At 45.4% G+C, this 115,343-nt stretch carries 96 protein-coding genes (2 of these 96 cut by a window edge); 36 read left to right on the top strand and 60 right to left on the bottom strand.

Going from position 1 to position 115,343, the window contains the following annotated elements:
* A protein-coding gene (locus SFC66_RS03355) for an MMPL family transporter (protein WP_411217288.1) crosses the window boundary here: on the top strand, positions 1-1,417 show its 3' portion. 791 nt of this gene lie to the left of the window's left edge; 1,417 of the gene's 2,208 nt are visible here — the last part of the coding sequence; the start codon falls outside the window, past its left edge; its stop codon occupies positions 1,415-1,417.
* 64 nt (positions 1,418-1,481) lie between these two features.
* On the opposite strand, the gene SFC66_RS03360 is transcribed toward SFC66_RS03355, so the two are convergent.
* Entirely contained in the window at positions 1,482-1,811 is a 330-nt protein-coding gene (locus tag SFC66_RS03360; protein WP_411217289.1) for a DUF3784 domain-containing protein, read from the bottom strand.
* A gap of 220 nt (positions 1,812-2,031) precedes the next feature.
* Here SFC66_RS03360 and SFC66_RS03365 point away from each other — a divergent pair, with 220 nt between their 5' ends.
* A complete protein-coding gene (locus SFC66_RS03365; RefSeq protein WP_411217290.1) occupies positions 2,032-2,964 on the top strand; it encodes an aldo/keto reductase in 933 nt (310 codons plus the stop codon).
* Positions 2,965-3,002: 38 nt separating this feature from the next.
* Here the strand turns inward: SFC66_RS03365 and SFC66_RS03370 are convergent, their stop codons facing one another.
* The gene (locus tag SFC66_RS03370) at positions 3,003-4,046 is read right to left on the bottom strand and encodes a 2,3-butanediol dehydrogenase (RefSeq protein WP_411217291.1); all 1,044 of its coding nucleotides are present in this window, start codon (positions 4,044-4,046) and stop codon (positions 3,003-3,005) included.
* Between the two features lie 129 nt (positions 4,047-4,175).
* Between SFC66_RS03370 and SFC66_RS03375 the strand changes: the two genes are divergently transcribed.
* A complete protein-coding gene (locus SFC66_RS03375) occupies positions 4,176-5,138 on the top strand; it encodes a LysR family transcriptional regulator (RefSeq protein WP_411217292.1) in 963 nt (320 codons plus the stop codon).
* 16 nt (positions 5,139-5,154) lie between these two features.
* Here SFC66_RS03375 and SFC66_RS03380 read toward each other — a convergent pair whose 3' ends face one another.
* The 6 genes from SFC66_RS03380 to SFC66_RS03405 all read right to left on the bottom strand — a co-directional run bounded on the left by SFC66_RS03380 (position 5,155) and on the right by SFC66_RS03405 (position 9,813).
* Positions 5,155-5,922, bottom strand: a complete 768-nt coding sequence (locus tag SFC66_RS03380; RefSeq protein WP_411217293.1) for an SDR family NAD(P)-dependent oxidoreductase — start codon at positions 5,920-5,922, stop codon at positions 5,155-5,157.
* 119 nt (positions 5,923-6,041) lie between these two features.
* A complete protein-coding gene (locus tag SFC66_RS03385) occupies positions 6,042-6,788 on the bottom strand; it encodes an amino acid ABC transporter ATP-binding protein (protein WP_411217294.1) in 747 nt (248 codons plus the stop codon).
* A 12-nt stretch (positions 6,789-6,800) separates the two neighbouring features.
* Entirely contained in the window at positions 6,801-7,499 is a 699-nt protein-coding gene (locus SFC66_RS03390; protein ID WP_411217295.1) for an amino acid ABC transporter permease, read from the bottom strand.
* Positions 7,486-8,298, bottom strand: coding sequence for an amino acid ABC transporter substrate-binding protein (locus SFC66_RS03395; RefSeq protein ID WP_411217296.1), 813 nt, complete (start codon positions 8,296-8,298; stop codon positions 7,486-7,488). Before SFC66_RS03395 ends, SFC66_RS03390 begins: the two co-directional genes overlap by 14 nt.
* Positions 8,299-8,767: 469 nt before the next feature.
* On the bottom strand, positions 8,768-9,091 hold the full coding sequence (locus SFC66_RS03400; protein WP_411217297.1) for an AzlD domain-containing protein: 324 nt from the start codon (positions 9,089-9,091) through the stop codon (positions 8,768-8,770).
* Positions 9,088-9,813: an AzlC family ABC transporter permease gene (locus tag SFC66_RS03405; RefSeq protein WP_411217298.1), complete on the bottom strand. Its 726-nt coding sequence runs from the start codon at positions 9,811-9,813 to the stop codon at positions 9,088-9,090. Before SFC66_RS03405 ends, SFC66_RS03400 begins: the two co-directional genes overlap by 4 nt.
* 234 nt (positions 9,814-10,047) lie before the next feature.
* Between SFC66_RS03405 and SFC66_RS03410 the strand changes: the two genes are divergently transcribed.
* Both SFC66_RS03410 and SFC66_RS03415 read left to right on the top strand, forming a co-directional pair.
* Complete coding sequence (locus SFC66_RS03410; protein ID WP_411217740.1) at positions 10,048-10,962, top strand: methyl-accepting chemotaxis protein; 915 nt, start codon at positions 10,048-10,050, stop codon at positions 10,960-10,962.
* Positions 10,963-11,134: 172 nt separating this feature from the next.
* Complete coding sequence (locus tag SFC66_RS03415; protein ID WP_411217299.1) at positions 11,135-11,488, top strand: hypothetical protein; 354 nt, start codon at positions 11,135-11,137, stop codon at positions 11,486-11,488.
* On the opposite strand, the gene SFC66_RS03420 is transcribed toward SFC66_RS03415, so the two are convergent.
* From SFC66_RS03420 to purT, 4 genes are all read right to left on the bottom strand, one after another.
* Entirely contained in the window at positions 11,485-12,810 is a 1,326-nt protein-coding gene (locus SFC66_RS03420) for an MFS transporter (protein WP_411217300.1), read from the bottom strand. The genes SFC66_RS03415 and SFC66_RS03420 overlap by 4 nt on opposite strands.
* Before the next feature lie 200 nt (positions 12,811-13,010).
* Positions 13,011-14,405: a vWA domain-containing protein gene (locus SFC66_RS03425; RefSeq protein ID WP_411217741.1), complete on the bottom strand. Its 1,395-nt coding sequence runs from the start codon at positions 14,403-14,405 to the stop codon at positions 13,011-13,013.
* A gap of 82 nt (positions 14,406-14,487) precedes the next feature.
* Positions 14,488-14,829 (bottom strand): avidin-fold protein, encoded by a 342-nt coding sequence (locus SFC66_RS03430; RefSeq protein ID WP_411217301.1) that lies wholly within the window; start codon positions 14,827-14,829, stop codon positions 14,488-14,490.
* A complete protein-coding gene (gene purT / locus SFC66_RS03435; RefSeq protein WP_411217302.1) occupies positions 14,816-15,988 on the bottom strand; it encodes a formate-dependent phosphoribosylglycinamide formyltransferase in 1,173 nt (390 codons plus the stop codon). The genes SFC66_RS03430 and purT overlap by 14 nt, the downstream gene beginning before the upstream one ends.
* Positions 15,989-16,114: 126 nt before the next feature.
* Here purT and SFC66_RS03440 point away from each other — a divergent pair, with 126 nt between their 5' ends.
* The 3 genes from SFC66_RS03440 (at position 16,115) to SFC66_RS03450 (ending at position 21,237) form a co-directional block, all read left to right on the top strand.
* The gene (locus SFC66_RS03440) at positions 16,115-18,469 is read left to right on the top strand and encodes a sensor domain-containing protein (protein WP_411217303.1); all 2,355 of its coding nucleotides are present in this window, start codon (positions 16,115-16,117) and stop codon (positions 18,467-18,469) included.
* A 75-nt stretch (positions 18,470-18,544) separates the two neighbouring features.
* A complete protein-coding gene (locus SFC66_RS03445) occupies positions 18,545-20,233 on the top strand; it encodes a DUF6044 family protein (RefSeq protein WP_411217304.1) in 1,689 nt (562 codons plus the stop codon).
* A gap of 11 nt (positions 20,234-20,244) precedes the next feature.
* Complete coding sequence (locus SFC66_RS03450) at positions 20,245-21,237, top strand: glycosyltransferase family 2 protein (protein WP_411217305.1); 993 nt, start codon at positions 20,245-20,247, stop codon at positions 21,235-21,237.
* Positions 21,238-21,380: 143 nt separating this feature from the next.
* On the opposite strand, the gene SFC66_RS03455 is transcribed toward SFC66_RS03450, so the two are convergent.
* The 8 genes from SFC66_RS03455 to msrA form a co-directional block, all read right to left on the bottom strand.
* Complete coding sequence (locus SFC66_RS03455) at positions 21,381-23,162, bottom strand: solute:sodium symporter family transporter (protein ID WP_411217306.1); 1,782 nt, start codon at positions 23,160-23,162, stop codon at positions 21,381-21,383.
* Positions 23,163-23,252: 90 nt separating this feature from the next.
* Positions 23,253-24,434 (bottom strand): hypothetical protein, encoded by a 1,182-nt coding sequence (locus SFC66_RS03460; protein ID WP_411217307.1) that lies wholly within the window; start codon positions 24,432-24,434, stop codon positions 23,253-23,255.
* An 87-nt stretch (positions 24,435-24,521) separates the two neighbouring features.
* Positions 24,522-25,373, bottom strand: coding sequence for a VOC family protein (locus tag SFC66_RS03465; RefSeq protein WP_411217308.1), 852 nt, complete (start codon positions 25,371-25,373; stop codon positions 24,522-24,524).
* Between the two features lie 108 nt (positions 25,374-25,481).
* Complete coding sequence (locus SFC66_RS03470; protein WP_411217309.1) at positions 25,482-26,666, bottom strand: NupC/NupG family nucleoside CNT transporter; 1,185 nt, start codon at positions 26,664-26,666, stop codon at positions 25,482-25,484.
* A 198-nt stretch (positions 26,667-26,864) separates the two neighbouring features.
* A complete protein-coding gene (locus SFC66_RS03475) occupies positions 26,865-28,940 on the bottom strand; it encodes a Na+/H+ antiporter (RefSeq protein WP_411217310.1) in 2,076 nt (691 codons plus the stop codon).
* A 103-nt stretch (positions 28,941-29,043) separates the two neighbouring features.
* Positions 29,044-29,922, bottom strand: a complete 879-nt coding sequence (locus tag SFC66_RS03480; protein WP_411217311.1) for an aldose 1-epimerase family protein — start codon at positions 29,920-29,922, stop codon at positions 29,044-29,046.
* Entirely contained in the window at positions 29,919-30,740 is an 822-nt protein-coding gene (gene yidA / locus SFC66_RS03485) for a sugar-phosphatase (protein ID WP_411217312.1), read from the bottom strand. The genes SFC66_RS03480 and yidA overlap by 4 nt, the downstream gene beginning before the upstream one ends.
* 504 nt (positions 30,741-31,244) lie before the next feature.
* Positions 31,245-31,913, bottom strand: a complete 669-nt coding sequence (gene msrA, locus SFC66_RS03490; RefSeq protein WP_411217313.1) for a peptide-methionine (S)-S-oxide reductase MsrA — start codon at positions 31,911-31,913, stop codon at positions 31,245-31,247.
* Between the two features lie 258 nt (positions 31,914-32,171).
* Between msrA and SFC66_RS03495 the strand changes: the two genes are divergently transcribed.
* Together SFC66_RS03495 and hisA are read left to right on the top strand one after the other, a co-directional pair.
* The gene (locus tag SFC66_RS03495) at positions 32,172-33,689 is read left to right on the top strand and encodes a glycosyltransferase family 2 protein (RefSeq protein ID WP_411217314.1); all 1,518 of its coding nucleotides are present in this window, start codon (positions 32,172-32,174) and stop codon (positions 33,687-33,689) included.
* An 80-nt stretch (positions 33,690-33,769) separates the two neighbouring features.
* The gene (gene hisA, locus SFC66_RS03500) at positions 33,770-34,525 is read left to right on the top strand and encodes a phosphoribosylformimino-5-aminoimidazole carboxamide ribotide isomerase (protein WP_411217315.1); all 756 of its coding nucleotides are present in this window, start codon (positions 33,770-33,772) and stop codon (positions 34,523-34,525) included.
* 28 nt (positions 34,526-34,553) lie between these two features.
* On the opposite strand, the gene SFC66_RS03505 is transcribed toward hisA, so the two are convergent.
* The 6 genes from SFC66_RS03505 to SFC66_RS03530 form a co-directional block, all read right to left on the bottom strand.
* Positions 34,554-34,892, bottom strand: a complete 339-nt coding sequence (locus SFC66_RS03505; RefSeq protein WP_411217316.1) for a hypothetical protein — start codon at positions 34,890-34,892, stop codon at positions 34,554-34,556.
* A 94-nt stretch (positions 34,893-34,986) separates the two neighbouring features.
* Positions 34,987-35,877, bottom strand: a complete 891-nt coding sequence (locus SFC66_RS03510) for an NAD-dependent epimerase/dehydratase family protein (RefSeq protein ID WP_411217317.1) — start codon at positions 35,875-35,877, stop codon at positions 34,987-34,989.
* Positions 35,878-35,889: 12 nt separating this feature from the next.
* Entirely contained in the window at positions 35,890-36,513 is a 624-nt protein-coding gene (locus SFC66_RS03515) for a DUF1796 family putative cysteine peptidase (RefSeq protein WP_411217318.1), read from the bottom strand.
* A 90-nt stretch (positions 36,514-36,603) separates the two neighbouring features.
* Positions 36,604-37,512 carry an NAD-dependent epimerase/dehydratase family protein gene (locus tag SFC66_RS03520; RefSeq protein ID WP_411217319.1) on the bottom strand — a complete coding sequence of 303 codons (909 nt, stop codon included), beginning with the start codon at positions 37,510-37,512 and terminating at the stop codon, positions 36,604-36,606.
* 14 nt (positions 37,513-37,526) lie between these two features.
* The gene (locus SFC66_RS03525; protein WP_411217320.1) at positions 37,527-38,735 is read right to left on the bottom strand and encodes a glycosyltransferase family 4 protein; all 1,209 of its coding nucleotides are present in this window, start codon (positions 38,733-38,735) and stop codon (positions 37,527-37,529) included.
* A 108-nt stretch (positions 38,736-38,843) separates the two neighbouring features.
* Complete coding sequence (locus tag SFC66_RS03530; protein ID WP_411217321.1) at positions 38,844-39,137, bottom strand: hypothetical protein; 294 nt, start codon at positions 39,135-39,137, stop codon at positions 38,844-38,846.
* A gap of 151 nt (positions 39,138-39,288) precedes the next feature.
* Here SFC66_RS03530 and wecB point away from each other — a divergent pair, with 151 nt between their 5' ends.
* From wecB to SFC66_RS03545, 3 genes are read left to right on the top strand one after another with little or no spacing between them, the layout of a single operon-like run.
* Complete coding sequence (gene wecB, locus SFC66_RS03535; protein WP_411217322.1) at positions 39,289-40,380, top strand: non-hydrolyzing UDP-N-acetylglucosamine 2-epimerase; 1,092 nt, start codon at positions 39,289-39,291, stop codon at positions 40,378-40,380.
* Complete coding sequence (locus tag SFC66_RS03540) at positions 40,373-41,359, top strand: polysaccharide biosynthesis protein (protein ID WP_411217323.1); 987 nt, start codon at positions 40,373-40,375, stop codon at positions 41,357-41,359. The genes wecB and SFC66_RS03540 overlap by 8 nt, the downstream gene beginning before the upstream one ends.
* Positions 41,359-42,195 carry a dTDP-4-dehydrorhamnose reductase family protein gene (locus SFC66_RS03545; protein ID WP_411217324.1) on the top strand — a complete coding sequence of 279 codons (837 nt, stop codon included), beginning with the start codon at positions 41,359-41,361 and terminating at the stop codon, positions 42,193-42,195. The genes SFC66_RS03540 and SFC66_RS03545 overlap by 1 nt, the downstream gene beginning before the upstream one ends.
* Here the strand turns inward: SFC66_RS03545 and SFC66_RS03550 are convergent.
* The gene (locus tag SFC66_RS03550; protein ID WP_411217325.1) at positions 42,174-43,262 is read right to left on the bottom strand and encodes a glycosyltransferase family 4 protein; all 1,089 of its coding nucleotides are present in this window, start codon (positions 43,260-43,262) and stop codon (positions 42,174-42,176) included. The two genes, SFC66_RS03545 and SFC66_RS03550, sit on opposite strands and share 22 nt — an antisense overlap.
* A 91-nt stretch (positions 43,263-43,353) precedes the next feature.
* Here SFC66_RS03550 and SFC66_RS03555 point away from each other — a divergent pair, with 91 nt between their 5' ends.
* From SFC66_RS03555 to SFC66_RS03575, 5 genes are all read left to right on the top strand, one after another.
* Positions 43,354-44,100 (top strand): glycosyltransferase family 2 protein, encoded by a 747-nt coding sequence (locus tag SFC66_RS03555; protein WP_411217326.1) that lies wholly within the window; start codon positions 43,354-43,356, stop codon positions 44,098-44,100.
* 121 nt (positions 44,101-44,221) lie between these two features.
* A complete protein-coding gene (locus tag SFC66_RS03560; protein WP_411217327.1) occupies positions 44,222-45,454 on the top strand; it encodes a glycosyltransferase family 4 protein in 1,233 nt (410 codons plus the stop codon).
* Positions 45,455-45,551: 97 nt separating this feature from the next.
* Entirely contained in the window at positions 45,552-45,983 is a 432-nt protein-coding gene (locus tag SFC66_RS03565) for a hypothetical protein (RefSeq protein WP_411217328.1), read from the top strand.
* 86 nt (positions 45,984-46,069) lie between these two features.
* A complete protein-coding gene (locus SFC66_RS03570) occupies positions 46,070-46,309 on the top strand; it encodes a hypothetical protein (protein WP_411217329.1) in 240 nt (79 codons plus the stop codon).
* A gap of 417 nt (positions 46,310-46,726) precedes the next feature.
* Positions 46,727-47,053 carry a four-helix bundle copper-binding protein gene (locus tag SFC66_RS03575; protein WP_411217330.1) on the top strand — a complete coding sequence of 109 codons (327 nt, stop codon included), beginning with the start codon at positions 46,727-46,729 and terminating at the stop codon, positions 47,051-47,053.
* 51 nt (positions 47,054-47,104) lie between these two features.
* Here the strand turns inward: SFC66_RS03575 and SFC66_RS03580 are convergent, their stop codons facing one another.
* Complete coding sequence (locus SFC66_RS03580; RefSeq protein WP_411217331.1) at positions 47,105-47,407, bottom strand: hypothetical protein; 303 nt, start codon at positions 47,405-47,407, stop codon at positions 47,105-47,107.
* Positions 47,408-47,571: 164 nt separating this feature from the next.
* On the opposite strand from SFC66_RS03580, the gene SFC66_RS03585 reads away from it, so the two are divergent.
* The 4 genes from SFC66_RS03585 to SFC66_RS03600 are packed head-to-tail and all read left to right on the top strand — an operon-like array spanning position 47,572 to position 51,331.
* Positions 47,572-48,669: an ABC transporter ATP-binding protein gene (locus SFC66_RS03585; protein WP_411217332.1), complete on the top strand. Its 1,098-nt coding sequence runs from the start codon at positions 47,572-47,574 to the stop codon at positions 48,667-48,669.
* Positions 48,659-49,468, top strand: coding sequence for an ABC transporter permease (locus SFC66_RS03590; protein ID WP_411217333.1), 810 nt, complete (start codon positions 48,659-48,661; stop codon positions 49,466-49,468). Before SFC66_RS03585 ends, SFC66_RS03590 begins: the two co-directional genes overlap by 11 nt.
* Positions 49,461-50,267: an ABC transporter permease gene (locus SFC66_RS03595; protein WP_411217334.1), complete on the top strand. Its 807-nt coding sequence runs from the start codon at positions 49,461-49,463 to the stop codon at positions 50,265-50,267. Before SFC66_RS03590 ends, SFC66_RS03595 begins: the two co-directional genes overlap by 8 nt.
* Positions 50,264-51,331 carry an ABC transporter substrate-binding protein gene (locus SFC66_RS03600; protein WP_411217335.1) on the top strand — a complete coding sequence of 356 codons (1,068 nt, stop codon included), beginning with the start codon at positions 50,264-50,266 and terminating at the stop codon, positions 51,329-51,331. Before SFC66_RS03595 ends, SFC66_RS03600 begins: the two co-directional genes overlap by 4 nt.
* 70 nt (positions 51,332-51,401) lie before the next feature.
* On the opposite strand, the gene SFC66_RS03605 is transcribed toward SFC66_RS03600, so the two are convergent.
* The 3 genes from SFC66_RS03605 to SFC66_RS03615 all read right to left on the bottom strand — a co-directional run bounded on the left by SFC66_RS03605 (position 51,402) and on the right by SFC66_RS03615 (position 55,953).
* A complete protein-coding gene (locus SFC66_RS03605; protein ID WP_411217336.1) occupies positions 51,402-52,841 on the bottom strand; it encodes a glycoside hydrolase family 1 protein in 1,440 nt (479 codons plus the stop codon).
* 22 nt (positions 52,842-52,863) lie between these two features.
* The gene (locus SFC66_RS03610; RefSeq protein WP_411217337.1) at positions 52,864-54,756 is read right to left on the bottom strand and encodes a beta-glucoside-specific PTS transporter subunit IIABC; all 1,893 of its coding nucleotides are present in this window, start codon (positions 54,754-54,756) and stop codon (positions 52,864-52,866) included.
* Between the two features lie 273 nt (positions 54,757-55,029).
* A complete protein-coding gene (locus SFC66_RS03615; protein WP_411217338.1) occupies positions 55,030-55,953 on the bottom strand; it encodes an alpha/beta hydrolase in 924 nt (307 codons plus the stop codon).
* A gap of 126 nt (positions 55,954-56,079) precedes the next feature.
* Here SFC66_RS03615 and SFC66_RS03620 point away from each other — a divergent pair, with 126 nt between their 5' ends.
* Entirely contained in the window at positions 56,080-57,261 is a 1,182-nt protein-coding gene (locus tag SFC66_RS03620) for an MFS transporter (RefSeq protein WP_411217339.1), read from the top strand.
* 234 nt (positions 57,262-57,495) lie between these two features.
* Here SFC66_RS03620 and SFC66_RS03625 read toward each other — a convergent pair whose 3' ends face one another.
* The 6 genes from SFC66_RS03625 to SFC66_RS03650 form a co-directional block, all read right to left on the bottom strand.
* Positions 57,496-58,206, bottom strand: coding sequence for a FadR/GntR family transcriptional regulator (locus SFC66_RS03625; RefSeq protein WP_411217340.1), 711 nt, complete (start codon positions 58,204-58,206; stop codon positions 57,496-57,498).
* A gap of 107 nt (positions 58,207-58,313) precedes the next feature.
* Positions 58,314-59,678, bottom strand: coding sequence for a glucarate dehydratase (gene gudD, locus SFC66_RS03630; protein WP_411217341.1), 1,365 nt, complete (start codon positions 59,676-59,678; stop codon positions 58,314-58,316).
* Positions 59,679-59,901: 223 nt separating this feature from the next.
* Positions 59,902-61,368, bottom strand: a complete 1,467-nt coding sequence (gene gucD, locus SFC66_RS03635; protein WP_411217342.1) for an alpha-ketoglutaric semialdehyde dehydrogenase GucD — start codon at positions 61,366-61,368, stop codon at positions 59,902-59,904.
* A 3-nt stretch (positions 61,369-61,371) separates the two neighbouring features.
* Positions 61,372-62,316, bottom strand: coding sequence for a 5-dehydro-4-deoxyglucarate dehydratase (gene kdgD, locus SFC66_RS03640; protein ID WP_411217343.1), 945 nt, complete (start codon positions 62,314-62,316; stop codon positions 61,372-61,374).
* A gap of 350 nt (positions 62,317-62,666) precedes the next feature.
* Entirely contained in the window at positions 62,667-63,095 is a 429-nt protein-coding gene (locus SFC66_RS03645; RefSeq protein ID WP_411217344.1) for a hypothetical protein, read from the bottom strand.
* 256 nt (positions 63,096-63,351) lie between these two features.
* Positions 63,352-64,218: an SDR family oxidoreductase gene (locus tag SFC66_RS03650; protein ID WP_411217345.1), complete on the bottom strand. Its 867-nt coding sequence runs from the start codon at positions 64,216-64,218 to the stop codon at positions 63,352-63,354.
* 402 nt (positions 64,219-64,620) lie between these two features.
* On the opposite strand from SFC66_RS03650, the gene SFC66_RS03655 reads away from it, so the two are divergent.
* The 4 genes from SFC66_RS03655 (at position 64,621) to SFC66_RS03670 (ending at position 81,930) form a co-directional block, all read left to right on the top strand.
* Entirely contained in the window at positions 64,621-66,120 is a 1,500-nt protein-coding gene (locus SFC66_RS03655; RefSeq protein ID WP_411217346.1) for a UDP-glucose--hexose-1-phosphate uridylyltransferase, read from the top strand.
* 464 nt (positions 66,121-66,584) lie between these two features.
* Positions 66,585-79,463 carry an Ig-like domain-containing protein gene (locus SFC66_RS03660; RefSeq protein ID WP_411217347.1) on the top strand — a complete coding sequence of 4,293 codons (12,879 nt, stop codon included), beginning with the start codon at positions 66,585-66,587 and terminating at the stop codon, positions 79,461-79,463.
* 61 nt (positions 79,464-79,524) lie between these two features.
* Positions 79,525-81,225, top strand: coding sequence for a hypothetical protein (locus SFC66_RS03665; protein WP_411217348.1), 1,701 nt, complete (start codon positions 79,525-79,527; stop codon positions 81,223-81,225).
* Between the two features lie 12 nt (positions 81,226-81,237).
* Positions 81,238-81,930 (top strand): class D sortase, encoded by a 693-nt coding sequence (locus tag SFC66_RS03670; RefSeq protein ID WP_411217349.1) that lies wholly within the window; start codon positions 81,238-81,240, stop codon positions 81,928-81,930.
* A gap of 55 nt (positions 81,931-81,985) precedes the next feature.
* Here SFC66_RS03670 and maa read toward each other — a convergent pair whose 3' ends face one another.
* On the bottom strand, positions 81,986-82,546 hold the full coding sequence (maa, locus tag SFC66_RS03675; RefSeq protein ID WP_411217350.1) for a maltose O-acetyltransferase: 561 nt from the start codon (positions 82,544-82,546) through the stop codon (positions 81,986-81,988).
* Between the two features lie 104 nt (positions 82,547-82,650).
* Between maa and SFC66_RS03680 the strand changes: the two genes are divergently transcribed.
* Positions 82,651-83,502 (top strand): N-acetylmuramoyl-L-alanine amidase, encoded by an 852-nt coding sequence (locus tag SFC66_RS03680; protein ID WP_411217351.1) that lies wholly within the window; start codon positions 82,651-82,653, stop codon positions 83,500-83,502.
* A 110-nt stretch (positions 83,503-83,612) separates the two neighbouring features.
* Here the strand turns inward: SFC66_RS03680 and SFC66_RS03685 are convergent, their stop codons facing one another.
* The 3 genes from SFC66_RS03685 to SFC66_RS03695 all read right to left on the bottom strand — a co-directional run bounded on the left by SFC66_RS03685 (position 83,613) and on the right by SFC66_RS03695 (position 85,707).
* Positions 83,613-84,665 (bottom strand): tetratricopeptide repeat protein, encoded by a 1,053-nt coding sequence (locus tag SFC66_RS03685; RefSeq protein ID WP_411217352.1) that lies wholly within the window; start codon positions 84,663-84,665, stop codon positions 83,613-83,615.
* Between the two features lie 100 nt (positions 84,666-84,765).
* Complete coding sequence (locus tag SFC66_RS03690; protein WP_411217742.1) at positions 84,766-85,269, bottom strand: GNAT family N-acetyltransferase; 504 nt, start codon at positions 85,267-85,269, stop codon at positions 84,766-84,768.
* Positions 85,270-85,317: 48 nt separating this feature from the next.
* Positions 85,318-85,707 carry a YfmQ family protein gene (locus SFC66_RS03695; protein ID WP_411217353.1) on the bottom strand — a complete coding sequence of 130 codons (390 nt, stop codon included), beginning with the start codon at positions 85,705-85,707 and terminating at the stop codon, positions 85,318-85,320.
* A gap of 154 nt (positions 85,708-85,861) precedes the next feature.
* Between SFC66_RS03695 and SFC66_RS03700 the strand changes: the two genes are divergently transcribed.
* On the top strand, positions 85,862-86,281 hold the full coding sequence (locus tag SFC66_RS03700; protein ID WP_411217354.1) for a DUF4064 domain-containing protein: 420 nt from the start codon (positions 85,862-85,864) through the stop codon (positions 86,279-86,281).
* 33 nt (positions 86,282-86,314) lie between these two features.
* On the opposite strand, the gene brnQ is transcribed toward SFC66_RS03700, so the two are convergent.
* Positions 86,315-87,634 (bottom strand): branched-chain amino acid transport system II carrier protein, encoded by a 1,320-nt coding sequence (gene brnQ, locus SFC66_RS03705; RefSeq protein ID WP_411217355.1) that lies wholly within the window; start codon positions 87,632-87,634, stop codon positions 86,315-86,317.
* 258 nt (positions 87,635-87,892) lie between these two features.
* Between brnQ and SFC66_RS03710 the strand changes: the two genes are divergently transcribed.
* Entirely contained in the window at positions 87,893-88,180 is a 288-nt protein-coding gene (locus tag SFC66_RS03710) for a hypothetical protein (protein WP_411217356.1), read from the top strand.
* An 84-nt stretch (positions 88,181-88,264) separates the two neighbouring features.
* On the opposite strand, the gene SFC66_RS03715 is transcribed toward SFC66_RS03710, so the two are convergent.
* The 5 genes from SFC66_RS03715 to SFC66_RS03735 all read right to left on the bottom strand — a co-directional run bounded on the left by SFC66_RS03715 (position 88,265) and on the right by SFC66_RS03735 (position 94,485).
* A complete protein-coding gene (locus SFC66_RS03715) occupies positions 88,265-90,610 on the bottom strand; it encodes a putative bifunctional diguanylate cyclase/phosphodiesterase (protein WP_411217357.1) in 2,346 nt (781 codons plus the stop codon).
* Between the two features lie 184 nt (positions 90,611-90,794).
* The gene (locus SFC66_RS03720) at positions 90,795-91,502 is read right to left on the bottom strand and encodes a LutC/YkgG family protein (protein WP_411217358.1); all 708 of its coding nucleotides are present in this window, start codon (positions 91,500-91,502) and stop codon (positions 90,795-90,797) included.
* Complete coding sequence (locus tag SFC66_RS03725; RefSeq protein WP_411217359.1) at positions 91,499-92,917, bottom strand: LutB/LldF family L-lactate oxidation iron-sulfur protein; 1,419 nt, start codon at positions 92,915-92,917, stop codon at positions 91,499-91,501. Before SFC66_RS03725 ends, SFC66_RS03720 begins: the two co-directional genes overlap by 4 nt.
* 13 nt (positions 92,918-92,930) lie before the next feature.
* A complete protein-coding gene (locus SFC66_RS03730; RefSeq protein WP_411217360.1) occupies positions 92,931-93,647 on the bottom strand; it encodes a (Fe-S)-binding protein in 717 nt (238 codons plus the stop codon).
* 127 nt (positions 93,648-93,774) lie between these two features.
* Positions 93,775-94,485: a FadR/GntR family transcriptional regulator gene (locus SFC66_RS03735; protein ID WP_411217361.1), complete on the bottom strand. Its 711-nt coding sequence runs from the start codon at positions 94,483-94,485 to the stop codon at positions 93,775-93,777.
* Between the two features lie 126 nt (positions 94,486-94,611).
* On the opposite strand from SFC66_RS03735, the gene SFC66_RS03740 reads away from it, so the two are divergent.
* Entirely contained in the window at positions 94,612-95,103 is a 492-nt protein-coding gene (locus tag SFC66_RS03740) for a MepB family protein (RefSeq protein WP_411217362.1), read from the top strand.
* A gap of 23 nt (positions 95,104-95,126) precedes the next feature.
* On the opposite strand, the gene SFC66_RS03745 is transcribed toward SFC66_RS03740, so the two are convergent.
* Positions 95,127-95,759 (bottom strand): pentapeptide repeat-containing protein, encoded by a 633-nt coding sequence (locus SFC66_RS03745; protein ID WP_411217363.1) that lies wholly within the window; start codon positions 95,757-95,759, stop codon positions 95,127-95,129.
* Positions 95,760-95,845: 86 nt separating this feature from the next.
* Positions 95,846-97,852 (bottom strand): YhgE/Pip family protein, encoded by a 2,007-nt coding sequence (locus SFC66_RS03750; protein WP_411217364.1) that lies wholly within the window; start codon positions 97,850-97,852, stop codon positions 95,846-95,848.
* Positions 97,853-97,983: 131 nt separating this feature from the next.
* Here SFC66_RS03750 and SFC66_RS03755 point away from each other — a divergent pair, with 131 nt between their 5' ends.
* Entirely contained in the window at positions 97,984-98,907 is a 924-nt protein-coding gene (locus tag SFC66_RS03755; RefSeq protein ID WP_411217365.1) for a LysR family transcriptional regulator, read from the top strand.
* An 81-nt stretch (positions 98,908-98,988) separates the two neighbouring features.
* Here the strand turns inward: SFC66_RS03755 and SFC66_RS03760 are convergent, their stop codons facing one another.
* A complete protein-coding gene (locus SFC66_RS03760) occupies positions 98,989-99,309 on the bottom strand; it encodes a hypothetical protein (protein ID WP_411217366.1) in 321 nt (106 codons plus the stop codon).
* Positions 99,310-100,070: 761 nt separating this feature from the next.
* On the opposite strand from SFC66_RS03760, the gene SFC66_RS03765 reads away from it, so the two are divergent.
* The gene (locus SFC66_RS03765) at positions 100,071-101,303 is read left to right on the top strand and encodes an LptM family lipoprotein (RefSeq protein ID WP_411217367.1); all 1,233 of its coding nucleotides are present in this window, start codon (positions 100,071-100,073) and stop codon (positions 101,301-101,303) included.
* A gap of 59 nt (positions 101,304-101,362) precedes the next feature.
* On the opposite strand, the gene SFC66_RS03770 is transcribed toward SFC66_RS03765, so the two are convergent.
* From SFC66_RS03770 to SFC66_RS03800, 7 genes are all read right to left on the bottom strand, one after another.
* On the bottom strand, positions 101,363-101,686 hold the full coding sequence (locus SFC66_RS03770) for a hypothetical protein (RefSeq protein ID WP_411217368.1): 324 nt from the start codon (positions 101,684-101,686) through the stop codon (positions 101,363-101,365).
* A gap of 636 nt (positions 101,687-102,322) precedes the next feature.
* Positions 102,323-102,517 carry a nucleoside triphosphate pyrophosphohydrolase family protein gene (locus SFC66_RS03775; protein WP_411217369.1) on the bottom strand — a complete coding sequence of 65 codons (195 nt, stop codon included), beginning with the start codon at positions 102,515-102,517 and terminating at the stop codon, positions 102,323-102,325.
* A 186-nt stretch (positions 102,518-102,703) separates the two neighbouring features.
* Positions 102,704-103,843 carry a M20 metallopeptidase family protein gene (locus tag SFC66_RS03780; RefSeq protein ID WP_411217370.1) on the bottom strand — a complete coding sequence of 380 codons (1,140 nt, stop codon included), beginning with the start codon at positions 103,841-103,843 and terminating at the stop codon, positions 102,704-102,706.
* A gap of 18 nt (positions 103,844-103,861) precedes the next feature.
* Complete coding sequence (locus tag SFC66_RS03785) at positions 103,862-105,274, bottom strand: YfcC family protein (RefSeq protein ID WP_411217371.1); 1,413 nt, start codon at positions 105,272-105,274, stop codon at positions 103,862-103,864.
* A gap of 158 nt (positions 105,275-105,432) precedes the next feature.
* The gene (locus SFC66_RS03790; protein WP_411217372.1) at positions 105,433-106,470 is read right to left on the bottom strand and encodes a polysaccharide pyruvyl transferase family protein; all 1,038 of its coding nucleotides are present in this window, start codon (positions 106,468-106,470) and stop codon (positions 105,433-105,435) included.
* 98 nt (positions 106,471-106,568) lie between these two features.
* Positions 106,569-107,849, bottom strand: a complete 1,281-nt coding sequence (locus SFC66_RS03795) for a PA2928 family protein (protein WP_411217373.1) — start codon at positions 107,847-107,849, stop codon at positions 106,569-106,571.
* Positions 107,842-108,399 (bottom strand): metalloprotease family protein, encoded by a 558-nt coding sequence (locus SFC66_RS03800; protein WP_411217374.1) that lies wholly within the window; start codon positions 108,397-108,399, stop codon positions 107,842-107,844. The genes SFC66_RS03795 and SFC66_RS03800 overlap by 8 nt, the downstream gene beginning before the upstream one ends.
* 118 nt (positions 108,400-108,517) lie before the next feature.
* Between SFC66_RS03800 and SFC66_RS03805 the strand changes: the two genes are divergently transcribed.
* Positions 108,518-109,207: a DUF421 domain-containing protein gene (locus tag SFC66_RS03805; protein WP_411217375.1), complete on the top strand. Its 690-nt coding sequence runs from the start codon at positions 108,518-108,520 to the stop codon at positions 109,205-109,207.
* Positions 109,208-109,364: 157 nt separating this feature from the next.
* Positions 109,365-110,396, top strand: coding sequence for an SDR family oxidoreductase (locus SFC66_RS03810; protein WP_411217376.1), 1,032 nt, complete (start codon positions 109,365-109,367; stop codon positions 110,394-110,396).
* 33 nt (positions 110,397-110,429) lie between these two features.
* On the opposite strand, the gene SFC66_RS03815 is transcribed toward SFC66_RS03810, so the two are convergent.
* The 3 genes from SFC66_RS03815 to SFC66_RS03825 form a co-directional block, all read right to left on the bottom strand.
* Positions 110,430-111,389, bottom strand: coding sequence for a GGDEF domain-containing protein (locus SFC66_RS03815; RefSeq protein WP_411217743.1), 960 nt, complete (start codon positions 111,387-111,389; stop codon positions 110,430-110,432).
* A gap of 125 nt (positions 111,390-111,514) precedes the next feature.
* Positions 111,515-112,948 (bottom strand): Na+/H+ antiporter NhaC, encoded by a 1,434-nt coding sequence (nhaC, locus tag SFC66_RS03820; RefSeq protein WP_411217377.1) that lies wholly within the window; start codon positions 112,946-112,948, stop codon positions 111,515-111,517.
* Positions 112,949-113,252: 304 nt separating this feature from the next.
* Entirely contained in the window at positions 113,253-113,963 is a 711-nt protein-coding gene (locus SFC66_RS03825; RefSeq protein ID WP_411217378.1) for a DsbA family oxidoreductase, read from the bottom strand.
* A 139-nt stretch (positions 113,964-114,102) separates the two neighbouring features.
* Between SFC66_RS03825 and SFC66_RS03830 the strand changes: the two genes are divergently transcribed.
* Positions 114,103-115,343, top strand: the 5' portion of a protein-coding gene (locus SFC66_RS03830; RefSeq protein WP_411217379.1) for a DUF4084 domain-containing protein. Its footprint extends 619 nt past the window's final position; 1,241 of the gene's 1,860 nt are visible here — the first part of the coding sequence; its start codon is at positions 114,103-114,105; its stop codon lies off the right edge, out of view.

Raw genomic sequence — 115,343 nt, forward strand, 5'->3', positions numbered from 1 at the left:
AACAGATTACTGCTTATTCCTCATCACCCGGTTCCGGGAAAATCTTTGGGAAATCAAGAGCAAGAAGACTGCACTCATCCGCTCCTTCACGTCTGCGAGTGGCGCAATTGCCATGAGCGGCCTGACAGTCATCGTCGCCATGCTAGTATTGCTTGTAGCTGATTATGGTTCCATCAACCGATTTGCGATACCATTTGCGATCGCCATTTTCATCATGCTGCTGGCCAGCCTGACACTTGTACCAGCAATGCTTACCATCATCGGACGCGTTTCCTTCTTCCCTTTCACGCCGAGAACCGAAGAAATGCAAAAGGAACGCGCACAACAAAAAGGAAAGCCGGTACGTACAAAGAAACCGCATAATAAAATCGGGAATGCTGTCGGAAGTCTCGTCACGAAACATCCTTGGAAGATTGCCATCATCACTGTCGTTGTACTCGGTGTACTGGCTGGTGTTTCGTCCCGGATTACGTATACGTATGATACACTATCTTCTTTCCCGGAAGACATGCCTTCCAGGGAAGGCTTTGATATCCTTGCCGAGCATGTGAATGCAGGTGAGCTTGCTCCGGTTTCGGTCATTACGGAAACAGATGATCCCGAAGCAGTCCGTTCCGCTTTGGAAGATTTGCCTTATGCAGCGAATGTCATGGAGCCTGAGCAGGCTGAATCGGATGATCAGCTGATCCGGATTCAGCTTGAATTGGAAGAAAACCCTTATTCCAATGAAGCGATGGACCATATACCTGACATCAAACAAACCGTTGCCGATGCATCCGGTAATGCTGACAGTGTATGGCTCGGCGGCCAGACTGCAGAGCAATATGACACGCAGCAAGTGACAAAGCATGATGAGAAATGGATCATCCCGATTGTCGTTGGCTTCATCACGCTATTACTGCTAACGTATTTGCGTTCAGTCACAGCAACGATATACTTGGTCGCGACCGTGCTGCTTTCCTTCTTCAGCGCATTAGGTCTTGGCTGGCTGATTCTGCATTATGGATTCGGTGTCGAGGCAATCCAAGGCTTCATCCCGCTGTATGCATTCGTGTTCATCGTGGCTCTTGGAGAAGATTATAATATCTTCATGATCTCAAGCATCTGGAAGCGCAGTAAAACGATGCCGATCAAACAAGCGATAGCGGACGGTGTCGCCCATACCGGCGGCGTCATCACATCCGCCGGACTGATATTGGCTGCGACATTTGCCGTATTGGCCACACTTCCGATTCAGATACTTGTCCATTTCGGAGTGATCACAGCATTGGGTGTCTTGCTCGATACCTTCCTTGTCCGTCCTTTCTTGGTTCCAGCTCTTACAGCCATTCTTGGCAAATGGGCATTCTGGCCTTGGAAGAAACGGATGAAGCAAGTGGAACAGAACGAGCAGCATGAACAGAAAGCACAAAACTGATTTGACAGAGGATACACAAATAAGCCGTGCAACATTGGCAACCACCAATGTCGCACGGCTTATTTTATTCCTGCTCTTTCTTTTTGAATCTATTTTTTGTATTAGCATAAATGATAGCAAACAGGATTAGGGAAAAAAATAAAACATAGCCGGCAATCAATAAAACTTGGCTTTCAAATAAATCACTTAATGCCCATAACAGTATGGCGAAGCTGATTCCATACATGATTTTCGCCATGAATTTGCATAAAGCCATTTCATCGAATTGCGCCTTCTCACTGTCAGACATCGTGTTGTATCCTGCGAGTAAAAATGAGCCTTTCCCTTTTGAAAGGAAAATGGCTAAAACCACGAATGGTATTAGGACAAGAAGATACATAATGATCCCGATCATTTATTACTTCCCCCTTAAAATTACTAAGTCAACTCGCAAAGCAGCATTATGCCATCCATACGTTATTGTGAAATGATAAGTTTCACGTCTTTGTTTCTGCTTTCGTGCCAAGCTGCTGATACTTTCTTACTTTTTTCCCTGATAGCAAGCAAATCTTTTCCATATCCCCCTATCTATTTGCTACAGTTAGGACAGACTACTAAAAGGAGCTGAGTTAGAAATGTCAGAACGTGTACAATTAGGAAAATCCGGTTTGTATGTCAATCCGATCGGGCTGGGAACAAATGCAGTCGGCGGTCATAATCTTTATCCGAATCTTGATGAGGAGCGCGGGAAAGATGTTGTTCGCCAGGCGATTGAGAATGGTATGAATTTCTTTGACACAGCTTTTATTTATGGACCTGAACGATCCGAGGAGCTTGTTGGCCAAGTGATCAAAGAAAGCGGCAAACGCGAGGATCTTGTCATTGCGACGAAGGCAGCCCACAAAATCGTCGATGGCGAGACACTGATGGACAATTCCCCGAAATTCCTGAAAGATTCGGTGGATAGTGCACTGAAGCGTCTGCAGACGGATTATATCGATTTATTCTACATCCACTTCCCGGATGAGGACACACCAAAAGCGGAAGCTGTCGGTGCCTTGAAAGAATTGAAGGACCAAGGCAAAATCAAGAGCATCGGCGTTTCCAACTTCTCCATCGAACAGTTGAAAGAAGCGAATGTCGATGGTTATGTAGATGTATTGCAGTCTGAATATAACTTGTTCAAGCGCAGTGCAGAAAAGGATTTGCTTCCTTATACAGCTGAGAACAATATTTCCTTCGTTCCTTACTTCCCGCTTGCTTCTGGCTTGCTTGGCGGTAAATACGATGAAAACACGAAGTTCGATGATCTGCGTGCAAATGACCCGCTATTCCAAGGTGAAGCATTCAAGCAGAACCTGAAAAAAGTGGATCAGCTGCGGGATATCGCTTCCAATAAGGATACAGAGGTTGCCCATCTTGTTCTCGCTTGGTATTTGACTCGCGACAGCATCGATGCCATCATCCCTGGTGCGAAACGTCCAGAGCAAGTATTGAATAACTTGAAAACACTCGATGTGAAATTATCAGCTGAAGAGATCGAAGCAATCGATAAGATCTTCCGATAAAACAAAAAGCGGATGCGCAGGCATCCGCTTTTCCTATATCATTGTTCAGATTGAACAAGGATCTTCACTTGGTTTTTTTCTTTGATCAAGCTTTCAAAACCTTCTTCGACCACTTCATCCAGCTTGATTTTCTTTGTTACTAGTTTCTCAGCAGAGAAATAGCCTTTTTCCATCAAAGAAAGAACTTGCGGGAACACATCGCGGTAACCGATGATACCTTTGACGGAACGCTCTTGGATGACGATATCATTCGGCATGATTTCAGCAGGTTTTTCCCAGATGCTGACGATCATCGTTTCGCCGCCGATATCAGTGGATTGGATTGCTTGGCGCAAAACGACTGGTACACCCGTCACTTCAAAGGCAACTTCCACACCGCCATCAGTCAGTCTCCTGATTTCCTCGACTGTATCATCCACTTTTCCTGGATCGACAACGATTGCACCCAATTCTTCTGCTTTTGCCTGACGTTCAGGTGATAATTCAACTGCGTAGATCTCAGTAGCTCCTGCCGCTTTCAATGCTTCGATTACCAATAATCCGATTGGACCGCAGCCGAAAACAGCTACCTTGTCCCCGGCTTTCACTTTACTGGAACGAACTGCGTATAATGCAACCGCAGATGGTTCGACCAATGCACCCTGCTCATAACTTAAGGAATCCGGAAGTTTGAACAGCAATTCTTCATCAACCGCTACATATTCGCTCAATCCGCCTCCACCGCCGGCAAGACCGAGGAAGCCCATTTGTTTATCCAAGTTATATGCACCTTGATGTCCATGTGTTGCAAAAATAGGTTCCACAACCACACGATCACCAATCTGATAATCTTTTACTTCTGGTCCTACTTCGACCACTTCACCGGAGAACTCATGCCCCATTGTCACTGGTGCCACTTCTCCAGTCAGCGGATGCGGTTCATCGACGGGTATGAAAATAGGTCCGCCAAGATATTCGTGCAAATCACTTCCGCAAATACCGCACCATTTCACCTTCATCTTTACCTGATTCGGTTTGATGACAGGCTCATCAATCTCTTCCAATCTAACATCCTTCTGATTATGCCAACGCAATGCTTTCATTTTTAGTACATCCCCTTTTTTCAGCATTTCTTTCTACAAATCCAGTATACTGCCAGAGAATGATATAATAAATTTCGACTTATTTAACTTAAATAAACGTTTGATTAACTAAGCGAATGAGGTATGAACATGACTATCGAACAACTGAAATATATCGTAGCCATCGCGCGCTCCGGCTCTTTGAAAGCTGCTGCTGCCGAGCAGCATGTCACCCTCCCTGCGCTGAGCCAGGCATTGACCAATTTGGAAAGAGAACTCAATATCAGCTTATTCCGCCGTTCACGTACAGGCACGACGCCGACAGAAGAAGGCAGAAAACTTATCCTTCATGCAGAAGCTGTCTTGGAGAAACTGCAGGAATTCACAAATGAAGCCGAAACATATACCGAATCCTTGAACGGAGAACTCAAGATAGCCAGTTTTCCAGGACCGATGCAAATTCTCGTCGATTTGTTTTCCAGCTTTCGCACACTTCACCCGAATATCAAAGCTTCCCTATTCGAGCATACCTCGCAGCATATCATGAAAAAGGTGGCTGCTGAAGCGGTGGATATCGGGCTTGTCATTTATACAGAAAAAGAAGTGCAGAAATACCGAAACCTTGTATTCAAAAAACTGCTTGATGGCCACATGGTCACAGCCGTCAATAATCAGCACCCACTCACGAAGGAGAGTCTGATCACAGAAGAAATGCTCATCAAACAGCCGATCGTCCTTTATAATGATGCTTATATCCAAGCATTCATGCGTCAGTTCAAATCGCTTCAATACGATATTCTTTTCACGACGAATAATGTACAGACAATCCGGAATATGGTAGAAAATGAAACAGCGATCAATATCGGTTTCGATTATGCTTTCCGTACTGATGCAGAGCTATCAAGGAGCAGGGACATCACACTGCTGCATTTTGCACCGCCGTTTTTCCAGACCTATAGTTTCGGCTATGTCTACCATGGCAATAACACGCTCTCCCGCGTAGCAAAGACGTTTTTAAAAGAGCTGGAGGCGACGATCCTTGCTAAAGAAGCAGCACATGCGCAAGCGGATCCCGCTTTGTACACACATATAAAAAACACGCCTGTCACATAACAGGCGTGCGGTCACATTAAGCTGAAGTCGTTCCTTGTCCACCATCGATACGGTAATAGGAACCAGTGATGAAGGATGCTTTATCAGAAGATAGGAAGAGCATCAAATCAGCAATTTCTTCGGCTGTAGCATAGCGCTTCATCGGCACGCTCGCTTCAAAACCTTTTCTTGCTTCTTCTTCATGGCCTTTAGCTGCGTTTGTTTCAATCGAACGCATCATTGCAGTATCCACACCAGATGGTGCGACTGCATTCACACGGATACCATGGTCCGCAACTTCCAATGCAGCTGTTTTATTGATTCCGATCAATGCATGCTTGGAGGCAATATATGCGCTCATACCCGGCGCCCCAAGTAATCCGCCGTTTGAAGCTGTATTCACAACGGCACCGCTTTCTTGTTCCGTCATCACTTTCAATACATGTTTCAATCCAAGGAAGGCGCCAACTACGTTGACAGCCAATACTTTTTCTAAGTTCTCAACCGTTGAATCAACAATTTTTGCGAATTGGCCATTGATACCAGCATTGTTGATGAATACATCGATACGGCCGAATTTTTCTTTGGTCTTTTGTACATAATCGATTACGTCTTCTTCTTTTGCAGCATTTGCTGCCAGCAAGATTTTCTCGGCATCAATGGATGCTGTAGCTTTCTCAAGTGCTTCTTGGGAAAGATCTACAAGAGCCAATTTTGCTCCTTCTGCTGCAAATTTCTTAGCAGCGGCTACCCCTATTCCGCCAGCTGCCCCAGTAATAAGTACCACTTTGTCTTTGAATTCCATCTTCTTTGCATCCCCTCTCAGAATATGTATGTTCCTACTTATTATCGGTAACCTGCTTACCTTTTTCAACTTGAATGCTCAAAAATACAAAAAAAACAGGAGAACGTGTCGTTCTCCTGTTACTCGGTAGGATTCAAGATCCGGTGCAAGAAACGCTGTGTACGTTCCTCTTTTGGATTTGACAGCACTTCAGCTGGCGGGCCTTGTTCGACAATGACGCCGCCATCGATGAAGATGATCTCATCGGCGATTTCTTGTGCGAACTTGATTTCGTGTGTTACGACTACCATCGTCCAGCCTTCTTTTGCCAAGTCCCTCATGACACGAAGCACTTCACCGATCAATTCCGGATCAAGTGCAGAAGTAGGCTCATCGAACAGCATGAGTTCCGGCTTAATTGCCAGTGCCCGGGCAATCCCGACGCGTTGCTGCTGACCGCCCGATAGTTGATACGGATAGAGGTCTTTCTTATCCTTCAATCCTACTTTATCAAGCAATTCAATCGCTTCTGCCTGCACGGTCTTTTTGTCTCTTTTCTGGACTTGAACAGGTCCTTCCATGACATTTTCCAAGACAGTACGGTGCGGGAATAGATTATAAGATTGAAAAACCATGCCTGATTTGCGGCGCAGTTTGATCAATTCCTGCTGTTTGACTTTCTTGCTGAAATCCACTTGATGGTCTTCGAAACCAACGATTCCCTGGTCCGGGATCTCCAGTGCATTCAGACAACGCAGCAAGGTGGTCTTACCGGAGCCAGAAGGTCCCAGGATTGCAATCACCTTGCCTTTATCCACTTGCATATCGATGGATTTAAGTACTGTATTTGTTCCGAATGTTTTCTTTAACCCTTTTATTGCAAACATAGCTGCTCCTCCTTACCTTGCTGTGTAGCGATCTAATCTGCGCTCAAGTCGATTCTGAGCTAGCGACAGGACGAAACAGATGATCCAATAAATGAAGGCAGCCAGAATATAGATATAAACGATCTGATCCAAATTCGTAGCACCGATTTGCTGCGATTTACGGAATAGTTCCGTTACGAGAATCTGGGATGCCAGTGACGTTTCCTTCACCAAGCTGATGAAGCTGTTGGACAAAGGCGGAACGGAAACCCGCATCGCTTGCGGCAGAATGACACGGAACAGTGTTTTCCGGTAGGTCATCCCGATAGTATAGCCTGCCTCCCATTGCCCTTTAGGCACAGAAAGGATGGATGCCCGAATGATTTCAGACGCATACGCCCCGACATTCAAGGAAAAGGCTATGATCGCTGTCGGATATGGATCGATCATGATATTCAGTTCCGGCAATAAGTAGAAAATAATGAATAGCTGTACAAGCAGCGGAGTACCGCGGATCGCAGATACATAAATAGAAAAAATCCACCGCAAAGGCTTGATATTCGAAATCCTTACCAGTGCCGTGATGAGTGCAATGATGATACCAAAAAAGAATGAAATAAGAGTCAAGGGGATCGTGACTTTGATCCCCTCGATCAGTATCGGCCAGAATGACTGCTGCAATAGCTCCCAAGGGATGACAATCCCGCCGAGTACCATATTACTTGTTAACATCTTCACCAAACCATTTCGTAGAGATTTCTGCTAATGTACCATCTTTGCGCATCTCATCAAGTGCTTTATTGAACTGATCGACGATTTCTCCGCTATCCTTACGGAAAGTGAAGTATGTTTCGGTAGGTTCGCCAGTCTCAAAAGCAATCTTGACTGGTGCATCTTTATCTGTGTTGTTTAGATAATCAAGTACGGCAAGCTTATCGTTGAATGTAAGGTCGACACGACCTTGTTCAATCAGCTGAATGGATTGCGCCAAGCCTTCCACACCTTCGATTTTGGCACCAGCATCTTCTGCAAGCGCATTATAGTTACTAGTCAAGGATTGGGCAGATGTCTTGCCTTTTACGTCCTCGACTGCTTTGATATCATTGTTATCCGCAGCAGTCACGACAACAGACTGGGATTTCGTATAAGGATCGGAGAAGTCATATTGTCCGACGCGTTCATCATTTTCGCCTTTACCTACTTGGTTGGCTACTACATCGAAGCGCGCACTGTTCAAACCAGAGAACATGGAATCCCATTGTGTTTCTTCGAATTTCACATCAAGTCCCAAATGCTTCCCGACTTCTTTCATAACTTCTACATCATAACCAGTAAGTTCCCCATTATCATCATGGAAAGTAAATGGAGCGTACGTTCCTTCCGTTCCTACTGTTATTTCACCTTTATCTTGAACTTCTTGCCATAAATCGCCGCTATTACCGGAATCAGAGGCAGAATCATCTCCGTTCCCGCAGGCAGCAAGAACAGCAAATATCGACATAAATAGCAGACCTAATAATGCTTTCTTCATGTAACAATCCCACTTTTCTATAAAATTTTAACTTCACCAGTTTAAGGCCATCATCCGCAAAAGTAAAGAAAAAAGTCTGAGTGATTTAATCAGGATTAAATATCCCGGCGAAACTTAGTATAAACGTTATTTTACGAAGGCATGCAGTGATTCTTCAATTGAAGGAAACCATTTTTATTTCATTAAAAGCCATCCCAGAAAACTAATACCCTCTTTACACAGAAATCGAACGTAATTTGGAGGACTGCATACTCAAAATCAGAATTTGAAACTGTAGCTTTATTGGAATTCTTATTTTGAAATGGATACTAAGAGCCTATCCCCATCCTTTTGGTATTGTACCCTTCCCTGACGATGTAATCAGTCCAAATTCACATTAATCTTAATTTTTTGCAGAAAATAAAACCCGAACAGGGATATCCATCCACATTCGGGTTTTTCAAGCTGATATATTGGGGGCATTGATTCCTCAACCTGCGAAAAAGCGCATGGCGGCCATCAGCACTACACCTATTATGACTGTAAAAAGCAGACTCTTTGTCCACAGAGCAAATAAGATAGTAGGAATCATGACGATGATTGCAAACCAATCAAAAGACAAAGCTCCGCCTTCTCCAAGAACGCTTGAGACTACAAGTGCTGTCAGTATACAAATCGGTATGTAAGACAGCCATTTCATGGCCAGCACCGGAAGCTTGAGATTCCGGATAATCAAAAACGGGATGACACGCGGCAAGATCGTCACTGCTGCACAGGCTGTAATCAGCAGCAGCATAGATAGAGAAATACTCATTTCTCGGTCACCACCCCTAATGTTGCACCTATGATCGTTGCCACCAGCACCGCCATATGGGAACTGATGAAAAACGAGAAACCTATCATCAATAAAACAACGCAGGCTATCAATCGCATGTAATGTCCTATGTTTGACTTCTCAATTGCATCGAGCTGCAGCACGAGCAACGCAATGAACATAGCAGTAAGTGCAAAATCCAGTCCAAACATCTCCGGGTTGGACAACCAGTCACCGAATACAGCACCTGCTGCACAAGAAACAATCCAACATAAATATGCGGTGATATTGAGCCCATTCATCCAGCTTGCGCTCATTTGCTGCTTTTGCTGTATCTTGCCGGCCGCAACTCCAAAAGTTTCATCTGTCAGCAGCACACCAATACCGATATTCCGCCAAACAGAATACCGCGTAAAATGAGGCGCTAGCGTTGCACTCATCAAAAAGTGCCGTAAATTCACGATGAAAACCGTTAAAATGATTGCCGCAGCTGGACTACCCTCCAGCACCAATGCTGCAAAAATGAATTGAGCCGACCCCGCATACACGAGCACTGCCAAAAGCAGAACTTCCAGCGCGCTAAGTCCTGCTGCGACTCCTACGACGCCAGCTGCAATTCCGATGCTGACATAACCCAGCAATGTCGGAATACAGTCTTTGAAGCCCTGCTTGAAAGTCATATCCTTATCTTCCTTCTTCATCGACATCAGCACATCGGCCATTCCATTCCCACCTCTTTAGCGGCAAATTTATTGCTAGCTAGTATATCAGAGACTATGGCATACTGGAAATAGCATCGGATACAAAAATTCCCATGATATGTGCTCTAGCTCCTATGCCGCTAAATACTATATCCATCGAAACGTCCCTTTTGTGTACGCTGAAAGGTGTTTATTTGAACTTTATTTGGGTATAAATACTTAGCTTCATTAAGTTAGGAGAAGATCATAATAAACATCAACCACCAATCAACAACGACCCAAGTCCTAGATAGCAACGCTGTTTTATACGCAGCGGAACAGTCTTTAGCAATGATTCAATTTACACCTTTTGGCGAGGTTTTATGGGCAAACGATAATTTTGCCAATACAATAGGTTATCAAAAGCATGCATTGCCTGGTATGCATCATCGGCAATTTTGCGCACCGGATTTCGTGCACAGCAGCGCATACGAACAATTCTGGACGAGGCTGCGCAACGGACAGTCATTTCAGGATAAGATCATGCGGATTGCCAAAAGCGGAGATGAAATTTGGTTGGAAGCCACATACATGCCTGTTCACAAGGATGAAGGCACTGTACAAGCCGTCTTGAAAGTGGCCACTGACATTACCAAGAGGGAAACCGGGATAAAATCTATCACCTCTGATCTGCAGCAAATGGCTATAGATCTTAACAAGCGCACTAACTCCGGCATTGAAAAGAATAATGGAGCTGCCTCATCCATCGATTCCATCGTCAAGGCTGCAGAGAATAATATTCATGCCACCCAAGCTTTGATCAAGCAAGCAGGATCCATACAAAGCCTTGTACATACAATCAAGGATATATCGAGCCAAACGAACCTACTAGCGCTGAATGCAGCCATTCAAGCAGCTCATGCAGGAGAGTATGGCAGAGCTTTCAATGTAGTAGCGGAAGAAGTACGAAAATTAGCTTCACAGGCAAGCGATGCAACGAAACAAGCCCAAGAGAATATCGGTAAGATGAATGGTTATATCGTAGAGATAGAAGCTGGTACAAAAGAGGCGCAGTATAGGAGTATGGATGGAAAGTCACGTGTACAGGAGGTTATAGAAGAACTTTATACCCTCCAAAAAGCAGCACAAACTTTAGATACACAAGCGAATGAACTCAATTCTTTGATTTAAGAGAATGGAGCCACCTTCAAAAAGAAAAAAAGAGTGGTATAATATTCATAAAAAATTGGATTTAAATAGAAATGGAACGTTCTTTACAAAAGGCATTGGTTAATTGACATGATTCTGCAAAGCTAGTACGCTTAAGTCCCGTTGAGGAATGAAGTTTGGGGAGTAATTCAGCATGTATAAATTTGAAATTGATGAAAAAGAAAAAGTTCTTCACATAACAGCAGAAGGCTTCTTTAAAAATAAGGAATCCACGTCATTCATGGAGACACTTTATGAGACATTTGGATCCATCAAGACTTCCGAATATGTTCTGATCATGGATCTCATCCATTATGACGTCACAAAGCAGGATCTGGTTTATCGAATCGCTGATGCCTTTGAGTTATTTGATGAGCTCAATTTCCGTCACATTGTCATCATCAATCCAATTTCCATCTTAGCGAAAGTGCAGCTTTTAAATATCGCAAGAAGCGTACATTTTTCCGGCATCTTCGTCGACTCACTGGAAGAATGGCAGGCGCGTTAGCGCGCTGCCATTTTGCTGTCGTTTTTATTTTTCATTGTATGGACAAGCAGGCCGATAAGTGTAAGTACGATAAGCGAAGTCAAGGCAGCCCGACTTGCCAAATCTCCGTAATCCTTCAGTACAAGCGTGATGCTTCCATAAATCACCGGACCTATGATGGACGATACTTTCCCCGAGAAAGCAAACAAACCGAAGAATTGACCTTGTTTTTCTGCAGGTGATAAATCCACGATCAATATCCTCGATGTTACCCAAATCGATCCAAGTGCTATTCCAAATAGACCTCCTGCAATCCAGAACATCCATTGAGCAGCAGATACCACCCCGACAGTCAATGCAACCACCATGATCAATGCAACATAAGAGAAAGCACGATGTGCCCCGATTTTGTTGGCAATCTGCCCGAAGCAAAATGAACCTATGATGGCAGACACGGTGGATACAAGATAAAGAAGGATGAACTGCCCGGAACTGAATCCGACTACTGTTATTGCGTATACACTCATTACAGCTATCGTTGTGGCTATCGCATCATTCACAAAGAAATACGCAATCATGAACCGAAAAATGGATTGATGCCGCCGTACTTCTTTGAAAGTGGCAATGATTTCTTTATAACCTGCCAATATATTGATTTTCGCATGGTTCTCCCCCTGCGGCTTGTCTTTCAGGAATAATAGCATAGGCAATGAAAAGATGAGGTATAGACCTGCAGTTGCCAGAAAGACATATTCATACCCTTCATCCATCAAGAAATAAGCAAGCAAGCCAACGATGGTCCCCATATACCCGATAGCCACCCCGAATCCGGATAATGTGGACAGACGGCTCCTAGGAACCAAATCACTCATTTTCGCATCATAGAAAATCAGACTGCTGTTATAAAAGAACTTTGCCAGTACAAATACCAGGACCGTGGCTATGAATGGAACTGGCAGCCCCCACAGCATGCTATCCGAATTCCAGCCTGCAAACAGCCCCATCAGCACTGTACATAAAATCGAAACACCTGCAAAACGAATGACATAGCGCTGTTTATAACCGGTCTGGTCGATCCAGACTCCGAATAAAGGTGAAAATATGACAAGAAAGAAGCTAGCCAGTGCGTTTGCATATGAAATGAGTGCATTTCCGATTTGCTCCATTTCAGCTGTCGTCCCGATTGTATCCGTCACATAAAATGGGAAGAAGACAGTAGTGATATTAGAAGAAAAAATCGTATTGGCAAAGTCATACAAAGCCCACGACAAAATTGGCAAGGATAATAGAAATCCCAATCCCCTGCTTTGCTCGGGTGTCTGCCTCAAATGTTTGCTTTCCATGGGAAACCTCCTTTTTCTTCCACTATACCGTATGCTCGTTTGCCTGCAGGCTTATTTACAAAAAAATAACAGTGCCTTTTCTTTGTCACAAAGTTCCTGCTCGAAAAGTTAATACCATCCGTAATAAAATCAGCTGTCATTCTCCTTGAACAACAAAAAGACACGGAAGCAATTCCTTGCTCCGTGCCCATCTATCACATTCAAGAGGATTCTTCCTTCAAACCCTTCATTTCCTCCACCCATGCCAGTACCTCGTTGCGGATATCTTCTTTACGTTCATTCACCGCATCTATCTTACTCTGTTCCAAGCTGCTCAATTCTTCTTCAGCGGCATCAAAACGATCCTCGGCAAGCTGTTTCACATTGTCACTCGTCTCTTTCGAAATGACATTTTCCTCATTAAGTGCGATAAGTGCAGCTTCGTAACGATATTCTTCATTTGCCATTATATTCTCTACTTTGCCCAGTACTTCGCGCTGCCGTTCATATTCATCAAGTACTTCCCATGGATTCGGCGGTATATTGACCGGCGCCCACGCCAGGTCTATATCTGATGGCAGCCATTCATATTCAATGGTAGTCTGCAAATCCTCCGCACTATCAGCGCTGTAATAATTGCCATTGCCAGCCTCCGCAACATCAGCCAGCTGATTTTCCGACTCTTCATCAACATCGAAACCAATCACATTAACAACACCGGATTCATCAGAAGCTGCTTGCTCGGCCGCCTTGACAGGATCACCGCCGCAAGTTTCCTTGCCATCACTGACAATATAAATTGCAGTGGCGCCATTCATCGAGCTGCTTTTCTTGGCAGCTGATTCAATCGCACCTGCCAGTGGTGTCCAGCCTTTAGCTTCGATTTGGTCTGTTGCTTCACTGAATTTCTTATTGTCATAAGCACCTGAGGCATAAACCTCTTCAATACCTGAACAAGATTCAGTCATATCTGCATCAGACTCAGAACCTTTGTGGCCATATACAATCAAGGATATATCACTAGTGCTTCCCAAAGATTTTGCGAAGCTCTTGACTGCGTCTTTGGCTACGTTCATTTTCTGCTCGCCGTCGACATCCAGAAGCATACTGGAGCTAGCATCCAGCAGAATGATGCTATTCTCGATCTCAGATGATGATGCATTTGCACTTTTTTCTGCTTCAGGTTTTGGCAGATATGGATCCTCAAATGCAGGTACCAATTCTTCTGCTTCCTGAATCGTTTGCTCATAATGCGGACTTCCTAATGCAGCAATCAAAGCTTTGTGCACTGTTTCCGGGCTATCATCCTCCTTGATTGTTTCTTTCAAAGCTGGAATGGCAGCTTGTATGCTATCCTCAACTTCTGCTTCTCCATCGCTTTCAGCTGTATCCGCTTCAATCGAAATATCGGAAGTCTTTGTTCCACCCTGCTGTTTTTTCAGAGCCGACAGTGATCCCTCTGTACTGACTTCTTGAATCGCACTTATATCCACTGTCTTATCTGTTTCTTTATTCGCCTCTTTTGCGGCAGTCTTTTCACTTGAAGCTTCATTTGAACTGCATGCTGCCATGAAGAGAAGAGAAATCACAAGCAGGAAAATGGAAGTATTTTTCATCACTACTTCACTCCTCTCCTATGTTGCTTTTCGTACGAATCAGCATTCATTGGGTTTCAAAAATCCAGGAAATCGGGAATTTCTACACCTTTACCTGTTCCACAATGGACTCCCCAACAGAATCATCATCAAACATCCATTGCCACCGTTCATGCAGCCGCACCCGGCCATCTGCCAATATTTCTGGTATCGAAACGCATTGCCCGCTCCGCAGCTCGTATTTATCATTGATATGATGATAGCGGAAACGAAGCTTGCCATCTTCTTCCACTATGCCGATCAATCTGCCCTCCAGAATCGTTCCGCCGCTGTAAGCTGCGGTAAGAATCTGGCCTTCTTGCTGATAATGAAAGGTCGTTTCACTGGAAGTTTCACCATTATCCGTATTTGTGACAGCTCGAAAAATCAGATTATGATAATTCATCGTGTTCCGCCACTTGAAGGTTGCCTCTCGCACGTTCAGCACGCACGCGTGCCTCTTCTGCCGTATCAGCAGTCGATAGCACTACTGCAACTCTGCGTCCTTCTGTTGTAACTGGCTTACCGAAGACACGAATCTGCGTTTGCGGTTCCTGTAATGCTTCTCCCATACCCGTAATATGATACGAATCAAAAGTTTCCTCTGCTTTCAATGGACTTGTGGCCCCAGGCCGGACAGACTTGATTTCTGTGATCGGCAAACCTAAAATCGCGCGTACGTGCAGGGCGAATTGCGATAGCTGCTGCGTCACCATTGTCACCATGCCGGTGTCATGAGGACGCGGAGATACTTCACTGAAGTATACGTGGTCACCTGCAAGGAAGAGCTCCACACCGAATATACCGTAACCACCCAATCCTGTTGTGATCCGCTCTGCTATTCCCTGCGCTTGTTCCAATTGATCTTCTGTCAGCTGATGTGGCTGCCACGAGGCAATATAATCACCTTTTTCCTGTTCATGACCGATCGGGTCGCAGAAGAATGTACCATTGATCGCCCGGACCGTCAGCAATGTGATTTCCGCATCGAATTGAATGAATTCCTCTACAATGATGCGCGGCTTTTGCACCCTTCCTCCTTCCATGGCGATTTTCCAGCTTATTTCCATATCTTCTGTGCTTCGGCAGACACTTTGCCCTTTTCCAGAAGAACTCATCAACGGCTTGATCACACAGGGAAAGCCAATCTCCTCTACTGCTGCTTGAAATGCTTCGTATGTATCGGCAAATCGATAGTCAGCTGTTGGAATATCCAATGTTTCCGCTGCAAACCGGCGAATGCCTTCCCGGTCCATCGTAAGCTGTGCCGCTTTCGCAGTCGGCACGACGTGATAGCCTTCTTTCTCCAGTTCCACCAATTCATCTGTAGCAATTGCCTCGATTTCCGGAACGATGAAATCTGGTTTTTCCCATTCTGCAATCTGTCTAAGCTTGTCTCGATCGAGCATATCGATGACGTAGCTGCGGTCAGCCACAGCCATTGCTGGAGCTCCATCATACCGATCGACTGCGATCGTTTCTAAACCGAGCCGCTGCGCTTCGATCACGACCTCTTTCCCCAGTTCCCCTGATCCGAGCAGCAGCATTTTTTTCGTTTTGTACAAAGAAATCTCCTCCTAGATTGCAGTTAGTGAATGTTTTGCGCCATGATTCGATTTTATCTGATAAACTTATGTTACCATGCCTGTCCAATACAGGTAATCCTTACTTTTACTACAGGAGGAAAAACGTTGTCATCCATTGATATTCCGGGCATTCATCTGCTCTATACCATCACCAGCATCGTGCTTTTGGGGATGCTCACAAGGCTTGTATTATATGTAAGTCAGCAAATGATGCGGACTGCTGTGGATGCCTGGAAAGTGACCGCAGTTTCCCTTGGGAGCGGTATCAGTGCTGTATTGGCTGCCTATTCTTTCACCTTATCCATAGATGCAGGTCCTGACCAGCATAACACTGCGATTTTCTTCATCATCTTTTTCCTCGTCAGCTCCATTTGCGGAGGTGTGGTATTACGAGTGATTCGCAATCCGATCGGAAATACCAAGTATGACTTGATGATCAGTTTCATATTGGCCTTTTTCATTTATTTGCTGCATATGCTTACACCTTTACTGCTGTACCCGTCCTTGTTGAATATTCATTTCATCGAGGTATTCATATCGATTGTATTGACACAATCGATCGTCTTTTCCTTATTCCGTTTTCTTAATATGTATACTAATGGGAAGCAGCTGAAATGGAGCAAAATGCTGCTATGGTTCGGCAGTGCGATGTCCGGGGTGGCTATCACGGGGCTTGGCTACAGCATCTTTGCTAGCTTCACTTCCTATGATTCATCGGCTACCCATTATGCACATTTTCTGATTCCCACAGCTTTCGTTGTCATTACGAACACTATCTTGACGGTGATACCGTTGCTTTATCGGAACAGGGCGCTCCTGTCGACGCATCAGCTGTACCAAACCCTGTTCAATGATAATCCCTCGGCCGTCCTGGCAGTCAGCAATGATGGCACCATCCAGCATGCCAACAAAGAGAGCTATCGCTTATTCAGCTGTGAGGGAAAAACAGCCGTCCCTTTAAAGGCAGCAAGTTTGTTTCCCGATAAGGAAACTTTTCATTACGGTGTATCCATCTTGACCAGCGGCAGGACGCATCAATGGGATACGAAAATGCTGCAAGATTCCGGGAAACAGCTGAATGTGCACATAACCGGCATCCCAACCGTCATGAAGCACCATATCGTCGGCTATTTTCTTGTGATCAAGGATGTTACGCATACAATCAGAACAGCTAAGCAAATTGAATTTTTAGCTTATCATGATGACTTGACCAAACTGCCGAATCGTCGTCTGATGCAACAGAAAGTTAAGACATACATAGAAAAAGCCACCCCATTCAGTATCCTGCTGATTGATTATGATTTGTTTAAGCGAATCAACGATATCTTTGGACATTCCTTTGGCGATGAGGTGCTGGTAGAGACAGCTGCGCGGCTTGAAAACATCCTTGATGGCAAAGGAACCGTCAGCCGGGTCGGTGGAGATGAGTTTCTGCTCATCGTACCAGAAAAAACTGCGATTCAGCTTGCCGGAGCCATTGTGGAGCAATTCCGAAAGCCGATGCGGCTTCGGGATTACGAACTTGTCCTTCAGGCAAGCATCGGTATCACTTCTTTTCCTGAGCATGCAGAAGATGTGGATAATCTTTATAAATATGCTGACATAGCGATGTATCAGTCAAAAGAAAATGGCGGAAATGGATATACCTTCTTTCATCCAAGTATGGCTGAGAAACAAGTACGGCGCTTTGAAATTGAACATGAACTGCAAAAAGCAATCGACGCACAGGCCTTCAGCTTGTATTTCCAGCCCAAGTTCCATAGCATTTCCCGTACAATAAGCGGTGCGGAGGTGCTGCTGCGCTGGCATCATCCTAAACGCGGCTTCATACCGCCGAATGTGTTCATTCCGATTGCCGAGGAGAGCGGATTGATCGTTCCGATCGAACGGAGTGTCATTGCGCGTGTGATGGCTTGCCTTTCAAAATGGAAGGAGGAAACAGACGAAATCCATCTTCCCTGCATATCGATCAACGTGTCAGTCATTACATTTTTGCAAGATGATTTCGCCAGTTTCTTCCGAGAGAAGCTGGAACATTACAATCTGCATGGCAGCATGCTGGAGCTTGAGATCACAGAACGAGTGGTCATGCAGAATGAGGCGAAAATCAATACCATCCTGCAGAAGCTGCGCGAAACGGGTGTCAGGATCAGTATCGATGATTTTGGAACAGGCTATAGTTCGTTGAATTATTTGGATAAGCTGCAAGTAGACATTCTTAAAATTGATCAAACGTTCATTCAACATATTGAAAATGACCAAACAATCGTAGCCACCATTCAGTCACTCGCTGAAAACCTGAAGCTGCATACCATTGCAGAAGGTGTAGAAACCGAAGCCCAGCTGGATGAGCTGCGCCAGCTTGGCTGTACGGAGGTACAAGGCTATTTGTTTTCCAAGCCATTGCCTCAAGCAGAATTTGAAAGATCCTATATTTCCAGAATACCCGCGGATGCATAATATCCCGGGTATTTTTTTGTATAGCTTATTGGCTCATGCCGCATACTAACAGCAATATTTCGGGAGGGTGTGGGAATGATGCGGAATTATGCAGACAGAAAGGTCATCATGCTTTGTATAGCAGCGATACTGCTCTTCGTTTCTCCCCTTTTCCTGCTCGGGAACGATGCCCACATCCGCGTGCACGATAACCTTGACTCCAATCTTGCATGGTACAAAGTCCTTGCAGATAGCGGGCAGATGTTTGGCGGCGTTCATGCTGTCATACCGGAGATCATCGGCGGGCTGCCACGCGATGCACTTGGCACAGAATGGACGCTCATCGTTTGGCTGCATTCTTGGTTTTCGACAATGACTGCTTACGCAATCAGTCAGCTCCTCACCCGATTGGTAGCTTTTCTTGGGATGTACTTACTGCTGCGCACACATATCATCCGAAACATCAAAGCGCATTGGATCGCTGCTCTCGTTTCATTGGCCTTTTCCCTGACACCATTTTGGCCATCCGGCATGCTTAGCACCATGGGCCATCCTCTGGCATTGTGGGCCTTCCTTTCCATCCGGGAAAATAAAGCAAACTGGAAACATTGGCTTGCGATTACATTGCTACCGCTGTATGCGAGTTTCGTTTTGGGTTTCTTTTTCTTCCTGGTGCTGATGGGACTCATCTGGCTAGTTGATCTTGTTCGATATCGCAGGCTTCATCTCCGTTTCCTTGGTAGCATCATCTGGATGACCGCTTTATTCCTGGCCACCGATTACCGGCTGGTCTACACAATGATTGCTGGCTCCGAAACTATGCATCGTGTTGAATTTGTCTCATCCAGACAGGACTTTACCCAGACGCTGCACTTGTTTTTAAAGAACTTCCTGCTGGGGCATAATCATGTGATGACGCTGCATACTTTCATCATCCTGCCTGTATTGTTGCTTACTTTACTGCTGGTGCTCTTCAGCCGGCAGCGAACGAGACCGATGAAAATATATCTCGGTTTGACTGGATTCAATCTGCTTTTGTCGTTTTGGTACGCGCTTTGGTTCAATAAAATTTGGTCCATGCCTAAGGAACATATCGATTTGCTGTCGGCATTCAATTTTGCTCGCTTTCACTTTCTTCGCCCGCTTGTCATCTATGCAAGTTTCGGCTTGGCGTGTTATTTGCTATGGCAGCTGGGTAAGCGAAGCGTCAGGGCTTTTGTTTATATTTGCCTCTGTCTGCAGCTTGTCGTTTTGGCTTTTTCCAATGAAGAAATCGTGTATGGTTTGTATAAGAAAACACCTTCAGTCAAGGCCTTTTATGCAACGGAACAGTTTCAGGAAATTCGCGATTATATCGGAGCACCGCAAGATACGTACAAGGTGGCAAGCATCGGCTTACATCCGGCCGTCGCGCAATACAACGGTTTTTATACAGTTGATACATACAACAACATCATCCCGCTCAGCTATAAGCACCGCTTTCGCGACATCATTGCAGATGAATTGGCCAAAAACAAGGAACTGCGGCGCTATTTTGATGAGTGGGGCAGCCGGCTGTATATATTCTCTGCTGAACTCGGAAAGCACTATGACTTCCGTAAAAATACCGACCGTACGATCAAGGATCTCGATTTGGATACGAATGCCCTGCGCAAACTGGGTGGCACCTACATCTTTTCATCTGTCCTGATAGAAAATGCAGCTGCCAATGATTTGGAATATGAACGGAGCTTCGACCACCCTGACTCCGCTTGGAAAGTTCATCTATATCATGTGCAATCTTAAGGAGGGAGAACATGACTGCTTCATTGCCTGTACTCACATTGGTGATTCCTTGCTATAACGAAGAAGAAATCCTGACAGATACTTGTTCCAAGCTTACATCCACTTTGGCAGCATTGATGCAGGAACAGCTGATATCGTCTGCCAGTACCATCCTATTTGTGGACGATGGCAGCAAAGATGATACGTGGCAGCTGATTAAAATCGAGCATATGGCCAACCAGTTTGTTACAGGAATCAAGCTTGCTGCCAACGCAGGTCATCAGCGTGCACTGCTTGCCGGCATGCTGCATGCCAAAACGTATTCCGATTGTGTCATTACACTGGATGCCGATTTACAGGACGATATCTCTGTCATCCGCACCTTCGTTCTCCGTTACTTGGAAGGGTATGAAATCGTTTATGGTGTTCGGGACGACCGTACATCCGACACTGGTTTCAAGCGTAACACCGCAGCACTTTTCTACCGGATGATGGAGATGCTCGGGATTCGGCTGATTTCCAATCATGCTGATTATCGGCTCCTGAACAGTCGCGCCCTCACCGCTTTGAGCCGCTATGGCGAATCAAAACTATTCTTGAGAGGCATCATCCCGCAGATTGGCTTTCGTTCAGATATTGTGCCATATGAACGAAAACCGCGGCTTGCCGGTGAAACAAAATACCCGTTGAAAAAAATGCTCAGTTTCGCGTTTGAAGGCATCACATCTTTCAGTGTTGCGCCCATCCGACTCATTGCGGCGGTCGGCTTTGCTTTGTTTTTCATCAGTGTCCTGGCAGCAGGTTATGCAGCCATCCAAAAGATATTCGGCAATCCCGATGCCGGCTGGACATCCTTGATCATCTCCATCTGGCTGCTTGGAGGATTGCAGCTCATGGCCATCGGAATCATCGGTGAATATATTGGCACCATATTTGCCGAGGTAAAAAAGCGTCCCCTGTATACAGTGGATAGTATTTTGAGACAAGTACATCCTCAACAGCCGAATAGCTTTACAAAATCTTAACAAATATTTTGCATGCCATTGCTTTTTCTGTTAGAATATCTTACAAACAGGATACCCCCAAAATATTTCTGTTTTATTTTGCTGTGTGCTCAGCAAATAGGAAAAAGCCACTCATCCGAGTGGCTTTTTTCGTTATCGATCATTTAGGCACGCGCTTTCAGTGCGGTTTCCGTCTGTTTTTCCACGTACTCATGATATTTCTGATTCCATACTTTGATGGAAACGATATAAAGAATGATGTTCGTCACGATGAGTATGCCAATGACCGGCCAGAACCAGTTGGAAACAGCAGCCTCTTCGTAAGCAAGTCCAATCGGCGAGAAAATGACATAAAAAATGACGATGGAAAAAATCAATGTTATGGATACAGGGATGGCGTGTTTCCAAGGAACGAGATGATCTTCGCCATTTTCGGCATAAAAGACTGGTTTGATCGTCTTCAATGGCTTCACTTTTGCCATGATGAGCATGAATACAACCTCGATTGCCAGCAATATTCCGTATACATGGATATAATTTATACCCGGATCATAATCGAATATCTGTCTGAAACCCCAAACCATCATATAATAAGCAAGGACATGGAATATGATCACCACTTTAGCAGCTGAAGCTGGCACACGTTTGAAAATCATCCCCATCAATACGATAACAAGAATCGGAATGTTGAAGAATCCGGTAAACTGCCTGATCAGATTCCATAAACCATCCGGTGCATACATGAGAAATGGTGCAACGAAGAAGGACACGAGGGCAATGACGATACCAAGGACCTTGCTGACCTTGATCAGCTTTTCATCAGAAGCATCGGGGTCGAATACTGGCTGGTAGATATCCAGTACCAGCAAGGTAGCGACACTGTTCAAGATAGAGTTGAAACTGCTCAGCACTGCCCCGAATAGTACAGCAAGGAAAAATCCGAGCATCCATACTGGCAGCACATCCCCCACCAATGTCGGGTAACTTAGATCCCCATTTTGAATGGAATCACCGTACAAGTGAAATGCGATGATACCAGGTATGAGCATGAAAATCGGAACCAACAGCTTCAGATAGCCTGTAAATAGAACACCTTTTTGACCCTCTGCCAAGTTCTTGGCACCTAAAGCACGCTGGATGACATATTGATTCAAGGCCCAATAAAAAAGATTGGCAAAGATGATGCCTGTAAAGATGGAGAAGAATGGAACATTATCGGTACTGCTTCCGATTGCATTCAGTTTCTCGGGACTGTTCTGGACGATATGCTTCATCCCATCCACCATATTTCCATTACCCAATAAAATAAATCCAAGTATCGGGACCAGGAAACCGATGATGACCAATCCGATGCCATTCAATGTATCGGAAACCGCAACAGCCCGCAGACCGCCGAAGATTGCATAAACGGCACCGACGATACCGACGAACCATACTGTCAGCCATAATGCTTGTGTATATGTAATATCAAATAGCTCCGGAAGATCGAACAACTGCAGGACGGATACACCGCCGGAGTAAAGCATGGAAGGAATCGTCACACACATGTATCCGAGCAGGAACAAAATGACGGTCAATCTTCTGACGGTTTCATCATAACGTTTGCTCAAAAATTCCGGTATGGTCGAAATGCCGATGCCAAGGAACTTCGGCAGTAGGAAGATCGCCATGATGATTGCTGCAAGGCCAGCTGTCACTTCCCACGCCATGCCCGACATATTATTGGTGAAACTTTGTCCATTCAAGCCGATCAGCTGCTCTGCCGATAAGTTCGTCAGCAGCAAGGACCCTGCAATGAAAACACCAGTCAATCCACGACCTGCAAGGAAGTATTCATCTGCAGTGCTGACATGCCCTTTAGTCATGTAGTAAGAAACCACAGCAACCAATCCCATGAAAAACGCACAAGACACCAAAATAAAGATAATTTCTCCAACACTGAACATGCGATCACCCTTTATGTAAGATAGCCTGCAAATTTGGTCAGGCTCTTATAAGTAACCGTTTTCAGGTCGCTGGAAACCTTTTTTTAGTCTTTATTTTCTAATTACATATACTAGCTCGTAGTGATGTTCTTCTTGTAGTGGAGCCCATGCAAGCTGCAATTCCAGTGAATCGCCGATCTGATGTTTCATTTGCTGAAGAGATGGCAGTTCCTTGATTGCGGTAACAGCATCGGGCACACGGTCGATGATGCACTCCCTGATTAGGCCGGAATAGATCCCAACGTGAATGCTGGCTTCCTTTCCATCAACCGGAAGGCCTTCTTTCGTATATGTGAACAGGAAGACATATGCCGGTTCCAGTTCATCCTCGATAGCAGCATCCGGCGCCAACAGTGACCCTGCAAGCTTCCACTCTCCGATAGGCTGTTCTGAAACTGCTGCCAGAAATTGAATAGCTTGCTGTTCAAGCTCATCTTCCCTCATTTTGACGCCCTTTTTCCATGGTGTCGCACCGGAATAAAATAGGACATCTTCATTCTGTCGGACTGCTATTTGATCGGAAATGTCTTCTGCAGCTTGGTTTAGCAGTTGCTTTTCCGCCCATAGCTGCATGCCATCTTCATCATGATAATTTACGAAATCCTCGGTCATCCCCATCAAGCTGCGCCAATCCTTGTGCTCTCCGTCCATCTTGATATCTGTCAATTCCGGCGGGAAATCCGTGTAAAGTACTGTTCCGTTTGTATGCACACCGATAACTTGGTCTGATAGCTTATATTGTAACTTGTCTCGTTGAACCGCCAGCATGACAGGCGCTTCGGCAAGCAGTTTTTCTTTTGCTTCCGCTACAAGCATCGGATCAGCGTTTTCGATTAGCGTATACGCATTTCGATACAATTGTGCGGCAGTCACAATACCAGATTCGTGGATTTCAACGGTCAAACCGGTGTTTGGAATCGGCAGCTGATGAATGGGATCTGTCTCGGAAAGCTGAATCACGAATATGTTTTCCATCTGTTCTATCTGCAGCACATTCCTTGCTTCCGGATAAAAGACCGAAGAAAACCGGGCAGCAACCGCCTCAGCATCCGTTTTTTCCCCTTCAGGAAGCACTATCTGCAAATCAAAACCTATAAGCTGTCCCTTTTCGTCCACATCAACTATGCCACATGGCTTCCCATCTTCCGTCATAAGGCGCAACAGACCATCATCCTCTATAATTTGCACTTCCCCTGGAAGAAATGGATTCAAATTCTGTAAAAGTTCGTTCATCCTTACGCTCCTTTTTTAGTCATTCCTATTATTATGACACACAATGAAAAAAGCACACAACAGCAGCTGCCATTGTGTGCTTTTTCCTCATCGATGTACAGTCAATCTTACTTCCGACCCTACTGGATCTTTCAAAATAAAGATATTGTTTTCTTTTGTCATCGGTATTCCAGCCGCTTCTGCTCTTCCAACCGCTTCCACAAGCTTTTGTTCGCTCGGATAATTGATCGTAAACCAATCCATACCTGCTTCATCATGGTTTACCGACGGTGCATTGGCTCCATGCCATGTATTCAATCCAATATGGTGATGGTAGCTGCCTGTCGAAACGAACAAAGCTCCTGGATAACTTGAAACGACAGTCTGGAAACCAAGCAGATTATTATAAAAAGCTGCTGCTTCTCCGAGATGTCGCATGTATAGATGGATATGCCCCATAACCGTACCTTCGGGCAGGACATTCCAATCTTGATCCGACGCTTCTTTCAATAAATTTTCGCCATCAAGCGGGTCTGTTGTCATCTGAATCTCGTCATCGATCCACGTCCAGCCTGTATCAGGCTTGTCAGCATATATCTCGATACCATTGCCATCGGGATCATTTAAATATATTGCTTCACTTACTCCATGATCTGATGCTCCGAATGGAACTCGATTCATCACATAAAATTTCACCACATCAGCCAAATCCGCCCTGGATGGCAACAGCAAGGCAAAATGATACAAGCCAGCATGACGATCCGGTTTTCTTTTTAGTCCCTGCTCTTCCGCTAGGTACAGTAAAATCTCACTTCCAGTCCCTAATGATACCTCACCTTGGCTTTCTTTCATTACTTTTAAACCAATGATTTTCGTATAATAAGCAACAGATTGTTTCAAATCTGCCACACGTAATTTCACTTGACCAATATAAGTCTGCGGCGGTTGTTGGTAATGCATACAGGCTCCCCCTCATTACTTACTTTATGTAAGTAAGTATATTTTAGATATTTATTTACGTCAAGTAACAAAAAAAAGGACACCACGTTACCGTGATGTCCTTCTCATTTATCTCATTAATAGACCAACAATCGTTGCAGATAGGAAGCTGACAAGAGTAGCTCCGTAAAGCAGCTTCAAACCGAATTTCGCTACCACATTCCCTTGTTTTTCATTCAACCCTTTCACCGCACCAGCAATGATACCGATGGAAGAGAAGTTCGCAAAGGAGACAAGGAATACCGAAACGATGGCAGTAACACGATCACTGAAAGCAAAAGCTCCGCTGGATAGGTCCTGCATAGCGACGAATTCGTTTGATACCATCTTCGTTGCCATGATGCTTCCTGCATCAACTGCATCCGCCCAAGGCACACCCATAAGGAATGCGAATGGAGAAAATACATAGCCAAGCAACTGCTGGAAGCTGATACCGAAGATTCCAGAGAAAATACCGTTGATCATCGCGATAAGTGCTACAAAACCAATCAGCATAGCAGCTACGACGATAGCTACTTTGAAACCATCCATGATATATTCACCGAGCATTTCGAAGAAGGACTGCTTCTCGCCTTTTTCTTCTTCGATCATATCTTCCTTTGGATCGACCTCATAAGGATTGATGATGGAGGCGATGATGAATCCGCCAAATAGATTCAGTACAAGCGCTGTAACAACATAACGTGGGTCCAGCATTGTCATATATGATCCAACGATGGACATGGAAACCGTGGACATTGCTGATGCACATAGTGTGTACAGGCGATGACGCGGGAGCAAAGCCAGCTGTTTTTTCAAGGAAATGAATACCTCTGACTGTCCCAGAATCGCCGATGCAACCGCATTATAAGATTCCAGTTTACCTAAGCCGTTCACCTTGCTCAGTGCAAGACCGATATATTTGATGATGAACGGGAGGATTCTCCAGTATTGAAGGATACCGATCAATGCCGAGATGAATACAATTGGCAGCAATACATTCATAAAGAATACAGAGCCTTCGAAATTCACCAACCCGCCAAAGACGAAAGTGATTCCCTCAGCGGCATATTTAAGTAAAAGGTTGAAACCGTCTGAAATTCCTTTCACCAAAATATTACCCACTTCGGTGCTCAATAAAATGTACCCAAGTACAAGCTGCAAGACGATCATGATGATGATCGGACGAATCTTGATCTTTTTTCTATTGGAACTAGCGATCCAAGCCAATCCTAGAAACACAAATAAACCAATGATGCCGATAATATAACTCATGTTGTTCCCCTTTCGCGTATATAGCCACAAATGCGACGATGTCAATCATCAAAGTAAAACATATTTTTCACAACGAGTCCTATTATGCCATATTAATTGTCGAATACGTAGAACCACATTAAAAATAAATCTATTAGCAATATTCACACTACTAGTCCCAATTTTACAGCCTTGTCCAACGAAAGACAAGGCTGCCGGTCAGTGGGAAGAATCCACACTCAAAACGACCATTTCATCGTAAGTGACAGCTTCTCTTAGTTTAGCTGCTGTCGCCACAGATATACGTTCGTCTAGCACATATTCATGAATGGCATCACGCTCCAGCCTGATTGCGCGCATCCGGAATTTATGGAGCTGTTCCTGGAAAGCTTCGTCGCTTTCAAGCGAACGGTAACGTCCGGCTAGCTTCTTATTGTACAGCTGCGTCACGATCAAGGCTTCATGACGGTTTGCTGTATCGGTCTTTGCCCGGATAGCATCAATGGCTGCTTGTGCTCCTGCCGTCCGCAAACGTTTCAGTTCATTCTCTACCTCGGGATTTTCACTGAGAACCTGCTCGGCATGCTGCTGCCAGTTTTCTCGCCACTGCTTCCGGAACTTGCGGCGTATCCTGGCAATTTGGAAGGCCCGTTTGAACCTGCTGAAAGTAGTGTGAGCGAGATATTGCTCCGGCTGAGTCATGAGCACCTGATACAACTGATAAGCATCCTCAGATACACCATCTCCACCCGCCAGCTCTTCGACTCGTTTTCGTTCTGCCTCCCTGCCGACTTTGATAAAGGATTGTATCGTCTGTTTGTTCGGATCTTGCAATATGCCTTTTTCCAAATCTATCAGCTGTTCCTCCAAATCACGGACAACCAAGTTAACAGCCAGCTGCGTTTCCCTGACAGCGTCAACTTGAAGCGAATTGATCGTCTGCTTCAATACGAGACGATATGCCTCTTTAAAGGAAAGCAGTCCGTCATCCGTTTTTTCCGGCTTTTGAATCAGGATGGGCAATGCCATAGCCGCGAATACCAAGCTGAGCAATATGACGCCCGTCGCTACGAATAGCACGGTGTTGCGCATCGGGAACAGCGAACCATCATCAAGATAAAATGGAATGGACAAAGCAGTTGCCAGCGTGATGGTACCGTGAATCCCGCTTATCGCCATGATAAGCGCGTAATAAGCGCGACCAGTGCTTTTGGTTTCCACAGTTTCCGCTTTATGTTGATTATTTCTTGCCACAAAGCGCTCCATCCGATTTTTCGGTGGTACCGTGAACGGCTTATACAAACTGTACACCCATAGAAACCGAATGATGAATAAAGCGAGGAACACGACGATGATGACTCCGAATAACCTGCCCATGCCGATTTCATTTGTATCCTGAATCCCTCGATATACTTCAGGCAGCAAAAATCCTAAAAGTACAAATACGAGACCGTTCAATACATATTCAACGATTGTCCACGTATTGCTGGACAATATTTGCAGCTTGGTTGTCGTCTGCTGCAGACGATCACGTTCAATACCGTGGATGATGCTGGCGGCTACGACAGCGAGTATGCCGGAAACATGCACTTCCTCAGCTAATACATATAGGAAGAATGGCGTCATCACCTGCAATACGATCAGCATGGAATCATCCTGGAAACCATGCTTCAACAGCTGCAGCCGAAGCGTGACAATCACATACCCTGCTATTACACCAATCACCAGACCACCTATCGAAACGAATAAAAATTGCCCAGAAGCTCCTCCGAATGAAAACACTCCTGTCAGCGCGGCAGCAAGTGCTACTTTGAAAGATACGATACCTGCCGCATCATTGAGCAGGGACTCTCCTTCCAATATCGGCATCACATTCGACGGCAGCTTCAAGCCGCGCGTTATCGATTTTACCGCTACATTATCCGTCGGCGATATCGTCGCTGCCAAAGCAAATGCAACTGCCAGCGGCATGGATGGAATGAGCCAGTGGATCAAATATCCCCCAATACCGACTGTGAGGAATACAAGTCCGAAGGCGAGTAGGATAATCGGCGTTCGCAGCTGCCACAATTCTTTCCTGGAAGCCTTTTGCCCTTCACTGAATAAGAGCGGCGCGATCACACAAATCATGAATAATTCTGGCTCGAACTCCAAGGAAACATGAAGCGGCAGTAAAGATACACCCAACCCCAAGACTATCTGGATCAATGCCAGCGGCAGTGGCAATATTTTGCTTACCGCAGTGGAAATAAGGACTGCCAGTAATAAAACGAACAATGCTGTAAAAAAACTCATGCTGTTTGTTGTACCTACCTTCTGATGATACTAGCTAGTTTACCATGATTCGTCTCTTTCAAACCTATTGAAACGACCGCTTCCGGTAGAAGCGGCCGTTGCCTTAGAAGAAGGTCATCTGATAAGAAGTCATGAAAACAGCTTCTGGATCTAGCTTTTGTATGCCTTTCTTTTGCGATAATACACCTGTCGAATCTGTTGTATCCGCGATTCCGAACCACGGTTCGATACATACGAAAGGCGCAATCGTTTTCGATGCATCATCATACTTGGACCAAATACCGACATAAGGAAAGTCCTGCAAGGAAACCGACACACCATTCCCCTCGCTCGATTGGAGCCGGACTTCCTCGATATGATCATAGATAAGCGCATCATTTTCAAACAATGATGCTTGAATCGGCATGGCTGGCAGCACAGCTGGCTCTGCTGTTTCATGGACCAATCCATCAGCCAGTGTATATGCGGTGACCTGCTCATCTTGGACAGGCTTTACATGCAGCTTATAATCGGCAGGATGCTCACCAGATTTAAGCGGTAAACGAAAGGCCGGATGAGCACCGATGGAAAAGAACATCTGCTTTTCTGTCTCCAGATTATACACTCGCCACTCCACATGCAGCTGATCCATTTGCAGCCAGTACCGAATTTCCACTCGGAATTCATACGGGTATACTTCTTGATATTTTCCATTTGATTCAAGGGAGAATACAACAGAAGCTGCTTGCGCTTCCTTTACTTCAAAGACCTCATCTCGCAGGAAACCATGTTGGGAAAGCTCGTATGTTTTGCCTTCTGTTGTGTAACTTCCATCCTTCAAGCGGCCGACAATCGGAAACAGGACCGGAGAAACCCTGCCCCAGTAAGCAGCATCTCCGCTCCACATATAAGAAAGCTGCGTTTCCGTATGCAGTACACTTCTTATCTCTGCTCCCATTTCCGCAATTTCGACTGTCAGTACATCATTCCCGATAACGATCATGCTTGTCCCGCCTTTAGGATCTTCTTCCGAATTGCTTCTGCGACACCATGTGCATTATTGGAAGTTGTAATATAATCAGCTGCTTCCTTGATGGCCGGGATGGCATTTTCCATGGCAACGCCGCAGCCTGCATACTGAATCATGGATAAATCATTCCCATTATCCCCGATCGCCATCACTTCTTCCCGCTTGATTCCAAGCTGTTCCGCAAGCTGCTTCACTGCACTTCCTTTACTGGCTTCCGGGTGCAGGATTTCAAAGAAATACGGTGAACTTTGCACCATTGTGAAGCGTTTTTTCCATTCATCCGGTACATTGGCAATCGTTTCGCTCAGCCGCGCGGGTTCATCAATGTACATTACCTTCGGAACGAGCACATCACGCGGAATTTCATCGACAGCTCGGTAATGAAGCGGCATCTTCGTCATGAAGGATTCGAGAATGGTATAGTTGCTGATATCCCTATTCGACGTGTACAAATGCTCCGCATCAAAATAATGCATCGGTGTATCAAGCTTCAGGCTGAGCTGATGCAAATCGATGAAATCATCATAAGATAAGGACAACTGCGATACTACTTCATTCGTGTGGGCATTCTGAACAAGAGCTCCATTGAAAGCAATGACAAAATCGCCATCTTCATTCAAGATCAACTCTTCCAAATAACGGTATACACCATGAATCGGGCGGCCCGTGCAAAGAACGATCTTCACACCCATTTTTTTCGCTTCCTGCAGTGCTTCATGGACCTCCAGCGACACTTCATGCTGATCATTCAATAATGTTCCATCCATATCTATTGCTACTAACTTATACATACTCCATCCCCCTACATCAGTTTTGTTATGTATCTCCTTTATTAGTATATCGAAAGTGAACGTTCTTCGGTGTGATAAGCCTTGCAGTTAACTATAATTTTACGGACATTCTCATATATAGCATGGCCACTAGTTTTAATAGTGCTTAGCCATGCCTGTTTTCTGCTGCAATATTTTGTCTGCGCATTCCGCCATCCATCATGCCCTATATCGATTCAGCAGAGGTTTCCACCTCAAGTCTTTGCATCCTTTTCACCCATTCCGCCAGTATTTAACGATATTTAGAAGGAAAAGGCAATGATCTGTACGCTGTTAGCGACATAATCATTTCTGGAATATGAAATTTCCTGAATGCCAGCATACTGCTCGTCTTCTAAACATACAGTTACTCGAGCATGGACAACGTTGCTTCCCTATTACGTTATCTGCATGCTCAAGCAATCCTCAAAAACAATCAGCTTCCGTTCAGACTGATTTGGAGATGCTGTTGTAAGACAATTTTCATCACCACTTCAAATCATCCAGCAGCTTTTGAATTGCGATGGCCTCATCAGCAGAAATATTCCATTCAGCTATTTCACTTTTGATGGATGCCAAGGTACCGTATTCCCTGACAAAACCATTCAAACGTGCTGCAATGGCGGACATATGGAAAGCTTTTTCATCAGGGAACTGCTGCATCAGCTGCTCTGTCGCCCTTTTAAAACGTTTCAGATAATATTTTTGGTGATGCGGTTCTGCTTCGGTAAAGTCGTGCAAAGGCGCAATCTCTGTATAAATCGGCTCTTTGCGTTCATTTTCCAACTGCCGTTTCACAGCTTCCATTATCGTTTTCTGTTCTGCATTTCGGTATAGAAGCAGACTGATATACTGTCTTTCTTTATAAGCGGGCCGATTCGGATTATGATCATTCCAGAATTTCCGGAGCAGCTGTTCGAAGGAAATGCTATCCGGTTCGAAGGTAACTTCCACTGTTTCGGTATGGTCACCCATTTGGCGATAATCAGGGTTGAGTTTTGTTCCTCCTGCATAACCGACTCTCGTACGGAGCACGCCTGGCAGCTGGCCGAAATTAGCTTCAGGGCTCCAGAAGCAGCCCATTCCGAAAACCAGCGTATCCAACTGCTTATTCTCAAGCATCCGCTGTTCGATGACTTGTACATTTATATCCATTTACCTATCCACCCCTTCTAATATAGAGAATTAGAACTGTAAATAATTCCCACAACATTCAACATAAGTTGACGTGCCTACTGCGAATATTCCCTTTATTTGACTAACGATTCATCATTCCTACAAGGTTTTGCTATGCTATCATGTGACTTATGAACCAGTTCAAAAGAAAGAGCAGTTTATTTTCTGATTATCTTTCACAACACGTGTTAACTCCCTGCAAGCCTGCTCGTTAGATTAAAAGGAGGAAAATGAAAGATGATGACAATTCCAGGCAGTGTGGATGCACGTGCTTTGCCGCGTATCAAACGTACGTATATGCGTCCGCGAATCGTAGCGTTCATTCCTGCCCACAATGAAGAAAAAGCAATTTTCGACTGCCTGACAGGCTTAAGAGAGCAAGTATTGCCAAGCGGAGTCGATCTTGATGTCTTCGTTGTAGCAGACAATTGCTCGGACCGGACGGAAGAAGTGGCAAAAGAAACTGGTGAGGAACTTGGATTATCTATTGAAGTCATCGTAACAGAAAACAACAAACAGCGAAAAGTCGGAGCACTCAACGCTGTTTGGAAAGCCATCTATGGAGATAACATGGACATTTATGAAATGGAACGGACCGATTACCAAATTGCCTATCAACGCTCTGTCAAAGCTGTCCTCGGCATGGATGCCGACAGCAGGCTGGCTCCCCGTGCCCTGCAGCACTTATGGGACGGATTGATGAGTTCCCGCAATATCGGCGGGGTGATGGCAAAATATACGATGCGTATGCCAAAAAAGAAAAGCCTGCTGTCCAAGGACGACCCTTATTATGAAGAAAAGCTTGCCAGCGGCGAATACGGCGGTGCCATGGCCAGATGGTGGACACATCAGCAAAAGCAAGATATGGCAAGCTGGCTGCTCAGTCTGCAATATCGCGGCGGCAGTACTTATGTGCTGGGTGGGCAAGCCACGCTTTTTCGTCCTGAAGCTCTATATGAAGTGATGCAAAGCAACAAGCTGGATGGTCCGTGGCAGAATGATACCGATGTCGAGGATATGCTGCTGACGTGGCAGCTTCAGAAAAACGGCTGGAAAACATTGATCAGTCCGAATGCCCGCTGCTTTGTCGATGCAATGCGTTCTTATCATACCTTCCGGAACCAGCGCGTGAAGTGGAGCTCAGGAACCGTGAATCTGCTAACCGATCGTGATTTGATGATGAAGACTAGACATACCGGCCACCTATGGCGTTCACAGCTGAAAACGATGATGGATTTACTTGTTCGTGTCATCTTTATTTTGTTATTGGGGGCGGCCATCGCAACAGATCAATTCATGTGGTCATGGGTTTGGCTGATACCGATTGCACTCGCTTCTGTGCTCAACACCATCCTGGCTCTGAAAACACCGATGCATCGACCCATAGACGTGATCCTCGCTTTCCTGTTGATCAGTCCGGAATTATACTTATGGGTCAATCTGATGACATTCACACAGGTTTGGGCTGAAAAGTTTTCCAATGACAAAAAGGACGGATGGGCCAATCAGTATGAAGCGGAAGCTGGCAAGACGAAAAGCAAGCTCGTCCAAGGTATCCTTGCCCTATCATTATTCATCAGCATTGCCGTTTTTGCTTGCTATTATTTCCGCGATTATCTCACTAGCGAAGCAGTTCAGCAAGCTACCAATCCATACCTGATGGCTGGCTGGATCGGACTTACAGGCTTGACTGTCTTCATGTCTTTGGTGATGATCTATCAAATATGGACTTTGCGCTCCAGACACCGCGCTTAAAGTCTCACAGGCTGCCCTTTCCTTGGGCAGCCATTTTGCTTTATACTTGGTGCAATAGATAGACAGAAAGAAGGGATTCCATGTTGTTCCGGCCATGCATCGATTTACATAATGGACAAGTGAAACAGATTGTCGGCTCGTCGATCTCAGATCAACATGATCAAGTCATCGAGAATTTTGTATCTGTCTATGACTCAGCCTACTATGCGCGTCTTTTCAAGGAAAAGCACATTACCGGAGGGCATGTCATCATGCTTGGTCCTGGTAATGAGGAAGCTGCATTGGAGGCACTGAAGGCTTACCCCGGAGGTTTGCAGATTGGCGGCGGGATAAACCCTGAAAATGCTGCCGATTATCTTGAAGCCGGAGCAAGCCACGTCATCGTCACTTCTTATATTTTCCACGATGGCATGCTGGATGAAGACAGGCTGCATAAAATCCATGAAGCTGTCGGTAAAGAAAGACTAGTCATCGATCTGAGCTGTACTTATCATGAAGGGAAATGGTTTGTCGCAACGGACCGCTGGACAAAACGAAGCAGCTTTGAAGTCAATGCGGCGAATCTGACGAAATTAGCGGCATTTTGTGATGAATTCTTGATTCATGCTGTGGATGTGGAAGGAAAACGGAATGGCATCCAAGAAAAGCTGGTCTCCCATCTGGCAAATCATATGCCTATCCCTGCTACGTACGCCGGCGGAATACGTTCTTTGGATGATATCGACTTATTCCGGCAGCTGACAGGAAATCGAATGTGCTATACGATCGGCAGCGCACTCGATTTATTCGGCGGTGATATTTCTTTGGAAGCTGTACTGGATAAAGAGGAAAATTAAGACCCTCCCACAACGGGAGGGCCTTTTTTTATTTCAGTCTATCTGTAATATTCGAAAGGAAACCCTGCGCTTTCTCAGTCAAGTTTCCGACCACGTCATTCGCCTGGTCTGTCAAACCTTGTGCTGCTTCTGTGCCTTGGTCAATCGCTTCCTGACCAACTGCTGTCCCTTGTTCTGTCAGCTCAGCAGCTTGATCTGCCAAATTATCGACGCCAGCTGCTTCTGTCACTGAATCGACGGCTTGCTGCGCTTGCTCGGTCACTTGCTCACCATTAAGCAATTCACCTGCTTTATTCACAAGTTCTTCTGGTGCTATGTCACTTATCTTATTGCCGATAAGCTCTTTGAAGGAATCAAAAATGCCCATATAAACACCTCCTATGAGTCCACTATATGGTATGCGCATTCTGGTTACAACTCATAAGAAGCCGAATTCATGTAAATATTCTGTGAACATTCTATCATTGAGCTGTATACTGCCATACATCGGTCAAAGACGTTTTCAAGGAACGGCGGGGCTCCCACTTTAATGCCCTGATTTTCTCAGCCTTCATCGGCTGCTTCGTCGCCATTGCCTCTTCTGTTTCAGAAGTGATGGCAAAGTCATAGCTGCTGACTTGGCGCAACAATGACAGAACTTCACCTAAGGAAACCCAGCGACCAGAAGTGATTTCATATGTTTCCCCTGCTGTCCCATTGCAAAATAGCAATTCATACGCTTCCACTAAATCCCTGACATCGATGAAATCCCTCGTTACAGCTGCATTGCCAACTTGAAATTGTGATTTGCCATCCGCTTGGAGCTGTCTCAACTGCTTAGCAAAAAGTGTACAAACACCATTGGAAACACCAGGCCCGATAATATTGGATGGCTTGGCAATCATCACATCGACTTGAAAAAGATGCTGCCACGCAAGCCCGACTGTTGTCTGCATCGTTTTTGTGAGACTATAAGGATGAGTCGGTGAATCCGCACTGCCTAGTTCATCCTGCAACACACTGCCAGCAATCACTACACGCGCCTTAAGGCCAAGCGCCCTCACGGCTTCAACGAGATGAAGTGTCGAATCCACATTGGCCCGCCAGCTTTTTAGCGGTGTTTTCCAAGATTCCGGGACACTATTTTCTCCGGCCAAGTGAAGGATATAATCTGGTTCCGTCTCTTCCAGCAATGCATGGACAACGGCTTTATCGCTCAGATCGATACGATGTGTATGCAATACTTCATGCATGATCGCAAGCTTTGTACGCCGAATCACAGCATCGACGGTAAAGCCTTTATCCAGAAAATGCTGCACGGCATGATGACCGGTGAATCCGCTCGCTCCTGTAATCAAGATCCGCTTTTCCATATGCCCCTCCTGTCATGTTAGGTAGACACCTTGAAACAAATGCTTCCACAGCATATCGTTTCCTTCCCAAATCTCTTTGTCTGGCAGCTCCACACTATAAACGTGATCAATTTGCCAGTTTTGCTCCACAATCCTGGAGACTGCGCCATGATTGACGACTAGAATCCGAAAGTCATTGGCAATGACAGAACGGAGCACCTGCGCAAGTTCCGCCGTTTCTTCTGCTGAAGCATTCGTTCTGACAAACAAAATACGCCGAGCTGTGAGTAGTTTATCCCATAGTCTATCCACCCTGCGATCCAGCTTTTCTTTAACAGATGGGTACATGGGCAGTTGTTCCAAACTATTACGGACAGTATCGAAGTCATGATTGGAATAAACGAGATTGTTTTGGTCCAGTACGAGCAGCATTTGTTCAGTCGCTTTTCCAATGATGCGCAGATTTTCCCGCAGCATGAAATCGGCAAACCGCTTTTCAAAAAGCTCTTTCACTTTCGTCAGCTGCGGCGTCCCCATCCAGTCGAGCGGACCGGAAAAAGGACGCAAGTTATTTTTTTGGAGCTGGATTGCACCGAGGCATAAATCACCCAGACTGAATACCGCATCGTAACCGCCTTTTATTCGGTCGTTCCCCAAGCTTCATTCTCCTTTCGGAAACTCCCCCTCCCTACCATCAATTCACATATCATGGATAATGGCAGGGCATAACGTTAATAAAAAGGAAAATCACGACAGCTGCCATGTCTTTTTGATGCCTTCGAAGATATCGACAGCAGGCTTCCAATTCATTTTTGCGATTGCTTTTTCATTGCTCAAACAGCTATGAGATATGTCACCAGTTCTTTCCGAAGTGAATGCGACATCCACGGAAGCTTCAAGCTGTTGGAAACATGCTGCCAAATCAAGAATCGATGTGCTGGTACCAGTGCTGGCATGGAAAATTCCGCTCCGCTCCAGATCCATTGCCGCTATATTTGCTGAAACAATATCATCGACATAAATGAAATCACGTGATTGCGTACCATCGCCATGTATCATGATTGGTTCTCTCCGTTTCAGCCTTTCGAGAAATACAGCAACGACTCCGCCTTCCCCTTTGGACCTTTGCCCTGGTCCATAGACGTTTCCATAACGAAGAATGGTATAAGGCAATTGATACAGGTCATGAAAAAGCTGTATATACCGTTCTGCCGCCAATTTGGAAATACCGTAAAACGAAATAGGTAAAACAGGGTCATCCTCTGTGATCGGAAGTTTCTGCACGTCTCCATAGACTGCTGACGTGGAAGCGAAAATAAATTTCTTTACACCAGCGGTCCTGCTTGCTTCCAGCATATTGATCGTTCCGCCGATATTCACATCCGCATCGTAAACCGGTGCCAAGATACTTTTGGTAACATCCGCCTGGGCAGCAAGGTGAAAGACAAAATCCGGCTGTTCCTCGATGACCACCCGGTAAGCATCTGCACTTTTTACATCGTATTGATACAACCTGCTGTTGTTCAGAATCATCTCATGCTCGTCGCCGCTTGCTGAGAGATCATCTAAAATGATGACTTCCACCTGCTTTTCCAGCAGTGTCTTTACGAGATGACTGCCAATGAAACCAGCTCCGCCTGTTACGATTGCTTTCATTGTCTCCCCCCCTATCAGCTGCTTGGCACAAGTCGTTTATAAATATCCAAAAGTCGATCCACACCGTTTTCCATCGACCAATGCGCCATCCCCCATTCTTTTGCTTGCGCACCAAGAATGTTCCGATAAGGCTCATCCTCCAGCAGCGTTTGAATGGCACTGCGCAACGCAGCCGTATCCGCTTTTGGAACGACTAAACCGGTAACACCATGATCCACCATCTCCGGCAATCCTCCCGCATCACTGACGATAACGGCCTTTTCGCTCAGTTGTGCTTCAATCACACTCAAAGGCTGGTTATCTATCAAACTTGGGCTTACGAATATATCTGCCAGCTTCAATAAACTTGGTACATCCTCACGCTTGCCAAGGAAGGATACATGGCCTTGCAGTCCCGCATTCGCCACCCTATTTTGCAGCTGCTGTTTGTCCCTGCCTTCCCCGACAATCCAGCAGACCCAATCTTGACGATCTCTCAATGAAGCCAGTGCATCGACCAGATATCCGATTCCTTTCAATTCAATTAAGCGCCCCGTATAGATGATGACCTTTTTTCCAGCTGGTACCTGCATGGCTGCAGGCAATGCTTGCCGTTCTAACAGCCGCCCAATATCATAGCCGTAATGCAGCTTTTCGAATTGTTCATCCGGGACACTGTATTCACCTGCCAAAATATGGCGCAGCCAGTCATTTGCCACAATGGTCCTATCTGCACTCGACGCACCCAGTCTTTCCAGTTGATCAAAATATGCTTCCGTTAAATGAGGAGACAAACTTTTGGCACTCTGTAAAATGTGACGCATTTCATGTGAAACCAATCCATGCAATGTTGCGATATGTGGTTTCCCCTCCGGTTTGACTCTGTCCAAGGCTATCGTCGAAATGACATCCTGCGTATGGATGATGTCGTATTCATGCAAACCGAATTCAGCTGCAGCTAGTTCATAGGCATATCGCTGCGTTTCCATGAATTCTATATAGTGATTGCCGTAAACTTCCGGGTACTTGCTCCTTGGCAAAACGCTTGTTACATAGGCAATCCAGCGCTCCTTGGGTATCACTTTATTCTTTCCGACTAAATGTATATAGGAATTCTCTCCGCCGTAACCGAGGATATCTACGGTATGACCCAACTCTTCTAAGCGATTCTTCAGTTGCGACATATAATTCCACACACCGCCAAGATGTGGAATGGACCAATACGTTGCCAACAATATCTTCATGGATTACCTCCTCTGTTCGGACACACGATGTTGTGGCTCTATCAGTATATGGGCGAACGGAATTGTGCGTGCCTGGCAAAAAAGCTTCCCGCTTTGGACGGGAAGCTTTTACTCTTTCGGGATGCTAGCGAGGATATCCAAGTCAGGTATCGTCACGCTGTGATTATTGATCCATATCGTTTTGGAATCATCCTCATTTGCCGTGACCGGAAAGTTATATACCTTCCTGTATGGTTCGGACGGTATCGGTGTTGCCGGTATAAGCACAGGTGGTCTATCTGCTTGGACAGGCTGCTGCTTCGCTGTGACTTGCGACGAAGGAACAGACATTTGGAACTGTTTAGCTTGCAAAAAGGATCCTCCCCAGTTCGTCCCTCCAAGTACGCGAGAACGATTTGCCATGATCATCACCTCCCAGCCAGTATATGTGTTTGTATCCTTCTTGCCATTCTTTCTAGTTACTGTGCATCAATCCAATCGTTTCTATTAAACGATCCATATACTGTTCAATGTAAATGCGCTTGCATGAAGACCGATTTAAAGGAGGGTATTTGTGAAGGTTTTAACTGTTTTAGGGACCAGACCAGAAATAATCCGGCTGTCACTCATCATCAAAAAGCTGGATTCACTTGCAGGTAAGCATATTCTCGTTCACACCGGCCAGAACTACACCTCCACTTTGAGTGATGTATTCTTCGCTGAGATGCAAATCCGCAAACCGGATTATATATTGTCGCAAAGCCAGCAAACCCTGGGAGAACAGCTTGCCACGATGTATAAGGAAATCGAAACCATCCTGATGGAGGAACAGCCCGATAAGGTACTCGTTTTAGGAGACACCAATAGTGCACTGAGCGCATTGCTTGCCGAGCGAATGCATATACCTGTCGTCCACATGGAAGCTGGAAACCGCTGCTTTGATTTAGAAGTGCCGGAAGAGAAAAACCGACGTGTGATCGATGCCATTTCCAGTCTCAATCTCCCTTACACACCTGGAAGCAGGGAGAATCTGCTGCGGGAAGGCTTGCCGCCAAAACGCGTGATTGTATCCGGCAACCCGATTTACGAAGTTTTGCAGCACTATGAACCTGACATTCGCAAAAGCAGGATCTTGAAAAAGCTTAAGCTGAAGAACAAGGAGTATCTGCTGACGACTATCCACCGAGCCGAAAATGTCGATCATCCTGATCGACTGCGGGAGATTCTGCTCGGCTTAAGCGAAACAGCCGAAAAACTTCAGAAACGGATGATTTGCAGCATTCATCCGCGGACAAAGTCCAAAATCACCAAAACCGATGAATCGACACTAAGTCCTCTCGTTGAATTCTATGAACCTTTTGGCTTTTTTGATTTCGTCACCTTGGAAAAATACGCTTTCCTCGCTCTGACAGATAGCGGCACCGTGCAGGAAGAATGCTGTCTTTTCCGAGTCCCCACCGTCACTGTCCGGAAAACGACTGAGCGCCCTGAAACAGTCGCATGCGGAAGCAATATGGTATCCGGCGTTGATGCAGAAGCCATCGAGCGTTCCGCAATGATCATGGCTGCAAGTTCAAAAGAATGGGATTTTCCTGCAGGATATGCAGATCCCGCTGTTTCGGATAAAGTGATCAAAATTCTTTTAGGAGGTTTGGAGATTGTATAAGGATAAAACAATTTTCATTACGGGTGGAACTGGCTCTTGGGGGTATGAGCTTGTCAAGCAGCTGCTGCTGCACGAGCCGAAGGAAATACGCATCTTCTCCCGTAATGAATCCCATCAATTCACGATGAAGCAAGAATTCAACAATAACCCGAAACTGCAATTCAAAATTGGCGATATCCGTGATCGCGAGGCATTGATCGAAGCGACTGACGGAGCCGATTATGTTTTTCACTTGGCAGCTTTAAAACATGTGCCAGTCTGTGAGGATCAGCCACTGGAAGCGCTCAAGACGAATGTCATCGGAACCCAGAACGTCATCGAAGCGGCCATTCATCATAATGTGGATAAAGTCATCTATATATCCACAGATAAAGCTTCTGACCCTGCCAACTTTTATGGTTTGTCCAAGGCAATGGGAGAACGTTTGATCACACATGCCAACACATTGCATGCCAACACGACATTCGTCTGTATCCGCGGCGGGAATGTGCTTGGAACGAACGGCAGTGTCATCCATGTGTTCAAGAAAGCAATCCGGCAAAAGGGTAAAATCGGCATAACGGATCCGGAAATGACGCGCTTTTTCCTGACTGTCGAAGATGCCATAAAACTTGTTTTCAAAGCCACTTCCGAAGCCGTCGGCGGTGAAATTTTCATCATGAAAATGCCTGCGATCAAAATCACCGACCTGGCAAAAGTCTTGATGGAATCTGCCGGCAGCACCGATGTGGAGTTCGATATCTTAGGTATCCGTCCGGGCGAAAAAATTCATGAGTTGCTTTTGACAGTGAATGAAAGCCACTCCGCCATCCTTTATGATGAGCGCTATTTCGTCATCTTGCCAGATATTAAATCCGAGGCAATCAAAGAGAGATACAAAGGTTATAAAAAAGTGGAAATCACGAATTACAACTCCAGCCAGAATTTACTTTCCAAGGATGAAATCAAAAGAATGCTTGCCAAAGGTGGTTTTATCTGATGACAAAGATACTTATCCTCGGAGGCAAAGGAATGGCAGGTCACGTGATGTATCACTACCTGCGCAGACAGCCGGAATATGATGTCCGCTTCACCTCCCGCGACCGGTCGGATAAGAACAGCATTTATTTGGATGTCACGGATACAAGCGCTTTGGAGAACTTGATCGCATCCGAGCACCCTGACATTGTAATCAACTGTACTGGCATCTTGAATAAAGCAGCTGAAGAGGATCCACTGCTCGCTTTTCGCATCAACAGCCTGCTTCCCCACCAGCTGGCTGCTTTCACGGAACGGCAGCATGGCCGTTTGATCCAGATCAGTACAGATTGTGTTTTCTCAGGTGCCAAGGGACATTACACAGAAGCTGATTTTCGGGATGGCACTTCTGTTTATGCTCAATCCAAACAGCTTGGCGAGATTACGGCAGCCCCCCATCTGACGATCCGCACATCCATCATCGGCCCTGAATTGAAAGAGGATGGCATCGGCCTCTTTCATTGGTTCATGAGTCAGACCGGCGACATAAAAGGATATGAACGCGTTTTCTGGAATGGTGTCACCACTCTGGAATTAGCCAAAGCTACCCACTTTTTCATCCAGCAGCAGACAAGCGGCTTGTATCATCTATGCCCGGAAGATACGATCAGCAAGCTGGATCTGCTGCTGCTATTCAAAAGTGTATACAAAAAAGACGACATCCGGATCATTCCGGACGCCGCCCAAATGATGGACAGAACGATCGTGAACACAAGAAAATCCCCTGCATACGCTGTACCATCATTCCGTGAGATGCTGGAAGAACAAAAATCCTGTTATCCATTACTGTTATCCTGAACACCCAGTGCCAGCAGCATTTGCTTGAATGATGCCGCATAAGCGGAATAATGGAAACGCTCCTTCACGTGTCGGATGGCATTTTCCCTGATATGCGTGCGAAGCTGTATATTTTCCATCATTTCCTTCGCTTCCTGAAGGGCAGATTCCATATCGCCTATGTTGTAATACTTACCGGTTTCATTATGGATGACTGCTCTTCGGACACCATCTGAATCCGTCGTAACGACTGGACAGCCGCAGCTGATTGCTTCCAGTACAGCATACCCGGCTCCTTCGACTTTGGATGTGGCAAGGAGGAAACCGCCGGAATCGGCAATCAAGGAAAAGTAATATGGCATATCCTGATGCGGGACATCTGGCAGGATGGAGACATGATCTCTCAGCTGCAAGCTGTCCAGCATCTGTTCAAACGCGATATTTTCAGCTGGGTCGGCCAAAGATGGATCATGAAACATATAAAATTGCAGATCCGGACGCAGTTCCGTGAGCAGCTTATGTCCGACTTGCAGGAATTCACGCCAGTTTTTGTTGTCTTCGATCCTGCCGATCCAAGCAATGATCGGCTTGGCAGCAGCTGTTCCGGGCAAGTAACTGAACGCACTGGCATCGAAGCAATTATCAAATGCGAATGTAGGTGTATTTGGATAAAACTCCTGATAGATGGCTGCAATATGATCTGTCATCGGATGCAGCAAAGCATTGGCATAGTTATTGACGATGGGTACTGCCATCTTCAATTGGGAATACGCTAATTCCTTCGGTCCGAAACCTTGCACTTCAAGAATCAGTTTCCCTTTGAAACCAAGTCTGCGAAAACGCGGGAAGCTTAAGAAATCGGAAGTTACGATAGCTGCATCAAAATCATTTGTATCGAATATTTGCTTGATTTCGGCATCTTCATTCGTGATATATAATGGTGCGCCATGATCATTCACCAAATCGCGCCGTTTCCCGTAATACAGAAAATGCGAAGATATTCCTGCTTGTTCCAGGGCTGCCCGCCGCTGCCTATTGAGTGTTTCAACACCGCCGCTCGGTACGTAAAACACAAATAATACCTTCATGTCCTGCCTCCTTCATTAGGCGTGCCCAAGGTTCATCCTTATCATGTTTATGCAGGAGCAGCGATAAAATGACGATCAGAGGAGGACTGACATGCTGCCGAAAGTTACGATCATGATTCCATTTTACAATGATAAATACGTCCCACATGCCATTCAAAGTGCATTGGATCAAACTTATCCAAATATAGAAGTATTGCTCGTTGATGACGGGTCTACAACGGAAACCGACAAGCTTGATCCGTATCTCGATCATATAACGTATATTCGAAAGGAAAACGGCGGTACTGCAACTGCCTTGAATCACGCTATTGAAAAAAGCACCGGCGAATATATTGCCTGGCTAAGTTCGGATGACATGTTCCTACCGGAAAAGATCCAAGTACAGATGGATTATATGCTTGCAAACAATGCACTCGTAAGTTTCACAAACTACCATTTGATCGATAAAGACAATCAAGTTTTCATTCCTTGGTGCGGTAAACGATTCTCTCCTTCTAACAATGCGAAAGAAGTCTATGAGTCTTTCCGAACCGAAAATCCGGTCAATGGCTGCACCGTCGTCGCAAAAAAAGAAGTTTTTGACACGACCGGCCTCTTCAATCCGGGCTTTTTGTATACACATGATTATGATATGTGGTTCCGCATGCTCCTTACAGGCTTCCATATACATTATATCGATCAAGTGCTGATTCATTTCCGTTCACATGCCGAATCCGGCACATCCAGATTCCAGCCGCAAATACAGCATGAAATCAAAACAATCGAAGAGTATTATCGGCCAATCCTGGATGAATATCTGGAGAAATATGCTTCATTCCATGAAGAGGAGTCATCGTGATGGATAAACAGCAATTCGACTTACTGATCAAGCGGACACCAGCGGGCTACACCCTTCCGGATGCCCGTTTCTTTCCGCTGATGGAAAATCATCACAAAACAAAGTAAAGGCAGGTTCCGCTATGAAAATTTTGCTTGTTTCCTATTATCCGCTGCCCCATGTCGGAGGTCTATGGACTGTCGTGAACAATCTCCGGAATGAGCTGACGCGGGTCGGTCATGAGGTGGATGTCCTGGCACAGACAGAAGATTCATCCGAGTACCGCATCCTCGGAAACAGTGCCCCATTCAAAGTTGCAGAAATCCGCCCACACATCGAATCCGAGCTCGCTGCTGCCTACCCTAATCTTGAAGCCGGATCTTGGATCCATACAACGGAAGTATTGCGCTATAGTTTGGAAATGACTGCCCTTGCCTTGGATATTTCCAAGTATGACATCATCCATGCACAAGACGTGATTGCCGCATGCAGCATGGAAAGGATCAAGCCGGATGATGTTCCACTTGTAACGAGTGTGCACGGCTATTTGACGAAGGAGATCTTCCTGGCACTTCAAGGTATTTATCCGAGGAAATCTGATGAAGAACTATACAGCAGCTTGGAATATCAATATCATGAGCAGCTGGAACATATCGGCTGCCACGTCAGCGAATTCATCCATACGCAAGCAGATATCACGAAGAATCATTTGATGCAGCAGCATCGGATCCCGGAAGCACGCTTTGTGCAGTTTCCTTATGGCATGGATATACATGCATTCAACAGCCGTCCGCAGCAGCTTGACCGCATTCCAGGTAAAACGAAACCGGTCATTCTTTTCGTCGGCAGACTGGTGCAGTTGAAAGGCGTCCATGTTCTCATCGAAGCGCTGCGACAGCTAAAGACAATCACAACAGAATGGGAATGCTGGATCCTTGGAGATGGTTTCGAAGAGGCAATCAAACGTTTCACCGACCAAATGGAGGATGCGGATTTATTATCCGATATCCGCTTATTAGGCTCCGTGCCCAATGTGAAGGATTTCCTGGAGACAGCTGATGTGTTTGTGCTGCCAAGCCTGCAGGATACCCAGCCTCACTCCGTCATGGAGGCACAGCTCAGTGGCGTACCCGTGGTCGTCAGTGATGCGGGAGGATTGCCGGAAATGGTGGAAGAAGGAGTCACCGGTCTGATGTCGGAAGCTGGAAATCCTGCGAGTCTGGCTCTCAAGCTCGCTCACCTGCTTGCAGACAATGAGCTGCAAAAGAAGTTATCGGCGCAAGCAAGCGCTTGGGCAACTCAGCAATGGTCACTGATCAACATGGGGAAAAACACCGAAAGCTTCTATAAAAGAGCCCTTTCCATACTAGATTGATAGAAAACGATGTACCTGCACCAGGATGGTTGTCCTCTACAAATGGAAGATACGTTCATATATTATAGTATCTTCTTCATGAAAGGAGGACATAGACTTGGTTACAGTACTAGATGCAAGAACATCCCAAAACGCCAGCACCTCCAACTCGATTTCCATTCCCCTATTACTCGGAACACCGCAAGCATTCGGGCAAATCGGACTGATCACAGCAGGAACGACCACACCGATCCGCGTACAGATGAGCGGAATCGTCTCGTTCCAGCTTCCCCTTCTGCCAGCACTGACAACAGTCAGTGTCACCGTCGTCCGCGGCACACAGGCATCAGATCCAGTTGTTTTCTCTGCTTCGTCCAACTTGAACCTTGAAATTCTCGGACCGCAGGCATTCAACTTCGTTGCAGCAGACATCAATGTCGCACCGCCGGCAAGCGGCCAGCTGACATATACCGCGTTCGTTTCATCCAACTTGGTTGGAACAGTACGGGTTGGACCTGAGAGCTTTTACGGCATTGCATTTACAGGTTGATCTTAGATTAGACGAATTCTCTGCTTAAAATGCCGTGACTGTTCAAATCTGAATTCATATCCTATTTTAGAAAGGTGGTGAACTGAATGCCTAAAAATGATTCGACAGAAAGACAGGATAGTTTTCTAGGACGCAGAAGAGTTACTGGTCAATACATCACACCAGTCTATTACGGTCGCGATGGTGGTCGAGGCGGTAGTCGCGGTGGCCGCGGTGGTCGTGACGAGGATGATTTTGATGTCAACCCAGAGGTCGGCGGTACGATTTGGGGCGACTTCCCAGGAGCTTCATTTCTATCTCCTAGAACACCTATACTTCCTTATTAATAAGACTCCGATCCTAAATTTAATCCGTGTGTCGCATTAAGTAGATAAAAGTGAATTTGTTTAGTAAACAACCGAACTTCAAGGCAAATCCAAGAAGATGATGCCCTCAAGTTCGGTCTTTTTGCATACAGATCGTCCATCCTTCGAAAAGGTGCATAAGTATTTAGGTAGCTAGATATCTTAATGAGGCTGCTGCTGTCTTAACCTTTTCTTCAGGCTTTACAAATTCTTTGTATTCATTTCGACAGACGAAGATATCCGCACTGCATCAAAATGGATGGCCTCCCTCCTAAATCCTAGGCTGCTAAGTTGCTAAGGTGGTTCCTTGAGCTAAGGTCAGATGTAATATTTCATGTTATAGCGTTTTCGAGTATGGGTAAACAATTAAAGCTATGACAATCAAAGGAGGGACGTCGTATGAACACAGATTATGAAAAATGCATCCAAGCTTGCCTGGATTGCATGGAGGCCTGCAATAAATGCTATGACGCCTGCCTGCTGGAAGATGACGTGAAAATGATGGCTGACTGTATCCGGATGGATCGTGAATGTGCCGATATTTGTGCATATGCCATTCAATCCATGCAGCGAAACAGCCCGTTTGCCGAACAGATTTGTACATTATGTGCTGAAATCTGTCAAGCATGTGGTGAAATCTGCCAGCAGCATGAAGCAGAACATTGCCAGGAATGTGCAAAAGCGTGCTTTGCTTGTGCTGACACTTGCCGCACAATGGCTGCCTGACGAGCAAAAGACTGCCGTTTCCTGGCAGTCTTTTTTCGCTCAATGGGTATACTATAATCGGCGCTGCAGCCGGCTGGAGAATACCTCCAGAAGCAATAGGATCGCAGCTGCTGCATGCAGCATCCAGCCGATGAAAGGTATCCATCCGAGAGCTGAGGCAACGATCCCGACAATACTGCCAGGAGTCGGTCCCTGTACCCGTACAGCGAGCACCAACGTGAGAATGTGCAATACAAGCATGATGATCAGCGGCGTCCAGGCATTCGATAAAATGATCAGGCCGCCAAGAAATGGGATTGCCAAGACGGCTTCAGCGATTCCCGTAATCAGCTTCATGATTCTAGTGGCAGACATTACTTTCACCCTCTCTACAAGTACTCGGTCAGTTACATATACGTATCATACATCAAAATGTTCCAGCCGAAAAAAATTCTATCCAACGTGCCGTTTTTTGTCGTATAATGGAACGTCAAGATTTTTAGAATCAAAAATACGGAAAAGAAACAAGGGAGATGACAATGACAAAGAAACCGATCATTCAATTCAACAATGTGATAAAGCAGTACGATAAAGATACCACTGTTTTGGATAACGTCAGCTTTGAAATCGAGCGTGGTAAATTCTATACCCTTTTAGGACCTTCAGGATGCGGGAAAACAACGATTTTGCGTCTGATTGCGGGATTCACGGAAGCAACTTCCGGCGAGATGCTGTTCGATGGGAAACCATTGAATAAAATTCCTGCCAATAAACGATCCGTGAATACTGTATTCCAGGACTATGCCCTGTTCCCCCATCTGAATGTATATGAAAATGTTGCTTTTGGTCTGCGTATCAAGAAGATGCCGCAAAAGCAGATTGACGAGAAAGTAAAAGAAGCCTTGCGCTTTGTGAACTTGGCTGGTTACGAAAAGCGGGAAATCAGTGAAATGTCGGGCGGGCAGCGCCAGCGTGTTGCCATTGCGCGCGCTGTCGTGAATGAACCAGAAGTTATCTTGCTCGATGAACCTCTATCCGCTCTGGATTTGAAGCTGCGTACAGAGATGCAATACGAGTTGCGCGAGATGCAGCAGCGGCTTGGCATCACTTTCATTTTCGTGACACATGACCAGGAAGAAGCGCTTGCACTCTCGGATGAGATTTTCGTCCTGAACAGCGGGAAAATAGAACAAAGCGGTACGCCGACCGATATATATGATGAACCGATCAACCGATTCGTGGCAGACTTTATCGGGGAATCCAACATTGTTGATGGCCGAATGATCCGTGACTACGAAGTGGAGTTCACCGGCAAACGTTTTGATTGTGTCGACCAAGGCCTGCAGCCGAATGAACCCGTTGAAATTGTCATCCGTCCCGAAGATTTGCATATAACAACCGCAGAAGCCGGAAACTTGCGTGTAAAAGTGGATTCCCAATTATTCCGCGGGGTCCATTATGAAATATCCAGTTATGATGATGCTGGTAATGAATGGCTTGTTCATTCCACGAAGAAAGCAGTCGTCGGAGAGGAAATCGGTCTTGCTTTCGAGCCGGAAGCCATTCACGTCATGCGTCTGAATGAGACGGAGGAAGAATTCGATAAGCGACTAGAGGCATACGACGATGGAGAATAAAACTACTCGCAATCTGTATACGATTCCATATGTCATCTGGATCGCTTTCTTCGTCATCGCACCGATTTTACTGGTGCTGTACTATTCTTTTCAGGACTTGGAAGGTAATTTCTCTTTAACCAACTACCGGAATTTCTTTACACCCATCTATCTGGAGATGACGTTGAGCTCGTTTTGGTATGCTTTCCTGATTACATTGATCACGCTTTTGTTTGCTTATCCAATAGCGTATTTGCTGACGAAATTGAAGCATAAGCAGCTTTGGCTGTTATTGATCATCGTGCCAAGCTGGATCAACTTATTATTGAAAGCTTATGCTTTCCTAGGCATCTTCGGCACATATGGCATGGCAAATAAATTTCTGGAAACAATCGGAATCGGAACGAAACAGATCCTGTTCACGGATTTCAGTTTTGTGTTCGTATCCGTCTATATTTTCATTCCATTCATGATCCTGCCGATTTTCAATGCATTGGACAAGCTGAATCCAACTTATCTGGATGCAGCGAATGACTTGGGAGCGTCAAGATGGACAACATTCCGCCGAATAGTCTTTCCATTGACGATCGACGGTGTGAAAGCAGGCTGTCAGATTACGTTCATCCCGGCACTATCATTGTTCATGCTGACACGTCTGATTGCCGGCAGCCAAGTGATCACACTCGGTACGGCAATCGAGCAGCAGTTCCTTGTTACACAGAATTGGGGCATGGGATCGACGATTGCTGTCTTCCTGATCATTTTCATGTTCATCGTCATGTTCGCAACTGGAACGAAAAGGAGGAGAGCACGTGGATAAGAGAATTTCTCCCCTGTCACGGATTTTTCTGATACTCATGTTCGCGCTGTTGTATCTGCCTATTTTTTACTTGATATTTTATTCGTTCAACAGCGGCGGCAATATGTATGACTTCGAGAGTTTTACATTTGACTGGTACAAAGAGCTGTTCCAGGATACCCGTCTTTTGATCATCGTATTGAATACCATCGTCATTGCCCTGCTTTCGGCTTTGATCTCAACGGTCATCGGTGTGCTCGGTGCAATGATGATTTACAAAATACAATCCAGCAGGACGAAGGATGCTTTGCTGTCATTGAATAATATCCTGATTGTAAGTCCTGATGTCATCATCGGCGCTTCCTTCCTGATCCTGTTCACGATTGCCGGCATTCAGCTTGGCTTTTATTCGGTACTGCTATCGCATATCGCTTTCAGTATCCCGATCGTTGTCTTGATGGTACTGCCAAAGCTGTCCGAGATGAGCCCTTCTTTGCTGGATGCTGCAAGAGATCTTGGTGCATCACGCTGGGAAGTCGTTACAAAAGTAGTGATTCCTTATATCACACCTGGCATATTCGCCGGCTTCTTCATGGCGCTGACTTATTCACTGGATGATTTTGCTGTTACATTCTTTGTGACAGGGAACGGCTTCACAACATTGTCTGTTGAGATTTATTCCCTTGCCAGACAAGGCATTTCCTTGAGCATCAATGCACTGTCAGCAATCATTTTCCTTGTGACGATGCTGATTGTCGTCATTTATTATTTCATTACCCGACGCGGTAAGAAATCGCCTGACTTGGAGGTGCTCAAATGAAGCAGCTGATACGTTTAGCCATTGTGATCATTGCTGTGAGTGCTATCCTGCTGGTTACGATTTCGCGTTTGAATGCATCACAAGGTTACTCTGGCGGCAATACGCTCACCGTTTATAACTGGGGCGATTATATTGATCCTGAAGTGATCGACGCATTCGAAAAAGAAACAGGCATCACTGTCGTCTATGAAACATTCGATTCGAATGAAGCGATGATGACAAAGATCCAGCAAGGCGGGACTAGCTATGATGTTGCGGTCCCTTCTGAGTATACGATTGAAAAAATGAAGGAAGAAGATCTGCTGCTGCCGATCGATCACAGCAAGATACCCAACCTGAAGAATATCGATCCCCGCTTCATGGATCTGTCTTTCGACCCTGGAAATGAATATTCCGTACCTTACTTCTGGGGAACCGTTGGTATTGTATACAACACGAAGAAGATTGATGGTATCGATTTTAACAGCTGGGAAGATCTTTGGGATCCTGCTTTGAAGAATCAAATCGTACTGATTGATGGAGCGCGTGAGATCATGGGAATGGGACTGAATAGCCTGCATTACTCCCTCAACGATACCGACCCGGATCATCTGCAAGAAGCTTATGACAAGCTTGTCAGCTTGAAACCGAATGTCAGGGCGCTGCTTGGGGATGAAAACAAACTGCTTATGGCTTCCGGTGAAGTCTCCATTGGGATAACATGGTCCGGCGATGCTTCTGAGATCATGGCCGAAAATGAGGATCTTGACTATGTCGTGCCGGAAGAAGGATCCAATTTATGGTTCGATAACATGGTCATTCCAAAGACAGCTCAAAATGTCGACGCTGCCCATGCGTTCATCAACTTCATGCTCGACCCAGAGGTAGCTGCACAAAATACCGAATATGTGAGCTATTCCACTCCGAACAAAGAAGCATTGCAGTATATGCCGGAGGAAATGGTGAATGATGAACGCTTCTACCCGCCGACAGAGTTGACGGATCGTTTGGAAGTATATGAGAATCTTGGTCAAGAGAATCTCGCTAAATATAATGAATTATTCCTGAAATTCAAGATGGAATGAACAAGAGGCATGCGTCCACGTGGACGCATGCCTCTTTTATGTTTTTTCAGGGATAAGGTTTTTCTACTGCTTAAAGTACTGCCCCATTTGTGTCGATAACTTGTTTATACCAATGGAACGATTTTTTCCGGCTCCGTTCCAATGTACCGCTCCCATCATCATGTTTATCGACATAAATGAAACCATAGCGCTTGGAGTACTCCCCAGTTGATGCACTGACCAAGTCGATGCAGCCCCAGCTGGTGTATCCCATCAAGTCAACACCATCCTCGATTGCTTCTCCCATCGCATTGATATGATCACGCATGTATGCAATACGGTAATCATCATTGATACTTCCATCTGCTTCTACTTTATCGTATGCTCCAAGTCCATTTTCTACGATGAATAACGGTATTTGGTATCGATCATACATATCGTTCAGTGCAATTCGCAATCCCAAAGGATCGATTTCCCAGCCCCAGTCGCTTGCTTTCAGGAATGGGTTTTTCACGCCAGACATGATATTGCCTTGTGCCTTTTCTTCCTCGCTCTTTTCCAATTTCTCTGTACGGGACATGTAATAGCTGAAGCCGATGTAATCGACGGTTCCTGCTTGGATTGTCTCCAAATCGCCTTCTTCCATTTGCAGCTCCACTCCTTGCTCTTTGAAGAAACGTTTTGCGAAGGCTGGGTAAGCACCGCGCACCATCACATCTCCACAATAGTTGTTGAACAGGCGAGCTTCCTGATCAGCATAGAAAACATTCTCCGGCTTGCTGTCGTAAGAATAGACTGGTGCATAAATGATCATGCAGCCAATTTGTGCTTCCGGATTCACTTCGTGGCAATACTGGACAGCTTTTGCACTGGCAATGAACTGATGGTGCAGACCTTGGACGACGGATTGATATTTATGTTCCCCAGGCTGGATGGAAAATCCAAGGCTCATGATCGGCATGAGAAGACCGCTGTTGATTTCATTGAATGTCATCCAATATTTCACTTTGTCTTTATAGCGGTCCAGAACAGCTTTGGCATAACGATCGAAGAAAGTAATTACTTCACGGTTCTTCCAGCCGCCATATTCTTTTACCAAATTAACCGGCATCTCGTAGTGAGAGATGGTAACGACAGGTTCGATACCATGTTTGATCAATTCATCGAATACACGATCATAAAAAGCAAGTCCTTCTTCATTCGGTTCCAGTTCATCACCTTTAGGGAAGATACGCGTCCAAGCGATGGACATACGGAACACTTTGAAGCCCATCTCCGCAAATAGGGCAATATCTTCTTTATAGCGATGGTAGAAGTCGATGGCTTCATGATTCGGATACGTATATTTATCTGTATCGATTTCAAAATCGAAGCCAGGCTCCGCCAAGATGCGTAAACGCTCCTTACCGCCCGGAAGCACATCAGCGATATTCAAGCCCTTGTTGCCTTCATGGAAACCACCTTCCATTTGGTTGGCCGCAGTTGCGCCGCCCCATAGGAATCCTTGTGGAAATGATGTTTGTTTTGTCATGATTTATCTCTCCTTTTACGATTTAGGATGCTTCTTTTGACGTTGCTGCAGGAACAGCCAAATCCAATATTGCTTCACCTGTGCCGATGCTGCCATCTGCGAGTGCTGTAACATCTTCATACTCGGCAGTGTTCGTAATGATGACCGGTGTGATGATGTCATATCCGGCAGCTTGAATCGCTTCGAGATCAAAGCTCAGCAGCTTCTGCCCTTTTTTGACTTTATCACCGGATGCGATATGAGCGGTGAAATGCTCCCCATTCAATTTCACTGTATCAATTCCGACGTGAATCAGCACCTCAGCGCCATTTTCACTTTTTAATCCAATGGCATGCTTGGTTGCGAACAGCGTGACCACTTCTCCGTCTACAGGCGATACAACTTCTCCTTTTGTCGGGAAGATAGCAGTTCCTTTACCCATGATTTCTTGAGCGAAGGTCGGATCACTTACTTTTGCAAGAGGATGAATCTCCCCTGTCAATGGACTGGCGATGACTTCTGATTCTTTCTCTTCTTTTGCATCTGATTCGATATCTGCTGCCTTTTCTTCTGTTGTTTCTTCAGCTGGATCAAGGACATCCTCAAATCCGATGATCCATGTCACCACAGCTGCTGCCACAAATGCCAGCACAAGTCCAATCAATGCATAAACGATTTCCGGTCCAATCAAAACTGGAATACCTGGGATACCAACGATTCCTGCTACAATATAAGCCTTAACATCGGCAATTCCATATAGGATACCTCCGATTGCCGAACCAATCAAGGCAGCGACGAACGGTTTTTTCAGCTTCATATTAATCCCATACATAGCTGGTTCGGTAACACCCATCACGGCTGTCAAAGCTGTGGTAAAGGACAACGATTTGAATTTCTTGTTTTTCGATTTCAGCGCAACTGCAAAAGCTGCACCAGCTTGGCCGAAGTTAGCAAGGAACATAGCAGGGATGATATAGTCGTAACCATTCACTGCAATGCTATTGATGACGACCGGCGTGAATGCGTAATGCATCCCTGTGATGATGACCAGCGAGAAAGTACCTGCAAGCAAGATTGTCGCAAAGATACCGGCATGCTCAAACATGAAATTCATTCCGGAAGATAAGTAGTTTCCAATGATCGCTCCAAGCGGACCAACCGTAATCAAGGTGACAGGTACGACAACCAACAATGTTACCGACGGAACAACAATCAACTTCAAGGAAGCATGCGTGACGCGGTCTATCCATTTTTCCACATAAGATGCGATCCAGATAGCCAGCAAGATGGGAATGACAGTGGATGAGTAGGTTGCTATCGTCACCGGCAGACCTATAAAGGAGATATTTCCTCCTTCTGCAAACATGCCAGTCAGCGTCGGGTGCAGGATCGCACCCCCAATTGCAGCAGCCACATAAGGATTCGAACCGAATTTACGCGCTGCACTGATAGCAAGCAAAATCGGCAAGAAATAAAATGCTCCATCACCGATAACTGTCAGGATCTGATATGTCTGAGATGTATCCTGCAGTACACCCAATGTGAGCAGCAAAGCCGTAATCCCTTTGATCATACCGGCACCAGCGATAGCCGGCAGGATTGGTGTGAATACACCGGAAATGACGTCAAAGATGGTGCTGATCACGTTTTTCTTTTGTTGGGGTTCGTTTTCTGTACTCTTCGACTCACTTAAACTGCTGTTAGCAGTGAGTTCTTTATATACCTTAGGAACTTCATTGCCGATGATCAGCTGAAACTGAGAGCCGCTGATATTGGAGCCGAGCACCCCATCCACCTGTTCCAGCGCTTTACGATCTGCTTTACTATTGTCGTACAAGTTGAAGCGAAGGCGTGTCATACAATGAATGACGCTTTGTACGTTCGATTCTCCGCCTACCAATTGCAAAATTTCTTCTGCTGTTTTACGATGGTTCATGATAGACCCTCCATTCGGGGATATTATGATGAGGATAAAGGGTGCCGCCTTTATCCTTTTTTGCTTTGATAAGCGCCGGTTTGGTACACAAAAAAACCCAAACTACACCCCGTACACAGAGTTGCCCCTGCTTTTGGAATATAATTTAGGTTTTGCCTGCTTATCAGTAACAATCCTAAAGGATAGTTGTATGCTGTTGTTATCTTACAAACACAATCTATCATGTAAGCGAATTATTGTCAACGCTTTCATCACATATTTCTTATCGAAGCATTATTTATGCAACGTTTCCTTCAACACAGCAGCTCCCTCAGCAACAGCTTGCTGCGCTTCTTCCACATGCGCTGTAAAACCAGCAAAACCATGGATCAAGCCTGCATAGTTTTTGCTGAACACGTCGACGCCCGCCTGCTTCAGCTTGGCCGCATATGTCTGCGCCTCATCCCGAAGCGGGTCATATTGAGCGGTCAAAATTGCTGCCGGCGGAAGCGTGTGCAGCAATTCCGAATGTATCGGTGCTGCCAGCGGGTTTTCCCTATCTGACTCTGTATTATAGTAATGAGTACGGAACCAATTCATCAGTTTCCTGGACAATAGATATCCTTCTGCATTTTCCCGCATGGAAGCTGGCTCTTCCCCGATATAGCCTGTGGATGGATATAGCAGCAGCTGAAATACTGGTTTATGACTGCTTTTTTCTTCCGCCAGCAGACATACGACAGTAGCTAGATTTCCACCGGCACTATCTCCGCCGACAGCAATTCTGCTTTGTTCGATTCCAAGCTGATCTGCATGATCCGCTATCCATTGAAAAGAGTCATATGCATCTTCGACAGCAGCTGGAAACTTATGCTCTGGTGCCAGCCGGTAATCTACTGAAATCACGGTGCAATCTGCCAAATTGGCAATCTCGCGGCAAGTGTTATCATGCGATTCGATACTGCCGACAACCCAGCCGCCGCCGTGATAAAAGACAAGTGCGGGCTGCACTTCATTTGCGGAACGATAAACCCTGATTGGCAAAGTCCGTTCATCCAGATCGATGACACGGTCCTCTACCTTCGCCACTTCTTGTTTAGGACCGTCCGCCTGCATTCTGGCCTGATTGCGAAACTGCTCTGGCGAGACAGAATCAAGCGTTATTGGTTTTGCATTCACTTCCTGTAAGAAAGCTTCTATCTTTGGATTCAATCCCATTACACTTACCCCTTTCCATTCTCTTTCATTTTTCCACAATCTTATTCCGTTTTAAACATACCTCCATTGCAACCGCTACCAACAAAGTTTACAATGAAATAATTGACAAAGATGGGGGGCCAGCATGTGAAGAAATCAACATATATTTGGTTGGGTATCGCTTTATTCGTGGCAGCACTCAATCTTCGTCCGGCAATCAATTCCATTTCTCCTCTTATTGAAACGATTCAGTCCGAACTGAATATGAATGCTTCCAGCGCGAGCTTGCTCACATCGATACCTGTTCTTTGCATGGGTATCTTTTCTCCGGTTGCTGCTAAATTGGCTAATCGTTTTTCGCTGGAATATGTCATCGGCTGGTCGTTAGCCGTCATCGGCCTTGGCACTGTCATACGTTTTTTCACTCATACTTCCATATTCCTGCTGATCACTGCTTTCTTGGCCGGCATTGGTATCGCCGCAGCAGGTCCGCTGCTTTCCGGATATATCAAAAAATACTTTCCGGATAATAGTGCCTTCATGATCAGTATTTATACTGCTGCGCTGGCAGTTGGCGCTGGCTTGGCTTCTGGAGGCGCAGCGCCGATCCAGCATCTGTTCGATTCGTGGCAAATCGCTCTGGCAGCATGGTCTTTATTGGCACTGGCAGCCATCATCATCTGGGTGTTCGTCGTATTACCTCAAAAAAAGAAAGACAACACCATTCAAACATTCGGTGGCGCGGAAAAGCTGCCTTGGAACCAATGGAACGCCTGGCTGCTCACCTTCTCATTCGGGGGAATGGCATTCATTTTCTATTCATTGACTGCTTGGCTCCCCCCGATAGTAGAAAACATGGGGTACAGCAAGATTTACGCAGCTAACCTGCTTGTCATCTTCATGATTCTGCAGGTACCGGCCAACCTTGCTTTGCCTTACTTGTTGAAAAAGGTGCCGAGCCGGCTATTTTGGCTTGTGACAGCAGCAATATTTGAACTGATCGGTTTTGGCATGATTTCCTTATCCTTGGTCCCTTGGCTGGCAGCCTGCTTCATCGGACTTGGTGCAGGCGGATTATTCGCGATGAATATGCTGCTGCCGATCGATGTGACTACCACACACCAAGCAGCAGCAGCATGGTCTGCGATGGTGCAGGCGGTAGGATATGTGATTGGATCATTCGGTCCGATCATCCTCGGGGCGGTCAATGATATGACTGGCAGCTTTTCTTCCTCCATTTTTGTCTTGATTGCTGTGAATCTCTTGATGATCGTGATGCAGTTCCTTTCAATCAAACGGAACTTCCGTCATTCCAAAATGTCCTCCTAACCAAAATTTGTATGATTAGCAGATTGCTAGATTGGGTATTCTATAATTACAAAGCCAATCACAAGGAGGATTCAAATCATGAGTTCATTAACAAAAGACGTTTTCACAACATATGTCGAGGAAAATACATTCGAGCTGGAGCCATACTTAGATCACTTGTTTGAATTGAATGAAGAAGAATCCGATAACGAATAAACATAAAAGAAGCAGCGGCTGCGGAACCGCTGCTTCTTTCTATTCCCCCTGTTTTTCCTGCTGCCCCTCCAAGATTTTTTTCTGGACGAAGCGCAAGTGATCATGCATTGCGGTGTATGCTTTGTACGCATCTCTCTCTTTTAAAGCTTCATAAATACGTTTATGATATGCAATTGTCTTTTCTTTTTCCCTTACGATGATATGATTGTTGATCTTCGCGTGGTATAAAAGCAACGATTGGATCATGCCATCCAATATCAGATTATTGGCGCTTAAAGCAATGATTTGGTGAAACTGTTTATCAGCCTGGCCATAGTTATTGTCTGTTGACTCTTCGATTTCCACAATTGTTTTATACAAATCCGCCAGTTGATCATCCGTGATTTTCTCCGTTGCGATGGTAACCAGACCAAGCTCCAACACAAGCCTTGCTTCAATGATTGCCTGGATATTGTCACTAGCTAAATTCAGCATGTCGGCAAAAGGAGCTGCGCCGACTTTCAGGTTGAAGTAGGTGCCCTCCCTAGTCTTACGTGTTATGATGCCGAGTGTTTCCAATGCACTCAAAGCTTCTCGCAAAACAGTCCGGCTCACACCGAGGATCGCGATGAATTCTGCTTCGGTTGGCAGTTTATCACCCGGCTTCAGCTGGCCGCTTGATAACAGATGCAAAATCCGCTCCACCACTTGCTTGGATAATGTTTTTCTGTTGACGTTCTCCACATTCATTTGAAATGGGTCTCTCTCCATCAATGTCCAACACCTTTAATATGTGATAAATCTATGATACTGGGAATATACCGAAATTACAAACGCATACAAAAGAGCCGCTCAGCTAAGAAACGGCTCCGGATCACTCATCGGACAAGGCAAGGTTTCTTGTTGTTGAACTTCCAATCTTTTATGAGATACTGCATCGCTATGCTATCATTCCGAGCACCAAGTCCCATCGTCTTATACAGCTGATGCGCTTTTTCCACTTGCTCTATATCGATTTCGATTCCTAGGCCTGGTTTGTCCGGAATGGACAGTTTTCCCTTGGTGATCTCATACGGTTCTTTTGTCAGTCTTTGGCCATCCTGCCAGATCCAATGTGTATCGATGGCCGTGATGTTTCCTGGGGCTGCTGCTGCTGTGTGGGTGAACATGGCTAAAGAAATATCAAAATGGTTATTAGAATGAGAACCCCAAGTCAGCCCCCATTCATCACACATCTGAGCGACCCGGACCGATCCTTGCATCGTCCAGAAATGGGGATCGGCAAGCGGTATATCGACAGCCTGCGACTGAATCGCATGCCCCATCTGACGCCAGTCGGTCGCAATCATATTCGTTGCGGTTGGCAGTCCGGTAGCTCTCCGGAATTCTGCCATCACTTCTCGTGAGGAATAGCCATCCTCTGCTCCACAAGGATCCTCGGCATATGCCAGCACATCATGCTTGCCCTTGCACAGACGAATCGCTTCATTCAATGACCATGCTCCATTTGGATCGAGCGTGATCCGTGCTTCCGGGAATCGTTTGGCCAGAGCCTCTATTGCTAGCATTTCTTCTTCACCAGCAAACACACCGCCCTTCAGCTTGAAATCCTGGAATCCATATTTCTCAAAGCTAGCCTCCGCAAGATGTACAATCGCTTCTGGCGTAAGTGCTTCTTCATTGCGTAAACGAAACCAATCATATTTCGCATCTTGTTCTTCTTTATATGCAAGCTCCGTCTGCTTACGGTCGCCAATATAAAATAAGTATCCAAGTACATCGACCTCGCTGCGCTGCTGCCCTTCCCCGAGAAGTGCCGCAACTGGTACACGCAGGAATTTCCCGAGCAAATCGAGCAACGCTGCTTCCAGAGCAGTCACAGCATGGATGGTCGTACGCAAATCAAAGGTCTGCTCTCCGCGACCTCCTGCATCCTGGTGACCAAATTGCCGTCTCACTTGTTGAAGAATAGCTTGGTAAGAAGCTATCGATTCACCGATCACGAATGTTTTTGCTTGTTCAAGCGTTTGTCTGATTTTTTCCCCTCCAGGTACCTCGCCGACACCAATGGCTCCTGTCGTATCTTTAAGGATGACGATATTACGTGTGAAATACGGACCATGTGCGCCGCTCAAATTGAGCAGCATGCTGTCACGGCCTGCCACCGGGATCACTTTCATTTCCTTGATGGCTGGTACATGATGTGACTTCTCCGCTCCGAGATTCTCTGTCATCTTATTCATCCTTATAACCCCTTCCGGTCATTTTGTTTATAGCGAAGCGGAACAAACGAATACTATCCCTCGGCAGCAAAGGACCCGCTTGCGCCCGATATTAAAATAAACAAAGAAAATCATCGATACGTTGACCTTTTCATCTTTCAACTTATAACTATATGATCCCTCACCGCATATCATGTAAGCGTTATCAATATTAAATAAGATAAAAAGGCTGAAATAGCCCTTTTTATCCTTTCACGAATACTGTCTTGATACTTGTAAAGAATTCTTTAGCAGCCTCACCCTGTTCCCTGGAATGGGAGCTGGACTGCTTCATTCCGCCGAACGGGGCCTGCAGCTCCACCCCGGCGCTTTCGGCATTCACGCGGACAAGCCCTGCTTCCATCTCATCGGCGAATTGCAGGAAACGTCCGATATTCTTTGTGAAAATGGAAGCACTCAACCCGAATTTCACATCATTTGCCACTTCTATCGCTTTTTCCTCGCTATCCACCTTGATCAAAGCGATGACCGGCCCGAAGATCTCTTCCTGTGCAATTGTCATGTCATTGGATACATCTTCAAAAATGGTCGGCTGAACATAATAGCCTTTGGCGTATTCCCCATCTGTCAGCTGTTCACCGCCCAGGATCAGCTTAGCACCTTCATCGATCCCCTTTTGGATATAGTGAAGACAGTTCTGCAGCTGGGCTTCGCTTGCAATCGGTCCGAGCCATACGTCCTGCTCGAGACTGTTTCCGATGGTGATTTCTTTTGTTTTCTCGATCAGCCTTTCGCGGAAAGCATCATAAATCGGCGCCTCCACAATGACTCTGCTCGTTGCCGTGCATTTTTGACCAGTGGAACGGAAAGCACCGCTGATCGTAGCGTCCACAGCCTGCTCGATGTCTGCATCCGCAGCGATGATGACCGGGTTTTTCCCGCCCATTTCCAGCTGATATTTGGCTCCGCGTTCCAATGCGGTCAAACCGATATCCTTGCCAACACCATTGGAACCTGTGAAAGTGATACCATTCACCTTTTGATGCTCGGCCAGCCCTTTCCCGATGACAGAACCTGGACCGGTAACAAGATTGATGACACCTTTCGGGAATCCGGCTTTCTCAAAACATTCCACTATCTTGATAGCTGTTATAGCTGTTTCGGATGCCGGTTTGAATACAACCGTATTGCCGTAAATAAGCGCAGGCGCCATTTTCCAGATAGGAATTGCTATAGGAAAATTCCATGGCGCAATGACACCGACAACGCCCAATGGCACTCTTGTCGTGTACATGAAAGCTCCGGGGTCTGTCGATGGGATGACATCTCCCGATTTACGCATCCCTTCGCCAGCGTAGTACTTCAGGATGGCAATTCCGCGCTGGGTTTCACCGCGTGCTTCCGGCAATGTTTTTCCCATTTCCTTCGTCGCAGTCTTGGCGATTTCTTCGGCATGCTCCTCCAGGACAGCGGCTGCCCGATAGAGGAACTCACCGCGCGCTGCTCCGGACAGACTTCTCCATTCCTTTCGTGCAGCATCCGCCGCTGTCACAGCCACTTCCAGATCAGCAGCTGTGGATCGCTGGACACGACCGACGGGATTTGCAGTATCTGCAGGGTTCAAGACAGTGATATGCTCAGCCGATAAAGATTCCTGCCATTCACCATTGATAAAGTTACGATATACATTCGTTGTTATATTTGTCGTCATGTATTAGCTCTCCTTTATCTTTGATATTTTCTCCTTGCGCGGATATTTTTCCAAAGCTCTGCCTAAAATCTGTTCCAATTCTTTATAATGTTCTTTTGTAACCGGTGTGACCGGAGGCCGGACATACCCTCTTGTCTGCAAGCCGATGATTTCCATACCGGCTTTGATCAAGGAAACAGCATAACCTTTGCGCTGTTTCCGTATGCTGTTGATCGGCAAGATCACATCAGTGTATAATTCATCCAGCGTTTCCTGATCTCCTGCTAAAAGTGCCTTATAATACATTCGGGATATATGCGGGATGTAATTGGAAATGGCCGACGAATAAGTGGTGATACCTAACGGAAGATAAGCAGGCATCGTCACCTCCGCCATCGGCATACCGTTCAGGAAGTCCAGTCTGCCTTTGAATTCATGCGTCAGGCAGATATTCAATTCCATATTGCCGATTCCATCCTTCACCCCTTTGAATTGGGGATAAGCCGTCAGCTGTCTTACCGTTTCTACCGAATAAATAGCATTATCCCTTTGATATAGTATTGCATCGAGATTCGGGGCGCTCTCGAATATCTCACTTGCATATCGATAAAGTCCTTCCTGTTCCCCGTGAATCAAATAAGGCGGAAGCAGCAAATATCCAGCCGCTCCTTTTTCCTCCGATATAGCGGCAAGTTCTACAGCAGTCCGAAGATTCCCTCCAACGCCAGTGTAAATAGGAACCTTGCCTGCAACTGCTTCGTTTGCCGTTTCCAGCATCACTTCATACTCTGCTTTGTCCAATGACTGGAATTCTCCCGATCCGCAAGCAATATATATCGCATCCAGACCTTCTTCTACCAGAAAGCGAATATTTTCAAACAATGCCTGCTCATCAAGTCTTCCGTTTTCAGTAAATGGCGCCACCGGAAATCCTAGAATACCCTTAGCTATTCCTGTTGATTCTCCCATAGTATACCTCCTCGAGTAAGCGTTACCATTCCGTTTGTTTAATTGTATTACAAATAGACAAATATGCAAATATACTTTTTAAATGTATCTGCAGCCCAAAGAAAAAATGTTATTTGTTATATGCGAGACCACCGATTTTCATTGCTTTTGAATAAAAAAAACATCATAAAAAAAGGGTCCTTCCACCTAGTCATATTATTCTCAAATTATCGGTTTCACTGCGTGCCATTCGGTTATAACATAACTCCCCCCAAAAACTTGATCTGTTATCCCATTATCTGCATGCATCCAATGAACCCGTTCACTGGATGTTTTTTTTGCATAAAAAAAGAGCCGTAAAGGCTCCTCTATCAGACACTGAAATCTTCTTGAATAAAACCGCCAAAGAACTTATTGGAAGGTATTTCATATACCGAAACTGTTCCGAACTTCCGCATCATCACAGCATTCCAAGCCAGGAACCAATCGCGGTCCTGCTCCAGACCATCCAAAGCCATCGGGGTCATTTCCACTTGCCCGTCAAAGAGATGCGCACCTAGTTCCGCGAGTTTCTGCAAGTCCTCTGTCAGCTCATAATCAGCAAACATCCGGCGATAATCAAATTGACAGCTGTCAAAATTGAAGTAAGGCTTGAACAGCTTGTACAGCCTGCTATCGCCGGCCATCAGATAAAGGACAGCAAGACAGCCTTTATGATGAAGTACTTCCGCATTCTGCACGCCCGCACGCAAATTTTGATACTTGATTTCGTGATCCTCATCATGGAATTTGATATACATGATCTGCCCTCCTTCTTGTAAAGATGATCGATTCGGTTATTAGGAATCTTTTCCCTTTCCCTTTGAAAAGCAAACAAATAGTGCCTGTAAGCATGCATAAAGCGTCAGTACTGGAGGTGTTCATGCGTACCGTCTCATCAGACCATTCCGCTAATATAGATGACAACCGAAAATACCCGAACCTACGCGAATCTTCGTTAGAGAAGTGCATAATAGTTCGGGTTTTGATTCAGCTAAGATATCCCTTGTTCAGATATCAGGATGAAGTGTAAGAACCACCGTTGATATGGATTGCTTGACCAGTCATATAAGAAGCCTCGTCGGATGCAAGCATCACATACGGCCATGCATGTTCAGAAGGCTGACCTGGACGACCCATCAAGCTATCCTGACCAAATTGTTCGATTTGATCTTCACCGATTGTTGCTGGGATGAGCGGCGTCCAGACTGGACCTGGTGCAACGGAATTAGCCCGGATACCCTTTTTGATCAGACTTTGGGCAATGCTGCGCGTCCAAGCAGTTATCGCTCCTTTTGTCGCCGAGTAATCCATGAACATCGGGTTGCCTCGATAAGCGTTGATGGAAGACGTACTGATAATGGAATCACCAGCTTTCATATGACGCACCGCTGCTTTAGTCAAATAGAACTGGGAGAAGAAGTTAGTACGGAATACTTCCTCGAATTGTTCCGAGGAAATCTCAAGCACATCTTCCCGTACATATTGGATAGCAGCATTATTGACTAGGATATTGATTTTGCCGAACTCCTCTACTGTTTTCTCAACCAAGCTGATGCAATGCTCTTCATCTTTGATATCGCCTGGCAGCAGCAAGCAGCGCTTGCCCTCTGCTTCTACGAGACGCTTTGTTTCTTCAGCATCTTCCGTTTCATCAAGATAGGAAATCGCAACGTCTGCCCCTTCTTTTGCATAAAGGATCGCAACTGCACGACCGATACCGGAATCACCGCCAGTAATAAGAGCAGCTTTTCCTTCCAGTCTGCCCACACCTTTATAGTCCAGCGGCTGATGCGGCAGCGGATCCATTTTCGCTTCAATGCCTGGCTGGCGGTCCTGCTGGTGTGTACTGGTTGAGCCTTTCATCATATCTTTCGGTTCCATAATAAAAACTCCTTTGCAAAGTGATTGTTACAATACACTTCCACTTTGCCAAAGTAATGAAACATCAGATTGCGTCAGCTTTGATCCTCCTTCACAAAATGAATGACTCCCCTTATATTTGAATAACCGCACTTCGACAGGCAGGCATGACTTTTCCGCATTCAGGGAAGAGTTGACTGATTGAGTTAGTGCATTGCATGTAGTATATGAAGTCATCTGTACATTCACCGAGCCTGAAACTATAGGAACTCCATTGATCAGCTGCGTCATTTTACGAGAGAAATGGATTGGATAAAAGGTATTCAAACGGGTATATAGAAACATTCAAAACTACCGGAAGCCGGCATCCAGACCGCTAAAACCGGTGGCGGTGTAAAGAACTCGCATAAAGGAAGTGTCCATATGATCTATTCAGATATTGAAGCATTATTGGAGCAGACTTGTAAGGAAGGTTTGATTAAGGAACGGGATATCATTTACGTACGGAATCAAGTCATACAATTACTTAAAATGACAACATATCCAACACATAAGATTCTGACAAGCTCCGGTTCGATACCGGAATTACTCGACCGAATCATCGACTATGCCGTGAAGGAAAATATCATCGATGACATCCTGGATGAAAAAGAGATGCTCGCAGCATCACTGATGAATTGCTTCATGCCTAGACCTTCCACGGTACAGACATTATTTGATTGGTATTATGAACAATCTCCGGAGCAGGCAACAGAGTTCTTTTACAAACTCAGCAGAAACAGCAACTATATCCAGACGAATAGACTCGATAAAAATATATCGCATAAAGTACAAACGGAATATGGCGAAATGGATATAACCATCAATTTGTCCAAGCCTGAAAAAGACCCTGAACAAATCAAACGTGAGCAGATGGCAAAACAAGATGAATCCTATCCTTTTTGCGTCCTTTGCAAAGAAAATGAAGGGTATGCCGGCAGAATCGGTTATCCCGCTCGTTCCAATCACCGTGTCATTGAAATGGTATTGGGAGATGAAAAATGGTTTTTCCACTACTCGCCATATACGTATTACGAAGAACACAGCATTATATCTTCAAACAAACATCGGGATATGAAAATCAATACAGATACTTTTCGCAGGCTGCTTGAATTCATAGATAAATTCCCTCATTATTTTATCGGCTCGAATGCAGACTTGCCGATTGTCGGGGGTTCGATAACTTCCCATGATCACTACCAGGCCGGCGCTTATACATTTGCCATGACCGATGCAAAGGATCGATATACATTCCCGATTCATGCACACCCTGATGTCAGAGCCGCCGTGCTCCACTGGCCGATGACAGTCATCCGCCTCCTGGCGGATGAACAAGAAAAACTATTGGAAGCAGCTAACAGCATTTTGACTTTTTGGCGTGATTACAATGATGAAGATGCTTCCATTTTATCTTACACAGATAAAACGCCGCACAACACCATCACACCAATCGCCAGGATGCGTGATGGTTCATACGAAATGGATCTTGTCCTGCGAAATAATCGGACGAGCGCCACCCATCCTTTAGGCATCTTCCATCCGCATGAGGACATTCATCACATCAAAAAAGAAAATATCGGGTTGATCGAAGTGATGGGTCTTGCAATATTGCCTCCCCGTCTTGAAACGGAACTGGAAGGAGTCACCAAGTACCTTGCCGGAAAATCAGATGAAGTGCACCCTGCTCATGAAGAATGGGCTCGGCAATTACGTCAAACGCACGGTTTGCTGCATAACGAAGAATACGCAGCAGAAGTTGTGCAAAAAGAACTCGGCAAGAAATTTGTGCGCGGACTGGAAGATGCCGGCGTCTTTAAAGACGATGCAGCTTTTCAGCGTTTCATCACGAAACTTAACCAGAAAGCTGTATCATCTAAGAACTGAAAATAAGTGATCGCCTCTGGATTTTTCACTTAAACCAAACAGTTGCTCATGATTGATAGCTTGAATAGGTGAAATCTCAACCTACCCATCATCCTCATGACTTACTAGTAACCCCTTGCATAGCCGGTCATATGACCGGCTATTTTTAATGATAAATTACCCACTGTCAACTCAGTATCTATTTACTAGCTTCACTTCTAAAAAAGTAAGAAATTCCTAGACGAAGCATTTCACAAAGAGTACCAATCTATCATTTTTACCAGTTTATTGTCATATCTTTTGAATTTTAGGTAAAAGAGGCATATTGTATCGACTAATGTTACAGAAAAGTAACACTTTGTTACAAAATCTGCGTCCTTATTACATAACAAGGAGGGTCATGGCACAAAGAGTGCTGGTGTAAAAAATCATTGTCTGCAGTCTTTCACGCGTGGAATTAATCCCTTATGAAAAGAGGTTAAAGGATGAGCAAACGAAAAGATTATGATCATAAGAAAAATATGCAGCGTAAAAACAAAATGCGCATGGCAAAGCGCTCCTCCGCCCTGATCGCAGCGGCAGCAATTGTCGTAACACCATACGTTTACGATTCGGAACAAAAGACCCTGAGCAAATATACGGCAGAAGCCGCGGATATCGCAGTTCTTGGAAACCAATCACTTAGAGCGAGCTACTCAGGCGGAGTTTTGACTCTCACTCTCCGAGGGAATCAGCTGGCTAACGTTGGTGTATTAAACAACTACTCTCCCAATTTCCAACTACCAGAAGAACTTTCTAGTCTTCTGCAAAACCCTAATATACGCAGCCAAACATCCATTAGCTACTCCATACCGTATGCAGGTATAGGCGGTATTGCCCTGAATAATACCGGAACTGTCAGCGGCAGCCGTTTGACTTTTAACACAGCCACTAATTCATTTGGTACCAATATCCAGCATACATTGGGCATCGCTGTTTCAAGCCCTACTACGTTTACAGCACGCATCAATCTAGCAAACTTGGGAATTACAGAATTGCCAACAGCGCCAGATGGCAGATTGGATTTCCGCGCTGTTGCTACAGATACACTGCTTGCAAATGTTGATTTGCTCAACAGCAGAGGCGGCTCAGCTTCTATCACGACAGGCGTTTCGGACACACAACCGCCGAGTGCACCAGTACTTAACAGTATTGACAGCGATGATACTACCCTCTCCGGCACAGCAGAGGCAAACAGCCGCATCAATATCTCATTGCCGGATGGCTCTACAGCCACTGCGACAACGGATGCAAATGGCAACTGGTCTGCCACCATACCAGCTCAGCGCTCCGGCGGAACCATTTCTGCTACAGCGACTGATGCAGCTGGCAACCGAAGCTCTGCCGGAACTGTTACTGTCACAAATTCAGATACCGAGCCTCCGGCTGCTCCGGTGATTGATCCAGTCAATAGTAATGATACTACCATTTCCGGTACTGCCGAGGCTGGAACATCCATCACCTTGACACTTGGAGATGGCTCCACCGTTGAAGCAGTAACCGATGAAGCTGGCAACTGGTCCGCTGAAATACCAGCTCAAGCTGCAGATTCAACCATCACTGCAGTAGCGACAGATGAGGCTGGAAATGATAGCGAAACTTCCAGTGTAACGGTCACAAACGGAGATACAGAAGCACCTGCCGCTCCTGAAATCTCGCCGGTCGACAGTGACGATACGACCTTAACCGGCACAGCTGAAGCTGGAGCTGCTATCACTATCACGCTTGGGGATGGAACGGTTATCGAAACAGAAGCAGATGAAAATGGCAACTGGACAGCAGAAATCCCTACCCAAGATCCGGACAGCGATATATCTGTCACAGCTACAGATGCTGCTGGTAACCAAAGCTCTCCTGGCACAGTTACCGTGACAAATGCAGGCGGCGGTGCTGATACAGAGCCACCAGAGGCCCCTGTCATCGCTCCTGTCACAGATGAAGACACGACTTTATCCGGTACAGCCGAAGCGAATGCAGACATTATTGTCACACTGCCAGACGGGAACACAGCCGAAACAACCGCAGATAGCGATGGCAACTGGACTGTCGATATCCCTGCTCAAGCTGCAAATAGCGAAATCGCTGCTGTTGCAGTCGATGAAGCCGGGAACGAAAGTGAAAGTGGTACTGTCACCGTTACAGACGCAGATTCTGACGCTCCTGCTGCTCCTGAGATCAATCCGGTGGATAGCGACGATACTTCCCTTTCCGGCACAGCCGAAGCAAACGCTGAAATTGTCGTTACGCTTCCTGATGGGACCACCGCCGAAACGACGGCTGATGCGGATGGAAACTGGACTGTCGATATTCCGACTCAAGCTGCCGATAGTGAGATTTCTGCTATTGCTGTCGATGAAGCTGGCAACGAAAGTGACGCTGGTTCTATCACCGTAACGGATGCAGATTCCGATGTCGAAGCACCGGCCGCTCCGGGAATCAATCCAGTAGATAGCGATGATACTTCCCTTTCTGGTACTGCAGAACCTAATGCTGACATTATCATTACACTTCCTGATGGAACAACTGCAGAAACGACTGCTGATGCTGGCGGTAACTGGACAGTTGATATTGCTGCCCAAGACCCCGGAAGCGAAATCACTGCTATCGCTATCGATGATGCTGGTAATGAAAGTGACGCAAGCAGCATTGAAGTAAGCAATGCTGATACAGAAGCTCCGGCAGTTCCTGAAGTGAATGATGTTAATAATGATGACACTTCCCTTTCTGGTACGGCAGAGGCAAATGCCACCATTACCGTCTTACTTCCGGACGGATCAGAAGTTGAAACAACTGCTGATGCGGATGGCAATTGGACGGTTGATATTCCTGCACAAGAAACTGGCAGTGTGATTTCTGTTACAGCTACAGATGAAGCTGGCAATGAAAGTGATGCTGGATCTGTCACAGTGACGAACGCAGATACGGAAGCACCGGTCGCTCCGGAAGTTGACCCTGTCGATAGCGACGATACATCCATTTCCGGCACAGCGGAACCGAATTCCGATATCGAATTGACGTTCTCCGATGGCACAAAGGTAGAAACAAGAACAGATGCTGATGGTAACTGGACGGTCGAAATTCCGCCTCAAGAACCTGGCAGTGAAATTTCCGTAGTGGCAATTGATGATGCAGGCAACCGAAGCAATGCAAGTACAGTTGTAGTCATCAATTATGATTCCACTCCGCCTCCAGCACCGGAAATCGATCCCGTTAACAGCAATGACACTTCCCTTTCTGGGACAGCAGAACCAAACGCTGCTCTTGTCATTTCTTTACCGGATGGTTCCACAGTCAATGCAACAGCAGATGCAGATGGTAACTGGACGACGGACATTCCTGCTCAAGAGCCCGGTGGTGAGATTTCAGCAATCGCCATTGATGAAGCTGGAAACCAAAGCGGCGCCGGAACAGTAACTGTTACAAACGCCGATACCACTGCTCCAGATGCTCCGACAGCCGATCCTGTGGACAGCGATGATACGACTTTCTCAGGTACAGCTGAAGCAAACGCAGATATCATCGTCACACTTCCGGATGGTACTGCTGTCAGAACGACAGCAGATGCAGATGGCAACTGGTCAGTTGACATCCCTGCACAGGATCCTGGCGCTATCCTTTCCGTCGTAGCGGTCGATGAAGCGCGCAATATCAGTCCATCCAACACAATCAATGTAACGAACGCTGATACTACTGCTCCCGATGTCCCGGAAATCAATCCTGTCGATAGTGATGATACAGCACTATCTGGTACGGCAGAAGCTAATGCTGACATCATCGTGACACTTCCGGATGGTTCGACTTTAACTACAAGAGCAGATAACGATGGTAATTGGTCAGTCGACATTCCGGCCCAAAACCCAGGTGCTGTACTTTCGGTTGTTGCTGTCGATGACGCACGTAATATAAGCGGTGCTGGCACGGTCAATGTTACAAATGCTGATGTCACTGCACCGGATGCTCCGGAAATCAATCCTGTCGATAGTGATGCTACAGCACTTTCCGGTACGGCAGAAGCCAACACTGACATCATCGTGACGCTTTCGGACGGGTCTACTGTCAGTACAACAGCGGATGCTGATGGCAATTGGTCAGTCGATATCCCGACTCAGGATCCAGGTGCTGTACTTTCGGCTGTGGCCGTAGACGAAGCACGCAATATCAGCGATGCTGGTACAGTAAATGTTACAAACGCTGATGTCACTGCTCCAGATGCTCCGGAAATCAATCCTGCAGACAGTGATGATACGACGCTTTCCGGCTCGGCAGAAGCGAACGCTAACGTGGTAATCACTCTGCCTGATGGCTCAACGCTTACTATAACAGCGGATAGCGATGGCAACTGGACAGTGGATATTCCGGTCCAAGATCCTGGCGCTGTACTTTCAGCAGTAGCAGTTGATGATGCACGCAACACAAGCTCTGCAAGCACTGTCACTATAACGAACGCTGACACGACTGCTCCAGATGCTCCGGAAATCAATCCTGTCGACAGTGATGATACAACTTTATCCGGTACAGCAGAAGCGAACGCTGATGTGATTGTCACCCTGCCGGATGGCTCAACGCTCACTGCAACAGCGGATGCTGATGGCAACTGGACTGTCGATATCCCTGCCCAAAATCCTGACGCTGTACTTTCAGTCGTAGCAGTTGATGATGCAAGCAATATCAGCAGTGCCAGCACGATCAATGTTACAAACGCAGATACTACTGCTCCAGATGCTCCAGAGATCAATCCAATTGACAGTGGTGATACAACTCTATCCGGTACAGCAGAAGCGAATGCTGATGTGGTAATCACTCTGCCAGATGGCTCAACTCTAACTACAACAGCAGATAGTGATGGCAGCTGGACTGTCGATATCCCGGCTCAGAACCCTGGTGCTATATTGTCTGTCGTGGCGGTTGATGAAGCACGCAACATCAGTGATGCCAGCACGGTCAACGTAACAAATGCTGACACCACTGCTCCAGATGCTCCAGAGATCAATCCTGCAGACAGTGACGATACGGCGCTTTCCGGCACAGCTGAAGTCAACGCCGACATTATCGTCACACTGCCGGATGGAACGATTCTTAATGGAACAGCTGATGCGGATGGTAACTGGTCAGTCGATATTCCTGCTCAGAACCCTGGCGCAGCACTTTCTGTTGTGGCAGTGGATGAAGCACGCAACATCAGCGATGCCAGCACGATCAATGTGACCAACGCTGACACCACTGCTCCAGATGCTCCGGAGATCAATCCGGTAGATAGTGAGGACACAATACTCTCCGGTACCGCAGAGGCAAATGCCGATATTATCATCACGCTGCCAGATGGAACCACTATCAGTACGACAGCGGATGCAGAAGGCAATTGGACAGCCGATATCCCAGTCCAAGATCCCGGCGCCATACTTTCAGTTGCAGCAATTGATGCAGCGCGTAATGTCAGTGAAAGAAATACAGTCAGCGTAACAAACGCTGACACGACTGCACCGGATGCTCCAGAAATCAATCCGGCTGACAGCGATGACACGACACTTTCTGGCACAGCAGAAGCGAATGCAAATATCGTCATCACGCTGCCTGACGGATCAACACTTAACACAACAGCCGATGCGGATGGGAACTGGACAGTCGATATTCCAGCTCAAAATCCTGGCGCGATACTTTCCGTTGTGGCGGTTGATGATGCGCAAAATGTGAGCGATTCAAGTAATGCCACCGTCACAAACGCTGATACGACTGCTCCGGACGCTCCGGAAATCAACCCAGCAGATAGCGACGATACAGCACTTTCCGGTACTGCCGAACCTAATGCAAATATCATTGTGACTCTTCCGGATGGAACATCTATCCGCACAACTGCGGATGCCGATGGCAGCTGGACAGTCGATATTCCAGCTCAAAATCCTGGCGCAGTACTTTCTGTTGTGGCGGTTGATGATGCGCAAAATGTGAGTGATTCCAGCAATGTCACCGTAACGAACGCTGACACGACTGCTCCAGACGCGCCGGAAATCAATCCGGCTGACAGCGATGATACAGTACTTTCCGGTACTGCTGAGGCGAATGCCACCATCATCGTGACTCTTCCGGATGGATCTACTTTGAACACAACAGCGGATGCCGATGGTAATTGGACAATCGATATTCCAGTTCAAGATCCTGGTACGGTATTGTCTGTCGCGGCTGTCGATGATGCGCAAAATGTGAGTGATTCCAATACTGTCACTGTCACGAATGCGGATACGACTGCTCCGGATGCTCCGGAAATCAATCCTGCAGATAGTGATGACACTGCTCTTTCAGGCTCAGCTGAAGCGAATGCCGACATCATTGTCACCTTGCCTGATGGCACTTCCGTCCAAACAACTGCGGATGCGGATGGTAATTGGACTGTCGATATTCCAGTTCAAAATCCTGGAGCAGTATTAGCTGTTGTAGCAGTCGATGAAGCCCGCAATGTTAGTGGCGCTAATACAATCACTATAACGAACGCTGACACAACAGCACCAGATGCTCCGGAAGTCAATCCAGCTGACAGTGATGACACAGTACTTTCCGGTACGGCTGAGGCAAATGCAAATGTCATCATCACACTGCCAGATGGATCGACTTTAAATACAACAGCAGATGCGGATGGCAGATGGACAGTTGATATACCGGCTCAAAATCCTGGCGCAGTACTATCTGTTGCAGCAGTCGATGATGCTCAGAATGTGAGTGCTTCTAGTGCAATCACCGTAACAAACGCTGATACGACTGCTCCGGATGCTCCAGAAATCAACCCGGCTGACAGCGACGATACGGTACTTTCCGGTACAGCTGAGGCAAATGCAAATGTCATCGTGACGCTTCCAGATGGCACGACTTTAAATACAACAGCAGACGCGGATGGTAACTGGACAGTCGACATTCCAGTTCAAGATCCTGGCGTGGTGTTATCCGCGGTGGCAGTCGATGATGCTCAGAACGTGAGCAATTCCAATACAATCACTATCACGAATGCAGATACCACGGCTCCAGATGCTCCGGAAATCAATCCGGCTGACAGTGATGATACGGTACTTTCCGGTACAGCAGAACCAGATGCCAACATCATTGTCACCTTGCCGGATGGTACATCCGTCCGGACGACAGCTGATGCTGATGGCAATTGGTCAGTTGATGTTCCGGCTCAAGATCCAGGCGCTGCCCTATCTGTGGTAGCAGTCGATGCAGCACGCAATGTCAGTGATGCTAATGAAATCACTGTAACGAACGCTGACACAACGGCACCAGATGCTCCAGAGGTCAATCCGGCAGACAGTGACGACACGTCACTCTCGGGTACAGCGGAAGCTGATGCAAATATCATCGTGACACTTCCTGATGGTTCAACTATCAGAACAACAGCAGATGAGCAAGGTAACTGGATCGTTGACATTCCAGCTCAAAATCCTGGTGCTGTACTTTCAGCAACAGCAATTGACGAGGCAGGCAACATCAGCGGCGCTAATACGGTGACCGTAACAAATGCCGACACCACTGCTCCAGGTGCACCTGAAGTGAATCCTGTAGCTAGTGACGATACAACGCTTAGCGGTACGGCAGAAGCCAATGCGGATGTCATCGTGACACTGCCTGATGGGTCCACGATAAACACGACAGCAGATGAGCAAGGCAACTGGTCCGTTTCCATCCCGAATTTAAATACCGGTGATACTGTCTCCGTTGTTGCTGTTGATGAAGCTCGCAACATCAGTGACCCTGGATCAGTTACAGTGGAGGCTGGTGCGCTTGAAAACCCAGCTCCTCCGACAGTAGGAGCTGTTTCAGACAATGACAACTTCATTTTCGGTATTGCAGGTATTAACTCTTACATTTCACTTTACTTTGCAGATGGTACAGTGATTGAAACAAGAGCTGATGATCAAGGTCAATGGTCGGCTGAAATCCCGCCTCAACCAGCGGGCAGTGAAATAAGCATCATTGAAACCGATGAAAATGGCAATAGCAGTGAGCCTACCGTTATCACAGTTGCCGATGAAACGGATACGGAAGCGCCAGCAACACCTATCGCTTTGCCCGTTTCCAATACTGACACTGCACTATCGGGAATTGCAGAACCTGAAACAACAGTAGTAGTGACATTGCCGGATGGCACACAGCTTGAAACTGTTACCGATGAAAATGGGAATTGGTCGATTGCAATCCCGCTTCAAGAAGCAGGCCAAGAACTTAGCATCGTATCTGTAGATGCAGCTGGCAATCAAAGCGAAGCACAAGTTGTCAGTGTTGCCGATAACATCCAGCCGGAACTTCCTTCTGTGAACCCTGTGACCGATGCAGATACGGCACTTTCCGGCGAAGCGGAACCAAATGCAACAGTCGTCATCACATTGCCTGATGGTTCAACGGTTGATGCTCCTGTTGATGAAAACGGAAACTGGCAAGCGACCATCCCGGCTCAAGATCCTGGTGATGAAATCACTGTTGTCGTGACTGATCCTGCTGGTAACATCAGCAATCCTGCAGTCATTCCGGTTGAAAATAGTGATACAGATGCTCCGGAAGCAGCCATTGTGAATCCAGTAACGGATGCGGATACAACACTTTCCGGCGAGGCTGAACCAAATGCAACAGTCGTCATCACAATGCCTGACGGTACTGCAGTTCAAGCTCCTGTTGATGAAGATGGCAACTGGCAAGCGGCTATCCCGGCTCAAGAAACTGGTGATGAAATCACTGTTGTCGTGACTGATCCTGCTGGCAACAGCAGCAATCCTGTAGTCATTCCAGTTGAGAATAGCGACAACACAGCTCCTGATGCTCCGGTCGTAGATACTGTGAATGATGCAGACACGACGCTTTCCGGAGAAGCTGAACCGAATGCAACCGTCATCGTCACGTTGCCTGACGGTACTGCTGTTCAAGCTCCTGTTGATGAAAATGGCAACTGGCAAGCAACTATTCCAGCTCAAGCGCCTGGAGACGAAATTACAGTCGTAGTAACAGATCCTGCTGGTAATAGCAGCAATCCTGTAGTCATTCCAGTTGAGAATAGCGACAATACAGCTCCTGATGCTCCGGTCGTGGATACTGTGAATGATGCAGATACGACGCTTTCCGGAGAAGCGGAGCCAAGTGCCACTGTTGTCATCACATTGCCTGACGGTTCTAACGTTCAAGCTTTTGTGGATGAAGACGGTAACTGGCAAGCGACTATTCCAGCTCAAACACCTGGCAGCACGATCAACGTTGTTGTAACGGATGCAGCCGGTAACATCAGTGATCCAACAGTCATTTCCGTTGAAAATAGTGACACGGATGCTCCAGTAGCAGCCATTGTGGATCCTGTGACTGATGCGGATACGACGCTTTCCGGTGAGGCAGAGCCAAATGCAATAGTTGTCGTCACACTGCCTGACGGTTCTAGTGTTCAAGCTTCTGTTGACGATAATGGCAGCTGGCAAGCGGATATTCCGGCTCAAGCACCTGGCAGCACAATCAACGTTGTTGTAACAGATGCAGCTGGTAATGTCAGTGACCCTACTGTCGTTTCCGTTGAAAATAGTGATACAGAAGCTCCGGAAGCAGCCATTGTGGATCCTGTCACGGATGCGGATACAACTCTTTCCGGTGAGGCAGAACCTAATGCCACTGTCGTCATTACACTCCCGGACGCTACTGCCGTTCAAGCTTCTGTTGACGAAGATGGCAACTGGCAAGCGACTATTCCAGCCCAAGAGCCTGGAACTGAGATTCTTGTTTCTGTAACCGATGCAGCTGGCAATGTTAGTGATCCAACGGTCGTTCCCGTTGGGAATAGTGATACCGAAGCTCCTGACACACCAGTTGTGAACCCGGTGACGGATGCGGATACAACGCTTTCCGGTGAAGCAGAACCAAATGCCACTGTCGTTGTCACATTGCCTGACGGTACTGCTGTTCAAGCTTCTGTTGACGATAATGGCAGCTGGCAAGCGGATATCCCGGCGCAAGAGCCTGGCAGCTTAATCACCGTTGTTGTAACGGATACAGCTGGCAATGTTAGTGCCCCAACGGTCGTTTCCGTTGAAAATAGTGATACCGAAGCTCCTGTTGCTCCAGCTGTGGACCCTGTGACTGATGCAGATACAACACTTTCCGGTGAAGCAGAACCTGACGCCACTGTCGTTGTCACACTGCCTGATGGGTCAACGGTCGATGTCCCGGTTGATGAGGATGGCAATTGGCAAGCAGATATTCCAGCTCAAGAGCCTGGAACCGAGATCATCGTAGTCGTAACCGATCCAGCTGGTAACATCAGTGATCCTGCGGTTATTCCGGTTGAAAACAGCGATATGGAAGCTCCTGGCACACCAGTCGTGAACCCTGTGACCGATGTAGATACGACTCTTTCCGGCGAGGCCGAACCTAATGCTACAGTCGTCATCACACTGCCTGACGGTTCTGCTGTTCAAGTTCCTGTTGATGCTGACGGTAACTGGCAAGCGGATATCCCAGCTCAAGAGCCTGGCAGTACGATAAACGTTGTCGTGACTGACCAAGCTGGCAACACTAGTACTCCAGCTATCATCACGGTTGAAAATAGCGATACGGAAGCTCCTGACGCTCCAGCCGTTAACCCTGTGAATGATGCTGATACTACACTTTCCGGCGAGGCCGAACCCGATGCCACTGTCGTCATTACACTGCCAGACGGTTCTGCTGTTCAAGCTCCTGTTGATGCTGACGGTAACTGGCAAGCGGATATCCCGGCTCAAGAGCCTGGGACTGAGATTATCGTAGTTGTAACTGATCCAGCTGGTAACATCAGTGATTCAACAATCGTTCCGGTTGAAAACAGTGACACAGATGCTCCTGATGTTCCGATTGTAAATCCAGTTTCGGACGAGGATACGACTCTTTCCGGTGAGGCAGAGCCTGGTGCTTCTGTTGTCATCACACTGCCGGGTGGTTCAACTATTGAAACTCCCGTTGATGCGGATGGTAACTGGCAAGCAGATGTTCCAGCGCAAGAGCCTGGCGAGGAGATTGCCATTGTCGTAATCGATCCAGACGGTAATGTAAGCAACCCGGTCATTGTCCCAGTACAAAACAGCGACACCGATGCTCCTGATGTTCCGACTGTAAATCCAGTTTCGAACGATGATACGAGTCTTTCCGGCGAGGCTGAGCCTGATGCTACTGTTGTCATCACATTGCCTGATGGATCAACCGTTGAAGCTCCAGTTGATGCTGATGGTAACTGGCAAACAGATATTCCAGCGCAAGAGCCTGGTGATGACATCACTGTTGTTGTAACCGATCCAGCTGGTAATGTAAGCAACCCAGTCATCATCCCAGTAGATAACAGCGACACCGGTGCTCCTGATGTTCCGACTGTAAATCCAATTACAGATGAAGATACAACTCTTTCCGGGGAGGCTGAGCCTGATGCTACTGTTGTCATCACATTGCCTGACGGTTCAACAGTTGACGCTTCTGTTGATGAAGATGGTAACTGGCAAGCGGATATTCCAGCGCAAGAGCCTGGTGAGGTAATCACAGTTGTTGTAACAGATCCAGCTGGTAACATCAGTGACCCTGTAATTATTCCAGTGGAAAACAGCGATACCGATGCTCCTGATGTTCCAACTGTAAATCCAGTGACGGATGAAGATACGACGCTTTCCGGTGAGGCTGAACCTAATGCAACTGTTGTCATCACACTCCCAGACGGTTCAACTGTTGAAGCTTCTGTCGGTGAAAACGGTAATTGGCAAGCGGACATTCCAGCGCAAGAGCCTGGTAATGACATCACGGTTGTCGTCATCGATGCAGCTGGTAACGTAAGTGCTCCAGGAATCGTTTCGGTAGCTGACAGTGACACTGAAGCACCTGCTGCTCCGGTAGTCGATCCAATTACAGATGCTGATACGACTCTTTCCGGCGAGGCTGAGCCTGACGCTACTGTTGTCATCACATTGCCTGATGGTTCAACTGTTGAAGCACCTGTCGATGAGGACGGCAACTGGGAAGCTGATATCCCGGCGCAAGAGTCTGGTGAAGTAATTACTGTTGTCGTAACAGATCCTGCCGGTAACATTGGCAGTCCGGTGATCGTTCCAGTGGATAATAGCGACACCTTGGCTCCTGATATTCCAGTTGTGGATTCAGTGACAGACGCAGACACAACCCTTTCCGGTGAGGCTGAACCTAATGCAACTGTCGTCATCACGCTGCCTGACAGTTCTGTAATTGACGCACCTGTCGATGAAGATGGAAATTGGGAAGCTGATATCCCGGCGCAAGAGCCTGGTGAGCAAATCATCGTTGTCGTAAGGGATTCGGCTGGTAACATTAGTAATCCTGCAGTTGTGCCAGTAGGAGATAGCGACATCGTAACGCCTGATGTACCAATCGTCGACCCGATCACAGAAGATGACGATACTATTTCCGGTGACGGCGAACCTGGTTCCACAGTCGTGATCACGCTTCCGGGCGGCGATACGATTGAAACTCCGGTAGGCGACGATGGTACTTGGGAAACTGACATACCAGCGCAAGAACCTGGCGAGGAAGTTATCGTCGTAATCATTGATCCTGAGAACGGTGTGAGTGACCCTGTCATTGTTCCAGTGGAAGACGGTGAGTCTGATACTCCTGCTCCTCCGACTGTCGATCCGATCACAGAAGATGATGAAACCATCTCCGGTGACGGCGAACCTGGTTCCACAGTCGTGATCACGCTTCCGGGCGGCGATACGATTGAAACTCCAGTAGGCGACGATGGTACTTGGGAAACTGAGATACCAGCTCAAGAACCTGGCGAGGAAGTTGTGGTCGTTATTACTGACCCTGAGGGCAATGAAAGCGATCCTGTAACGATTCCTGTAGAAGACGGTGAGTCTGATACTCCTGCTCCTCCGACTGTGGATCCGATTGATGAAGGAGGAGATATAATCTCCGGAGGCGGTCAACCTGGAGGTACAATCATCATTACACTTCCTGGAGGCGAAACGGTTGAAGTTCCTGTCGATGAAAATGGCAACTGGTCCGTACCAGTTCCTGGACTGGAAACTGGTGATGAGATTTCAGTCATCGGTAAAGATCCTGAAGGTAATGAAAGCACGCCTATCAAAGCGATTGTCGGCTATAATGATGAAGAAGCCGCTTCAAACGGTAGTGATGGATCAAGGAATGATGCTGCTGTCGCCTTGCCGAATGGATCTGCAAACGATTCTTATGGCGGAAGCCAGCTGCCGCAGACATCGAATAATTTCTTAACATCCATCTTGGTAAGTGCAGGAGCGCTGTTTGCCGGAGCTGCCTCACTAATTGCATCTCGTTTCAGAAAGAAAAAACAATAATGTGAATTGTGGAAGAGGAGCTTATATGCTCCTCTTCCTATACATAAAAGGAGGATGCGCCATGCAGAAAGATGCCTATACAACAAGAAAAATCCAGTCTCAATTGGATTCAGTAGAGAAACAATTGCATACTCTAAAAGACCATATCTCCCCTTCTGTACGTACTCATACTTCATACACCTATATCCTTTTTGCATCGCTTGGTACACTTGGTGATCAGGCTGAGGTTGTTTACACTGCTCATCATCACTTCCATACTGCTGTATCTGAATTGCTTCGACGAATAGAAGTCCACAGCAAAAAGCGCTCCATCATTTTCCCCTGGATTAAAATTGATACTGTCAGTCAAGTCAAACCAATCGCCATTTCTTCCCTGCAGGATTCGGTAAGTTCCTGCAAAAATAACTATTTCAAGTACGGCATCAGCTTCGATAAGAGTTTTGATCATGCTTTCCTGGAACAAGAAATCAACGGAAATGTGTTTATACAGGAAAACAACACTGGTCAAAAACACTGGAATGATAAAGCAGTGAATGACTATCTATTGAAGCGGGTTTGGAATCGGCCCCTCCACCCCTTCCAGCTTTCAGACTATAAGGATCAAACGGTCTTCTTATTCGATACAGTTTCAGTTCTCATAGAGCAAATGGCCACTATCCGTTTAGAGCACCATAGTCATCGCAATGGCATACGTCCCATCCGGCATCGCGAACGCCACATAGACACGCTGATACAATGCGGGACGAATCATCTGCGCGACCGCGTACAGCCCAACGGGAAATTCGACTATGCAATCTATGCTGCTGGCTCCAGATCCAGAACTTCATATAATCTGATCAGACACGCCGACGCCATCCACTCATTAGCAGATGGATACCGCTGGAAAAGGACAGTGCAGCAAGATGATCCTGCTTTGCTAGAAAAAATGAAAACCGCTTTGGATTATCTATTAACATACAAAGTAAAAAAGAATGAAAGTACAGCGCTTATTGAAAGGGAAAAGACAAATGTGCTTTATTCCCTCGGAGCTACCGCCGCAGCCATCATTGCCATAGCCAATTATCAATCTCTGACTGGCGATGATCAGTACCTGCGGGCTGCTGAAGAATTGGCCAATGGGCTGCTGACATTGCAAAACAAGAGCGGCAGTTTTTTGAACATCACAGCAAAGCAGCATCAGGCAGGTTATGATGCGAAAGCTGTTTATAGCTTACTCCGGCTTTTCCAGTTGGATAACAATCCAAAATGGCTGGAGAAAAGCAAACTTGCTTTTGAACATTTTATCAATCGCCGAGCACAACCTGCACCAAATCATTGGCTTAGTTATGCTGTCTACGAGATGACGTGCATCATACCTGATCAACGTTATTTTGCAATGAAACTGAAGAGTATCCAGAAGCGTTTAACTGATATGAAGGGAAATGCTGCTCCTTCTCCGACTCAATTGCAGATCCTGCTATGTGCCAGGAAATTAATTGACCGTATGCAGCAAATACAGTTAGATCATCTTTTACGCGGATTCGATCTGCAATCTTTGGAGGATACCATCCATGCACGCGCAGATCAGCAGCGAATAGGCTTTTTCTATCCCGAGGTAGCCATGTATATGAAGAACCCCAGCTTGATAGCAGGAAGTTTTTTCAGCCGCCAGCACGGGTACCGCGTACGTATCGATGATTTGCAGCATAATATCAGTGCTTATTACCTTTATGCCCAATACTATTTGACTGATCAAGATAGACAGTCACTTATACCTTCCTAGGAGGTGTACTGCATGCTGAAATTCACAGGTTATGCCCTGTTATTGATCGGAGTCTTCGTTCTTGTGTTTACTGGCTATCAGTTTTACCAGACAAAAGCCCAGAGCGATGAGCTTTTGGAAGAAGCCCATGCGATGTTAGCTGAGGAAAAAAAGGACAGCAGTACCACCGTAGCGCTAAAAACGTCAGCTGATGATGACCATTCAGGGACAAAAGAAGCGGCATCTGCTGCTGAAGGTGACCATTCTGGCACAAAAGAATCAACACCTGCTGCTGAAGGTGACCATTCCGGTAAAAAAGAAGCAGCACCTGCTGCTGAAGGTGACCTGGTCGGCATCTTGCGGATACCAGACATAGACTTGGAAGTTTCCATTACCGAAGGGACAAAACCGCAAGATATGAGGTCAGGTGTTGGCCATGAATCCAGCTCCAGTATGCCTGGACAAGGAAATCAAGTATTTCTTGCCGGACATAATGACTCTACTTTCAGACGTGCAGGAGAATTGAAGAATGGCGATGTGCTGATTATGGAGACACCGCAAGGAACTTTCACCTATACCATGTACGCACATGAAATCGTCCACGAGTCCGAAACCGATGTCATCACACCAGGTGATGAGGAAACACTGGTCCTTATGACTTGTTATCCATTCACCGGTATAGGCTCGCCGACAGAGCGTTATCTCATATATGCAAAGCCAAAATAAGCACAGCATGGCGCTGTGCTTTTTTAGATATATGTATGACAGCCAAGATTGCCTGCTACAACTCGATCTGCTTGATGACTTTAGCCGGGTTGCCCCCAACCACCGCATTGGCCGGCACGTCCTTCGTCACAACCGCACCAGAACCGATCACTGCATTATCTCCGATTGTGACGCCCGGGTTTATGATGGCACGTCCTCCAATCCAGACATTGTCACCGATGGCCACTGGTTTTCCAAATTCATATCCAGAATTACGTACTGTTGGATGCAGCGGGTGCGTTGCAGTGTAGATATGCACACCGGGAGCAAGCATACAATTAGCGCCTATGCGGATTTCACAGATATCCAGCATAACGCAATCAAAATTCGCGTAGAAATTTTCCCCAAGATGAATATTGTATCCGTAATCGCAGCGGAAGGTTGGTTCGATATAAGCCGGACCTTTCATCGAACCTGTTATTCGCTTCAGCAGATTGGTGCGCTCTGCATGTTCATAACTTGTCGTATCATTATATTTCCGAATCAATTCCCTGATCTCCATGCGCCTGTCCGTCAGTTCCTTATCAGATGGACGGTAAAGCTCCCCGGCCACCATCTTCTCTCTTTCAGACTTCATTTGTTTCTCCCCTTCCTGGTAATCTGGTAAATTGCATCTCTTTGGTTATAAAACTCATAAACGCTGTCCATACTGATTCTATTATATCGCAAAGGAGAATCACTATGCGCACCAGCACTGCATTTGGCCTGACACTACTATTCGTACTTTCTGCAATTCTACTAATCTTTCCTATCCAAGCAAACGCAAACACTTCCAATACCGGACAGACGACAGCCAACTTGAACATCAGAGCAATCCCTTCGACCGATGCTAGCATCATCGGGAAATTCCCAAAAGGCACCCAGTTTCGATATATTGATAGGAACGATGGCTGGGGACAGATCACCATCCAAGGACAAACAGGTTACGTCAGTTTGGACTATGTCACTCCTATCCAACACACTGAAGCAGCTGCTGCCACTGAACCAGCCAGTAACGAGCATGTGCAGAGAATAGTGATAGACCCTGGGCATGGTGGCAAAGATCCTGGTGCTGTCGGTAATGATACGATGGAAAAATTGGTTGCCCTGACTATCTCGGAGAAACTGCAGAACAGATTGCAGGCCAATGGTTATGAAGTGAAAATGACGCGCAGTGATGACATATTCATCCCTTTAGCTGAACGAGCGGCATTATCAAATGATTGGCGAGCGGATTTATTCGTCAGTGTGCATGCCAACAGCGCCTCGACGGCAGCAGCGAACGGCTTGGAATCTTATTATTACGGTTCAAGCAGCAGTGGTAAGCAGCTGGCTTCCAGCATCCAGACCGCAATGGTTTCCAATACGAAAAGAGAAAATAGAGGCACACACAGTGGTGATTTCTATGTACTGCGTCATACATCGATGCCCGCTGTCCTCATTGAAACAGGATTCATCTCAAATCCTGCCGATGCCCTGCTATTGAATGATTCCGACTATCAAAATAAGGTGGCTGACTCCATTGCACAAGGCATCGAAGCGTACACCAGCTAATCACAGGCTGCCGATCTGGCAGTCTTTTTATGTGGATATGAAAACCATCCCGAACACAAAAAGGAGATTGGCGTCACCAATCTCCTTGCCGGCACCTAGATGCCCGTATTTTATTTCAGCGTCAAAAGACTATACATCAATGCATTCTCATAATCCTGATTTTCTTGATAATATTTCGCTAACCGGTCGGAATAATAACGGACATTTTGTTCATCTTGAACAGATTGGAAATATTTTATGCCTTCCTGCCAAACGCCTTCAAAGCTATCTTTATCCATATATTGTTTGTACAGCATGGCAAACATCCACTTATAAGCATCGTCATCCTGCTCTTTACTCCATGCAAAACCTTCTGCGAAGTATTTTTTGGCATCGCATTTGTTCCCTAGCAAAAAACAGCATTCCGTTACATAATATAGGCTTTTCATATAATACTCCGGGTGCTTATACTGCATGGATTTCTTAAAGTGGTCAAGCGCTTTTACCAACTTGTTCTGCCTGAAATAGAGGACCCCCAGATTGTGCTGAATATACAAGGGCAGCTGCAATTCAGAATCAGCTGCATCATGATCCAAAGCAGCAAGGAACATCCCCTCTGCATTCTGGAAATCTGCCATCTCCAGATAATTCAATCCTTGAAGCAAACGGCATTTGGCAAGCTGTAATTCCTGCTTATACTGTAATGCTGCTTCAATAGCTTTTTCCGCATTCAATACGGAGAATACAGTCATTTTCTTATAATAATACGTATTTGCCAACTTATAGTAGAAGTCTGATACTTCCCGATAATCGATCTGCTCTGACAAAAAAGCTTCTGCACGCTCAAATTCCACTATTGCTTCTTTGAGTCTGTTTTGACGATATAGCAAGAGCCCGCGGAAAAAGTGGTAATAATATAGATTTTCGCCGGTGAGCTCGAATGCATCAGCGGCTCCCTCTAGCAGTTGCTCTCCCTTACCCAAGTTGTCTTTCAGCATCTCCAATCGAGCATCATACAGCATACTTCTTGCCAGTAGTTTCTCATCTCGAACAGCTGCTTCTTGTTTGGCTAAATCACTTCGGATATTCTCCGCAATCCGAATTTGTTCCGATTTGATATTATCGTATAATTCATCGAGCAGCGCAGCAAATATCTCTGCTTCATTCAAATTTGTCTGGTACATCGGCTCACCCTCTTTCTTTTTCTATTACTTGCATCGGCTGATACATTGCAAAAGTTAAGAAACAGAAAGAAAAAGATCCACCCATCAGGTGAATCATCATTCATGTCAGTTTCTTTCCATATATACGATACGCTTTATCATTTGGATAAAACGAGTCTTTCAGCAGTTCCCATCCATTTCGTTCATAAAAACGGATTGCTCCACTATTCTTCTCGCGGGTGGTCAAGACAGCCGTTTTATTAGTTGCAGCCGCAAGCAGCTGATCTAGTAGCACTGTTCCAACTCCTGATCCGCGCACAGCTGCAGACACGACTAACTCAGCGACTTCAAAGCAATCATCCAGCCACTCTGCCTTACTGCTCTCCTGCAATGCGGGTCGCAGTAAGTCATGATAGTATTGCCCGGGACGTGATTGATATCCATATACCAATCCGACCATACGGCCATTGTCATCCAGTTGAACAAGACCAGCGTAGCCGGGATACTTGCTATGACGAACAAATCGCGGAGCAATATCAGCATAACTCGATTGCCAAGCTTCTTGATAAAACGCTGCAGCTGATCTGATCAGTTGAATGTCCCCTGCCAAGCTCTTCATCTTCATGCCGCTCACTCTCCTGCCCCCTGATTTCCCTATTATAAGGAAACTATATCAGTGTGCAGCTTGGCTTTGCAATGTTTGCGAACGAAGGCTGTAGGAGAACATTTTCTTTTTCGTATATTTGAAGACATCCACCCGATCCGGATAAGGATAGATGAGATATCTATCAGTCTTTACTTCTATTTCAAAAGGTGTGCCTTGTGGCTCTGGCGCATAATAATATTTTTCAAGGAAGTTCGCTTGATTGAATTCATCAATCAGAGATCTCTGCTTATCCTCTGACAGTGCCTTTCCATCTTGTTTTACAGTCACATCATGAGACAGTGTCGGATGCAATTGAAATCTCTTCCCTACTTTTTCCACAACACCACTTGGTGCCGAAGCAGCAAGAACCTTGATCAAACTTGCAACAATCAATAAAACAATAAATACCCACGACAAATCTTTTCGCCTCGATTCCAATTAATCGTGCTAATGATACCACACTTCGGTCAAACCTACCCCCTTGATTTTTGACAAGAAATTGACAGATACGCCTTCAGTCCCATTTCACAGTTTCCTAAAAAATCTTATACTGGGAAAAGGAGGTGACCCATTGAAAATACCAAGAATCTTAACGCTGATTTCTTTAACCTTATTGATTTTGACTTTCATTGGCAGTCTTTTATTCACGCTCACATTGCCCCAAAACCAAACAATGAAACAAGCTGTTACACACTTTCTTGAAAACGATCCCAAATACCAAAGAACACTTGCTGCCGGTGAAAATCCTGCTGCATCCGTCGAGGAGATGGCAGCTGATACAATGCCTGCCTTGCAAGTGCTGTTTACCATTCCGACAGTGTATATCGCTATCATCTGTCTGATTGTTTGGATTGGCTTTCTCATCATGAAAAGAAACCCAAAAGGTGCTGCAATGATCTTATCCAGTGCAGCCGTTTTATCATTGGCTGCTGTTGTCATCCCCATCCTTTTATTCCTTGCCGGCGGTAAGCTGCGAAAACAATCAGTTTAAAAAAGTCTTTTCCCGAGGGGAAAAGACTTTTCTTCATTTGCTGCGCACTAGTGAGATGATCCAGCCAATGAGCCCTCCAACCAAGGAAGGCACCACCCAACCAAGACCTACACTATAAAAAGGCAGGATGTTTTGGAACAAATCGTTGACTGCTGTAATTTCTATTTTTGCTTCATTAAGACCGTCGAAGATACTCACACAGAATGTCAGCACGAGACTTCCGATGTATACTGCCCGCCTTCCACCAAATAACGGATGAAGGAATGTAAGAAATACAAGGCTGATTGTAATCGGATAAATCGCCATCAAAACTGGCACAGAAATTTGAATCAATTCGGTAAGTCCGATGTTTGCTACGACCGCACTGAAGACAGACAGCACAATAGCAAAAGTTCTATAAGAAATACGCGGCATCAGCTCATGGAAGAACGTCGAACACGATGTGATCAGACCCACACTGGTTGTAAGGCAGGCAACAGTGATCATCAAACCAAGGAAAACTTCACCCCATGAACCAAAGTAATATTCTGACACCCTGGCTAGAATTTCAGCACCATTGTTAAGGTAGCCCAGCTCACTGACGCTGGATGCACCCATGAAGGATAGTGAAGTATATATCGCCGCCAATACTACAGCTGCAAGACCTGTTGCCAGCAAGCACACTTTCATGACAGAACTTTTGCTCGTGATTCCTTTATCTTTCAAGGCATTGACGATGATGATACCAAACACACAAGCAACTAGTGCATCAAGTGTCAGATATCCTTCCTGGAAACCTTTGAAGAAAGCATTTGTCGTATACTCTCCTTGCGGCGCCTTGAATACACCAATCGGAAACAGGATGGCCACAACAACAAGTAAACCAATGAATGCAAGCTTGATCGGTGTCAGGAATTTCCCAATCACATCGATGATTTTCGTTGGATTCAAAGATAGCAAGCAAGTGATCAAAAAGAACAAAGCCGAAAAAATTATCAAAGGCCAGGGGCTTGAATTATCAGATAGAAAAGGCTGCTTCAAGCCGATTTCATAAGAAACATTCCCTGCCCGCGGTATAGCGAAAAATGGCCCGATCGCTAGATATAGAATAACGGTATAAATAATCCCGAATAACGGATGCACCCTGCTGGATAAAGACATCAGATCCTTTTCACCAGAAAAAACGAATGCGATGATACCAATCAACGGCAGTCCGACTCCTGTTACAAGGAAACCGGCATTGGCAATCCATATATTTTCACCGGCTTGCTGCCCCAGCATCGGAGGAAAGATCAAATTTCCCGCTCCGAAGAATAAAGCAAAGAGCATCAAACCAAGAATGATGGTAAACGTACCTGGCACTTTCTTTGACACAAAAAAACCTCCACTAACTATTGGAATAGTCTGATAAATAACAAAATATTAAGCTCACTATAATTTTCGTCAGATATTCTGACACAATACTGGTTAGTATAATACTGAATTATGAAACATTCAAGAAGTTTTTGTAAGGAATGTTCTGTAAATATTCGGCACAACAATTTTTTTGGAGATGAAAGCAGAACTATCATACCTCCAAATGTATAAACCATTCCATATACCAGACAATAAATAAAAAAAGGAAATGTAATCATGGACTTTCCAACTATACAGACGAACTTCTGGGATTCTGTCCTCGGGATCCCAGCCACCTTGATTCTTACGCAAATCATCAAACTCTTTTCACCGGTACCCAAGCAGTATGTACCTACCATTGCCATTCTAATCGGATTGGTAATCTCAATATTCTACGCGCATCCACATGATCTGATAGCTGGCTTCTTCATGGGATATTTTTGTGGTTATGCGGCAATCGGAAGTTATGCTGCGACAAAGACGACTTGGAAAACATTTCGGAAGGAAAAGCGGGATTTCACATAGAAAAACCTCTGCTTTAAACAGAGGTTCTAAGGTTGAATCTATAGATAATCCAAGTATCAATCGCATTTGCACACACAATATAAGCTAACCCTGTTCATACAGCCACGCCGAACGGAATATCTCTTCCTCAACCGGCTTTCCGATTAAATAGCCCTGAACAAATGCACAGCCATTATCTTTGAGGAAAGCAAGCTGATCTTGTTCTTCGACACCTTCTGCAATGACTTCCAGATTGAGCTGTTTCGCCATCATCAAAATTGTTTCAACCAGCACTTTGTTATTCCGATTATGCATCATATCGTGCACAAAAGATCGATCGATTTTCAGCGTATGAACAGGCAGCCGCTGAATGTATTGAAGCGAGCTGTAGCCTGTCCCGAAATCATCGATGCTGATACGGATGCCAAGCTGCTTGATATGTTCAAGAATCGCAATGGCATACGTATCACTGAAGGGGATATTCTCTGTGATTTCCAGCTCCAGATAAGCTGGATCCATGTCATGCTCCTGCAGTGCCTCCTCCAATTCCGTCAAGAAATCCGGATGGAGGAACTGGTTGACGGAAATATTGACGGCAAGGCTGATGGGCTCATATCCTTGCTCCTGCCAGCTTCGCCACTGTCGGCACGCTTCCCGGATCATCCATCTGCCAAGCGGTATGATGAAACGGGATTCTTCCGCCAGCGGTATGAAGGAATTAGGATATAAAAGTCCTCGTTTCGGATGCTGCCAGCGCATCAAAACTTCAGCACCGGAAACAGTTTCTGAATCCATATGATAAAGCGGTTGAAAATGCAGGCAGAATTCACCCCTCTCCAATCCATAGCGCATTTCTTTTTCTAATTCCAGTTTCGATTGTTCTGCAGGTAGAAGTGTTTCATCATATATAAGCCATTGTTTGCCATGACTTTTTTTTGCGGCATACATCGCGATATCTGCTTTGATGGTCAATAACTCCACATCGTCTGTATGTTCCGGATATAAACTGATGCCAACACTCGCTGAAATGAACACTTCATTATCGTGAATGAAGAATACTTGTTCAAGAGATTGAATCAAATCGCAGACAGCTCGATCAATTTCCGGGACTTCCGTTACTGGAAGCAGCACAAGGAATTCATCCCCGCCTTGGCGGAAAACACTTGCCCCCGCCCCCACATTCGCCAGTAGTCTCTTGGCCACTTTCCTTAGCAGCAAGTCACCGGCACCATGATTCATGGTATCATTCACCCATTTGAATCTGTCCATGTCCATGAACAACAAAGCAAAACCGTTCTCATTCGTTTTTACCCATTCCGATGCTATCCGGTCAAATTCACGTCGGTTAGGGAGTCCTGTCAGCGGATCGTGACCAGCCAGGAATTCCGCTCGTTCTGTTGATGCTTCCAATTCTTTGTTTTTTTGAATCAGCTCTTCTGTCCGTTCCAGAACCTTGCCTTCGAGCTCAAGCATCAATTTACGATTTTGGAACATTGTATGCATTTGCCTGAAGATTATCAACAAAGTGGAAACAATACAGCCAAAAGCGATCAAATCGAATCCATCACCTCTGGCTACGATAAGTGCAAGCAAAACCAATACGCTGACATTGGAAAACCAAAGTCGTGCCGAGAACAAGGATGTGCTGGAAGGGTAGGCTTCCTGCCGGCTCAGTACATGAAGATCCTCCGCAAAGAATGCAGCACCTCCAATGATCAGCAAACTTGCAGTCCCAAGCCAATCAATCGGATGACCGAAGTAATACATATGCTGTGAAGCCAAATACAAAAAGATAGTGTCTGAAATCAAGAAAAGCAAAAAGCCGACATAAATGCAGACCAATGCTTTTGATAAACGCTGATAGCTGAGCGCATTGAAAACACAAACCAAGAAAAATAACACAATCAAATCGCCAGCTGGATGACTGATGCCGAAAAGCTGCATGATGAAACTATTCTGACTCAACTGCTCCCAAGTTTGCTTCTGCAAAAATTCCCAGCTTATACAAGCAGCAGCGACAATGATGATCACTGCGTCATAAACAATTTCGTAAATTGTCACTTCGTCCGCTTTTTGCTTAATCAAGTACAGAAATGCCAATAAGCTAAAAATGATCGCTGCATTCCATAACACATCTGCCACTGATATAAAAACGTCGTTCATGCCAAAATAAAATTCATAGAAATAAGAGCTCATCGTGGCTATCAAACAACTTAATAGAGCCAAACTGAGAAACAGCCAAAACTTCCTTACCTGTCTCTCAGCGGCTTGATAAGCACGCAGAGACCAAAATGCCGGTAGAGCGGAGCCAATGATTGCAATAATACCTGAGCCAATCGCAAGTTCCCTCGGCTCCTGGCGAAATAAAAACAAGTAAACTGCAGAAAAAAGCAGGAATATAAAAACAAAGGATGTATATGCTTTGGTGTTTTTCTTTTTTGTCCTTTCCAACAGCAGCCTTCTCTCCGAATAGTTTAAAATAGTAGCTAAAGTATACGTTAAATAAAAGTGATTTCCTATATGGCAAAATAAAAAAGTCACCCCAAAGAGGTGACTTTACATGTATTAATGTCATTTATGAACCTGGAATTCCAAGAATCACTATTAAACAGACATCATTTTCCAGGATTATCGCTTACATATCATCTACTACAATATAAGCCGCTTTCACAGGTCCATGGACCCCCACGACGAGATTCATCTCAATATCAGCCGAGTTGCTCGGTCCGGTGATGAAGTTAATGCAGGATGCTATGTCTTTTCCCTCTTGTACTTGCTTGGATATTTGCTGAGCTGCTTGGGTCATGCGGGGAACGATGGTACTTTTCGGTACAAGCGCAATATACTTATGCGGCAGCATACTTACTGTACGACCTTTTCCTTCTCCAGAAAAGAGGACGACCGTTCCTGATTCTGCAAGTGTGATATCACTGAAGGTTATGCCAATGTTGGCTTTTTCCACTATACCGATGTTGTCATGTCCGATGGAAGGATCCCATGTATGCACTTCGATTCCTTGCTTCGGCCACGAATGTATCTGTTCCTGTAACCCAAAAGTTTCATAGCGATCGTCCCGCCAAATGGCAAGCGGACCTCCTCCATAAGCTGACACCGTTTCGGCCAGCACCTTTGGCAGATGATGCAAATCCGTCTCGATCAGCTCCGTATGGATCAGCCGGCATTGGTCGCGGAGTATCTCGACAAGTTCATCCGGTGTCTTATCTGTCAGCGTTTTATCCTGCGGGCGGTACTTCCAATCACGTACCGGCCTTTCTGTCAGCACCTGCGGGCGGCTGAGACGGCCGGCAACATGCTGAAGGAAACTTTCTTGGTTCTGGATCATGCCTGATCACGCTCCTTGAACCAATCACGGAATCGCTCTTTATTCGGAGCCGGCAGATCGCGGATTTCTGTCCATGCCTTCAGCGGGCCGGGTCCTTTTGAAATTGTTTCATCCTTCGTAAATGGTTTCATGACAGTGCTAGCCATTTTCGAACCCGCAGCATACAACGGATTGGAGGAAGCTCCGATGCCGAATGCTTTCATCATCATCTTCTCCGAAACCGGTGCGCGCCCTTCTCGCTCCACAATCACTTGGCGATGACGATGCAGCAGCTGGTGCAATGGGATTTTCACTGGACAAGCATCCGTACAGGCTGCACATAGCGTCGATGCATATGGCAGTTCTTTAAAATCATCGTAACCACCTAAAAGCGGAGTCAGCACAGCTCCGATCGGACCCGGATAAATCGAGTTATAAGAGTGTCCCCCTATATGACGGTATACCGGACATACATTGATGCATGCTGCACAGCGGATGCACTGCAGCACCGATTGAAATTCGGTCCCAAGAATGCCGGAACGTCCATTGTCGACAATAACTAGGTGGAATTCCGATGGACCATCTACTTCTTCTGCTGTCCGCGGTCCTGTCAATGCAGTAATATAACTCGTCAGCTTCTGCCCGACAGCACTTCTCGTCAATAACCCGACGAGAACTTCAAATTCTTCAAATGTCGGTACAATCCGTTCCATCCCCATCACACAAATCTGTGTATCCGGCAAATCGGATACCATGCCAGCGTTCCCTTCATTTGTCACCAATCCAACAGAACCCGACTCAGCAATGGCAAAGTTGCAGCCTGTGATCCCGATGTCAGCTTGCAAGAATTCCTGGCGCAGTTTTTCCCGGGCATGCAGAGCGAGCTCCTCAGGCTTGGAAGTCAGCTTGTATTCCAGCTTCTCGGCAAAAACATCCTTGATTTGCTCTTTATTTTTATGAAGTGCAGGTGTCACGATGTGCGATGGCGGATCATGATCGTCCAGCTGCAGGATATATTCGCCAAGGTCCGTTTCAATCACATCACAGCCTTCTTGTTCCAGAACAGCATTCAACCCTATTTCTTCTGTGACCATCGACTTCGCTTTCAATATCTTTTTGGCACGTTTCTCTTTTACGACACCTTTGACGTAGTCATTCGCTTCTTCCGCAGTAGCTGCAAAAAAAACATGACCGCCGCGTTTTTGCAGATTTTCAGCAAGCTCCTGCAAGTAATAATCCAGATGATCAAGTGTGTGCTGACGTATCTCTTCCCCATGGGAACGCCATTCTTCCCAGTCACCAAGTTCCTCTGCCGCATCCAGCCTTCTTGTCCGGAGCCGCTCCTGGGCACCGGCAACTGCTCCGCGCATGAACGTATCTTCCATTTGCTTGTTCACATTATCTTTGAACTTTTCATTCCCGATTTTCATCGCCATTGCTGTTCCCCCCTCAACGACTGTTTAGTACTTCGGCGATATGCATCACTTTCACTGGCTTGCCGTGACGCTTGATCCTGCCTCCGATATTCATCAGACAGCCGCCATCTGCCCCAATCAGATAACTGGCTTTTGTTTCTGTTACAGAATCTACTTTTTCATCAACCATTTGCTCCGAAATATTGCCCATCTTGATAGAGAATGTCCCGCCGAACCCGCAGCAATTCTGCGCATTCGGAAGCGGTTGCATTTCCAAGCCCTCTACATGGGAAAGCAGCTTCATCGGTGCATCCTTCACCCCAAGCAGCCTTGTCATATGACAAGATGGATGATATGTTGCAGTTCCCTCGAGCCGAGCCCCGACATCTTCTGTCTTTAGTACATCGACGATGAATTCTGTCAGCTCATACGTCTTATTTGCGAGTCTCTCGGCACGTGGATGCCATTCTGGATCATCCTGGAAAACATGCTGATAATCTTTGAACATCGTGGCACAGGAGCCTGACGGTGTCACAACCACTTCGGCATCCTCGAATGCGGCAATCATCTTCTTCATTGCCTTTTTGGCATCTTCTACATATCCTGAATTGTATGCTGGCTGCCCACAGCAAACCTGAGCAGTCGGAAATTCTATCTCACAGCCAAGTCTTTCCAATACCTCCACTGTCGCTTTTCCGACATCGGATTGGAACATATCCACAATGCATGTCGCAAATAATGTCACTTTCATGCTGTCACCCCGCATAAGTAAGGTCATCAGATGACCTGTATAATATCTCTTTCCATCATACTACAACCGCTTACATTTTCCAACTACTGTATATAGAAAAAGCCGCCTGTTTTATTGGCGGCACATATTATTCCAAGTACTTGCGCAATACTCCTGCTACGTATTCCAAATGTGCCTCCATCGCGAGTCGGGCTTGTTCAGGCTGCTGCATACGTATGGCATGCAATATAGCTTCATGCTGTTCATTCAATTCCTCAGGATCTGATTCTTTGCCAAATAGACTGATCTGCCGTGTTTCCCGCATCGACTCCGCAGTCATATCCGATACATGGTGCATCAGACGAAGAAGCAGTTTATTCCGGGCAGCTTGTGCAATCATCATATGAAAAGCCAGATCTGCTTTTTCACCTTTTTCCGGGTCACCTGTGAATTCCTTCATCTCTGCAAGCGCATTTTCCATTTGCGCTAGGTCTTCATCGCTGCGGTTCAAAGCAGCTGAAGCCACGATGCCCGTCTCCAATATATGCCGGACCTCCATCAGTTCCCGTCGATCTTCCTCATTCATAAGCAGCGCATGCTGCAGCGGGTATAGTATGCCTTCCGGTTCAAACGCCTTCACATACGTCCCTTCGCCCTGCTTCATTTCAATCAACCCCATCGCACGGAGTGTAGCCAGAGCTTCCCGTATTGCAGAACGGCCCACATTGAAGTTCTCAGCCAATTGCGTTACGCTCGCGAGCTTCTCCCCTGGTTTCAAGTCACCATTCTTTATTAATGCAAGCAGCTCGTCTGCTACTTGTTCGTATATTTTTTTAGGTTTGATTTGTTTGTATTTCATTGGGTTGTCACCTCTTTTTCATTATATACAAAAACTTTCCAAGATTTCATTTGATATCAAAAAAGGTCATAATGTATGTGGATATTGCACCGAAAGAAATTATGCCATGAAAGGGAGGATACTATATTGATAGAGTCAAAACTATTCATTGAGAACATCCTTTTCCACCTAGGTCGTTCACCCATTACCAACGTGATTACAGAGGCACATAATCAAGAATATGAAGGTATGCTGATTCAATTAGAGGACACTACTTACCGAAGCCGCCTAGCCAAGGCAACACCTAAGAAAAAGGGCTACTTTGTAGTGTTTTGGGAGAAAGATGAAAATAATAAGAACCAAGCATACAGTTTCTTAGAAAGTCCTGCTAAAGTCATCATATCCATCATGGATGAAAATTTAAGAGGACAATTCGTATTCCCCAAATCCATATTATTGAAAAAAGGAATATTGAGAAGTGAAAACAGCAAAGGAAAGATGGCAATACGTGTATATCCCGCTTGGGAAAGAGAATTGAACAAAACAGCTGCCCAAACACAGAAATGGCAGCAGAAGTATTTTGTCGATTTAACGGATGACTTCCATAAAGAAAAATTAGAAGCGTTGTATTTCAACTAAAAAAGCTCCCCATCCGGGAAGCTTTACTTCACTACCAAACCGATCAATGACGCTAACTGGATCGCTTGATGCGGCGAAACGATACAGCCTTTCAGGTTTTCGATGGATACGGTCAATTGCTGAAAATCACTTGTGCTCAAGTCGATCCCTTTGAGCGGCGTTTGTTCGAAGTTCACTTCATTCAAATCACAATCATTGAATTCTATCTTTTTCAGCTTATTCGCATAAAAATCCGCGCCCTGCAGTCCGCAGGAGGAAAATAGCACTTTCTCCATCTTTGATTGACCGAATGATACTAGATTCACCAAAGAGTCATGGAAAGACACATTGCCAAGACTTGATTCTGTCAAATCTGCCCCAAGCATCTTACAGCCTTGGAATTCCACTCGGTGAATCGAGGATTTACTCATCTTCACATTGGAGAAATCACAATTCTCAAATCGGACATCGAGCAGATCCATTCCGGTGAAATCTGTATTATTGAATCGGCTATTACGAATCACTACTTTCGCCAAACGCAGCCGGTATACCGATTCATTTGAAAAATCTGCTTGCTGTACCTGACACATTTCCAATTCAGGTTCTTCTTCAAAGAAGATATCGTGCATCCTTTTTTCAGGCAATTCTGTCGCTAATTTGGGTTTATCAATTTGCATGATTTTTTCTCCTTTCCTATCAGTTTGCTGTTTACAGTCTATCATATAGTGTCAATAGAAAGAGCCCGCCAATGGCGGGCTCTGCATCAAGCTGCTTTCAGCTCTTTCTCTTTTTTAGGTCTGTGCTGCAGATGAGATACGATCCATCCGATAACACCGACTGCAACTAGATAAATCAATAGATACACAAGCTGATGGCCTAGAACAGACCAATCACCAAGCGTAATTGCTTCCTGCAAACTGTGCAGGGAGTGCGCCATTGGCAAGTATTGACCGACTGATGCCAATGCTGATATTGTCAGTTCGCTCGGGAATGTTCCGCCGCATGTTGCCAGCTGCAAAACGAGCAGTACGATGGCAAGCAATTTCCCTAAGTTTCCGAATACCGTCACGAGAGCCAGAATGATCGTCATGACTGTCATCGACACGATGATGCTTGATAAGAACAATAGTGGAACACTTGCCACATCGACTTGGAATCCAAAGAGGAAAATCAAATCAAGTATGACAGCTTGTACAATCGCTACGATGTACACCAATGTCAGTTTACTGAAGAATTGCACCGTACCGGATACTTGCATATCCTGTCTTCTGCCAAGCGGCAGGATGTTGGCCGCCATCAAACCACCTACGAATAAAGCAAGTGACAAGAAGTATGGCGCAATACCAACACCATAGTTCGGTACATCCGATAATTGTTTTTCAGTCAATTTGACCGGATCCGCAAACATGGTCGTCAGCGCATCACTGGACTGGATATCACTTGTTTTGTCCGCTGCATCCTGCAAGCTGGTTGCAAGTTCATCCGAGCCATCGGACAGCTTATCCATTCCATCATCAAGCTTAGCTGCTCCGTCTGAAAGTTCATTCGTACCAGAGGCAAGCTGTGCTGCACCGCTCTGCAAGGAACCAAATCCTGCTGTATAATCGGTAAATCCTTTATTCAGATCTGTTGCGCCGCTAGCTAATTTATCCGCTCCGCTAACAGCAGATCCGAGTTTTTCGTTGAATGTAGCGATACCATCTGCTAGTTTCTGCTCACTTCCAGCAAGCGTATCCGCACCGTCGCCAAGCTGCTGCTGGCCATCTGCCAATTTTGCAGAAGAATCCGCCAGCTGATCTGAGGCTGCTGCTATTTGCTGGAATGTTTTATCATCCTTGAGCTCTGGATGCTCTTCCATATAAGATGCCACCAGTTTGCTCAGATCCTCAGATCCGGATGTGAACGACTTCTGGTTATCTGAAAGCTTGTCGCTTTGTGCTTTCCAGTCAGCCAGACCATCGGCAACCTTTTGTGTATTCGCCTGCAAAGAGGTTGCTCCGTCATTCAATTGACCCAATCCATCAGACAAGTCGGATGCTCCGGTATGCAGATCGCCGATGCCGTCAGAAAGTTTGCCTTGGGCACCTGCTAACTCATCGGCACCATCAGCCAAATCAGAAGCCCCGTTTTTAGCATCACCGATTCCAGTTTGCAAATCACTCAAGCCGTTCTTTTCATCTGTAATTCCGTTATTAAGATCACTCGCTCCATCCCCGGCATCCTGCAATCCGGTTGCTACTTCATGGAAGTTAGTGAATACACTGTCAGCATACGATTTCGTAATGCTGCTAGCCAACTTGGCTTTCATTTTTTCCATCGCAGAAGAACTGATTTGTGCGGCAACAAAGTTTTTCCCCGGATTGACTTCATACGTAAGCTCAGCTTGCTTCGGTTTGTCATCCATCAAGGTTGTCACTTTCTCAGAGAAGTCTTTCGGGATGGTCACTTTCATATAGTATTTGCCATCTTCCAATCCATCTTCTGCCTTCTGATCGGATACGAAGTCAAAGTCCATCGATTTGCTTTTCTTCAATTCCTTGATGAAGTCATCTCCGGCATGCAGGTCTTCCCCGTCCATACTGGCACCATCATCATGGTTGACTACAGCGACTGGTAAATCTTCGATATGACCATATGGATCCCAGTAGCCGCCGAGGAACAAGGAAGCATAGATAACTGGGATGATCAGCAAGAAAATGAGTGCAATTCGCCCGTGCTTATGCTGAAACATCCGCTTTATGTCAAAAAAGCCTAATTTTAATCCTTTCATGTTTTCCATCACCTTTACCTTTGTGAAATATTGAGCATCTAAATAGCATAAAGGCTTTGGAGCATAATGTATAATACATATATCATTATAAATAATAGCTTCAAAACTATCCGAAAGAAGGATGAATGAACGTGGAATTATTACAGCTGCACTATTTCAGGAAGGTTGCCGAGCTTGAGCATATGACTCATGCTGCCGAAGCGTTGAACATCGCACAACCCTCCCTCAGCAAAGCTATCAGCCGTTTGGAAGAAGATTTAGGCGTGAAACTATTCGAGCGGTACAACAGACAAATCAAATTGAATGACAACGGCAGGATTTTTCTCAAGCGTGTTGATGCGGTCCTGCATGAGCTGCAGGAAGCTCGTCGCGAACTGGGCGAGTATAATCAACACACAGATCACACAATACGTTTATCCGTCACGATACCTCGCGTATTGCCTGATCTTATCAGTGAATTCTTAAGCAACGAGCCTCAAGTTCACTTCAAGCAATACGTGCAGTCGGTGCCCATCATGACCGAAAAACTGCGAAGCGGCGAACTCGACTTCTGCATTTCATCTGTTCCGATTAAAGGCGACGATATCAAGTGGCAGCCGCTTATGACAGAAGAAATACTGCTGATTGCTCCCCCCGGTCACTGGCTCGAATCAAAAAGTCATGTTTCTCTATATGAACTCAAGGATGAAAGCTTCGTCAGCATGAATGAAGGATATGGCATTCGTAATTTAACAGATAACTATTGCCAGCTTGCCGGCTTTCAGCCTCATATCGCCTTTGAAGGAGATGAGCCCGGCGTCATCGGTGAACTGGTGAACAAGGGACTTGGGATAGCTTTCATTCCCTCCGTTTCACTGATAGGCAATAAAACACCTCACTTACCAGTTGTACGACTGCAGGATCCCATCTGTGAACGGACGATCGGATTGGCCTGGTCCACAAGAAGATACATCAGTCCAATAGCTGAGAAATTCCAGCTTTTCCTGGCTGATTATTTTGAGGTTCTGGAGAAGGAACTGCGAGAAACAGCAGCAATCAGAAGTGTCGAAACTTAAAAAAAGCCTATCATAGGGCAAGTTGGCCAAGTTGAGCAAAAGAAAAGCTGACCGATTTCCCACCGGTCAGCTTCCTTTCACTCATTGTTTTTTAAACGTAAGTGTATCATCATCACTGTTTGTCAAAACTATCTCATCTTTGCTTTTCTGCTCGAATCCAGTCGTCATGTTTTCGCCTTCATACGAAAGCGTCAGTTGGTCTCCGTCATCGTTAAAGCTATATTCGATTTCTTCTTCCATGAAATCATCTTTCATGACTGCTGTTCCATCATCATGAAATGTAATGGATGTAACGATTCCGTACTCATCCTCGTTCTCCCATGTTCCTTCCAGATTTGGCTTTCCGCATGCTGCCAATACGATGACAAGCAGCAGAAGCATGCCTAGTAATGTTTTCTTCAAGATAATCTCCCCAATACCTAATTATGTAATAATTGCACACTTTTACTATGTTAGTATTTTTGGAAAGTCACTTCAATACTTTTTTTAATATTGTGCCTTTTATTCTTTCTTAGGAATTCAGGCTTCATTACCACTACATGATTCTATCCCACACCATTTGTTGTTAACGCTTGACACCCTTTCCGACTCCTTCTTAGAAATCTTGTTACATCCATCCTTCATGAATCCATGAGCCGCCTCAAATGCTGTCATAAAATGAATCAGCATGTGAATCTTCCATATCCGATTAATATACAACCCCGTACACCAGTTATTGTTCAGTCTCATCTTTTTTGACGAATACTTCAAGGTGTTCTAGAAATCTGAATGATTCTTCTCATTTATTTCGTTAATAGAAAAACCATTTGATTGACGCTTTTGTCTACGCGGCTTATGTGCGTGATAGAAGCATTATCAAACGCTACAAAAACATCAATCATCGCACAGCCCTTACTATTAAAGCTATTGACTGATTGTAGGAGGATCTAGCTTATCAGTTAATTCTAACGCAAAGATCAAGCAATATATTTAGTCGCTTCTAAGGCATATTTGCAGATATCCTAAGTTATTAAATCAATCCATATAAGCAACTAATAGTATTTTTTACCTATTTATAGTAAAATAGGCTGTGCGTCATAATTTATATATTTTGAGAGGTAAGTGGTTTATAGTATTTTCTTATTTTTTATTCCATATTTTCAAATGATTCGGAGGTCTCGCCAATGAAAAGATTATTTTACCTGTTCCTTGCGATAATTATACTTACATTAACTGCATGTGGACAAAAGGAAGAGAATGACACTCAAGAAAAAAATAATTCTGTTACAACTACTGCTTCTAAAGAAGAAAAAGCACAGGCTGAATCATCAATTAATCCGGAAGTAAAACAAGATCCTGGATTTACTCCATTTGCGGAAATAAATGATTATATAATAGACGATCAAACATTTTCACCAATCTATTATGAAATTGAATGGGAAGATGACGACCCTACTACGTGGAATATGCTAAATATAGAACACATTAAAAAGGGAAATGATGACACGCTCTATTATTTCAATACTCCTGAAGATAGCGATTCTGGTCTTACATATGAGGTATTTACGATGGATGAAAATAGTACTATCAAAGTCGGAAGTAAAATCTATTCCACAATTAATAAAGAAAACGAGAAAACTACTTCTATCGCTGGTGATGAATCATTTGTGGATGGTAAACTCGTCATGAGCTCTGTATTTAAGAATGCTAACGAAAATTCCAGTGCTCAACTGAAGATTGAGACATTGGATATGAAACCTATATTAGAAGGTCAACAAGGTGATTATGAAACAGAAATCATAGTGGACAAATCATTCCCTTATACTGAATCAGATGATTATTCACCAGATGTGGGTAGTATCATAAACACATCAGAAGGTCCCCAGTATGTATACAAAGAGAATCCAGATGAAGAAGGAACTTTTAAAATCATTTCCTTAGAAGGTGATTCCGCAAATGAGCAGATCACTCTCAAAGATGAATATGGCCTTGTAGATAACACTGATGATATTGTTTATATTGATCTTAAAGAAGGTAATTATTTTATATATGATGATGAAGCACTCAAAAGAATTGAAATTAAAACTGGCGAACCATTATACGATGGCGCTGAGGATAAGACTTTGCCTGTCGGAGAAGACTTAAATAGTTACGATGAATTTTTCCGTGCTGATGAGAATTCTTTCTATGCAATTGATAACGATAATGAATTAAATACTGTATATCTTTTTAGTACTGATCTCGAATTAATTGATACTACTTCTTATTTTACAAGTGTAGACGAAGAGGATGATTATGAAGGTGATGTCTACGGACCATTTAATTTAGACAACAATGGATTCTTAGTAATGGATACATTTGAATATCAACGTAAAGAGCATATGAAGGTTTCAGAAGCGAAGAATGTTGCTAACTAATGATGCAGATATACTTAAATAAGAAAAGCTGACCGGCCTTGCCGGTCAGCTTCCTTTACTTATTCTTTTGTAAATGTAATTGTATCATCATCTTCATTCGTTAATTTTATTACATCATCGCTCTTTTGCTCAAAGCCCATTTTTGCATCTTCGCCTTCATAGGTGAGCGTAAGTTCGTCAGCATCACTATTCAGGCTATACTCGAATTCCATTTCACCTTCTATATCATCTTTCATAGTTGCTGTTCCATCATCATGGAACATGAAAGTGATAGAATCACCATAATCGTCCTCAGCCTTCCATGTTCCTTCCAGATTTGGTTTTCCACATGCTGCCAGTACAACAACAATCAATAGAAGCATACCTAATAACGTTTTCTTCATGATAATCTCCCCAATACCTAATTATGTAATAATTTCACACTTTTACTATATTAATATTTTTAGGAAGTGACATCAAGACTTTTCTTCCTTTTCCATTATTACAAATAATATGTAAAAGTTGTAAGATTATTATGCCAAAGGATCGGGTGTGCTTCATTATAATATTAGGCATTATTGCTTATCAATGAAATTTAGGACTTACCAATTGATTAGTTTGTTAGCAACCAATATTCTTAGTATCTTCCTTCTTGCAGGTTTAGTCATAAGCAAACAACCGCTTCTTTTACAGAAGAAGTGAGTTTGAAAGTTCTCTTGTCGGCTTACGAAAGTGCAATAGAAATAAATGATTAGACTAGTAAAAGTAAAAATCTTCAGGTATTCCATGGTTTTTTTACAAATTTTAATCCATGTTTCTACAGATCTTAAAGGTTAATGCCTTGTGAAAATACACTACTTTCATTGTTAGTTAAGCATCCTTCTGTCCATTCACCTGCCCTTAACTCATGTTCAGTCACTTACCTCCACCAAAAAGATTCTTTCCTCGTATCCTCCTCTCTCTTTCTTCTTTTGCTGCCGCTCTTTTTCAATATCATGTATGGAGACTCCCTTTACTGCTGACAACGCGAACAAAATCTCCTACAAATCTGCTGCCTCTTCGACGAATTCAGTTTGTTCCTCAGCTTTCTGCAGCTCCGATACCTCTTCTAAAAGCTTTAAGTTCAGTTCCTCTGCATATCTAGCTTGATTAAGCTTTTTCACTTTAGGAATCTTACCTGCCTGGTGAATGATATTAGGGTTCTGGTCTCGGACAAGTTTGTTATACGTTGACATCTTCGTTCACTCCCTATTATATTTTTCATCTATCCAACCAATATGTCTGATATGATGCAGCAGTTGCTAACAGAAGCAAAAGATCTACTTTTTCGAACTATATTTAATTCCACTTTAACCCTTTCCCTATATATTGGTTCGAAAAGCGCAAAAAAAAGGTTCTCATTTTGAGAACCTTTTAGCATATTATTGATTCAAAACAAACTGCTGAAACACCTTGATCGCATCCCCAAACACATCTTCATCAATATCAAATTTCGGATGGTGGTGCGGATACTGACTTTTTTCTCCTTGCATACCGATCTTGACGAATACCCCCGGGATTTCCTGCAAGTAGTAGGAGAAATCTTCGGAGCCCATGACTGGCTCCAGTTCTTGATAGCGTTCTTTACCAAATGTCTTTTGCAGCAGCCCTTCTGCAAATGCTGCTTCTTTTTCATCGTTGACGAGCGGCGGTGTACCGATGATGAAATCGACTTCTGCTGTCGCTCCGAAAGATTCACAAATTCCTTTTGTCAGCTTCGCAATCTGCTCCTGGATCGTCTGCACTGCTTCTGCCGAGAAGGAGCGCATCGTCCCGATGATTTTAGCAGAGTCTGGAATGACGTTATATGTGTTGCCCGCTTCGATTTTCCCGACGGAGATGACGCTTGCGTCCATCGGGTTGAGCTTACGGCTGACTATGCTTTGCAGCGCTTGGATGACATGTGTCGAGATATACACCGGATCCACTGTCAAATGCGGTGTTGATGCATGCCCACCCGAGCCTTGGATTTTGATTTCAAAGTCATCGACGGATGCCATCATCGCTCCTGGACGCGTTCCAAATTGGCCTTTTTGCAATTCGGCATCAACATGGATGCCATAAATGCTGTCGACACCTTTCAATGCACCTTCTTTGATCAGCTTATCCGCACCGCTTGGCGATGCTTCTTCAGAAGATTGGAAGAGAAGCACGATATTCGGCTCCACTTGCTCCTGATGCAGCGTGATCCACTCTGCCACTGCAAGCAAAATAGCTGTATGTCCATCATGCCCGCAAGTATGAGCCACTCCATGATACTTGGAGATATAAGATTTATCCCCTTCTTCTACCATCGGCAGTGCATCCATATCGGCACGGAGCGCAATTGTCTTTTCTCCTTTTGTTCCTTTTATAAATCCGACCACACTCGGCGGCTGGAAATCTAAGATCTCGATGCCTAATTTCTCTAATCTATTGCGTACATATTTTCCAGTTTCGTATTCTTCACCGGAAAGCTCTGGGTATTGATGAATGTGGCGGCGATCTTGAATCGCCTGTTCTACTAATCTCTCAAGTTCCATGTTATATTGCTCCTTCTATTAAAACGGTCCGTATTGAATCATTTGGGCTACAATCAGTGCAATAATGGCAATGGCGATCTGGATGAGGAAGAATGGCAAGAACCACTTCACCCATTTGCCATAGCCGATACCCGCGATTGCAAGCAATGCAATAATATTACCTGTTGGTAAAATCGTGTTGGAGATACCATCTCCGAATTGATATGCCAATACAGCTGTTTGTCTTGTTACACCGATCATATCTGATAATGGCGCCATCAGCGGCATTGTCAACGCAGCTTGTCCGCTGCCGGATGGCACGAAGAAATTGATGCCCATCTGCAAAAATAGCATGCCGACTGCGGAAAGCGCTGACGGAACTGCGCCAAGTGCGTCGGAAGCGTAATGCAGCAATGTGTCCATCATACCGGAAGTATTGAAAATCACCAGGATCGCCTGCGCAAAACCGATGATCAGCGCACCGCCAAGCAAGTCCTTCGCCCCAAGGATGAAATTATCCGCAATGCCAGAGAACGAAATGCCGCCGAGGATACCCATCACGACACCGAACAACAGGAACAATCCTGCAATCTCCGTGATATACCAGCCGTATTTCAGTACGCCAACGATCAAGACAATATAGTTGATCAAGAAAGCGGATAATACAAGTTTATGGCGTGTTGTCATCTTATGGGACTGGAGTGCTGCCGTATCAGCTTTTCTGCCGAACTTCCCGTAAACGCCAAGCTCTGGGTTCTTTTTCACTTTACTCGCATGCCGCATCACATAGAAAACAGCAGCCAGATAAAGGATGACGAAAACGACAATCCGGAAACCGATACCGGAAAATGTCGGCAGCTCGGATATTCCTTGTGCGACTCCTACTGTAAATGGATTCATTACCGCTGCTGTAAAGCCAACACCAGCGCCGAGTACAACAATCGCAAAGCCGGTCAATGCATCGAATCCAAGTGCGATCGCCATCGGAGCCAGGATTGCCACATAAACGATTGTTTCATCCGACATACCCATCAAAGCTCCTGCTGCTGCAAAGAACAGCATCAATACCGGGATAAGCAATTTCTCTTTATTCGCCATCTTTCTGGATAGCATATAAATGAAAGCGTCCAAAGCCCCCGTTGCTGTAAAAATACCGAACGCCCCACCAACAATCAAGACGAAGAATATGATATTGGCGCCATTCACCATACCTGTGTGTATGCTATTGAATATACCAAGCAGTCCAACATTTTCTCCATCGATGAAGTGGAATGTCTCTGGCAGGATGACGCTTCGGCCATCCTGCTCCACGCGGTCATACGCTCCGCCTGGAATGATATATGTTAAAAGTGCCGCTACGACGATGAATGCAAAAATCATCACATAGACGTTGAATTGCTTTGGTTTCTTTTTCTTAGCTTGCTGCTGTTGCAAGTCTTGTAAGCTGTTCATCTGGCTGTACTCCTTCAAGGAAGATCCTTCTTTGTATATTGTTTAATAAATATACAACTATTCATATAAAAATACAACCGTATATTAATAAAAAATATAGATTATCTATGCATAACCAAATAAAAAAAACTAGAATCCAAGGATTCTAGCTTTTTCTATCAGCTGCGAAAGAAGTCCACCAACGGTTTGAAGTCTTTACGCAAATCTATTTCATTCGGTTCGATATGCATCAATTTCTCTACCAAATCTTCCAGGACCTTCACGTCTTTGGAATCTGTATATTCCACGAAATTGATGGAATCGAGCCAATCACGGTAAGAATGCTTTGCTTTTCCGTAACTATTCCCAAACACCAGGCAAGGCGTCTTCGTGATAATGGAGAAGATCATTGCATGCAAGCGATCGGTGATGATCAATTTCTTGGAGCTGATCAGATCCAGCATCTCGATGAAATGCTTTTCCCTGTCTGCATAATCAATCGTCGGCACGATATTTTCATCCAATACTGTATCGGCACGATCGACCGATCCGAATTTCCCAGACCATTCCATCAGTTCGGAAATGAAGTCCTCTTCCATAACTTTTTCTTTGTCAGCTCTCAGGAAGAACATCACGCCTTCACGCTCCTGCTCGCGAGGAACGACATCAAGCGACATCACCATATCCGGTGTGTACATCACGTCAGACTCGAAAGTATCTTTCACAACTTCCAACGTCTGGGTTTCTCGAGCGGCAATTGTCAGATTCTTGTTCTGATGATATGCATCCTGCGTTTTCTTTTTCTCCTGCTCGCCATGTTCGTTTTCTTCGAAGAATACCGACTGCGGCATGGAGATGGATTTATAGTCTTTGAAAGCTGTAAAGACCTTCCGGCGATCTTCTTCGATATCCAAGTATAGACTGCCCAGATTTCCGCCGCCTGTGAACATGACAATATCATCTTCCCCAATGATCTTTTTGACAAAGTCAATTCCCTCATCAGTAGCATAGTCCATGATTTCTATGTACTCGTAGTAAGGGAAACGGCTTTGGATGAATTTCTCGATGCTATACGCAATTGCCTGATCACCAATGTTTGTATAGCTTGGAGAACCGAATAGGAAAACCTTGCGTTTATCATTCGTGAACGCTTCCGGCGACACATTCGGTCCAATACCCTTTGCAATACTATTTGTTTCAATCGGTTGTATCGTCATATAAATTGCCTCCTCAGCAAGAATTCTTTTGGTCGTACTCTTCCATACCCCGATTCAAAAGAATTTATGCCTGAGACAGGCGACAATTTATTCCATCGCTAATGTAATTCAGCTATATCTGTCCTTTTATTCCAACGATACTGATATACAAATTCCAGGACGCCAGCAGGTTCAGAAATTTTATACAGGCTTCCAGCAGCAAACACATATGTCGCATCTTCACTCATATGGACATCGAGAGGACTTGTCCCAGGCTCTTCCTGATAATCGACTTTCGTTTTCCATTGAATGACGGCCTCCTTTGTCGAAACGCGCGCCACTGTGATTTGTTCTTGATTGCGTTTCTCTTTATAAGCAAGCAGCATACTGGCATCTTTCTCTGTCCCCATGATTGGCTGGGCTTCAAGCAAGTCAGGATACAATTCCTGCACAACCTGCTGCACTCGTTCAGCTTCCCCATTCTCCTCATCACCAAAGAAGCCTTTTTGCACTTCTTTCTCATAAGCTGGATTCTTTGTCAGCTTTCCTTCTGCCACACGATAGTACTTCCCATCCAATGCATATAAATAAAGGCTGCCAGTGTCGTCGATATAATAATCCGCCTGCTCATGGCTCAAGTTATCGGCAAGCTCCGGGTAGTGCTCGACCCAGTCTTTTTCCTCGAGGTGAACATCTCCAGTTGCAGCGTCCAGGAAGTACAGTTCCTCATCCTTGCTATTGACGACAAGAATGCCATCCTCCGTCTGACCGAGTACATATTCCTGCCAAATTGCTTTCCGGCCCCACTCCTTCTTACCAGTTTTCAAATCTACAGCGACAATCTGAAAACGGTTATCGCTCGTAGAAATACCGTTTTCCTGTCCATTCGGTATCTTCATCCGGATTTTATTGATGGCTATTCCATCATCTTCTGTTACAACCATCGGTGAATCAAAGCTCATCGTCACTGAACGGCCAGCCGCATGAAATACAGTCATCACAAAAGAACCAATGAGGAATTCACCAACAAGCAAAACTAAAAGCAGACCGCTCACTTTTTTCATTGAACTCCGGCGTCTCACACTGCGGACCAGGAGCAGCAAACACAACAAGACAAACAACCCTGCTAAAATCCACAGCGTCAAATCGTGCCAGAACCAACCTGTAAATGTCCAATCGTTGAAAAAATCACCATCCATGAGCCAGAGCAGCAACGTGCCCACCACTGCATAAATAAGCAAGGGAATAAAGAGTGAAGCAGCTGTCCTTTTTTGCTCTCCTTTGATTTTAGATACTATCCATCGGCCGATATGAATCAACAACCACAGATAAATCAGCGTCAGCACGACATTATGTATATAATCTTCATTAAATTTCCAGTTTCGAAGAAGGTCAGTCATCTTTTTTCCTCCCTTGATCAACAGTTTTTGTATAAATGAAATAACCAACCTCTGTCGGATGATCCATCACGGATTGACTTGCATCGTATTTTTTCAAACTGCGGAAGATAAGCCAGTCTCCTATTCCGCCTGCTGTCAGGATGACCGATACAACCAGCAATATCCCACTGCCAAATATATAGGAAAACAGCAGCGGAAAAAGGCCAGTAACTATAACAGGCAAAAGCAGTGCAGCGCGATATGCTGTCAGTTTGATAGGTACCATACAATGTGCATAGGCAGCGCCGTATTTCCATGAAAATCCGTATTTTACCTGATTCAGCTTTACCTTGCCAAAAACCATAAAACCCACTCCATGCAAAAACTCATGCAATACGATGCCTATGATTGTAATCATAAATACGAGTCCAATGACCGTTAAGCTAAAATGTATCTCGAATCCGTGGATAAGAAAATAAACGACACTTGCCACAAACATCAAGCAGATTGTCAGGTATGTTGCTTGCTTCTGTAATTTCAACATATCAAATAGTACTTCTTGTCTTTGCATGATCATCCACCTCCCCTCTACTTACGAAAAATCCTCTAGTTTGTTTCATCAATCCATCTAACTCCGTTTGACATGACAGATGGCTGGCTAGGCTATGTAATAAAAAAGGAGCATCACCATGCCCGAATTCATCCATGACAACCTGATTGTCCTTGTCCGCATCGTTACCATCATACCGCTTATGCTGATTGTCACCTTATTCATGGGAAAACGTGCAATTGGTGAAATGCCTGTGTTCGATTTTCTGATTGTCGTCATATTGGGAGCACTCGTCGGCGCTGATATAGCTGATCCGGAAATTGAACACCTTCCTACAGCATTTGCGATTATCGCTATCGGTCTATTTCAGAAAGCAATCGTGAAGTGGAAAATCTCCAGTCGAAGGATTGGCAAGCTGCTTACGCTCGGACCGACTGTTGTCGTCCAAAATGGCACATTATTATTTGAAAATATGGAGAAAATTCAATACTCCATCGATAATATATTATTCATGCTAAGGCAAAAAAGTGTTTTTAATATAGAAGAAGTAGAAACAGCTGTAGTCGAACCTAACGGCACACTGAGCATCCTCCTAAAACCAGATGTACTGCCTGTAACCCGCAAGGACCTCCATCTCCTGCAGCACACATCAGCAATTGCATTCCCGGTTATTTCCGAAGGATACATTCACCATGAAACCTTGATCTATCTGAGCCTGGACGAAGTCTGGCTTAATTCCCAATTAGCTGCTCAAAATATCAATGATATAAATCAAGTTTTCTTTGCATCCATTTCGCAATCCCTGCAATGCAATTGCATATCAGTTTGAAAGGCAAAAAACTTGATGTACCACCAATCATGCACTAGATTGGGATCAAGTTTCCTTTACATACAGATGATTGATCATTCATTATTTCGCCTCTCGGGTTCAATACTTGCCGCCAGCGGGTAATAGGTTACAACGACATGAAGTAGGAGGGGCATTTGTGAACAGCACCGGAAGCAAACAGGAAATAGAGTTGAAGGATTTGAAGGAGCAAGTTCTTGTCATCACTGGCGCTTCAAGCGGCATTGGATTGAAGACAGCCCGAATGGCAGCAAAGCAAGGAGCCAGGATTGTGGCAGCATCCAGGAATGAATCTGCTCTTCAACAGCTTATTGAGGAATTACGTGAACAGGGCGCGGAAGCTATCTGGGTGAAAGCAGATGTCAGCAAGGAAGCCGAAGTGGAAAATATCACTGAAGCAGCCAATTCCGCATTTGGCGGTTTTGATACTTGGGTGAATAATGCGGGCGTTTCTATTTTTGGTAAGGCGATGGAAGTAGATATGAAAGATATGCGTCATATGTTCGATACGACCTTTTGGGGCGTTGTATATGGTTCCAGAGCTGCGGTGAATCATTTCAAGGAATCTGGCAAGTCCGGTGCGCTCATCAATATCGGCAGCTTTTATGGAGATCGCGGAACTGTTGTACAGTCCAGTTACTCCGCTGCCAAATTCGCCCTGCATGGCTGGACGGAGAACCTGCGCATGGAGCTTGAGAAAGATAAAGCACCTATATCCGTAACACTTATCCATCCAGGACGCATTGATACACCATATAATGAACACGCAGCGAGTTACTTGGAAAACAAGCCGTCTCATATCGGTATGATGTATGGACCTGATGCGGTAGCAGATGCCATTCTTTATGCGGCATCTCATCCGAAACGCGATATGTATGTCGGATTTCAAGCCAAATCCCTGGCGGTTCTGGGACGCCTTTCCCCCCGGCTGATGGATAAATGGATGGAATTGACTATGTTCCGCACCCAGCAGGATCCCAAGCGACCGATAAATCCTCCAGAAACAAACAGCTTATATGAACCTGGTTATGGCTTGCATGAGAGAGGTACGAACAAAGGCTGGGTAAGGAAAAAAAGCTGGTATGTCAAAGTGACCAAGCATCCGATACTTTCTGCCGCAGCGCTGGCTGGAATCGGAGTTTCTCTCCTGGCTCTCAATAAAAAGAAGTAAATACTAAAAAACACTCCTATCCAGGAGTGCTTTTTAGTTTGTTAACGGGAAGTCTTTTTTCTCTTTTTTAGCCTTATACATCTCTCGATCTGCTTGGGTAAACAATGCATCCATCCTGCCAATTGTATTGATGGTATGAGCGTATCCGATCGATAATTGTATATTCACTCCTGCTTTTTCGCCATTGTAGAAATCTATAGCTGCTTCCATGTCTGAAATTAGCCGCTTTACACATCCTTCATCTTTATCTTTGACAAGGATGACAAATTCATCTCCGCCAATCCTAGATACAATTGTATCCGGTGAAGAAAACCGATCAAGTATCGCAGCTGTGGCCTTTATCAAATCATCACCTTTTTCATGACCGTCACGATCATTCAGGGATTTTAATTCATCCAAGTCACAAACAATCAGGGCAGCTGACCCTTTTTGAATGTCATCCAGTTCCTTCACCTGCTCTTCGAGGAACGCACGATTATATAATCCTGTTAAGAAATCGTGATTTATCCGGTATTCCAATTCCTGCTGCAATTTCATTTTTTCATCTATATCCCGAATCACTCCCTGAATGGCAACTAGTTGCCCATCACTGTATATCGGAGTCGTATATTCCTCGGTCCATCGGTAAGTACCATCATCAGCATTTCTCCAGCGTTGGATGATAGGTTTTTCATAATCAAGTCCACCTGTTATCTTTCTTCGAAGGATATCGCGATCATCCAGATGGACTGCACGAAAGCATGAATCAGGATCACTGTATGCTCTCTCAGCCGCTCCCTTGCCATATAGGACATCAACGAAAGGACTTAAGTATTTGAATTTCCTTGAAGGTTTGATTTGATAATAATAAAGCAAGTCTTTCGTGTTCTCCACTATTTCCACGAGCTGCTCATATTTTTTTTCTTGATTGCGTTTTTGCAGTTGCAAACGCATTGTCAATAAAGCAAAAATGATCATCCCTACGCTGCTTGAAGTCATAAGAAGATAAATCACTCTCAAAATCACATCCTCCTCTCCTAACCTTACTGTCGGAATCAAAAGCAGACAAGCAATTAGCATCGATAAATAGGAAACGGATCGGCAATGGTTACCGATCCGTTTCCAGCCTGCTGCAGAAGTTATGCTTCAACAGCCCTCATTTTCGATTTTTTATGTTCTTGCTTTTTCTTCTCTTTCATCGTCAATCCTGTGATTCCATAAAACAGCGTGAAAATCGGAGTGATGAAAGCAAGGAAACAGAACGGCAAGTACGTAACTGTCGCTATTCCCAGCGCACCCGCTGTATAGATTCCGCCGCCGGTCCACGGAACAAGCGGTGCACCTTGCGTTCCTGTGTCCTCAAGGATACGTGATAGATTCTCAGGTTCCAAGTTCAATCTGTCAAATATCGGCCGCATCAGCGTACCTCCCATGACAGTGGAGAAGTAGACCGAACCGCCGACTGCCAGCATGACATAACTGACGATGACAGTCACAACAGTCAGGACACCTGTGTGCTTGATTCTCATTGCAAAGGAAGCGATCAGAGCTTCGAGCACCCCAGCATCAGCAAGCATCCCGCCTACTCCAAGCGCGAATAGGAATAACGCAATAAGCTCCAGCATACTCGTCAATCCGCCTTGATGCAGAAGTTCATCCACAACAGGGATACCGGATTCCACGGTATAGCCGCTATAAAATGTGGCCAATGTATCTGTGAAGCTGAATCCTTGATAAAAGATTGCAATGAGCCCACCAGCCGCAGCTCCTGCAAAAATCGCAGGAATGGCAGGTTTCTTCATTGTCAGTAAGATAATGAGAACGGCAATCGGGATCAACGGCACTATTCCCAGATTGAAATTATCACTCAGGTACGTTGTCAGCTGATTCACATCATTCGAACTGGCGCCACTGCCGTGGTAGCGCATGCCGATAAATGTGAAGATACCAGCAGTGATAAGATAGGACGGCACGGTTGTCCATAGCATATGTTTGATATGACGGAAGATGTTCCCTCCTGTCACTGCTGGTGCCAAGTTTGTCGTATCAGATAATGGAGACATTTTATCGCCGAAGAATGCCCCACTCACAATTGCTCCGCCAATCAAACCAACTGGTATACCAAGTGCCGTACCGACACCCATCATCGCCACACCCGCTGTCCCAACAGTCCCCCAACTCGTTCCCGTCGCAACGGATACAAGGGAACAAAACAGCAGCGTCGTCACCAAGTAGAACTCAGGCGTGATGGCCTGTACGCCATAGTAGACTAAAGTTGGCACAGTTCCTGATGCAATCCATGCACCGATTAAAATGCCGACGGTCAGCAGGATGATTCCCGGCATCAATGCCTTACCCATTGATCGGACCATCGATTTCTCTATCTGCTGATAGTTGAACCCCAGTCCCATCATATAAGGAATGATGACTAGCATGCTGATAAACATCAGTATTTGAATCGGTGCATCGAATGCCAAAATCCCTACAGATACCACTGCCACAATCGACAAAAGCATCAGTAAAGCGTACATAAAAGATGGTTTCTTCGTATTATTTTTAATATCGGTTTCCAACCAACCACTCCTTCAACCTAAGGTCATTGTATTTTTGCTTCACTAAGCACAACTTCATTGCCGTACCCGTTCAGCTGTTTCTTAAAACTCACCTATATAATGCTACAGCATTTCCAAATTGGATAAAAATCGCATCAGCCGCTATTAAACAGTATGAATCTTGCTCAGTTGCGCTGAACCATAAACAAATGATGCGTTCTTAGATATACTCCAATATGATGCTATATCTTCCATCTAGCGGGGCCCGCCATTCAAAAACAAATGAACACATAAAAAAAGACCTGCATTTTTGCAGGTCTCACATTTATATCGAGCAGTTATCGTCTGTACAAACGCCAGCATCACCGGATCCGAAATTCTTGAATTTCGGCTGTTCATTTTCTTCTTTCCACACTTGATTCAGTGCACCGATGAATGTTTCCAACGGCTGCGCACCAGAAATAGTGTATTTATCATTGAAGATGAAGAATGGAACACCAGAGATGCCATACCGCTGCGCGAGTTGTTCATCTGCTCTTACTTCATTCAAGTGAAGTGATTCATTGTTCAAAACATCTGCTGCTTCTTTACGGTCCAGGCCAGTGGCTTCTGCAATATCCAGCAATGTTTCTGCTTCACTAAGATTTTTTGATTCAGTGAAATACGCATACAGAAGTTTCTCTGTGATTACTTTTTCCTGGCCTTTTGTAGCAGCAAACTTAGCCAAGCGGTGTGCATGCAATGTATTTGTCGGTTTCATTTCTTCAAAGTTGAATGTTAGCCCAACTTCAGCTGCACGCTGCCCTATTTGCATATTATTCACTTTCGCCTGACCAATGCTCATACCATATTTCTCAGCAAGCGCTTCGTGAATGCTTTTCCCGTTGTAGACTCCAGCATTTGGATCAAGCTCAAAGCTCTTGAATTCTATGTCAACACTATCTCTATGCTCGAATTTCTCAAGCGCAAGCTCTAATTGTCGTTTCCCGATATAACAGAAAGGACAGACAAAATCTGACCACACTTCGATTTTCATCGTGACACCCCTTTTCACATTAAGATGATTTTAGCACAGACCTGACATTCCACAAAAATAGTTGCCTGAAATGAGTCTTTACGTAATTGTTTTATCTGGGTATGATACAGAAAAACAACATTCTCAAGGAGAAAAGCTGATGTATCATCCTAGACTATTACGCTTGCCGTTCGCCTTTATGATCATTTATTTAATTATATATTACAGTTGGATTCTCCTTTTTCGTAACGACGAAATCTTTTTGACTTTGGGAGGCAATCTGCTGAGTGTTTTCGCCTGCTTCATTGCCTCTTTCTTGTTGCTCCGGGCTGCAAGACGGATAAAACAGGCTGACCGCCTCTTCTGGTTACTGATGGCGGCAGGCATGATTTGTGGATTGCTAGCTGAATTCGTATGGCTGTTTACGGAAGATCTGCTGCATTTGGAAGTACCCTTCCCAGGACTGCCAGATGTATTCTATCTGTTGCAATATGGTCTGTATCTGATTGCATTCTGTCACAAGATTTGGGAAGAAAGAAAGGATAAGCAACGATTTGCTTTTCTGTTTGATATCTTGATAATCATGATTGTGGCTACCACCTTCAGCTGGCATTTTCTCATTCAGCCAATGGTGCTTGCAGGTCATATTACTTCATTTACCCTGGGAGTATCACTTGCCTATCCATTAGGCGATCTTGCTTTATTATTTGGTGCTTTCTCGCTTTATTATACAAAGAATTGGTTATCCAGCCCTGTTGTGCGGCTGATCTCCGTAGGTCTGCAAATCCAGATTATTACGGACTCTATCTATCTTTATCTTATTTCTATAGATGGCTATCACTCCGGCAGCTGGCTTGATCCTATTTTTATGCTGGCCAATCTATTCATCGGTTACGCCGGATGGCTGCAACATACGGATGGCAAATATGAAGAAACGGCAGCTGTTCCCGGGCAAATAAGCATCGGGAAACTTGCTTATCCATACATAAGTGTGGTTCTATTATTTGCTTTCATGGTTGGCCACTCGGCTCAACTGGATGCAGTAAGCTTTGGTGCAGGTATGGCAATCATCCTTGTTATCGCAAAACAGCTGTTTGTTATCAGGGAAAATCAGAAACTTCTGCAAGAGATCTCATTAAAGGCAGATGCACTGGAAATGAGTGAACAAAAGTATAAATCATTATTTGAACATCATCCCGAATCTGTTTTCTCGCTTGATCTTGAGGGACGAATTCAAGGTGCTAACAAAGCAAGTCTGGATTTATTAGGATACAGACAGGAGGAATTAATCGGCTTAGCCAGTGCCGCACTTGCTGATAGCAAAGATCAGACAATTGTCAGCAGCAACATTGCTCAGATGAAGAATGGTAAACCTATCGCCTATGAATTCACTTTGCGCAA

It is taken from the genome of Terribacillus saccharophilus (assembly GCF_046592895.1).
GTDB lineage: Bacteria > Bacillota > Bacilli > Bacillales > Amphibacillaceae > Terribacillus > Terribacillus saccharophilus_D.

What these genes read in the sequence shown, in the direction of transcription:
- SFC66_RS03560 (WP_411217327.1), top strand. Translation starts at nt 44,222, where the DNA reads ATGAAAATTTTGCTTGTTTCCTATTATCCGCTGCCCCATGTCGGAGGT.
- SFC66_RS03765 (WP_411217367.1), top strand. Translation starts at nt 100,071, where the DNA reads ATGAAAAGATTATTTTACCTGTTCCTTGCGATAATTATACTTACATTA.
- SFC66_RS03650 (WP_411217345.1), bottom strand. Translation starts at nt 64,218, where the DNA reads ATGGAACCGAAAGATATGATGAAAGGCTCAACCAGTACACACCAGCAG.
- SFC66_RS03390 (WP_411217295.1), bottom strand. Translation starts at nt 7,499, where the DNA reads ATGTTAACAAGTAATATGGTACTCGGCGGGATTGTCATCCCTTGGGAG.
- SFC66_RS03580 (WP_411217331.1), bottom strand. Translation starts at nt 47,407, where the DNA reads ATGTCTGCCACTAGAATCATGAAGCTGATTACGGGAATCGCTGAAGCC.
- SFC66_RS03750 (WP_411217364.1), bottom strand. Translation starts at nt 97,852, where the DNA reads ATGAAAGGATTAAAATTAGGCTTTTTTGACATAAAGCGGATGTTTCAG.
- SFC66_RS03360 (WP_411217289.1), bottom strand. Translation starts at nt 1,811, where the DNA reads ATGATCGGGATCATTATGTATCTTCTTGTCCTAATACCATTCGTGGTT.
- SFC66_RS03415 (WP_411217299.1), top strand. Translation starts at nt 11,135, where the DNA reads ATGTATAAATTTGAAATTGATGAAAAAGAAAAAGTTCTTCACATAACA.
- SFC66_RS03625 (WP_411217340.1), bottom strand. Translation starts at nt 58,206, where the DNA reads ATGGAGAGAGACCCATTTCAAATGAATGTGGAGAACGTCAACAGAAAA.
- SFC66_RS03545 (WP_411217324.1), top strand. Translation starts at nt 41,359, where the DNA reads ATGACAAAGATACTTATCCTCGGAGGCAAAGGAATGGCAGGTCACGTG.
- SFC66_RS03645 (WP_411217344.1), bottom strand. Translation starts at nt 63,095, where the DNA reads ATGTATATCAAATTCCATGATGAGGATCACGAAATCAAGTATCAAAAT.
- SFC66_RS03450 (WP_411217305.1), top strand. Translation starts at nt 20,245, where the DNA reads ATGACTGCTTCATTGCCTGTACTCACATTGGTGATTCCTTGCTATAAC.
- yidA (WP_411217312.1), bottom strand. Translation starts at nt 30,740, where the DNA reads ATGTATAAGTTAGTAGCAATAGATATGGATGGAACATTATTGAATGAT.
- SFC66_RS03395 (WP_411217296.1), bottom strand. Translation starts at nt 8,298, where the DNA reads ATGAAGAAAGCATTATTAGGTCTGCTATTTATGTCGATATTTGCTGTT.
- SFC66_RS03805 (WP_411217375.1), top strand. Translation starts at nt 108,518, where the DNA reads ATGCCCGAATTCATCCATGACAACCTGATTGTCCTTGTCCGCATCGTT.
- SFC66_RS03455 (WP_411217306.1), bottom strand. Translation starts at nt 23,162, where the DNA reads ATGTTCAGTGTTGGAGAAATTATCTTTATTTTGGTGTCTTGTGCGTTT.
- SFC66_RS03665 (WP_411217348.1), top strand. Translation starts at nt 79,525, where the DNA reads ATGCAGAAAGATGCCTATACAACAAGAAAAATCCAGTCTCAATTGGAT.
- SFC66_RS03445 (WP_411217304.1), top strand. Translation starts at nt 18,545, where the DNA reads ATGATGCGGAATTATGCAGACAGAAAGGTCATCATGCTTTGTATAGCA.
- SFC66_RS03470 (WP_411217309.1), bottom strand. Translation starts at nt 26,666, where the DNA reads ATGAGTTATATTATCGGCATCATTGGTTTATTTGTGTTTCTAGGATTG.
- maa (WP_411217350.1), bottom strand. Translation starts at nt 82,546, where the DNA reads ATGAAGTCTGAAAGAGAGAAGATGGTGGCCGGGGAGCTTTACCGTCCA.
- SFC66_RS03405 (WP_411217298.1), bottom strand. Translation starts at nt 9,813, where the DNA reads ATGGCCGATGTGCTGATGTCGATGAAGAAGGAAGATAAGGATATGACT.
- SFC66_RS03550 (WP_411217325.1), bottom strand. Translation starts at nt 43,262, where the DNA reads ATGAAGGTATTATTTGTGTTTTACGTACCGAGCGGCGGTGTTGAAACA.
- SFC66_RS03525 (WP_411217320.1), bottom strand. Translation starts at nt 38,735, where the DNA reads ATGAAGATATTGTTGGCAACGTATTGGTCCATTCCACATCTTGGCGGT.
- SFC66_RS03730 (WP_411217360.1), bottom strand. Translation starts at nt 93,647, where the DNA reads ATGAAAGTGACATTATTTGCGACATGCATTGTGGATATGTTCCAATCC.
- SFC66_RS03495 (WP_411217314.1), top strand. Translation starts at nt 32,172, where the DNA reads ATGATGACAATTCCAGGCAGTGTGGATGCACGTGCTTTGCCGCGTATC.
- SFC66_RS03530 (WP_411217321.1), bottom strand. Translation starts at nt 39,137, where the DNA reads ATGGCAAATCGTTCTCGCGTACTTGGAGGGACGAACTGGGGAGGATCC.
- SFC66_RS03735 (WP_411217361.1), bottom strand. Translation starts at nt 94,485, where the DNA reads ATGAAATACAAACAAATCAAACCTAAAAAAATATACGAACAAGTAGCA.
- SFC66_RS03785 (WP_411217371.1), bottom strand. Translation starts at nt 105,274, where the DNA reads ATGAACAGCTTACAAGACTTGCAACAGCAGCAAGCTAAGAAAAAGAAA.
- SFC66_RS03660 (WP_411217347.1), top strand. Translation starts at nt 66,585, where the DNA reads ATGAGCAAACGAAAAGATTATGATCATAAGAAAAATATGCAGCGTAAA.
- SFC66_RS03790 (WP_411217372.1), bottom strand. Translation starts at nt 106,470, where the DNA reads ATGACGATACAACCGATTGAAACAAATAGTATTGCAAAGGGTATTGGA.
- SFC66_RS03745 (WP_411217363.1), bottom strand. Translation starts at nt 95,759, where the DNA reads ATGCAAATTGATAAACCCAAATTAGCGACAGAATTGCCTGAAAAAAGG.
- gudD (WP_411217341.1), bottom strand. Translation starts at nt 59,678, where the DNA reads ATGAATAAGATGACAGAGAATCTCGGAGCGGAGAAGTCACATCATGTA.
- SFC66_RS03385 (WP_411217294.1), bottom strand. Translation starts at nt 6,788, where the DNA reads ATGTTTGCAATAAAAGGGTTAAAGAAAACATTCGGAACAAATACAGTA.
- SFC66_RS03590 (WP_411217333.1), top strand. Translation starts at nt 48,659, where the DNA reads ATGGAGAATAAAACTACTCGCAATCTGTATACGATTCCATATGTCATC.
- SFC66_RS03460 (WP_411217307.1), bottom strand. Translation starts at nt 24,434, where the DNA reads ATGAACGAACTTTTACAGAATTTGAATCCATTTCTTCCAGGGGAAGTG.
- SFC66_RS03780 (WP_411217370.1), bottom strand. Translation starts at nt 103,843, where the DNA reads ATGGAACTTGAGAGATTAGTAGAACAGGCGATTCAAGATCGCCGCCAC.
- SFC66_RS03505 (WP_411217316.1), bottom strand. Translation starts at nt 34,892, where the DNA reads ATGGGCATTTTTGATTCCTTCAAAGAGCTTATCGGCAATAAGATAAGT.
- SFC66_RS03370 (WP_411217291.1), bottom strand. Translation starts at nt 4,046, where the DNA reads ATGAAAGCATTGCGTTGGCATAATCAGAAGGATGTTAGATTGGAAGAG.
- SFC66_RS03575 (WP_411217330.1), top strand. Translation starts at nt 46,727, where the DNA reads ATGAACACAGATTATGAAAAATGCATCCAAGCTTGCCTGGATTGCATG.
- SFC66_RS03480 (WP_411217311.1), bottom strand. Translation starts at nt 29,922, where the DNA reads ATGATCGTTATCGGGAATGATGTACTGACAGTCGAAATTGCGGAAATG.
- SFC66_RS03775 (WP_411217369.1), bottom strand. Translation starts at nt 102,517, where the DNA reads ATGTCAACGTATAACAAACTTGTCCGAGACCAGAACCCTAATATCATT.
- SFC66_RS03555 (WP_411217326.1), top strand. Translation starts at nt 43,354, where the DNA reads ATGCTGCCGAAAGTTACGATCATGATTCCATTTTACAATGATAAATAC.
- SFC66_RS03605 (WP_411217336.1), bottom strand. Translation starts at nt 52,841, where the DNA reads ATGACAAAACAAACATCATTTCCACAAGGATTCCTATGGGGCGGCGCA.
- SFC66_RS03420 (WP_411217300.1), bottom strand. Translation starts at nt 12,810, where the DNA reads ATGGAAAGCAAACATTTGAGGCAGACACCCGAGCAAAGCAGGGGATTG.
- SFC66_RS03585 (WP_411217332.1), top strand. Translation starts at nt 47,572, where the DNA reads ATGACAAAGAAACCGATCATTCAATTCAACAATGTGATAAAGCAGTAC.
- SFC66_RS03380 (WP_411217293.1), bottom strand. Translation starts at nt 5,922, where the DNA reads ATGGAATTCAAAGACAAAGTGGTACTTATTACTGGGGCAGCTGGCGGA.
- SFC66_RS03570 (WP_411217329.1), top strand. Translation starts at nt 46,070, where the DNA reads ATGCCTAAAAATGATTCGACAGAAAGACAGGATAGTTTTCTAGGACGC.
- SFC66_RS03520 (WP_411217319.1), bottom strand. Translation starts at nt 37,512, where the DNA reads ATGAAAGCAATCGTAACAGGCGGAGCTGGTTTCATTGGCAGTCATCTC.
- SFC66_RS03475 (WP_411217310.1), bottom strand. Translation starts at nt 28,940, where the DNA reads ATGAGTTTTTTTACAGCATTGTTCGTTTTATTACTGGCAGTCCTTATT.
- SFC66_RS03375 (WP_411217292.1), top strand. Translation starts at nt 4,176, where the DNA reads ATGACTATCGAACAACTGAAATATATCGTAGCCATCGCGCGCTCCGGC.
- SFC66_RS03680 (WP_411217351.1), top strand. Translation starts at nt 82,651, where the DNA reads ATGCGCACCAGCACTGCATTTGGCCTGACACTACTATTCGTACTTTCT.
- SFC66_RS03510 (WP_411217317.1), bottom strand. Translation starts at nt 35,877, where the DNA reads ATGGAAAAGCGGATCTTGATTACAGGAGCGAGCGGATTCACCGGTCAT.
- SFC66_RS03670 (WP_411217349.1), top strand. Translation starts at nt 81,238, where the DNA reads ATGCTGAAATTCACAGGTTATGCCCTGTTATTGATCGGAGTCTTCGTT.
- SFC66_RS03825 (WP_411217378.1), bottom strand. Translation starts at nt 113,963, where the DNA reads ATGAAAATCGAAGTGTGGTCAGATTTTGTCTGTCCTTTCTGTTATATC.
- SFC66_RS03425 (WP_411217741.1), bottom strand. Translation starts at nt 14,405, where the DNA reads ATGAAAAATACTTCCATTTTCCTGCTTGTGATTTCTCTTCTCTTCATG.
- SFC66_RS03465 (WP_411217308.1), bottom strand. Translation starts at nt 25,373, where the DNA reads ATGCATTACCAACAACCGCCGCAGACTTATATTGGTCAAGTGAAATTA.
- SFC66_RS03720 (WP_411217358.1), bottom strand. Translation starts at nt 91,502, where the DNA reads ATGATCCAGAACCAAGAAAGTTTCCTTCAGCATGTTGCCGGCCGTCTC.
- SFC66_RS03430 (WP_411217301.1), bottom strand. Translation starts at nt 14,829, where the DNA reads ATGAATTATCATAATCTGATTTTTCGAGCTGTCACAAATACGGATAAT.
- SFC66_RS03800 (WP_411217374.1), bottom strand. Translation starts at nt 108,399, where the DNA reads ATGCAAAGACAAGAAGTACTATTTGATATGTTGAAATTACAGAAGCAA.
- msrA (WP_411217313.1), bottom strand. Translation starts at nt 31,913, where the DNA reads ATGGATATAAATGTACAAGTCATCGAACAGCGGATGCTTGAGAATAAG.
- SFC66_RS03400 (WP_411217297.1), bottom strand. Translation starts at nt 9,091, where the DNA reads ATGAGTATTTCTCTATCTATGCTGCTGCTGATTACAGCCTGTGCAGCA.
- SFC66_RS03770 (WP_411217368.1), bottom strand. Translation starts at nt 101,686, where the DNA reads ATGAAGAAAACGTTATTAGGTATGCTTCTATTGATTGTTGTTGTACTG.
- SFC66_RS03725 (WP_411217359.1), bottom strand. Translation starts at nt 92,917, where the DNA reads ATGGCGATGAAAATCGGGAATGAAAAGTTCAAAGATAATGTGAACAAG.
- gucD (WP_411217342.1), bottom strand. Translation starts at nt 61,368, where the DNA reads ATGACGACAAATATAACAACGAATGTATATCGTAACTTTATCAATGGT.
- SFC66_RS03795 (WP_411217373.1), bottom strand. Translation starts at nt 107,849, where the DNA reads ATGACTGACCTTCTTCGAAACTGGAAATTTAATGAAGATTATATACAT.
- SFC66_RS03710 (WP_411217356.1), top strand. Translation starts at nt 87,893, where the DNA reads ATGGACTTTCCAACTATACAGACGAACTTCTGGGATTCTGTCCTCGGG.
- hisA (WP_411217315.1), top strand. Translation starts at nt 33,770, where the DNA reads ATGTTGTTCCGGCCATGCATCGATTTACATAATGGACAAGTGAAACAG.
- SFC66_RS03615 (WP_411217338.1), bottom strand. Translation starts at nt 55,953, where the DNA reads ATGGGATTGAATCCAAAGATAGAAGCTTTCTTACAGGAAGTGAATGCA.
- kdgD (WP_411217343.1), bottom strand. Translation starts at nt 62,316, where the DNA reads ATGGGAGAATCAACAGGAATAGCTAAGGGTATTCTAGGATTTCCGGTG.
- SFC66_RS03610 (WP_411217337.1), bottom strand. Translation starts at nt 54,756, where the DNA reads ATGAACCATCGTAAAACAGCAGAAGAAATTTTGCAATTGGTAGGCGGA.
- SFC66_RS03365 (WP_411217290.1), top strand. Translation starts at nt 2,032, where the DNA reads ATGTCAGAACGTGTACAATTAGGAAAATCCGGTTTGTATGTCAATCCG.
- SFC66_RS03690 (WP_411217742.1), bottom strand. Translation starts at nt 85,269, where the DNA reads ATGAAGATGAAGAGCTTGGCAGGGGACATTCAACTGATCAGATCAGCT.
- SFC66_RS03655 (WP_411217346.1), top strand. Translation starts at nt 64,621, where the DNA reads ATGATCTATTCAGATATTGAAGCATTATTGGAGCAGACTTGTAAGGAA.
- SFC66_RS03600 (WP_411217335.1), top strand. Translation starts at nt 50,264, where the DNA reads ATGAAGCAGCTGATACGTTTAGCCATTGTGATCATTGCTGTGAGTGCT.
- SFC66_RS03685 (WP_411217352.1), bottom strand. Translation starts at nt 84,665, where the DNA reads ATGTACCAGACAAATTTGAATGAAGCAGAGATATTTGCTGCGCTGCTC.